This is a genomic window from Oricola thermophila (assembly GCF_013358405.1).
Classification (GTDB): domain Bacteria; phylum Pseudomonadota; class Alphaproteobacteria; order Rhizobiales; family Rhizobiaceae; genus Oricola; species Oricola thermophila.
The window spans coordinates 2,667,352-2,780,197 of the sequence record NZ_CP054836.1; the positions used below are offsets into that span (position 1 = coordinate 2,667,352).

At 65.3% G+C, this 112,846-nt stretch carries 106 protein-coding genes, 1 tRNA gene and 1 riboswitch (2 of these 108 running past the window's edge); of the genes, 52 read left to right on the forward strand and 55 right to left on the reverse strand.

Annotated features, from left to right (window positions below; genetic code table 11):
• A protein-coding gene (locus HTY61_RS12825; RefSeq protein WP_246272800.1) for a LysR family transcriptional regulator crosses the window boundary here: on the forward strand, window positions 1-332 show its end. It extends 550 nt beyond the left edge of the window; 332 of the gene's 882 nt are visible here — the last part of the coding sequence; its start codon lies beyond the left edge, outside the window; it ends in the stop codon at window positions 330-332.
• On the opposite strand, the gene HTY61_RS12830 is transcribed toward HTY61_RS12825, so the two are convergent.
• On the reverse strand, window positions 329-1,756 hold the full coding sequence (locus HTY61_RS12830) for a helix-turn-helix domain-containing protein (RefSeq protein WP_175277169.1): 1,428 nt from the start codon (window positions 1,754-1,756) through the stop codon (window positions 329-331). The two genes, HTY61_RS12825 and HTY61_RS12830, sit on opposite strands and share 4 nt — an antisense overlap.
• 296 nt (window positions 1,757-2,052) lie before the next feature.
• On the opposite strand from HTY61_RS12830, the gene HTY61_RS12835 reads away from it, so the two are divergent.
• The 4 genes from HTY61_RS12835 (at window position 2,053) to HTY61_RS12850 (ending at window position 4,824) form a co-directional block, all read left to right on the forward strand.
• Window positions 2,053-2,301 carry an SMc00767 family acetate metabolism repressor gene (locus HTY61_RS12835; RefSeq protein WP_175277170.1) on the forward strand — a complete coding sequence of 83 codons (249 nt, stop codon included), beginning with the start codon at window positions 2,053-2,055 and terminating at the stop codon, window positions 2,299-2,301.
• 277 nt (window positions 2,302-2,578) lie between these two features.
• Window positions 2,579-3,298, forward strand: coding sequence for a LuxR family transcriptional regulator (locus tag HTY61_RS12840; RefSeq protein WP_175277171.1), 720 nt, complete (start codon window positions 2,579-2,581; stop codon window positions 3,296-3,298).
• 117 nt (window positions 3,299-3,415) lie between these two features.
• Window positions 3,416-4,129, forward strand: coding sequence for an acyl-homoserine-lactone synthase (locus HTY61_RS12845; RefSeq protein WP_175277172.1), 714 nt, complete (start codon window positions 3,416-3,418; stop codon window positions 4,127-4,129).
• Complete coding sequence (locus HTY61_RS12850) at window positions 4,126-4,824, forward strand: helix-turn-helix transcriptional regulator (RefSeq protein WP_175277173.1); 699 nt, start codon at window positions 4,126-4,128, stop codon at window positions 4,822-4,824. Before HTY61_RS12845 ends, HTY61_RS12850 begins: the two co-directional genes overlap by 4 nt.
• A gap of 158 nt (window positions 4,825-4,982) precedes the next feature.
• Here HTY61_RS12850 and HTY61_RS12855 read toward each other — a convergent pair whose 3' ends face one another.
• Window positions 4,983-5,957: a hypothetical protein gene (locus HTY61_RS12855; protein WP_175277174.1), complete on the reverse strand. Its 975-nt coding sequence runs from the start codon at window positions 5,955-5,957 to the stop codon at window positions 4,983-4,985.
• A 317-nt stretch (window positions 5,958-6,274) separates the two neighbouring features.
• Between HTY61_RS12855 and HTY61_RS12860 the strand changes: the two genes are divergently transcribed.
• The 6 genes from HTY61_RS12860 (at window position 6,275) to HTY61_RS12885 (ending at window position 13,784) form a co-directional block, all read left to right on the forward strand.
• Window positions 6,275-7,672, forward strand: a complete 1,398-nt coding sequence (locus HTY61_RS12860) for a TackOD1 domain-containing metal-binding protein (protein WP_175277175.1) — start codon at window positions 6,275-6,277, stop codon at window positions 7,670-7,672.
• On the forward strand, window positions 7,665-8,951 hold the full coding sequence (locus tag HTY61_RS12865) for a glycosyltransferase family 2 protein (RefSeq protein WP_175277176.1): 1,287 nt from the start codon (window positions 7,665-7,667) through the stop codon (window positions 8,949-8,951). The genes HTY61_RS12860 and HTY61_RS12865 overlap by 8 nt, the downstream gene beginning before the upstream one ends.
• Before the next feature lie 10 nt (window positions 8,952-8,961).
• Window positions 8,962-9,969: an HlyD family secretion protein gene (locus HTY61_RS12870; RefSeq protein WP_175277177.1), complete on the forward strand. Its 1,008-nt coding sequence runs from the start codon at window positions 8,962-8,964 to the stop codon at window positions 9,967-9,969.
• 136 nt (window positions 9,970-10,105) lie between these two features.
• Complete coding sequence (locus HTY61_RS12875) at window positions 10,106-11,551, forward strand: glutamine synthetase family protein (RefSeq protein WP_175277178.1); 1,446 nt, start codon at window positions 10,106-10,108, stop codon at window positions 11,549-11,551.
• Window positions 11,552-11,576: 25 nt separating this feature from the next.
• On the forward strand, window positions 11,577-12,872 hold the full coding sequence (locus tag HTY61_RS12880; protein ID WP_175277179.1) for an NAD(P)/FAD-dependent oxidoreductase: 1,296 nt from the start codon (window positions 11,577-11,579) through the stop codon (window positions 12,870-12,872).
• A 192-nt stretch (window positions 12,873-13,064) separates the two neighbouring features.
• Window positions 13,065-13,784: a PAS domain-containing protein gene (locus tag HTY61_RS12885; protein WP_175277180.1), complete on the forward strand. Its 720-nt coding sequence runs from the start codon at window positions 13,065-13,067 to the stop codon at window positions 13,782-13,784.
• Between the two features lies 1 nt (window position 13,785).
• On the opposite strand, the gene HTY61_RS12890 is transcribed toward HTY61_RS12885, so the two are convergent.
• The 6 genes from HTY61_RS12890 to HTY61_RS12915 all read right to left on the reverse strand — a co-directional run bounded on the left by HTY61_RS12890 (window position 13,786) and on the right by HTY61_RS12915 (window position 20,104).
• Complete coding sequence (locus tag HTY61_RS12890) at window positions 13,786-14,913, reverse strand: beta-ketoacyl-ACP synthase III (protein WP_175277181.1); 1,128 nt, start codon at window positions 14,911-14,913, stop codon at window positions 13,786-13,788.
• 93 nt (window positions 14,914-15,006) lie between these two features.
• Window positions 15,007-15,438 (reverse strand): hypothetical protein, encoded by a 432-nt coding sequence (locus HTY61_RS12895; protein WP_175277182.1) that lies wholly within the window; start codon window positions 15,436-15,438, stop codon window positions 15,007-15,009.
• 86 nt (window positions 15,439-15,524) lie between these two features.
• A complete protein-coding gene (locus tag HTY61_RS12900; protein WP_175277183.1) occupies window positions 15,525-17,300 on the reverse strand; it encodes an SLC13 family permease in 1,776 nt (591 codons plus the stop codon).
• A 16-nt stretch (window positions 17,301-17,316) separates the two neighbouring features.
• Window positions 17,317-18,066: an SDR family oxidoreductase gene (locus HTY61_RS12905; protein ID WP_175277184.1), complete on the reverse strand. Its 750-nt coding sequence runs from the start codon at window positions 18,064-18,066 to the stop codon at window positions 17,317-17,319.
• Between the two features lie 25 nt (window positions 18,067-18,091).
• Window positions 18,092-18,580 (reverse strand): cupin domain-containing protein, encoded by a 489-nt coding sequence (locus tag HTY61_RS12910; protein ID WP_175277185.1) that lies wholly within the window; start codon window positions 18,578-18,580, stop codon window positions 18,092-18,094.
• A gap of 36 nt (window positions 18,581-18,616) precedes the next feature.
• The gene (locus HTY61_RS12915; RefSeq protein ID WP_175277186.1) at window positions 18,617-20,104 is read right to left on the reverse strand and encodes an aldehyde dehydrogenase family protein; all 1,488 of its coding nucleotides are present in this window, start codon (window positions 20,102-20,104) and stop codon (window positions 18,617-18,619) included.
• Between the two features lie 135 nt (window positions 20,105-20,239).
• Between HTY61_RS12915 and zwf the strand changes: the two genes are divergently transcribed.
• The 5 genes from zwf to HTY61_RS12940 are packed head-to-tail and all read left to right on the forward strand — an operon-like array spanning window position 20,240 to window position 24,921.
• Window positions 20,240-21,709 (forward strand): glucose-6-phosphate dehydrogenase, encoded by a 1,470-nt coding sequence (zwf, locus tag HTY61_RS12920; protein ID WP_175277187.1) that lies wholly within the window; start codon window positions 20,240-20,242, stop codon window positions 21,707-21,709.
• A 4-nt stretch (window positions 21,710-21,713) separates the two neighbouring features.
• Window positions 21,714-22,427 (forward strand): 6-phosphogluconolactonase, encoded by a 714-nt coding sequence (gene pgl, locus HTY61_RS12925; RefSeq protein WP_175277188.1) that lies wholly within the window; start codon window positions 21,714-21,716, stop codon window positions 22,425-22,427.
• 30 nt (window positions 22,428-22,457) lie between these two features.
• Window positions 22,458-24,275: a phosphogluconate dehydratase gene (gene edd, locus HTY61_RS12930; RefSeq protein WP_175277189.1), complete on the forward strand. Its 1,818-nt coding sequence runs from the start codon at window positions 22,458-22,460 to the stop codon at window positions 24,273-24,275.
• Entirely contained in the window at window positions 24,275-24,673 is a 399-nt protein-coding gene (locus HTY61_RS12935) for a hypothetical protein (RefSeq protein ID WP_197945317.1), read from the forward strand. Before edd ends, HTY61_RS12935 begins: the two co-directional genes overlap by 1 nt.
• A gap of 14 nt (window positions 24,674-24,687) precedes the next feature.
• Window positions 24,688-24,921, forward strand: coding sequence for a YdeI/OmpD-associated family protein (locus tag HTY61_RS12940; protein ID WP_175277190.1), 234 nt, complete (start codon window positions 24,688-24,690; stop codon window positions 24,919-24,921).
• A gap of 104 nt (window positions 24,922-25,025) precedes the next feature.
• On the opposite strand, the gene HTY61_RS12945 is transcribed toward HTY61_RS12940, so the two are convergent.
• Window positions 25,026-25,652, reverse strand: a complete 627-nt coding sequence (locus HTY61_RS12945) for a LysE family translocator (RefSeq protein WP_175277191.1) — start codon at window positions 25,650-25,652, stop codon at window positions 25,026-25,028.
• 22 nt (window positions 25,653-25,674) lie between these two features.
• Window positions 25,675-26,088 carry a MerR family transcriptional regulator gene (locus HTY61_RS12950; RefSeq protein ID WP_175277192.1) on the reverse strand — a complete coding sequence of 138 codons (414 nt, stop codon included), beginning with the start codon at window positions 26,086-26,088 and terminating at the stop codon, window positions 25,675-25,677.
• A 71-nt stretch (window positions 26,089-26,159) separates the two neighbouring features.
• Here HTY61_RS12950 and HTY61_RS12955 point away from each other — a divergent pair, with 71 nt between their 5' ends.
• Complete coding sequence (locus HTY61_RS12955; RefSeq protein ID WP_175277193.1) at window positions 26,160-26,795, forward strand: cation efflux transmembrane domain-containing protein; 636 nt, start codon at window positions 26,160-26,162, stop codon at window positions 26,793-26,795.
• 9 nt (window positions 26,796-26,804) lie between these two features.
• On the opposite strand, the gene HTY61_RS12960 is transcribed toward HTY61_RS12955, so the two are convergent.
• The 4 genes from HTY61_RS12960 to folD form a co-directional block, all read right to left on the reverse strand.
• Window positions 26,805-27,278: a copper chaperone PCu(A)C gene (locus HTY61_RS12960; protein ID WP_175277194.1), complete on the reverse strand. Its 474-nt coding sequence runs from the start codon at window positions 27,276-27,278 to the stop codon at window positions 26,805-26,807.
• 79 nt (window positions 27,279-27,357) lie between these two features.
• Complete coding sequence (locus HTY61_RS12965; protein ID WP_175277195.1) at window positions 27,358-27,750, reverse strand: hypothetical protein; 393 nt, start codon at window positions 27,748-27,750, stop codon at window positions 27,358-27,360.
• Between the two features lie 67 nt (window positions 27,751-27,817).
• Window positions 27,818-28,783, reverse strand: a complete 966-nt coding sequence (locus HTY61_RS12970) for a GlxA family transcriptional regulator (RefSeq protein ID WP_175277196.1) — start codon at window positions 28,781-28,783, stop codon at window positions 27,818-27,820.
• Between the two features lie 45 nt (window positions 28,784-28,828).
• Entirely contained in the window at window positions 28,829-29,728 is a 900-nt protein-coding gene (gene folD, locus HTY61_RS12975) for a bifunctional methylenetetrahydrofolate dehydrogenase/methenyltetrahydrofolate cyclohydrolase FolD (RefSeq protein ID WP_175277197.1), read from the reverse strand.
• A gap of 183 nt (window positions 29,729-29,911) precedes the next feature.
• Here folD and proC point away from each other — a divergent pair, with 183 nt between their 5' ends.
• From proC to HTY61_RS13005, 6 genes are all read left to right on the forward strand, one after another.
• Window positions 29,912-30,733, forward strand: coding sequence for a pyrroline-5-carboxylate reductase (gene proC, locus HTY61_RS12980; protein WP_175277198.1), 822 nt, complete (start codon window positions 29,912-29,914; stop codon window positions 30,731-30,733).
• A gap of 105 nt (window positions 30,734-30,838) precedes the next feature.
• Window positions 30,839-31,657, forward strand: coding sequence for an ABC transporter ATP-binding protein (locus HTY61_RS12985; RefSeq protein ID WP_175277199.1), 819 nt, complete (start codon window positions 30,839-30,841; stop codon window positions 31,655-31,657).
• The gene (locus HTY61_RS12990; protein WP_175277200.1) at window positions 31,657-32,358 is read left to right on the forward strand and encodes an ABC transporter ATP-binding protein; all 702 of its coding nucleotides are present in this window, start codon (window positions 31,657-31,659) and stop codon (window positions 32,356-32,358) included. Before HTY61_RS12985 ends, HTY61_RS12990 begins: the two co-directional genes overlap by 1 nt.
• A 2-nt stretch (window positions 32,359-32,360) precedes the next feature.
• Window positions 32,361-33,383: a branched-chain amino acid ABC transporter permease gene (locus tag HTY61_RS12995; RefSeq protein ID WP_246272801.1), complete on the forward strand. Its 1,023-nt coding sequence runs from the start codon at window positions 32,361-32,363 to the stop codon at window positions 33,381-33,383.
• Window positions 33,380-34,822 carry a branched-chain amino acid ABC transporter permease gene (locus HTY61_RS13000; RefSeq protein WP_175277201.1) on the forward strand — a complete coding sequence of 481 codons (1,443 nt, stop codon included), beginning with the start codon at window positions 33,380-33,382 and terminating at the stop codon, window positions 34,820-34,822. The genes HTY61_RS12995 and HTY61_RS13000 overlap by 4 nt, the downstream gene beginning before the upstream one ends.
• A gap of 88 nt (window positions 34,823-34,910) precedes the next feature.
• Entirely contained in the window at window positions 34,911-35,066 is a 156-nt protein-coding gene (locus HTY61_RS13005; protein WP_175277202.1) for a hypothetical protein, read from the forward strand.
• Between the two features lie 60 nt (window positions 35,067-35,126).
• On the opposite strand, the gene HTY61_RS13010 is transcribed toward HTY61_RS13005, so the two are convergent.
• The 9 genes from HTY61_RS13010 to znuC all read right to left on the reverse strand — a co-directional run bounded on the left by HTY61_RS13010 (window position 35,127) and on the right by znuC (window position 43,686).
• Entirely contained in the window at window positions 35,127-35,636 is a 510-nt protein-coding gene (locus HTY61_RS13010; RefSeq protein ID WP_175277203.1) for a thermonuclease family protein, read from the reverse strand.
• 507 nt (window positions 35,637-36,143) lie between these two features.
• Window positions 36,144-37,325 carry an ABC transporter substrate-binding protein gene (locus HTY61_RS13015; protein ID WP_175277204.1) on the reverse strand — a complete coding sequence of 394 codons (1,182 nt, stop codon included), beginning with the start codon at window positions 37,323-37,325 and terminating at the stop codon, window positions 36,144-36,146.
• Window positions 37,326-37,510: 185 nt separating this feature from the next.
• Window positions 37,511-38,251 (reverse strand): proteasome-type protease, encoded by a 741-nt coding sequence (locus HTY61_RS13020; RefSeq protein ID WP_175277205.1) that lies wholly within the window; start codon window positions 38,249-38,251, stop codon window positions 37,511-37,513.
• A gap of 32 nt (window positions 38,252-38,283) precedes the next feature.
• Complete coding sequence (locus HTY61_RS13025; protein ID WP_175277206.1) at window positions 38,284-39,084, reverse strand: transglutaminase family protein; 801 nt, start codon at window positions 39,082-39,084, stop codon at window positions 38,284-38,286.
• Window positions 39,085-39,097: 13 nt separating this feature from the next.
• Window positions 39,098-40,036 (reverse strand): alpha-E domain-containing protein, encoded by a 939-nt coding sequence (locus HTY61_RS13030; protein ID WP_175277207.1) that lies wholly within the window; start codon window positions 40,034-40,036, stop codon window positions 39,098-39,100.
• 5 nt (window positions 40,037-40,041) lie between these two features.
• Entirely contained in the window at window positions 40,042-41,469 is a 1,428-nt protein-coding gene (locus HTY61_RS13035; RefSeq protein ID WP_175277208.1) for a circularly permuted type 2 ATP-grasp protein, read from the reverse strand.
• A gap of 160 nt (window positions 41,470-41,629) precedes the next feature.
• Window positions 41,630-42,046, reverse strand: coding sequence for a Fur family transcriptional regulator (locus HTY61_RS13040; protein WP_175277209.1), 417 nt, complete (start codon window positions 42,044-42,046; stop codon window positions 41,630-41,632).
• A complete protein-coding gene (locus HTY61_RS13045) occupies window positions 42,030-42,851 on the reverse strand; it encodes a metal ABC transporter permease (RefSeq protein ID WP_175277210.1) in 822 nt (273 codons plus the stop codon). The genes HTY61_RS13040 and HTY61_RS13045 overlap by 17 nt, the downstream gene beginning before the upstream one ends.
• Entirely contained in the window at window positions 42,841-43,686 is an 846-nt protein-coding gene (gene znuC, locus HTY61_RS13050; RefSeq protein WP_175277211.1) for a zinc ABC transporter ATP-binding protein ZnuC, read from the reverse strand. The genes HTY61_RS13045 and znuC overlap by 11 nt, the downstream gene beginning before the upstream one ends.
• A 128-nt stretch (window positions 43,687-43,814) precedes the next feature.
• Here znuC and HTY61_RS13055 point away from each other — a divergent pair, with 128 nt between their 5' ends.
• Entirely contained in the window at window positions 43,815-44,882 is a 1,068-nt protein-coding gene (locus HTY61_RS13055) for a zinc ABC transporter substrate-binding protein (protein ID WP_175277212.1), read from the forward strand.
• A gap of 36 nt (window positions 44,883-44,918) precedes the next feature.
• Here the strand turns inward: HTY61_RS13055 and HTY61_RS13060 are convergent, their stop codons facing one another.
• From HTY61_RS13060 to HTY61_RS13085, 6 genes are all read right to left on the reverse strand, one after another.
• Window positions 44,919-45,821, reverse strand: a complete 903-nt coding sequence (locus HTY61_RS13060; protein ID WP_175277213.1) for a LysR family transcriptional regulator — start codon at window positions 45,819-45,821, stop codon at window positions 44,919-44,921.
• A 179-nt stretch (window positions 45,822-46,000) separates the two neighbouring features.
• Window positions 46,001-47,710 (reverse strand): OFA family MFS transporter, encoded by a 1,710-nt coding sequence (locus HTY61_RS13065; protein WP_175277214.1) that lies wholly within the window; start codon window positions 47,708-47,710, stop codon window positions 46,001-46,003.
• A gap of 242 nt (window positions 47,711-47,952) precedes the next feature.
• A complete protein-coding gene (locus tag HTY61_RS13070) occupies window positions 47,953-49,968 on the reverse strand; it encodes a sensor histidine kinase (RefSeq protein ID WP_175277215.1) in 2,016 nt (671 codons plus the stop codon).
• Window positions 49,969-49,974: 6 nt separating this feature from the next.
• Window positions 49,975-51,357, reverse strand: coding sequence for a sigma-54-dependent transcriptional regulator (locus HTY61_RS13075; RefSeq protein ID WP_175277216.1), 1,383 nt, complete (start codon window positions 51,355-51,357; stop codon window positions 49,975-49,977).
• A gap of 106 nt (window positions 51,358-51,463) precedes the next feature.
• Window positions 51,464-51,538 (reverse strand) — tRNA-Phe (locus HTY61_RS13080).
• A 131-nt stretch (window positions 51,539-51,669) separates the two neighbouring features.
• A complete protein-coding gene (locus tag HTY61_RS13085; protein ID WP_175277217.1) occupies window positions 51,670-52,098 on the reverse strand; it encodes a hypothetical protein in 429 nt (142 codons plus the stop codon).
• A 147-nt stretch (window positions 52,099-52,245) separates the two neighbouring features.
• Between HTY61_RS13085 and HTY61_RS13090 the strand changes: the two genes are divergently transcribed.
• Both HTY61_RS13090 and HTY61_RS13095 read left to right on the forward strand, forming a co-directional pair.
• The gene (locus tag HTY61_RS13090) at window positions 52,246-52,593 is read left to right on the forward strand and encodes a DUF952 domain-containing protein (RefSeq protein WP_175277218.1); all 348 of its coding nucleotides are present in this window, start codon (window positions 52,246-52,248) and stop codon (window positions 52,591-52,593) included.
• On the forward strand, window positions 52,590-53,684 hold the full coding sequence (locus HTY61_RS13095; protein ID WP_175277219.1) for a quinone-dependent dihydroorotate dehydrogenase: 1,095 nt from the start codon (window positions 52,590-52,592) through the stop codon (window positions 53,682-53,684). The genes HTY61_RS13090 and HTY61_RS13095 overlap by 4 nt, the downstream gene beginning before the upstream one ends.
• On the opposite strand, the gene HTY61_RS13100 is transcribed toward HTY61_RS13095, so the two are convergent.
• Window positions 53,685-55,022, reverse strand: a complete 1,338-nt coding sequence (locus tag HTY61_RS13100; protein ID WP_175277220.1) for an MATE family efflux transporter — start codon at window positions 55,020-55,022, stop codon at window positions 53,685-53,687.
• 85 nt (window positions 55,023-55,107) lie between these two features.
• Here HTY61_RS13100 and HTY61_RS13105 point away from each other — a divergent pair, with 85 nt between their 5' ends.
• On the forward strand, window positions 55,108-56,013 hold the full coding sequence (locus tag HTY61_RS13105; RefSeq protein ID WP_175278546.1) for a histone deacetylase family protein: 906 nt from the start codon (window positions 55,108-55,110) through the stop codon (window positions 56,011-56,013).
• Here HTY61_RS13105 and HTY61_RS13110 read toward each other — a convergent pair.
• Both HTY61_RS13110 and HTY61_RS13115 read right to left on the reverse strand, forming a co-directional pair.
• Window positions 56,010-56,471, reverse strand: coding sequence for a CAP domain-containing protein (locus tag HTY61_RS13110; protein ID WP_175277221.1), 462 nt, complete (start codon window positions 56,469-56,471; stop codon window positions 56,010-56,012). The two genes, HTY61_RS13105 and HTY61_RS13110, sit on opposite strands and share 4 nt — an antisense overlap.
• A complete protein-coding gene (locus tag HTY61_RS13115) occupies window positions 56,471-56,734 on the reverse strand; it encodes a DUF6460 domain-containing protein (protein ID WP_175277222.1) in 264 nt (87 codons plus the stop codon). The genes HTY61_RS13110 and HTY61_RS13115 overlap by 1 nt, the downstream gene beginning before the upstream one ends.
• 188 nt (window positions 56,735-56,922) lie before the next feature.
• On the opposite strand from HTY61_RS13115, the gene HTY61_RS13120 reads away from it, so the two are divergent.
• Together HTY61_RS13120 and pdeM are read left to right on the forward strand one after the other, a co-directional pair.
• On the forward strand, window positions 56,923-59,448 hold the full coding sequence (locus tag HTY61_RS13120; protein WP_175278547.1) for a ligase-associated DNA damage response DEXH box helicase: 2,526 nt from the start codon (window positions 56,923-56,925) through the stop codon (window positions 59,446-59,448).
• Window position 59,449: 1 nt separating this feature from the next.
• Window positions 59,450-60,172 carry a ligase-associated DNA damage response endonuclease PdeM gene (gene pdeM, locus HTY61_RS13125; protein WP_175277223.1) on the forward strand — a complete coding sequence of 241 codons (723 nt, stop codon included), beginning with the start codon at window positions 59,450-59,452 and terminating at the stop codon, window positions 60,170-60,172.
• Between the two features lie 33 nt (window positions 60,173-60,205).
• Here pdeM and HTY61_RS13130 read toward each other — a convergent pair whose 3' ends face one another.
• The 3 genes from HTY61_RS13130 to HTY61_RS13140 all read right to left on the reverse strand — a co-directional run bounded on the left by HTY61_RS13130 (window position 60,206) and on the right by HTY61_RS13140 (window position 65,739).
• Window positions 60,206-61,018, reverse strand: coding sequence for a TIGR02186 family protein (locus tag HTY61_RS13130; RefSeq protein ID WP_175277224.1), 813 nt, complete (start codon window positions 61,016-61,018; stop codon window positions 60,206-60,208).
• Complete coding sequence (locus HTY61_RS13135) at window positions 61,015-61,938, reverse strand: sulfite exporter TauE/SafE family protein (protein WP_175277225.1); 924 nt, start codon at window positions 61,936-61,938, stop codon at window positions 61,015-61,017. Before HTY61_RS13135 ends, HTY61_RS13130 begins: the two co-directional genes overlap by 4 nt.
• Before the next feature lie 153 nt (window positions 61,939-62,091).
• Entirely contained in the window at window positions 62,092-65,739 is a 3,648-nt protein-coding gene (locus HTY61_RS13140; protein WP_175277226.1) for a peptidoglycan-binding protein, read from the reverse strand.
• A 534-nt stretch (window positions 65,740-66,273) separates the two neighbouring features.
• Here HTY61_RS13140 and HTY61_RS13145 point away from each other — a divergent pair.
• From HTY61_RS13145 to HTY61_RS13180, 8 genes are all read left to right on the forward strand, one after another.
• A complete protein-coding gene (locus tag HTY61_RS13145; RefSeq protein ID WP_175277227.1) occupies window positions 66,274-66,687 on the forward strand; it encodes a MerR family transcriptional regulator in 414 nt (137 codons plus the stop codon).
• A 284-nt stretch (window positions 66,688-66,971) separates the two neighbouring features.
• Window positions 66,972-68,768: an acyl-CoA dehydrogenase C-terminal domain-containing protein gene (locus HTY61_RS13150; protein ID WP_175277228.1), complete on the forward strand. Its 1,797-nt coding sequence runs from the start codon at window positions 66,972-66,974 to the stop codon at window positions 68,766-68,768.
• Between the two features lie 80 nt (window positions 68,769-68,848).
• The gene (locus HTY61_RS13155) at window positions 68,849-70,021 is read left to right on the forward strand and encodes an acyl-CoA dehydrogenase family protein (RefSeq protein WP_175277229.1); all 1,173 of its coding nucleotides are present in this window, start codon (window positions 68,849-68,851) and stop codon (window positions 70,019-70,021) included.
• A gap of 111 nt (window positions 70,022-70,132) precedes the next feature.
• Window positions 70,133-71,341 carry an acetyl-CoA C-acetyltransferase gene (locus HTY61_RS13160; RefSeq protein ID WP_175277230.1) on the forward strand — a complete coding sequence of 403 codons (1,209 nt, stop codon included), beginning with the start codon at window positions 70,133-70,135 and terminating at the stop codon, window positions 71,339-71,341.
• A gap of 8 nt (window positions 71,342-71,349) precedes the next feature.
• Entirely contained in the window at window positions 71,350-71,934 is a 585-nt protein-coding gene (locus tag HTY61_RS13165) for a cysteine hydrolase family protein (RefSeq protein ID WP_175277231.1), read from the forward strand.
• Window positions 71,935-71,944: 10 nt separating this feature from the next.
• Window positions 71,945-74,161 (forward strand): 3-hydroxyacyl-CoA dehydrogenase NAD-binding domain-containing protein, encoded by a 2,217-nt coding sequence (locus HTY61_RS13170; protein WP_175277232.1) that lies wholly within the window; start codon window positions 71,945-71,947, stop codon window positions 74,159-74,161.
• Between the two features lie 339 nt (window positions 74,162-74,500).
• On the forward strand, window positions 74,501-75,166 hold the full coding sequence (locus HTY61_RS13175; RefSeq protein WP_175277233.1) for a hypothetical protein: 666 nt from the start codon (window positions 74,501-74,503) through the stop codon (window positions 75,164-75,166).
• Window positions 75,167-75,262: 96 nt separating this feature from the next.
• Window positions 75,263-75,781: a redoxin domain-containing protein gene (locus tag HTY61_RS13180; protein WP_175277234.1), complete on the forward strand. Its 519-nt coding sequence runs from the start codon at window positions 75,263-75,265 to the stop codon at window positions 75,779-75,781.
• 160 nt (window positions 75,782-75,941) lie between these two features.
• On the opposite strand, the gene HTY61_RS13185 is transcribed toward HTY61_RS13180, so the two are convergent.
• On the reverse strand, window positions 75,942-77,075 hold the full coding sequence (locus HTY61_RS13185; RefSeq protein ID WP_175277235.1) for an aminotransferase class V-fold PLP-dependent enzyme: 1,134 nt from the start codon (window positions 77,073-77,075) through the stop codon (window positions 75,942-75,944).
• Between the two features lie 218 nt (window positions 77,076-77,293).
• Between HTY61_RS13185 and HTY61_RS13190 the strand changes: the two genes are divergently transcribed.
• A complete protein-coding gene (locus HTY61_RS13190; RefSeq protein ID WP_175277236.1) occupies window positions 77,294-78,103 on the forward strand; it encodes a hypothetical protein in 810 nt (269 codons plus the stop codon).
• 71 nt (window positions 78,104-78,174) lie between these two features.
• Here HTY61_RS13190 and HTY61_RS13195 read toward each other — a convergent pair whose 3' ends face one another.
• From HTY61_RS13195 to HTY61_RS13205, 3 genes are all read right to left on the reverse strand, one after another.
• Window positions 78,175-79,551 (reverse strand): aspartate aminotransferase family protein, encoded by a 1,377-nt coding sequence (locus HTY61_RS13195; RefSeq protein ID WP_175277237.1) that lies wholly within the window; start codon window positions 79,549-79,551, stop codon window positions 78,175-78,177.
• Window positions 79,552-79,578: 27 nt separating this feature from the next.
• The gene (locus HTY61_RS13200) at window positions 79,579-81,060 is read right to left on the reverse strand and encodes an NAD-dependent succinate-semialdehyde dehydrogenase (protein WP_197945318.1); all 1,482 of its coding nucleotides are present in this window, start codon (window positions 81,058-81,060) and stop codon (window positions 79,579-79,581) included.
• 120 nt (window positions 81,061-81,180) lie between these two features.
• Window positions 81,181-81,663 (reverse strand): Lrp/AsnC family transcriptional regulator, encoded by a 483-nt coding sequence (locus HTY61_RS13205; protein WP_175277238.1) that lies wholly within the window; start codon window positions 81,661-81,663, stop codon window positions 81,181-81,183.
• A gap of 201 nt (window positions 81,664-81,864) precedes the next feature.
• Between HTY61_RS13205 and doeA the strand changes: the two genes are divergently transcribed.
• A complete protein-coding gene (gene doeA / locus HTY61_RS13210; protein WP_175277239.1) occupies window positions 81,865-83,046 on the forward strand; it encodes an ectoine hydrolase DoeA in 1,182 nt (393 codons plus the stop codon).
• A 4-nt stretch (window positions 83,047-83,050) separates the two neighbouring features.
• Entirely contained in the window at window positions 83,051-84,043 is a 993-nt protein-coding gene (doeB, locus tag HTY61_RS13215) for a N(2)-acetyl-L-2,4-diaminobutanoate deacetylase DoeB (RefSeq protein WP_175277240.1), read from the forward strand.
• Window positions 84,044-84,046: 3 nt separating this feature from the next.
• Here doeB and HTY61_RS13220 read toward each other — a convergent pair whose 3' ends face one another.
• Window positions 84,047-85,363, reverse strand: a complete 1,317-nt coding sequence (locus HTY61_RS13220; RefSeq protein WP_175277241.1) for a DEAD/DEAH box helicase — start codon at window positions 85,361-85,363, stop codon at window positions 84,047-84,049.
• A 405-nt stretch (window positions 85,364-85,768) separates the two neighbouring features.
• Here HTY61_RS13220 and HTY61_RS13225 point away from each other — a divergent pair, with 405 nt between their 5' ends.
• The 4 genes from HTY61_RS13225 (at window position 85,769) to HTY61_RS13240 (ending at window position 88,025) form a co-directional block, all read left to right on the forward strand.
• Window positions 85,769-86,116: an ArsR/SmtB family transcription factor gene (locus HTY61_RS13225; RefSeq protein WP_175277242.1), complete on the forward strand. Its 348-nt coding sequence runs from the start codon at window positions 85,769-85,771 to the stop codon at window positions 86,114-86,116.
• Window positions 86,109-86,534, forward strand: coding sequence for an SRPBCC family protein (locus tag HTY61_RS13230; RefSeq protein ID WP_175277243.1), 426 nt, complete (start codon window positions 86,109-86,111; stop codon window positions 86,532-86,534). Before HTY61_RS13225 ends, HTY61_RS13230 begins: the two co-directional genes overlap by 8 nt.
• 125 nt (window positions 86,535-86,659) lie before the next feature.
• Window positions 86,660-87,283 (forward strand): 2-hydroxychromene-2-carboxylate isomerase, encoded by a 624-nt coding sequence (locus HTY61_RS13235; protein ID WP_175277244.1) that lies wholly within the window; start codon window positions 86,660-86,662, stop codon window positions 87,281-87,283.
• A gap of 73 nt (window positions 87,284-87,356) precedes the next feature.
• Window positions 87,357-88,025 (forward strand): S24 family peptidase, encoded by a 669-nt coding sequence (locus HTY61_RS13240; RefSeq protein WP_175277245.1) that lies wholly within the window; start codon window positions 87,357-87,359, stop codon window positions 88,023-88,025.
• A 3-nt stretch (window positions 88,026-88,028) separates the two neighbouring features.
• On the opposite strand, the gene HTY61_RS13245 is transcribed toward HTY61_RS13240, so the two are convergent.
• Window positions 88,029-89,699, reverse strand: a complete 1,671-nt coding sequence (locus HTY61_RS13245; protein WP_175277246.1) for a lysine--tRNA ligase — start codon at window positions 89,697-89,699, stop codon at window positions 88,029-88,031.
• Between the two features lie 140 nt (window positions 89,700-89,839).
• Here HTY61_RS13245 and HTY61_RS13250 point away from each other — a divergent pair, with 140 nt between their 5' ends.
• Together HTY61_RS13250 and HTY61_RS13255 are read left to right on the forward strand one after the other, a co-directional pair.
• Window positions 89,840-90,250, forward strand: a complete 411-nt coding sequence (locus HTY61_RS13250; protein WP_175277247.1) for a tellurite resistance TerB family protein — start codon at window positions 89,840-89,842, stop codon at window positions 90,248-90,250.
• A gap of 73 nt (window positions 90,251-90,323) precedes the next feature.
• A complete protein-coding gene (locus HTY61_RS13255) occupies window positions 90,324-91,130 on the forward strand; it encodes a sterol desaturase family protein (protein WP_175277248.1) in 807 nt (268 codons plus the stop codon).
• Here the strand turns inward: HTY61_RS13255 and HTY61_RS13260 are convergent.
• Window positions 91,083-92,009, reverse strand: a complete 927-nt coding sequence (locus tag HTY61_RS13260; protein WP_175277249.1) for a transporter substrate-binding domain-containing protein — start codon at window positions 92,007-92,009, stop codon at window positions 91,083-91,085. The two genes, HTY61_RS13255 and HTY61_RS13260, sit on opposite strands and share 48 nt — an antisense overlap.
• A gap of 396 nt (window positions 92,010-92,405) precedes the next feature.
• Here HTY61_RS13260 and HTY61_RS13265 point away from each other — a divergent pair, with 396 nt between their 5' ends.
• A complete protein-coding gene (locus tag HTY61_RS13265) occupies window positions 92,406-94,127 on the forward strand; it encodes a glycosyltransferase family 2 protein (protein WP_175277250.1) in 1,722 nt (573 codons plus the stop codon).
• A gap of 71 nt (window positions 94,128-94,198) precedes the next feature.
• Window positions 94,199-94,990, forward strand: coding sequence for an ion transporter (locus HTY61_RS13270; RefSeq protein WP_175277251.1), 792 nt, complete (start codon window positions 94,199-94,201; stop codon window positions 94,988-94,990).
• Here the strand turns inward: HTY61_RS13270 and HTY61_RS13275 are convergent.
• On the reverse strand, window positions 94,982-96,073 hold the full coding sequence (locus HTY61_RS13275; protein WP_175277252.1) for a 2'-deoxycytidine 5'-triphosphate deaminase: 1,092 nt from the start codon (window positions 96,071-96,073) through the stop codon (window positions 94,982-94,984). The genes HTY61_RS13270 and HTY61_RS13275 overlap by 9 nt on opposite strands.
• Before the next feature lie 76 nt (window positions 96,074-96,149).
• Window positions 96,150-96,227: riboswitch (SAM riboswitch) on the forward strand.
• Window positions 96,228-96,287: 60 nt separating this feature from the next.
• On the opposite strand from HTY61_RS13275, the gene HTY61_RS13280 reads away from it, so the two are divergent.
• Window positions 96,288-97,478, forward strand: coding sequence for an O-succinylhomoserine sulfhydrylase (locus tag HTY61_RS13280; RefSeq protein ID WP_175277253.1), 1,191 nt, complete (start codon window positions 96,288-96,290; stop codon window positions 97,476-97,478).
• Here the strand turns inward: HTY61_RS13280 and HTY61_RS13285 are convergent, their stop codons facing one another.
• Window positions 97,479-98,627, reverse strand: coding sequence for an amidohydrolase (locus HTY61_RS13285; protein ID WP_175277254.1), 1,149 nt, complete (start codon window positions 98,625-98,627; stop codon window positions 97,479-97,481).
• A 4-nt stretch (window positions 98,628-98,631) separates the two neighbouring features.
• On the reverse strand, window positions 98,632-99,249 hold the full coding sequence (locus HTY61_RS13290) for a CDP-alcohol phosphatidyltransferase family protein (RefSeq protein ID WP_175277255.1): 618 nt from the start codon (window positions 99,247-99,249) through the stop codon (window positions 98,632-98,634).
• A 146-nt stretch (window positions 99,250-99,395) separates the two neighbouring features.
• On the opposite strand from HTY61_RS13290, the gene apaG reads away from it, so the two are divergent.
• Complete coding sequence (apaG, locus tag HTY61_RS13295; RefSeq protein ID WP_175277256.1) at window positions 99,396-99,788, forward strand: Co2+/Mg2+ efflux protein ApaG; 393 nt, start codon at window positions 99,396-99,398, stop codon at window positions 99,786-99,788.
• A complete protein-coding gene (locus HTY61_RS13300) occupies window positions 99,785-101,248 on the forward strand; it encodes a TrkH family potassium uptake protein (RefSeq protein WP_246272802.1) in 1,464 nt (487 codons plus the stop codon). The genes apaG and HTY61_RS13300 overlap by 4 nt, the downstream gene beginning before the upstream one ends.
• Before the next feature lie 4 nt (window positions 101,249-101,252).
• Here the strand turns inward: HTY61_RS13300 and HTY61_RS13305 are convergent, their stop codons facing one another.
• From HTY61_RS13305 to HTY61_RS13315, 3 genes are read right to left on the reverse strand one after another with little or no spacing between them, the layout of a single operon-like run.
• Complete coding sequence (locus tag HTY61_RS13305; protein ID WP_175277257.1) at window positions 101,253-102,251, reverse strand: Hsp33 family molecular chaperone; 999 nt, start codon at window positions 102,249-102,251, stop codon at window positions 101,253-101,255.
• Entirely contained in the window at window positions 102,248-103,174 is a 927-nt protein-coding gene (gene argF / locus HTY61_RS13310) for an ornithine carbamoyltransferase (RefSeq protein ID WP_175277258.1), read from the reverse strand. Before argF ends, HTY61_RS13305 begins: the two co-directional genes overlap by 4 nt.
• Window positions 103,175-103,198: 24 nt before the next feature.
• Window positions 103,199-104,413 carry an aspartate aminotransferase family protein gene (locus HTY61_RS13315; protein WP_175277259.1) on the reverse strand — a complete coding sequence of 405 codons (1,215 nt, stop codon included), beginning with the start codon at window positions 104,411-104,413 and terminating at the stop codon, window positions 103,199-103,201.
• Window positions 104,414-104,752: 339 nt separating this feature from the next.
• Between HTY61_RS13315 and HTY61_RS13320 the strand changes: the two genes are divergently transcribed.
• Window positions 104,753-105,289 carry a GcrA family cell cycle regulator gene (locus HTY61_RS13320; RefSeq protein ID WP_175277260.1) on the forward strand — a complete coding sequence of 179 codons (537 nt, stop codon included), beginning with the start codon at window positions 104,753-104,755 and terminating at the stop codon, window positions 105,287-105,289.
• 69 nt (window positions 105,290-105,358) lie between these two features.
• Here the strand turns inward: HTY61_RS13320 and phoB are convergent, their stop codons facing one another.
• The 7 genes from phoB to HTY61_RS13355 form a co-directional block, all read right to left on the reverse strand.
• Window positions 105,359-106,051, reverse strand: a complete 693-nt coding sequence (gene phoB / locus HTY61_RS13325; RefSeq protein ID WP_175277261.1) for a phosphate regulon transcriptional regulator PhoB — start codon at window positions 106,049-106,051, stop codon at window positions 105,359-105,361.
• Between the two features lie 17 nt (window positions 106,052-106,068).
• Window positions 106,069-106,791 carry a phosphate signaling complex protein PhoU gene (phoU, locus tag HTY61_RS13330; protein WP_175277262.1) on the reverse strand — a complete coding sequence of 241 codons (723 nt, stop codon included), beginning with the start codon at window positions 106,789-106,791 and terminating at the stop codon, window positions 106,069-106,071.
• A 56-nt stretch (window positions 106,792-106,847) separates the two neighbouring features.
• Window positions 106,848-107,594: a phosphate ABC transporter ATP-binding protein PstB gene (gene pstB / locus HTY61_RS13335; RefSeq protein ID WP_246273050.1), complete on the reverse strand. Its 747-nt coding sequence runs from the start codon at window positions 107,592-107,594 to the stop codon at window positions 106,848-106,850.
• Between the two features lie 94 nt (window positions 107,595-107,688).
• Complete coding sequence (pstA, locus tag HTY61_RS13340) at window positions 107,689-108,999, reverse strand: phosphate ABC transporter permease PstA (protein ID WP_197945319.1); 1,311 nt, start codon at window positions 108,997-108,999, stop codon at window positions 107,689-107,691.
• The gene (pstC, locus tag HTY61_RS13345) at window positions 108,999-110,369 is read right to left on the reverse strand and encodes a phosphate ABC transporter permease subunit PstC (RefSeq protein WP_175277264.1); all 1,371 of its coding nucleotides are present in this window, start codon (window positions 110,367-110,369) and stop codon (window positions 108,999-109,001) included. Before pstC ends, pstA begins: the two co-directional genes overlap by 1 nt.
• A gap of 61 nt (window positions 110,370-110,430) precedes the next feature.
• Entirely contained in the window at window positions 110,431-111,468 is a 1,038-nt protein-coding gene (locus tag HTY61_RS13350) for a PstS family phosphate ABC transporter substrate-binding protein (protein ID WP_175277265.1), read from the reverse strand.
• A gap of 126 nt (window positions 111,469-111,594) precedes the next feature.
• A protein-coding gene (locus HTY61_RS13355) for an ATP-binding protein (RefSeq protein ID WP_175277266.1) crosses the window boundary here: on the reverse strand, window positions 111,595-112,846 show its 3' portion. Its footprint extends 107 nt past the window's final position; 1,252 of the gene's 1,359 nt are visible here — the last part of the coding sequence; its start codon lies beyond the right edge, outside the window; it ends in the stop codon at window positions 111,595-111,597.

The window sequence follows — 112,846 nt, forward strand, 5'->3', positions numbered from 1 at the left end:
TGACGCGTTCCGCCCGATGGCTGCTTGCGCAGGAAGGCATATCGATATGCGCGTGGGCAAACACGCCCTACACGCTGCGCGACCTTGTACGCGCCGGTGTCGGCAAGGGCGTGATGCCGTGCTTCGCCGGCGACCGGGATCCGCGGCTGATGCGCGCCGGGCCGCCGATCGCCGACCTGGCAGAATGGCAATATCTCGTCATGCACAATGACGACCGACACAAGCCGGAGGTCCGCAAGGCGATCGACCGCATCCACGCGCTTTTCCGGGACCACGCAGAACTGTGCCGCGGCGATCGGCCGATCGGCGCGGCAAAGGAGGATCTTCTCTAGCCGAAGTCGAAGGCGCTCAGTCCCGTCACCATCTCGTCCAGGCCGAGCGGCCTCGTGACCGGCGGCTCGGCGCGGGCCAGGCAGCCGGCCCGCTCGCAGACACGACAGGCCGGGCCCACCGGGGTGGTCATGGGGTCGTCCTTCCGACCGGGCAGCGCGGTGGCGTAGATGACCTGCTCGCGGAACGCGAGATCGCAGCCCAGCAGAAGCGCGGTGCGGCGAGGCCGCTCGTGAAACGCCCCCTGCGGCCCCTCCAGCGTGCGCGCGAAAACCAGGAACTGCGCGCCATCCGGCATCTCGACCGCATCCACGACAATGTGACCGGGCTGCGAGAATACCGAATGGACCGGCAATTTCGGACAAGCGCCGCCGAAACGCGCCTGGGGATAGCCCGCCGCCCCGGCACGGCGGAACCGGTTGCCGGCATGGTCGACCTCCAGCATGAAAAAGGGCACGCCCGAGGCGCCCGGCCGCTGCAGCATGGTCAGGCGGTTCGCGGCCTGCTCGAACGACACGCCGAAACGCGCCCGAAGCACGTCGACATCGTATTTCGAGCGCTCGCAGACCTCGAGAAACGGCCGGTAAGGCATCATCAGCGCATGCGCCGCGTAGCGGGCAAGCTCGAAACGGGCAATGCGCCGTGCCTCGTCGCCGGACAGCTTCAGGGCCTCGATTTCGGCATCGATGGCGACCCGCATGCGCAGAAGCACCGCCTCGATGGCAACCTCGCGCAGCTGGTCGTGCAGGGACAGGCGCTCGGAAATGAACAGCCGGTGCGAGTGGCGATCATAGCGGCGGCGCCACTGCGGCATGGTGGCCACCGGCAGCACCTTCACGGCGATCCCGTGCTCGGCACGCAGCCAGGCCTTGAGAGCGCCGAACAGGTCGTCGCCGGGCGAGAGCAACTTGACGAAGGCCTCCGCCTCCTCCTCCAGTGCCGCGAAATGGTTCGGCCGCTTCTCGAAGGCCTCACGCACCTCGTCAACCGGCAGGCGGGCACCGGAAAGGCGCGTTTCATGCCCTTCCCGCGCAAGCAGGTCCGACAAATCCGACAGCCTGTCCTGCCCCTCGCGATAGGCGCGGTAGAGCTTGAGCATCGCCGCGGCGACATTGGGGGCCGCGTCAGAGACCTCGATCAGCTCCTGGTCGCCGGGCAGCTCGCCGACCAGCAGGGGATCGGCAAACATCTCCTTCAGTTGCGGCAGAAGGGAGTCGCCGCCCGACTGGAGCTCCTCCAGATCGATCTTGTAGACGGAGGCAAGCTTGAGCAGAAGCTGCACGGTGAGCGGACGCTGGTTGCGTTCGATCAGGTTCAGATAGGACGGCGATATGCCCAGCTCGGCAGCCATCGCCGTCTGCGTGAGACCGGCGGCATTGCGGATGCGGCGCACCCGAGGCCCGGCAAATATCTTCTGTTCACTCATCCGTCGTCACTTTTTTACAACTTTTCCGCCGCGATGGCCCTTCGCAGGATTTTACAGAATTTACAAGTTCACAAGCGCTTTCTGTCGACCGCGTGACAAGACCACGCGAATTTTCGGGCTGCCAGGCCGGATTTTGGTGTGATTTGCGCATGGTGATGTAAAACTCGTCACAGAAACATCGGAAGCCAGTCGACGGAATCCCGATGATCAAACCGGAACGAAATGCCCTGATTGTGAAAAAGTGACAGGGATTTACAAATCAACGGAGCAGTGCTCCAGCGTTTCAGGAGATGGCAATGAACGCGCATGAACGACCGAAGACCCACGTCAAGGAACGGGCGGAAGAACAGTCTTCCGCGATGAACTCCGAACAGCAGGCCGCGATCCGCATGCTGGCCAACGACCTGCACCGGCTGAACCAGTCGGTGATGCGCGCGGTCGAGGCCGGCGTTTCGGTCGAACTTATCCGCTCGGCACGCCATCACGGCGGAGACGGCACATGGGGCGACCTGCTGATCCCGGTGATCGTCACGCAGGGCGACTGACAACAAATATCCTCGTTTTTCCTATCAGGAGCCCTTCCCGCGCCGCGGGAAGGGCTTTTGCCGCGATCCCTAAAATACTCGGAAAATTTCACGGCGCGAGCAAACCGCAAGGGTACCATTTCCCGGCGAAGAAACTCCGCCCATTCCTTTGCACTTCCAAATGGCCGTTCAATCGTTACAATCCCCCCATATGAGGGGGTTGTGGTGCATCCACCCGGCGGCGGGTGGCGTTCGCTATCGGCATCCAAGCGCACAACAAGCATCCAAGTGACCATTGATGGCAGAAGACAACGACTTGCTTGAAGCCGCATACGGTATCGTGAACTCATCCGACGACGTGCAGGAAATCGTTAACCGGATTCGCGATCTCTACGGGCTGCACCACTGCGTTTTCCATCTCGGCCAGACGAAACTGGACGCGCTCGACCGGCCATATGTGAAGACGACCTACTCGGACGCGTGGATCTCCCGCTATCTCCTCAAGGGATACATCAATGTAGACCCGATCGCGCGCGAGGGATTCCTGCGGATGCTTCCGTTCGACTGGCGGGAACTCGAGATCGACGAATCCGCGGCCGAGATGATGATAGACGCAGCGAATCACGACATCGGCGCCAGCGGCTACTCCATCCCGGTCATCGACCGGTCCTCGCGCCGCTCGCTCTTTTCCGTCACCTCGAAGCTGACCGGTCCCGACTGGGACGAATTCATCAAGGCACGCTCGGGCGACCTGCAGGAGATCGCCTTCCGGATACACCGCAAGGCACTGGCCGAAGTGGAAAGCAGCACGGACCCGATGCCACCGCTCGGCCCGCGCGAGATCGAATGCCTGCAATGGACGGCGCGCGGCAAGGACTACCTGGCCATCGCCGAGATCCTCGGCCTGTCGGGCCACACGGTGCGCGGCTATCTCAAGAGCGCGCGGTTCAAGCTGGAATGCGCGACGCTGCCGCAGGCCGTCGCCAAGGCGATCTCGCTGAAGATCATCTCGGGCTGATTAACCATTCCCCTGCGGCATCCCCCCAGATGGGCCGGCCCATCTGGCGGAATTGTTAGATGTTGCCCCCCTTCCGATACTGGCCCCATCGTATCAACGACCAAGGGGCTGCGAACCATGTTCTTTCTTGTGCAGGCGACCGATTTCGGCAGGCATCACGGTCTTCTCGACCAGATGTTCAGGCTGCGCAAACGGGTTTTCTTCGACGAACTGGGATGGGACGTACCCGTCTCGGGCGACATCGAACGGGACTCCTATGACGACCTGAAGCCGGCCTACCTTCTCTGGACCGACGACGAGCAGACCACGCTCTACGGCTCTCTCAGGCTGCTGCCGACAACGGGTCCGACATTGCTGAACGACGTGTTCCGCAAGACCTACCCGAACAATATCGACCTGTGCCACCCGACGATCTGGGAAGGCACCCGCATGTGCATCGACACCGAGGAAATCGCGATGTCGCTGCCGGACGTGACACCGCAGGACGCGATGGCGATGATGCTGGTGGCGCTCGGCGAATGCGCGCTCGAACACGGCATCCAGACGCTGGTCTCCAACTACGAGCCGCAGATGAAACGCATCTACAAGCGCGCCGGCGCGCCGCTGACCGAGATCGGCAAGGCGGACGGCTACGGCCGGCGGCCGGTCTGCTGCGGCCTGTTCGAGGTCAGCGAGCGGACCATCGCGCAGATGCGCGAAAAGACGGGCAAGAGCAATCTCTACGTCAGGAACGGCGCCCGGCAACTGCCGAAGCCCGTCGTGGAAAGGGCATTGATCGCCGCGCTGATCGCCTCCGGCACCATGGCGGCAGCAGGGGTTTCGGTGGCATGACGGTCGCCGTTCCCACCATGTCCGCCCCGGTCACGATCCGGGAAATCGCGCCGCAATGGCAGGTCGCCGGCAAGGCCACAGACGACCTTTCCGAAACCATTGCCGAAATGTGCCGGACCTACCGGTGCGACGGCGCGATCCTGTTCCGGATCTGCAATGACGGCGGCGGGCGCAAGACCCAGACGCTCGCCGTGCACCAGATCGACCGGGTGCTGACGGACGCGGTCATCGACCGCGCGGTCGCGGCGGTGACGAGGAGGAAGGGCAACCCGGAAACGCTTCCGGTGATGATCCCGGCCTGGCGGATCGGCGGCAAGCCGGCCTTCATCCACGCCTTCCCCGGCTGCCCCAAGGCGCACGGACAGGTGGTCAGCGCCTTCCTCTCGGTGGGACAGAAGGAATTCGGCGAGATCGCCGAGATGTACCTGGCCAGCTGCTCGCTGATGGAAAGCATCGATTCGATGCGCGACAGCCCGATCGCCGCCGACCGGCCGCGCATCTCCACCCGCGAGGAGGCGTGCCTCGCCTGGACGGCGGAGGGCAAGACCTCCGAGGAGATCGGCATCATCCTCGAACTGTCGCCGCATACCGTGAACCACTATCTCGGCAGCGCGGCGCGCAAGCTGGGCGCCAGCAACCGCATGCACGCGGTCGCCAAGGCGCTGCGGCTGGGACTGATCGAACGGCCGGTCTGAGACCTGCCATCCTCCCGACCGGCGCCGGATCCCCGATCCGGCGCCGGATTTCTTTGTGCCCCCTGTCTCCGCAGGCGCGGCCGGGAAGACGGGCGCGCGCAACCGACCCCGCGCCTCCGGCCGGAAGGCGGGTTGCACGCCGCTTCCCCCGTTTTTCCTCACGGCGGCCCTTCCCTCTCCGCCCAGACCGCGACGCGGTGGCATTCCTTGAGAACCTCGTCGATGGCGTGGCGGCCTCGCTTCCGGTGCCCGGGCGGCGGGCCGGGGCGCATCGCCGTGTAGATAACCTTCCGGCTGTCCGGCGGACGGTGGCGGACGCGCGCCTCGTGACGGGCAAGGCGGCGCGCCTCGCGGTCGATGTTGTCCAGCGCCATGCGCGCCGACACCAGGCGGCGCAGGAGGGTAGCCGCTGGGACGGCATCGCCCGGCAGGCGAAGATCAGGCTCCGGCAATGGCGGGTGGCGCATGTAGACCGGAAACGGGTTGTCGCCCAGCAGGCGGATGCGCGGGCGCGTGCGTGCGTAACGGCGCCGGGGGCGGGTGAAACCGAAGCGCTTGCGCGGATCGACCAGCGGAAAGGCCGGGATGGGGCCGAGCGGCACCGGGCCGTCGGACTCTTCCTCCGGTTCCGGTTCGGGATCGGGGACGATGCGGAGATTGGCCAGTCCCAGGTTCACCGGCACGCTGACGCTGCCGGTGCGGGACTCCTTTGGCGGTTCCGGCAACGGCGGATCGGGGCGGATGGTGACGGTGACGGGGGTGGCGGGCTCGCTCCTCCCCTCTCCCCTCGCGGGAGAGGGTGGCGCGCGCAGCGCGTCGGGTGAGGGGGAAACGGAATCCGAGGCTTTCACCGGCCCTCCGCCATCGCGCCCCGTCTTCGGCTTCAAGGCAGGCGCATGGCGGACCTGCACCTCGATGTCGCGCGCGGCGATCACGATCAGGCGACGCACGGCGGCCTCGGCGGAGCGCAGGATGCGGCGGACGTGGAGAACGGCGAAACGCGGCAGGGTGGCCGGGAGGACGGGCGCGGGTGCCGTATCGAAGTCCAGCCCGGCCAGCGCGAAAAGGTCGCGCAGGATGCGCAGCAGGTCCCTGCGGTTTCTCTCTATCGCCAGTGCCCAGTCGAACTGCATCGCCTGCCTCCTCGCCGCACCATGCGGCGCGAACAAGGATAAGGGAGGCGGGAGCGCGGTGGACAAGTTTGGACCGTCGCGCACCAAGGACGGTTGTTCCGCGCCTCGGCGGCGGGAAGCCACTTCGCGTGGAACTCAAATCTTGCGAAACGGGATACAATATTCATCCGAAGTAACAGTACCGCTTTGGAGGTAATATTCGCATCCATTTTCCGTTCTTGTTGGGGATTTTCCCGGTCTATACTTTTTCGTTCCGCTATGCCTGCCCATAGCAATTCGTTCCGCTATGCCTGCCCATAGCAAAAGGAATCCGGCACATGCATGAGTATGGCGACTTGATCCGGATCCAGGACCGCCAACAAGCAGCCGAAGACCCGCACCCGGACAGCGGGCCGATATTCGAGGCCGTTCAACGCCTGTCGAGCGATTTCGGTCCGAACAAGCCCCGCGCAACCTTCTTTCCGGGATCGGTCCTTTCTCACTCGCGACTGGTGCGCCAGTTCTTCGAAATCACCAAGTCCGGCAATCCGGACGCCATATTGCTCACAGATCTCGACCGGTTCGAATCGTTCGACAATCACAGGGCCGAATATTCCCTCGTCCCGGTGATCAACATTTCCGGCAGCCCGACCCATCTCGCGGATGCCGACCTGGTACCGGATGACCCGCAATCCTGGCGGGATGCCGCGGCCATCATCCGCAGGTTTCGCACCCGGCGCGAAATGCTGCCTGCGACCTTTCGCACTGCCGCCACGCCCGCCATCCGCATGCTGGCCTATCTCTTCGTGTCCGGGAAAGACCTGACACCCGTCCGGGTTCCGCAATCGCGCTATTTCTTTGCCTACCAGGGTTTCCAGAACACGCGGGCCACGATTACCCTGGCCGAGGCCCTCGCGGATGCCGGAATGCTTCGCCGTAGTTTCGTGGATCGCCACTCGGCCTGTCCGAATTGCCAGTCGCACCGCCTCGTAGTGCGGGAGGAATGCCCCGCCTGCAGATCAGCCAACCTGTCGCAAGCCGCATTCCTGCATCATTTCAGCTGCGCGCATATCGGGCCAGAGTCCGACTTCAGGCAGGGCAGCGCGCTAATATGCCCGAAATGCCTCAAGCAGCTGCGTCACTATGGCAAGGACTATGACCGTCCTGGCGATGCATTGGTTTGCCGAAAATGCGCCGGCACGACCACCGAGCCGGCAGTCGGCTTCCAGTGCCAGGACTGCGATGCGCATATCGATGGCGACCTGATCAAGACGGTGGACATACATGCCTATTCGCTGACCGACCATTTCCTTTCCAGATTGAGCGGAAAATCCTCCGCAGGAGTTCGCCCCGCATCCGGCTCGATCAACCGGCTGCCTCCGAAACTTCGCGAACAAATCGGACGGTTCGTCGGCAAGACCGGTTCAAGCCGGCGCGGGTTCGTTGCCAAGCTGGATTACGCGTCTCGGCATGATATCGCCCGGACCAAGGGTGACGACGCGTTCCAGGCGCTCAGACAAATGTTCAAGGATCGCCTGCAGGGACTGCTGGCCGATACCGCGCATGTCCATTCATCGACCGACGGCGACTACGTATATTTCCATTCTCTGACGCCCGAGGAATTCAAGGATTCATCGGAGCAAATCCTGGCAGAATGCGATTCCGTTTTATCCGTTCCACTACGGCCAAAGTTCGAGATCACATGGGTCGGAAGCGGCGAGGAAACCGGTGGCTGACATCGAAATTGGGGCTGCATTCCTTATGGCCCAGGGCGTAGCCGGCCTGGTGTCCATGTTCTGGTTCGTGATCGTATTCGATCTGCCGCGCTACATCCTTCCCTTCGCCGTACTCGCACTCACCCAGAATGGGCCGGAACGGTTCAGCGGCTCGAGCCGGGCGAGACCGCAAACGCGCGTTCCCCCGTCGTCGGTCAGCATAGTCATTATCGGATACAACGAGGCGGGTTCCCTGGCTGCCTGCATACGCTCGCTCAGGGAACAATCGATAACGGGCTTCGAAATCATCATCGTCAGCGACGGCTCGTCGGACAGGATGCCTCAAGTCGCCGCCGAACTCGTCAAGCAAGGAGAGGCGCGGTGCATCGTGGCGACCGACAAACGTGGCGGGAAGTCGGCCGGCACCAACCTCGCGGTGGCATTGGCAAGCGGCGACATCATCGTCAATGTCGACTGCGACTGCTCATTCGACCGGTTCGCCATCGAGGAACTGATCGCTCCCCTCGCCGATCCCCGCGTGGGCGCCGTCTGCGGGGACATCTCGCCGCGCAACGCAGAGCGTAGCCTGATCACGCAGATACAGGCGATCGAATATCTCCAGTCGATTTCGGTCGGCAAGCGATTCAGCCAGCTGATCGGGCAGGTTACGTGCGCGTCCGGCGCCTTCAGCGCATTCCGGCGGTCCGCGCTCGCAGAGATCCGCGGTATCGATGTCGGAGGCGGTGAGGATCTCGATACGACGATGCGCCTTCGGCAGGCGGGCTGGCAGATCGCGTTTGCGCCGGCCGCTGTCTGCTACACGGATGTCCCGCATACGCCGTATACCTATATCCGGCAGCGCCTTCGCTGGGAGCGCGATGCGATCTGGATCCGCTATCGGAAACACCGCCACCTGTTGAACCCGTTCAATCCCCGGTTCAATTTCCTGGAGGCCTTGCACCAGTGGGATTTCCTGGTGTTCAACGTGCTGGCGGCCTTTGTTTTCCCCGCATATGTTGTCTGGCTCGCGGTCCGGTACGGCACTACCGCCATCCCGGTCATGATGTCGCTTCAGGCCGCACTCTTCGCGCTCGACCTAGCGATGCTGGCACTTGCGAGCCGGGTCAGTGGACGAGCGGTTTTCTGGCAAAACCTGCCATACCTGCCTGCCTATTCCCTGTTCATGACCTTTGTCATGCGTCCGGTTCGCCTCTTCGCTTATGTCCAGGAATGGCTCCTCTTCGGCTCGCGAGGCGACAATTACGTGCCCCCCAAGGTGCGGCGAGTGCGAGCATGGTGAGGCAAAGAACATGAAACGCCTGCGAAGACCGCTGCGCCTGGACAAGCCCGAGAGCGAAAAGACCCCATCAGGCCGGCTCGGGCGCTGGACCTATCTCGCCCTGCTGTTCTGCCTGATCGGGGCAATCGCCTACTACCTGGCCGGCGGGCTCTTCGTACTTTCGGCCGACGGCGTGGTTCTGAGCGACCGGCACATGGTGGCAGCGCGCTATCCGGGCACGATCATGGAGGTGCTTGTCCAGGAGGGCGACAAGGTGGAAGCGGGACAAGTCGTCGCCAAACTGGAATCCTTCGACACGGTCAAGACAATCGCGGAACTCTCGCTTCGCGGCAGCGAACTGGACAGCCGCCACGAGGAGCTGCGGGCCAAGGTCGCCAACATAAGCGAAATCCTTCCCCTGGCGAAAAGGACGGCGGCGGAGACAAGCGAAGCCGCCAGCCGGCTGTCCGAGGAAGCCGTCCGGGACAATGTCCCCATGAGGGTTCGCGCCGAAGCGCTCAACAACAGCTTCGAGGCCGTCCAACGCGCAACGGAACTGAGTGCACAGGCCGACGTCTTCCGGGCGGAACTGAAGCTGGTCAGCCAATCACAGGCAGTCGCCAAGGACGCCATCGAACGCTTGCGCGCAATTTACGACGGCGGCCTTGTACGCGCGCCCGCCACGGGCATCGTCGGCTCCAAGGTCGCGCCCGTGGGAACCGTGGTCGAGCGTGGAGACGAGCTCCTGGAAATTTTCGGAGGCAGCAAGTTCGTCCTGGCATACCTGCCGGACAGCTACCTCTTTGCGGTAAAGGAAGGCACGCGGATAAATGTCCGTGCCGGCAACCAATCGAGCATCGGCATCATCGAGAGTGTCATGCAGATCGCCGATTCACGTCCCGAAGACTTCCAAAACACGATGCGGCCGCGCGACCGTTCCCGGCTGGCGCGAATAAGATTTGCCGAAGCCCCCCCGTTTGCCCTGATGCAGAAGGTCAGGATTTCCGGCTGCGCCTTCGGCGTGTGTTGGGCCGACTAGCGCATTGCGCCCGACCGGGCGGAAACTGCAGCGGAGAGAAGCAACGGTGCAATGGCGCATGAACGGGGGAGGCCCCCCTTCCCAGCCCCGTCCCGCCCGGCGTATAACCGGGCCATCCGCAACCGACCGGTGACCGATGGCCAAGGACAAGACGAGCGCGGGCGGGGCGAAACGCTCCGCCTCTTCCAAACCGCGGGCGAAGACGCCCGCCTTCCTCGAAAACAAGTACGGCGTCGCCGACTGGAAACAGGCCGAGCAATGGCTCGCATGGCGCGGCATCGAGGACATCGAGTGCATCACGCCGGACCTCGCCGGCGTGCCGCGCGGCAAGATGATGCCGTCGAAGAAATTCATCTCCGAAACCTCGCTGGCCCTGCCCTCGGCCCTGTTCCGCCAGACCATATCCGGCGAATACCCGGAGGAGACCGGCGACTTCCGCTACGACCCGCATGACGGCGACCTGAAGCTGATGCCCGACCTCTCCACCCTGTCGGCGGTGCCCTGGGAGACCGACCCGACGGCACAGGTGATCTGCGACCTCGTCGGCGCCGACGGAAAGGACATCGCCTACACGCCGCGCAACGTGCTCAAGCGCGTCGTCGCCGCCTATGCCGAAAGGGGCTGGAAGCCCGTGGTGGCGCCCGAGATCGAGTTCTACCTCGTCGCGCCCAACACCGACCCGGACTATCCCCTGCAGCCGCCCACAGGGCGCTCCGGCCGGCCGATCGCCGGCGGGCAGGCCTATTCCATCGCCGGCGTCAACGAGTTCGACGAGCTGATCGACGACATCTACCACTTCTGCGAGGCGCAGGGGCTGGAGATCGACACGCTGATCCACGAGGAAGGCCCGTCGCAGCTGGAGATCAACCTGCGCCACGGCGACCCGGTCACGCTGGCCGACCAGGTGTTCCTGATGAAGCGCACCATCCGCGAGGCGGCGCTGAAACACGGCATCTACGCCACCTTCATGGCCAAGCCCATGCAGGACCGGCCGGGCAGCGCCATGCACATCCACCAGTCGGTGGTCGACATCGCCACGGGCAGGAACATCTTCTCCGCCGAGGACGGATCGGAGACCGAGCTGTTCCGCGCCTTCATCGGCGGGATGCAGCACTACATCCCCAAGGCGCTGGTGATGATGGCGCCCTACGTGAACTCCTACCGCCGGCTGACGCCGGAAATGGCCGCGCCCGTCAACACCGCCTGGGGCTACGACAACCGGACCACCGCGTTCCGCGTGCCGACCTCCGGCCCGGCGGCAAGGCGGGTGGAAAACCGGCTGCCCTCCTCGGACGCCAACCCGTACCTGGCGCTCGCCGCCTCGCTGGCCTGCGGCTATCTCGGCATGGTCAACGGCATCGTGCCGACCAGCCCGACCGCCGAGACCGCCAACGAGGGCGAGATCTCGCTGCCGCGCGGCCTGCTGGAGGCGGTGTCGCTGATGGAGGCCGAACGCGCATTCGACGACGTGCTCGGCCGCGAGTTCACCGCCACGCTCGCCGGCGTCAAGCGCGGCGAGTTCGAGACCTTCATGCGGGTGATCAGCCCGTGGGAACGGGAATACCTCCTGCTCAACGTGTAGGGCCGCGACGGCGGAAAGGAAAGACATGGCTTACCAGAGCCCGATCTCGCCGGGCCATTCCTGGTACGAGGCAACCACCGGCGAGCGGCCGGAATATCCCGCGCTCGACGGCGACCGGACTTGCGACGTCGCCATCATCGGCGGCGGCTTCACCGGCCTGTCGGCGGCGGCGCACCTGGCGAAGGCGGGGGTCGAGACGGTGCTGATCGACCAGGCGCGGTTCGGCGACGGCGCGTCGGGGCGCAACGGCGGCCAGATGGGCACCGGCCAGCGCTCCTGGCCGGAGGACCACGAGAAGGAACTCGGCTTCGAGCGGGCGAAGGCGCTGTTCGACATCGCCGAGGACGCCAAGCGCCACATGCTCGAATTCGCCGAGGAACACGGCATAGACATCGGCTACCGGCCGGGCCAGCTCTCGGTGATCCACCGGAAGCGCTACGCCGACGACTACCGGCGCCATGCCGAGATCATGGCCGAGCGCTACGGCTACCCGCACATCTCCTACATGGACCGCGAGGAAACCGCGGAACGCACCGGCTCGTCCTTCTTCCACGGCGGCATCCGCGACACCGGCACCGGCCACATCCACCCGCTGCGGCTGGTCATCGGCACCGCGCGGGCGGCGGCGGCGGCGGGAGCACGGCTGTTCGAGAACACGAAGGCGACGGGAATCGCGCGCGACGGCGGCAGGGTGAGGATCGCGACCGCGCGCGGCACGATCACCGCCGGGCGCGCGCTGGTCGCCGTCAACGCCTACGGCTCGGACACGCTCGAGCCGGTGTCGGCGGCGCACGTGATGCCGATCCGCTCCTTCATCGGCGCCACCGAGCCGCTGCCGCCGGAACTGAACGCGAGGATCATACCCGGCGGCGAATCGATCGACGACTCGCGCTTCGTGGTGCGCTACTTCCGCAAGTATGGCGACGACCGGCTGCTGTTCGGCGGGCGCGAGGCCTACACGGCGGACAATCCGCGCGACATCGCCGGCCACATCCGCCGGCAGATCGCCGAGATCTACCCGGAACTGGCCGATGTCGGGATCACCCACGCCTGGGGCGGGTCGGTCGGCATCACCATGCCGCGCGAGCCCTTCGTCGCCGAGGTGATGCCCGGCGTCACCGCCATCGGCGGCTTCTCCGGCCACGGGGTGATGCTGTCCAACTTCACCGGCAGGCTCTATGCCGAGGCCGTGAGCGGGAACCGCGACCGGCTGGAGGCGCTGCGCGAGCTGAAGGTGCCCGCCTTTCCCGGCGGGCGGAGGTTCCGCAAGCCACTGCTCACGCTTGCGCTGACCTGGTTCGCCATGCTCGACCGGCTCTGAGCGGATACCGGGCCGGCGCGGCCGCGGAGCGGCGATTCATCGGGAAAATCCAAGTATACATGGCGCCGCAGCCCGCCTGCCGGCGATCTTTTCTGTTCCATAATGGCACAGATTCGAGTCTATCCCTTCTCGACAGGGGCGGTTAATGTATAAGAGCCGCGAATAGAATCGGCATTAGGGGCAGGACAGGACATGCAGCTTTCGTCTCTGATCGACGAATACAAGGACTGCGAAAAGGCGCTGTACAAAGCCATTCGTTCCGAACAGGTGACCATGATCCGCGAGTGCGACATCCGCATGAACTGGATCAGGAACGTCATCCGGGACTTCTTCGCCACGAATCCGTGGGAACGGCTCCAGCAGATCGACTTCTTCATGAACGCGATTTCCCAGGCCGCGGACCTCGGAACCCACAGCTCGCTCTTCGCCGACGCGCGGGCGGTCATCGAGCGCTACATCGCCGGAACGACGGCGCGCGACGAGACCGCACCGGAGCCGGCCGCGGCCGCCGCGCCGGCGGACATTCCCGAAATCGGCGGGATGATCGAGCGCACCGACCTGCGCGTCTCCGCCTTCGACCGGGACTTTCGCTACACCTACACCTCGCCGGCGAACGGGCGCTTCTACGGCATGCCGCAGAGCGCATTCACGGGACGCCATGTCAGCGAGGTGATCGGCGACGAGCGCTACGAGAAACGCGCCAAGACCTATTTCGAGAAGTGCCTGGCGGGCGAAAACCAGTGCTACTACTACTATCTCGACAGCGAGAAGCGCGGCCGGCAGCTGCTCGAGTGCCAGATGCTCCGGCAATACGACGCCGACAACGACGCGCTGGGCGCGGTCATCATCATCCGCGACGTGACCCGCCGGGTCCCCGATCCCGCCCGCGCGGCGGAGGAAAACGCAGTCTGATTCAGGCCGCCTTGCGGACGATCACGCTGCCGGCCGAATACCCTGCACCGAAGGAACAGATCACCCCGAGATCGCCGGGCTGAAGGTCGTCGGAAAATTTCGAGAAGGCGATGATCGATCCGGCGGAGGACGTGTTGGCGTAGTCCTGCAGGATGTTGGGCTGCTCGCCCGGCTCCGGCTTGCGGCCGAGAACGCGCGCGCCGATCAGGTCGTTCATGCCCTTGTTGGCCTGGTGCAGCCACAGCCGCGAAAGATCGTCCGGCTTCAGGTCATTGTCGGCGAGGTGGCCGAGGATCAGGTCCGTGACGATGGGCACCACCTGCTTGAAGACCTTGCGGCCCTCCTGGCGGAACTGCATGTCGCGGCGATCCTCCATGTGACCGATGCGGGTGCGGCGCAGGAAGCCGTTGTTGTTGCGGATATTGTTGGAGAACCGCGTCAGGCAGCGCGTCGAGACGATGTCGAAACGGCCCGGCGCGTCGGCGAGATCGGCGCGCTCGAGCACCACCGCGGTGCAGACATCGCCGAAGATGAAGTGGCAATCGCGGTCGCGCCATTCCAGGTGCGCCGAGCAGATCTCCGGATTGACCATCAGGATGCGCCGCGCCGAGCCGCAGCGGATCATGTCGGCGGCGGCCTGGATGCCGAAGGTGGCCGAGGAACAGGCGACGTTCATGTCGAAGGCGAAGCCCTCGATCCCCAGTTCCTGCTGGATCTCGATGGCAATGGCCGGATAGGGACGCTCGTGATTGGAGGCGGCGCAGATGACCGCGTCGATGTCGCTGCCCGTGCGCCCGGCCCTCTCCAGCGCGACCCGTGCCGCCTTCACCGCCATCTCCGCCATGACGGACAGTTCGTCGTCGGAACGCTCGGGCAGGACCGGATGCATGATTTCCGGATCGAGCGTGCCGGTCTTGTCGAGCACGTAGCGGCGCTCGATGCCGGATGCCTTGACGATGAACCCCTCGTCGGAATGGGGCACCGGCTCGCGCTCGCCGCGCGCTATCGCATCGGCATGAATGGCGTTCTGGCGGTCGGCCCAGGCGTTGAAGGCCGCGACAAGCTCGGCATTGGAAATGCTCTGTTCGGGCGTGAAGACGCCGGTGCCGGAAATTGAAACGTTGTGCATGGGCGCTCGCATCGAAAAAGTCCGTGCCACGGGGCATAGGCCGTCCCGCGGGCCGTTTCAACCTGCCGCGCGGTCAAGGTGAAACGACGAGGTTCAGAACGGGTTAACGGCCTCGGCGACGCGCTTCACGCCGACGATGACGGCGCTGCCGACCTTCGCCGCGCCTTCCGCCGCGACGCCGACGGGTCTGGCCAACGTCTCCCGGCCGGGTACGTAACCGGCGATCGCGCCTGCTATGCGCTCGACCATGTCGGGCGCCAGCTCGTCGGCGGGGATCTCCGGGGCCACCTCCACGGGCAGTTCCGGCGGCACCGGCCGGCCCGCGGTCTCCACCGCCGGCGCACAGATGGCAACGACGGCGGGATACTCGGCGTCATCGCTGGCCGCGAGGAAGGCGTCCGAGGCCACCCGGCATTCCGCGACACTCGCGAAACGCTGCTCGGAAGCGCGCAGGTAGTCGCACTGCGTCCCGCTGTCGTCGCAGCCGAGCAGGCTCAGGACAATGATCGCTTCGGCGCCGGTCATGGCAGTCTCCTTTCGCGGCCGGACGCATTCCGGCCTTCACGCGCAGTCACGACAGCAATCGGGCGAAGTTGCGGCAGAGCCACCGATCAGAGCGGCCAGACCAGCAGGATGACGGGAATCGAGACGGCCAGAACGATCAGCTCGAGGAAAATGCCCATGCGCCAGTAATCCCCGAACGCATAGCCGCCCGGCCCCATGATGATGGTGTTGTTCTTGTGGCCGATGGGCGTGAGGAACGCGCAGGAGGCAGCCACGGCGACGCCGATCAGGAAGGGATCGGGATTGACGCCGAACGCCTCCGCGACCCCGAGGCCGATGGGCGCGGCGATCAGCGTGGTGGCGACGTTGTTGAGGAAGTCGGACAGCGTCATGGTGATGACCATCAGCACCAGAAGCACCACCCAGATCGGCGCGCCGTGCGTGTTGGCGACGACGGTCTCGGCAATCAGCCGCGTGCCGCCGGATTCCTCCAGCGCGAGGCCGAGCGGGATCAGCGAGCCGAGCAGGACAATGACGCGCCAGTCCACCGCCTCGTATATCTCCGTGCCGCCGAGCAGTCCCATCAGGACATAGGCCACGACGCAGAGACCCAGCGCGATGTCGAGCGAAACGAGGCCGAGCACCGACAGCATGATGGCGATGGCAAAGGCGGCGATGGCGGCGGTCGCCTTGCCGCGCTGGAGCAACTGCGTGCGGCCTTCCTCCAGCGGCAGCACGTTGAGCCAGGCGGCAACATCGGCGATACGGTCGCGGGGGCCGAGCAGCAGAAGCACGTCGCCCGGCCGGATCTTCAGGTTGCGCACGCGCTCGCGGAAGCGACGGCCGCTGCGCGACACGCCCAGCAGGGTGACGCCGTGACGGTATTGCAGCCGCAGGTCGCGGGCCGACCGCCCGGCAATGCGCGAATTGTCGGTGACGATGGCCTCGACCAGGGTCAGCGACGGGCCGGCAACGCCGCCGTCATGCTTCTCGGAACCGGAGAAATCAAGTTCCGCCGCTCCCATGAAGGTCTCGATCGACTTCGGATCGCCCTCCAGCACCAGGAAGTCGCCCCGGGCCAGCACCTCGTCGCGCGAGAAGCCGGGCAGGCGCTTGCCGCGCCGCACCAGCCCGACAATGGTGATGTCGTTGTCATTGGCCAGCGGATAGAGTTCCTGCACGGCCTTGCCGATGGACCTGGACTTCTCCTTCACCCGCGCCTCGGCGACGTAGAGACCGGCATCCTCCCCTCCGCGGACAGCCTTCGCCCGCTCGCGCTCCGGGATCAGCCGCCAGCCGAACAGGGCGACGAAGGCTATGCCCGCCACCGCAACGGCAAGGCCCACAGGGGTGAAGTCGAACATGGAAAAGGGTTCGCCCAGCGCGCGGGCGCGGTACTGGGCGATGACGATGTTGGGCGGCGTGCCGATCAGGGTGATCATGCCGCCGAGAATGGTGGCAAAGGACAGCGGCATCAGCGTCAGGGAGGCGGCGCGCTTCGCCTTGGCGGCGGCCTCGAGATCGAGCGGCATCAGCAGCGCCAGCGCGGCGACATTGTTGATGACCGCCGACAGCGCCGCGCCGACAAAGGACATCACCGCGATGTGGACGGGCATGGAGCGGTCCGGCGCGATGACGACGCGGGCGATCAGCTCGACCGCGCCGGAATTGACCAGTCCGCGCGAGACGACCAGCACCAGCGCGATGATGACGACGGCGGGATGCCCGAAGCCCTCGAAGGCCGACGCGGCATCGACATGGCCGGCCATGACCGCGACGAGCAGCGCCGTGAAGGCCACCAGATCATAGCGAAAGCGCCCCCATACGAAGAAGGCAAAGACGACGCCGAACAGGGCGAAAAGGAAAAGCTGATCTCCGGTCATGGGCGGGCGATGGGTCTCAAATGCAGCGCCCCCCGTCAACCTCGAGCGCGACGCCGGTGATGAATTCGGCCTCGTCGGAGGCCAGCCACAGCGCGGCATTGGCGATGTCGAGCGGCGTCGACAGGCGGCCGAGCGGAACCGAGGCACGGAACTGCGCCCGCTTCTCCGGCGTGTCCTCGCCCATGAACCGCGCCAGCATTCCCGTCTCGCCGGCAACCGGGCACAGGCAGTTGACGCGGATGTTTCTCGGCGCCAGCTCGACGGCCATCGACTTCGTCGCGGTGATCGCCCATCCCTTCGAGGCATTGTACCAGGTCAGGCCCGGGCGCGGACGCAGGCCGGCGGTCGACGCCGTGGTGATGATGGAACCGCCGCCCTGCCCGGCCATCGCCGGCACGACGGCGAGCGCGGCAAAGTAGATCGCCTTCATGTTGACGGCACAGATGCGGTCGAAGGTATCCTCGTCGACCTCCAGCATGTCGCCGTTGACATGGGTGTAGCCGGCATTGTTGACCATGATGTCGATGCGGCCGAAGCGCGAAAGCGCGGCTTGCGCCATTGCCTCGACATCGGCCTTGCGCGACACGTCGACGGCAAGCGGCACCGCGCCTTCACCGATTTCGGCGGCGACCTTCTCCGCGCCCTGCCCGTCCAGATCCGCGACGACGACATTGGCGCCCTCCTCCGCGAAGCGGCGCACCATGCCCTCGCCGAAGCCCGACGCGGCGCCGGTCACGATCGCCGTCTTTCCTGCCAGTCTCGCCAATTCATTCCTCCCTCGTTGCGAACGCCTATTTCTTCGCGCCGGCCACCGGCTCGGCAACGTTGGCGATATCGACAAGGTTCCACTTCATCCCGACATTCCTGAAGAGGCGCTTGCCCAGGCGCGGATATTCGCCGACATCATGGGCCAGACGCTGGCCGACCACGATGCAACGCAACAACTCCGTGCCCGTGTTGGTGATCGAGTGGGCGAGACCGCCCTTGCGATAGCCGATGAAATCGCCGGCCTTCACGGGAAAGCTCTCCTCGCCGATATGGGCGGTCGCCTCGCCGGACAGGACGTAGACGCATTCATCCTCGTGGTAATGGAGATGGTGCTCGGTGGTGTCGCGGCCCGGCTCGACCTCGATGATGTGGAAACCGAGGCCGGTCAGCCCGGTTTCGTCGCCCAGCGACTTGTTGACGCGCTCGGCGTTCGGATTGAGGAAGTGGGTTTTCCTCAGCCCGGGCATCGCCGCGATCTCCTCCGCCGTCAGCAGGTACTTGTCATCCGGCATGGATACCTCCTTCTCGTTTGCCAGCGGCCGAACCGGTCAGCCATGGTTGAACACGATCGTCCGGGTGGCGGACATGTCGATCAGCGCCTCGAAGCCCTTCTCGCGGCCGTGGCCGGATTTGCCGAAGCCGCCGAAGGGCAATTCCACGCCGCCGCCCGCACCATAGCCGTTGACATAGACCTGGCCGGCGCGAATGCGCCTGGCGACGCGGTGCTGACGGCCGCCGTCGCGCGTCCACACGCCGGCGACGAGGCCGTATTCGGTGCCGTTGGCGAGGCGGACAGCCTCCTCCTCGCCGTCGAACGGGAAAGCGGCAAGCACGGGGCCGAATACCTCCTCGCGCGCGATGACCGCCTGCGGATCGACCGGGCCGAACAGGACCGGCGCCTGGTAATGGCCGCCGGAGGGCGCGTCGGCGGCAACCGCGCCGCGCGCCAGGACGGGAATGCCGGCGGCCTCGGCCCCGGCAATCATGGAGGCAACGCGCCCCGCCTGCCGGGCATTGATCAGCGGACCGAGATCGCCGTCGGCGTAATGCGGCTCGGCCAGCAGCGCGGAGAATCGTTTCGCCAGCGCCGAAACGAAGTCGTCATAGACCGGCTTCTCGACCAGCACGCGGCTGCCCGCCGAGCATGTCTGGCCGCCGTTCTGGATGATGGCGTTGACGACCACGGGCAGCGCGGCGTCGAGATCGGCATCGGCGAAGACGACCTGCGGCGACTTGCCGCCAAGCTCCATGGTCACGCCGCGATTGTTCTTCGCGGCCGCCGCCTGGATCGCGGTGCCGGTGGCCGGCGAGCCCGTGAAGGTGACGTAGTCGATGCCCGGGTGGGCCGACAGCGCCGCGCCGGCCTCCGCGCCGTAGCCGGTCACGACGTTGAGGACGCCGGGCGGGATGCCCGCCTCCAGCGCCAGTTCGGCGACGCGCAGGGCGGTCAGCGATGCGTCCTCGGCCGGCTTGACGACAAGGGTGTTGCCCATGGCCAGCGCCGCGCCGGCGACGCGGGCGAGGATCTGCAGCGGATAGTTCCACGGGATGATGCCGGCGACGACGCCATGCGGCTCGCGCGTCGTGAAGACCGTGTAGCCATCGAGAAAGGGTATCTGGTCGCCATGCACCTTGTCGGCCGCGCCGCCGTAATACTCGAAATAGCGGATCGCAGCGGCAACATCGGCGACGCCCTGGCGGGCCGGCTTGCCGGTGTCGCGCGATTCCAGCGCGGCGAGTTCGTCGCGGTGCCGGTCAACCAGTTCTCCGAGACGGGTCAGCGAACGGCCGCGCTCCGTCGCCGTCATGCGCGCCCAGGGCCTGTTCTCGAAGGCGGTGCGCGCGGCGGCCACGGCGGCATCGACATCGACCGCCGCCGAGCGCGGGATCGAGGCGAAGACCGCACCGTCGGAGGGACAGACGACGTCTATGCGCTCGCCGGACGCCGCGTCGACCCGGTTGCCCGCGACAAGGTTGGCGCCGCGCGTTCCCTCGCCCGCCTCGCGCAACAGTTTCGTGTCCGGCGTCTTGAGCATGTCGTCATCCTCCCGCAAGCTGTCGCAGGCTAGCACAGCAGGTGCCCGCCGCCACAAAAATCCGGAAGGGTTCTGGATTTATTAAATCGATTAGAATATTGTCCGGCCAAACCCCAGCGACAGACAGGAATTCCCATGTCCGCACAGATCATTCCCGTTGATCCGTTCGACTACATCGTCTTCGGAGGTACCGGGGACCTCGCCGAGCGCAAGCTGCTGCCGGCGCTCTATCACCGCCAGGTCGACGGCCAGATCGTCGAGCCGACCTGCATCTACGGTGTTTCCCGCGCGGAGATGAGCGACGAGGAATATCGCAACTTCGCCCACGACGCGCTGAAGCGTTTCGTCAAGGAAGGGCTGGACGAGGATGCCGTTGCCTCCTTCCTGGCCAAGCTGCGCTACGTGGCCATCGACGCGAAGTCCGACAAGGGCTGGGACGAGCTGAAGGCCAAGCTGGGCGACGACCCGAACCGGAAGCGCGCATACTACCTCGCCGTCGGGCCGGCGCTGTTCGGCGACATCGCAAACAGGCTGCGCGCGCACGGACTGATCACGCCGGAAACGCGCATCGTCGTCGAGAAGCCGATCGGCCGGGACCTCGAATCCGCGCGGCAGCTCAACGACACGCTGGGCGAGGTGTTCCGCGAGGACCAGATCTTCCGCATCGACCACTATCTCGGCAAGGAGACCGTGCAGAACCTGATGGCGCTGCGGTTTGCCAACGCGCTCTACGAGCCGCTGTGGAACTCGGCCCATATCGACCACGTGCAGATCACGGTGGCGGAATCGGTCGGGCTGGAAGGCCGCGCCGGTTATTATGACAAGGCCGGCGCGCTGCGCGACATGGTGCAGAACCACCTGCTGCAGCTGCTCTGCCTCGTCGCCATGGAAGCGCCATCCAGCATGGACGCCGACGCGGTGCGCGACGAGAAGCTGAAGGTGCTGCGCGCGCTGGAGCCGATCGACGACAGCAATGTCGAGCGCATGACGGTGCGCGGCCAGTACGCCTCCGGCGCCTCGGGCGGCGGGCCGGTGAAGGGCTACCTGGAGGAACTCGAGGGCGGCCAGAGCAACACCGAGACCTTCGTCGCCATCAAGGCCAACATCGCCAACTGGCGATGGGCCGGCGTGCCCTTCTACCTGCGCACGGGCAAGCGGCTGGCCAAGCGCGTCTCCGAGATCGTCGTCTCCTTCAAGCCGGTGCCGCATTCCATCTTCGGCGCGCCCGCCGGGCGGCTGATCGCCAACCAGCTGGTGATGCGACTGCAGCCCGACGAGGGCGTCAGGCAGTGGATCATGATCAAGGACCCCGGCCCCGGCGGGATGCGGCTGCGGCACGTGCCGCTGGACATGAGCTTCGCCGAGGCATTCGGCGTGCGCAACCCGGACGCCTACGAGCGGCTGATCCTCGACGTGATCCGCGGCAACCAGACGCTGTTCATGCGCCGCGACGAGGTGGAGGCCGCGTGGACCTGGATCGACCCGATCCTGAAGGCCTGGGAAGCAACCGCCCAGCCGGTGCAGCACTACACAGCCGGCACATGGGGACCGTCCGCGTCCATCGCGCTGATCGAGCGCGACGGGCGGACATGGCACGAGGGATGACGGCATGACCGAAACCGGCAGCGGCGTCCGGCGCCACGACTATTCCGACCGCGAGGCGCTCGCCATCGCACTGGCCGCCGGCATCGCCGCGCAACTGGCCGGGGCGATCGCCGAACGCGGCGAGGCGGCGCTGGCCGTTTCCGGCGGCTCGACGCCGAAGACGCTGTTCAAGGTGCTGTCGGAGACCGAGATCGCCTGGGACCGGGTCACGGTGATCCTGGTCGACGAGCGCATATGTCCGCCGGACTCGGAGCGGGCCAACCAGCGGCTGGTGCGCGAAAGGCTGCTCACCGGGCACGCGGCGAAGGCGCATTTCACGGCCTTCGAGACCGGGCTCGCCACGCCCGACGAGAACGCGCGGCGCAGCGCCGAACTGTTCGCCACCGTGGCCTGGCCGCTGGACGTCGCGGTGCTGGGCATGGGCACGGACGGGCACACGGCCTCGTTCTTTCCCGGCGGCGACATGCTCGATCGGGCGCTCGACCCCGATAGCGGCGAGCGGGTGGTGCCGATGCGCGCCGATGGCGCGGGCGAGCCGCGGCTGACGCTGACGCTTCCCGTCCTGCTGGACGCCAGGTTCCTCGCGCTCCATATCGAGGGAGAGGAAAAGCGCGCCGTGTTCGAGACGGCGCTTGGCGGCAACGATGTCCGCGCCATGCCGGTCCGCGCCGTGCTGCAGCAGGAAAAGACGCCGATCCACGTATTCTGGGCGCCGTAGCGCCCGCCAGACTTGCCAGGAGCCAGAACGATGAGCGACGTGCAAAAAGCGATTGCCGATGTCACCGAGCGTATCCGCGAGCGGTCGCGGTCCTCGCGCGAAACCTACCTGGAACGGCTGCGCGCGCGCGCGGCGCAGGGGCCGAAACGCTCGCGCCTTTCCTGCGGCAACCTCGCACACGGCTTCGCCGCCTGCGGGCCGTCCGACAAGGCAGAGCTGATGGGCGACGAGGCGCCCAATCTCGGCATCATCACCGCCTATAACGACATGCTGTCGGCGCACCAGCCCTTCGAGCGCTTCCCGGCGCTGATCAAGGAGGCGGCTCGCGAGGCCGGCGGCGTGGCGCAGGTCGCCGGCGGCGTGCCGGCCATGTGCGACGGCGTCACCCAGGGCCAGGCGGGCATGGAACTGTCGCTGTTCTCGCGCGACGTGATCGCCATGGCCGCGGGCATCGGGCTTTCGCACGACATGTTCGACGCCGCGGTCTATCTCGGCGTGTGCGACAAGATCGTGCCGGGCCTCGTCATCGCGGCGCTGACCTTCGGGCACCTGCCGGCGGTGTTCATTCCCGCCGGGCCGATGACGACCGGCCTGCCGAACGACGAGAAGGCCCGCATCCGCCAGCTCTACGCGGAAGGCAAGATCGGCCGCGACGAACTGCTGAAAGCCGAAAGCGCATCCTATCACGGTCCGGGCACCTGCACCTTCTACGGCACCGCGAACTCCAACCAGATGCTGATGGAGTTCATGGGACTGCACATGCCGGGCGCCAGCTTCGTCAACCCGAACACGCCGCTGCGCGACGCGCTGACGAAGGAAGCCACGAAGCGGGCACTTGCCATCACCGCGCTCGGAAACGAGTTCACGCCGGTGGGCGAGATGATCGACGAGCGATCCATCGTCAACAGCGTGGTCGGCCTGCATGCCACGGGCGGATCGACCAACCACACCATCCACCTGATCGCCATGGCCGCTGCGGCCGGGATCAAGCTGACATGGCAGGACATTTCCGACCTGTCCGACGCGACGCCGCTGCTGGCGCGAGTCTATCCGAACGGGCTTGCCGACGTGAACCATTTCCACGCCGCAGGCGGGCTCGGCTTCATGATCCGCGAACTGGCCGATGCCGGGCTGCTGCACCGCGACGTACGCACCGTGTTCGGCCAGGGGCTGGAGCCCTACATGGTCGAGGCGAAGCTGGAAGGCGACACGGTCAAGCGGGTACCCGCGCCCGAGAAGTCGCACGACGAGAAGGTGCTGGCGCCGATCTCCAAGCCTTTCCAGCCCAATGGCGGGCTGAAGATGCTGACCGGCAATCTCGGCAAGGCCGTGATCAAGATCTCGGCGGTCAAGCCGGACCGCCAGGTGATCGAGGCCCCGGCGGTGGTGTTCCACGGCCAGGACGAGTTGCAGGAGGCCTTCCGCAAGGGCGAACTGGAGAAGGACTTCGTCGCGGTGATCCGCTTCCAGGGACCGAAGGCCAACGGCATGCCGGAACTGCACAAGCTCACCCCGGCGCTCGGCGTGCTGCAGGATCGCGGCTACAAGGTGGCGCTGGTCACCGACGGGCGCATGTCCGGCGCGTCCGGCAAGGTGCCGGCGGCGATCCACGTGACGCCGGAGGCACTCGACGGCGGACCGATCGGGAAGGTGCTCAACGGCGACATGGTGCGCGTCGACGCGATCGAGGGCACGCTGGAAGTGCTGGTGCCGGCAGCCGAGTTCGAGGCGCGCACGGCGGCGACGGCAGACCTCTCGGCCAATGCCCACGGCACGGGCCGCGAACTGTTCGAGACCTTCCGCCGCGTGGCAGGCCCCGCCGACGAGGGCGCCAGCGTATTCGCCTGATGGCCCCGAAGGCGCTGCGCAAGCAATATCACTTTCGCCCGTCGCCCGGCGGCGGGTTCTACGCCTGGGACGTCTCGCGCCTGATCGAGCTGGCGTCGGACCTGCCGGTGACGCCCGTGCCGTTGTCGGAGATCGCGGAACTGCACGAAAACTGGTGGTTCCAGACCGACGACGCAGTGCCGACGCCGGCGGCAATGCTCAGGCATTTCGCGCTGATGCACGATACCGATTTGCGCCATCCGATCCTGCTCTGCGCACAGGGCCGGGTCATGGACGGAATGCATCGGATCATGAAGGCCGCATGGGAGGGCCGCGCCATGCTCGGGGCAAAACGCTTCGAGGAGACACCGCCGCCGGACCATGCGAATGTCATGCCGGACGATCTCGATTACGATTGAGGGAGCAACCAGCGATGACACTCACCCGCCCCACCCAGCCCATGCCGGGCTTCGTGGCCGAGGCGCTGGACGAGTCCGGCCTGCGCGCCGCCTACGAGGCGCGCCCTGACTACCAGCGCAACGACTATCTCCGCTGGATCAACCAGGCGAAGCGGGAGGCAACCCGGCAGAAGCGGCTCGCACAGATGCTGGACGAGCTGCGCTCCGGCGACACCTACATGAACATGCCCTGGAGAAAGCGCGGCTGACGGCCCGAAAGGCGATGGCACGCGGCCGGCGAAATGGCCGCCCTGTCACCTTTCGGCGTAACACGGCAGAGGCATGTCGGCGCTGCCGATCCGGTTCGGCAGGCTTACGGCGTGACCGGGTTGCGGGCATCGAGGAGGATGCGCCCGCCGATGGCGACGAAGCAGGCCCCGGCGAATTTCTCGATGCGATGGCGGGCGTCGCGCATGCGGCGCATCACCGGGCCGGACGCCATGAACAGGCTGACCAGCGTGTACCAGGACAGCGAGGAGGCGACGACGATGGCGACCATCAGCGCCATCAGCCAGCCCGGCGTTTCGGCGGTGACGGCGGTGGCAAAGACGCTTGCGAAAAGCACGATCGCCTTGGGATTGGTCAGGGTGACGAGGAAGCCGAAAACCAGCGGGTTGCCCTTCCGGCGGGTGGCGTCGACCTCCAGATCCTCCGGCGTCGCCCGCCACAGGCGGATGCCCAGCCATACCAGGTAGCAGCCGCCAAGCACGCGCACCGTCCAGACAAGCCACTGGTATTCGGTGAGGATCGCCGACAGGCCGACGAGGCTGAGCGACGCGTAGATGCCGAGACAGGCCGACACGCCCGTCGCGGTCAGGATTCCGGCAACCGCGCCGCGCGTCATCGAGGAGCGGACGACGGCGACGAAATCGGGCCCCGGCAGGATCAGGGCCGGGATGAAGATCGCGAATACGGCGACAAGAACGGCTGCGTTTCCCATCTTGAGCTCCGGTCGGTCGAGGTCAGTGTTCGGTCTCGCACAGGGCGTGGTCGGAAAGGACATGCAGGATGTTGCATTCGCCGACGCACTCCGCGTCACAGGACGCCTCGATGCGGGTCAGTTCCCTTTCCAGCCGTTCCAGCCGGGCGATGCGCGCGCGGATGTCGGCAAGATGCGCGGTGGCGATCGCATGAGCATCGGCGCAGGGCATTTCCGGGTTCTCGTTCAGGCGCAGCAGCTCGCGGATCGCGTCGAGCGAAAGGCCGAGATCGCGGGCGTGACGGATGAAGGTGAGCCGGTCGAGTTCCCTGCGCGTGTAGCGGCGCTGGTTGCCTGCCGAACGCTCCGGCGCGGCGATCAGCCCCATCTGCTCGTAATAGCGGATTGTCGGAACCTTGACGCCGGACCGGCGCGACATTTCGCCGATGGACAGCATGGAAAATTTCCCTTGAACCTATAGTCGCTATAGAGATTACACTACTTTCCGATGAAGGGAAGGACAAAGCCATGAGCGCCTGTTGCGGACACAACGAGACATTCGACGGCATGTCGAAGGACTACAAGCGAAGACTTTGGGCGGTGATCGCAATCAATGCCGCCATGTTCGCCGTCGAGATGACCGCGGGCCAGCTGGCCGGGTCGCAGGCGCTGAAGGCGGACGCGCTCGACTTCTTCGGCGACGCGGCGACCTACGGCATGTCGCTGGCGGTGATCGGCGCGTCGGTGACGGTGCGGGCCAACGCGGCACTGCTCAAGGCATTCAGCCTGTTTGCGATGGGAATCTGGGTGCTCGGCTCGACGGTGTGGATGGTGTTCGTGCGCGGCGTGCCGGAGGCGCAGGTGATGGGCGCCGTCGGCCTGCTGGCACTGATCGCCAATGTCGCCAGCGTGCTGCTGCTGGTGAAATACAAGGATGGCGACGCCAATGTGCGCTCGGTCTGGCTGTGCTCGCGCAACGATGCCATCGGCAACGTGGCGGTGATGGTCGCGGCGCTCGGCGTGTGGGGAACGGCGACGGGCTGGCCGGACCTGATCGTCGCGGCGATCATGGCCGGGCTGTTCCTGTCCTCGTCCTGGCAGATCGTGACCCAGGCGATGGCGGAGAAACGCGCGACGGCCGAAACCGCCGCGCGGGCGCGCTGACCCTGACGGTCAGTGCATGTCCATCTTCAGCTTGTCCGGGGTGACGACGGAGAACTCGACCTCGACCTCGCCTGCCTTCTCGAAAACCAGCACCGCCTTGCGGCCGGTGTCCGGTTTCAGCTGCTCCTTCATCTGCATGAACATGACGTGATAGCCGCCGGGCTTGAGCACGACCTCGCCGCCGGCGGGAATCTCCAGGCCGTCTTCCAGCTGGCGCATCTTCATGACATCGCCCTCCATGGCCATCTCGTGGATTTCCACCTTGCCGGCGAAATCGGCCGAGCCGCCGACCAGGCGATCGGTTTCCGAACCGGTGTTGCGGATGGTCATGTAACCGCCGGAGACCGGCGCGCCGGGCGGGGTGGCACGCGCCACGGGGTGAACGATCTCGAGATTGCCGACCTTGTAGTCATGGGCATCGGCCGCGATCGCGGCGGTGAAAAGCGCGGCGGCGGCCGCGATGGCTGTGATTGCTTTCTTCATTTTCCTGTCTTCCATCCAGTCTTGCCGCGTCGCGAGCGCGCGCGGCGGATATGGTTTCCGTTCGAAGTGGTTCGATGCGTCAGGCGGAAACGGACGGAGGGCCACGCTTGGAGGCGGTGGCCATATCGACAGGTGCGACCGGCGGTGCCTTCATCGGCGGCAGCATGACGGCCAGCAGCAGGGGCAACGCCGCGAACAGGTCCGCGGCCGCGGGTCGGGCGGGCGCGCATGCACCCGCGATCAGGCAGAATTCGCACAGGGATCGGTTCGCATGCGCCGGCACGTCGCCGCTGCCGGGCGTGCAGAGAACGGGCAAGGTGCCGTCGGGAAAGGCGTATTGCGCAAGCTCGTAGGGATCCGGCGCCGACACGGCCGGCCTGTGGGCGAAGGCCGCAAGGACAATCGCCGCCAGCAGCAGGGCGCGGAACCAGACGGCCATGACCGGCCTATTTGCCTTTCGCAGGGTCGCCATGCCCTTCAAGTGGCACCGAATCGCGATGCGGTCAATCGCAAGCCGGCGACTGTGACGCGGCGCCGCATCAGTAGCTGCTCCTGCGCTCGTCGCTCGGCGAGCGGCCGAACTGGAGGCGGTAGCTCTGGGCGAAATAGGAGTGCGAGGTAAAGCCGGTCGAAAGTGCCACCTCGAGGATCGGGATGTTGGTCTGGCGCAGGAGCTGACGGGCACGTTCGAGGCGCAGCGTCATGTAGTAGCGGCCGGGCGTCGAGTTGAGATGGCGCAGGAACAGGCGCTCGACCTGGCGCACCGACAGGTTGACCGACCGCGCCAGTTCGCCGGCCGACAGCGGCGTTTCGAGATTCTCCGCCATCAGCTCGGTTACCTTGCGCAGCTTCTCCGACTTGCCGCTGAGATCCGGCTCCTGCCCGACACGCTGGCGGTCGTGATGGGAGCGGATGCGGTCGTGCTGGAACTGGTTGGCGACCTTGTTGGCAAGCTCGGAGCCGAAATCGGAACGCACGATCTCCAGCATCAGGTCCACCGAGGTCGTGCCGCCGGCCGAGGTGTAGCGCTTGCGGTCGATCTCGTAGACATTGCCCGTGCACTCGATATGGGGGAAGGCCTCGCGGAAGGAGGCGCGGTTCTCCCAGTGGATGGTGCAGCGATGTCCCTCGAGCTGGCCGGCCTCGGCGAGGGTGTGGGCGCCGATGGAGATGCCGCCCAGCGCGATGCCGCGGCGACCGAGCATCCTGAGCGCGTTGATCACCTTCGCCTTGCCGGGAAACTCGGTGGTCAGGCCGGCGACAACGAAGACGATGTCGCTCGGCGGAATGTCGGAAACGCCGTGGGCGGCCTGGATCGCCAGCCGGTTCGAGGCCATCACCGGTTCGCCGTCATGGGAGACCGTCGACCAGGCATAGTAATCCGTGTCGGACAGCCTGTTGGCCGAGCGCAGCACGTCGATCGCCGCCGCCAGGCAGAACATCGGAAAGAGGTCCGCCAGGATGAAGGAGAAGTGACGCGTGGGCTTCTGGTCTTCCGCAATCATGTCGGCGCGCTATAGCCCGAAAACCACCCCGACCGAAAGCCGGAATCAGAAAACGGGCGGTTCCTCCCCTGCGGCGCGGTAGGCGGAAACCACTGAATTGGCCATCAGCATGGCAATGGTCATCGGCCCGACGCCGCCGGGAACCGGCGTGATCGCGCCCGCCACCTTCTCTGCCCCGTCAAAATCGACATCGCCGACGAGCCTCGTCTTGCCCTCGCCCCTCTCGGGCGCCGGAATGCGGTTGATGCCGACGTCGATCACAACTGCGCCGGGCTTGATCCAGTCGCCCTTGATCATCTGCGGGCGGCCGACCGCGGCGACGAGAATGTCGGCGGTGCGGCACAGCGCCGGCAGGTCGGCGGTGCGCGAATGGGCGACCGTCACCGTGGCGTTGGCAGCCAGCAGCAGGTTGAACATCGGCTTGCCGACGATGTTGGAACGGCCGACGACGACGGCGGTCTTTCCCGACAGGTCCCGGCCCAGAACGCGCTCGATCAGGAGCATGGAGCCGGCGGGGGTGCAGGGCACGAAGGCGGTTGCGACCTCGCCGGTGCCCAGCTTGCCGACATTGATGAAATGGAAGCCGTCGACGTCCTTGTCCGGGTCGATCAGCTGGATGATGCGGCCCTCGTCGATATGCTTCGGCAACGGCAACTGCACGAGGATGCCGTGAATGGCGGGGTCGGCGTTGAGCCGCTCGATGAGCGCGACCAGATCGTCCTCGGACGTGTCCTCGGGAAGCGCGTGCTCGACGGAGTGGAAGCCGCACTCCTTCGCCTTGCGTCCCTTGGAGGCAACATAGACCTGGCTCGCCGGATCCTCTCCGACAATGACCACGGCAAGGCCCGTCTGCACACCCGTCTTCGCGCGCAACGCATCGGCCGCCGTCCTGACCTTTTCCACGACCTCGGCGGCCACCGCCTTGCCGTCAATCCGCTCTGCCATGCTCAATTCTCCACATATGAGATTCCCGCCAATCCTTAGGGGATTCCGGCGCAGATTTGCACCTCTTTTTTTCCAAATGAAACCGCATGCGCGGCGTTCAATGACGATTTTCGATCATTCCCGCATTGCGCGGGCGGGATGTCGCCGCTATTCCCGTTGCGGGAGGAAAGGGGAGCATCGTCCATGGCGGCAAGAAACGGGGTCGTCCTCGTCGGCTGCGGCAACATGGGATTCGCCATGCTGCAGGGCTGGCTGCAATCGGGAACGCTGGACGCCGGCGACGTTACCGTCGTCGAACCGAATGCCGCACTGCGCGAGCGGGCGGCCGGACTAGGCGTCGCGACCGCGAGCGACAGCAGCGGCCTGCAGGACCGGGCGGACATTGCGCTGGCGGTCCTCGCGGTAAAGCCCCAGGTGATGGACGCCGTGCTGCCGGCCTATCGCGAAATCGTCGCAGGCGGGGCGACCGTCGTCAGCGTGGCGGCGGGCATCCGCATCGAGCGTTTCGAACAGGCACTGGGCGCGAAGACGCCCGTTATCCGGGTCATGCCGAACACGCCGGCCGCCGTCGGCGCCGGGATGATGGTGATGTGCGCCAACGGCCATGTCGGCGCGCAGGCGATGGAGTTCGCCAGGCGCCTGATGGCGGCGAGCGGCGAAGTCGCCGTGATCGAGGACGAGGGGCTGATGGACGCGGTCACCGCGGTCTCCGGCTCCGGCCCGGCCTACCTGTTCCACATGATCGAGGCGCTGACCGCCGCGGCCGAGGCGGCCGGCCTGCCGGACGACATCGCCGCGCAACTGGCCGGACAGACGGTCTACGGCGCGGCGGTCTACGCGAGGCAGAGCGGCGAGACGCCGGCCAGGCTGCGCGAACAGGTGACCAGCCCGGGCGGCACGACCGCCGCGGCGCTCGACGTGCTGATGGGCGACGACCGGCTGACGAAGCTTATGACGGAGGCCGTCGAGGCGGCGCGAAAGCGTTCAGCGGAACTCGGAAAATAGAGAATTGGAACTCCGCCTTGCCTTGAAACCCGGGCAAAGCGGGCGTGTCGGCATTGCGTTTGAAGGGAGGAAGTGCTTGAGACGCGAAAACGGAAACCGGATGTCATGATCGAAGTAAAATCCGTCTACAAGCAATTCGGCGGCGTTCATGCAGTCGAAAACGCGACATTGAAAATCGAGAAGGGTTCGATCACCGGGCTGATCGGACCGAACGGCGCCGGCAAGACCACGCTGTTCAACATCATCGCCGGGAACATCGCGCCGACGAGCGGGCAGATCCTGCTCGACGGCGAGGACGTGACCGGCCTGCCACCGCACCTGCTGTTCAAGAAGGGGCTGCTGCGCACCTTCCAGCTGGCGCACGAGTTCTCCACGCTGACCGTGCTGGAGAACCTCATGATGGTGCCCGGCCAGCAGCTCGGCGAAAACCTGCTGTCGGCCTGGTTCTCCTTCGGCGAGGTGAAGCGCCAGGAAGCCGAGATCCGCGAACGCGCGATGGAAGTCATCGAGTTCCTCAATCTCGGTCACGTGGCGCAGGAGCTGGCCGGCAACCTGTCCGGCGGGCAGAAAAAGCTGATCGAGCTCGGCCGCACGATGATGGTCGACGCCAAGGTGGTGCTGCTCGACGAGGTCGGCGCCGGCGTCAACCGCACGCTGCTGGCCGAGATCGGCGACGCCATCATGCGGCTCAACAGCGAGCGCGGCTACACCTTCTGCATGATCGAGCACGACATGGATTTCATCGGCCGGCTCTGCGACCCGGTGATCGTCATGGCGGAAGGCACGGTACTGGCCGAAGGCACCGCGGAAGAGGTGCGCAACAACGAGGCGGTGATCGAGGCCTATCTGGGCCGCGGCCTGAAGAACAAGACGCCGCAAGAGATGAAGGCAAAGGCGGACGCCGGCACGGAGGCCCGGAACTGATGTACCTGATCGGGGAAAACATGACCGGCGGCTACGGGGGCGCCGACATCCTGAAAAACTGCACGATCGGCGTCGAGAAGGGCGAGATCGCCGTGATCGTCGGACCGAACGGGGCCGGCAAGTCGACCGCGATGAAGGCCATGCTCGGCATGCTGAAGCTCCGGCTCGGCCGCGTCGTCCTGGACGGCAGGGAGATCACCGGCCTGACGCCGCAGGCGCGCGTCGCCGAAGGCATCGCCTTCGTGCCGCAGACCAACAACGTCTTCGCGGGCATGAGCGTCGAGGAAAACCTCGAAATGGGCGCCTATCTGCGCGAAGACGACATCCGGGACACCATGGAGCAGGTCTTTCACCTGTTCCCGATCCTGAAGGAAAAGCGCAGGCAACTGGCGGGCGAACTGTCCGGCGGCCAGCGCCAGCAGGTGGCCGTCGGCCGCGCGCTGATGACACAGCCCACCGTGCTGATGCTCGACGAACCGACGGCAGGCGTCTCGCCAATCGTCATGGACGAGCTTTTCGACCGCATCCTGGAAGTGCGCAACACCGGCCTCGCCATCCTGATGGTGGAGCAGAACGCGCGCCAGGCCCTGAACATCGCCGACCGCGGCTACGTGCTGGTCGGAGGCGAGAACTGGCGCACCGGCACCGGCCACGAATTGCTGGCCAACCCGGAAGTGCGCAAATCGTTCCTCGGAGGCTGACCTTGCCCGACGCTACCGACATTCTCAACGCGCTGGTGCTGATGACGAATTTCGTCTTCGTGCCTGCGCTGGCCTACGGCTCGCAGCTGGCGCTCGGCGCGCTCGGCGTGACGCTGGTCTACGGCATCCTGCGTTTTGCCAACTTCGCCCATGGCGACATGATGGCCTTCGGCACGACGCTCACCATACTCTTCACATGGGCGCTGCAGGCTGCCGGCATATCGCTCGGCATATTCCCGACCGCGCTGCTAGCGCTGGTGCCGGCGATCATCATCATGGCGATCTTCGTCATCGGCATCGACAAGGTGGTGTTCGCCTACTACCGCAAGCAGCGCGCCGCGCCCGTCGTGCTGGTGATCGCCTCGGTCGGCGTGATGTTCATGCTCTCGGCGGTCGTGCGCTTCGTCATGGGCACCGAGGACCGCCGCTTCACCGACGGCGACCGCTTCCTGGTGCGCGCACTCGACTTCAAGAAATGGAGCGGCCTCGACGAAGGGCTGGCGATCCAGACCACACAGGCGATCACGGTGGTCGTTTCCCTGGTCGTGGTCGCGGCGCTGTTCTACTTCCTCGACCGCACACGCACCGGCAAGGCGATGCGCGCCTATTCCGACAACGAGGACCTGGCGCTGCTGTCCGGCATCAACCCCGACCGCATCGTCATGGTGACGTGGATCCTCGCGGCGGCCCTGGCGACGATCGCCGGCGCGCTGTACGGCCTCGACAAGAGCTTCAAGCCGTTCACCTACTTCCAGCTGCTGCTGCCGATCTTCGCCGCGGCGATCGTCGGGGGCATCGGCCAGCCGATCGGCGCGGTCGTCGGCGGCTATGTCGTCGCCTTTTCCGAGGTGATGCTGACCTATGCCTACAAGAAGTTCGCGACCTATCTCCTGCCCGAGACGATGGCGCCCAAGGGGCTGCTGCAGTTTCTCGGCACGGACTACAAGTTCGCGATTTCCTTCATCATCCTGGTGCTGGTGCTGCTGATCCGCCCGACCGGCATCTTCCGGGGGAAAGTGCTATGACCACGATCGAAACCGACACGACAGGCGCGGATGCCGCCACGACGCCGGCGCCGACGGCGATCGTACAGAAGAAACAGAGCCCGTGGCGCGCACCGGCGGCCTTCCTGGTCATGGGCCTGCTGCTCGCCATCGTCGGCGCGGCCCAGTCCTGGTCCGTCGCGCTGGGCATTCTCAACATGAGCCTGATCTCGGCGTTGATGGCCATGGGACTGAACCTGCAATGGGGCTATGCCGGCCTATTCAACGCCGGCGTGATGGCGTTCACCGCCCTGGGCGGCCTGGCCGCCGTCGTCGTGTCGCACCCGCCCGTCTGGGAGGCGCTCGCTGCAGGCGGCCGGTCCATGGCGCTGTCCGGCGTGATCCTCGTCGCCACAATCGCGACAATCGCCTTCGCCGTCTCGACGCTGAAGGGACGGATGCGCAAGTTCGCCGTCGTCGCGATCGTCGTCGTCGGCTACGTCCTGCTGCGGCCGGTATTCGCCGATGCCGTGTCTTCCATCGAGACCGTCGACCCGGCCCGCACGGGTTTCATCGGCGGTCTCGGCCTCCCGATCGTGGTCGCCTGGCCGGTGGGCGGACTGTTCGCCGCGGCGGTCGCCTGGCTGATCGGCAAGGTGGCGCTCGGCCTGCGCTCGGACTACCTCGCCATCGCGACCCTCGGCATTTCGGAGATCGTCATTGCCGTGCTCAAGAACGAGGACTGGCTGGCGCGCGGCGTCAAGAACGTCACCGGGCTGCCGCGGCCCGTTCCCTACGAGATCGAGTTGCAGCAGACGCCGTGGTTCATAGACCTCGTGACCCGCTTCAACGCGGGCGCGCTGGAGGCGGCGGCCGATGCCGCGGAGCGCGAGGCGATCCTGCGACAGCTGGTGATCGAGAATGCCGGCAATTTCGTGAAACTCGCCTATGCCGGCCTGTTCACGGTCGTGCTGCTGATCATCCTGGCGCTTTGCGTGCGCGCGCTGAACTCTCCGTGGGGCCGCATGATGCGGGCCATCCGCGACAATGACGAGGCGGCCGCGGCAATGGGCAAGGACATCAAGGCGCGCCACCTGCAGGTCTTCGTGCTCGGCTCGGCGATCATCGGCATCGCTGGCGCGATGATGACGACGCTGGACGGGCAGTTCACGCCCGGCACATACAACCCGCTGCGCTTCACCTTCCTGATCTGGGTGATGGTGATCGTCGGCGGCTCCGGCAACAATCTCGGCGCCGTGCTCGGCGGTTTCCTGATCTGGTTCATCTGGGTCGAGGCCGAACCGGCGGGCTCCTGGATCGTCCAGATGCTGAGCGCCAACATGGATCCGCAGAGCGAGCTCTACCGCCACCTGCAGGACATTGCCGCGCCGTTCCGCCTGTTCGTGATGGGACTGGTCCTGCTGATCGTGCTGCGCTTCTCGCCGCGCGGACTGCTGCCGGAGAAGGTGAGGCACAGCTGACCCTCCGCGGATTGACGACGGTCAACACGCCCGTTCGTCAATCCGCCTAAGATGGCTCCGTCAACAATCGTGGAGACGGAGTTCTTCGATGAAACACATTCTTTACGCGATGACCGCGGTCTTTCTTCTGGGCGCAGCCGGTTGCGCCACCGACCGCTACCCGGTCTCGGGAGAAAAATGCGGCGATTGCGACCCGGTCCGGGGCATGTGCGCGCCGGAGTGCCCGCCGGTCTCCAGCAGCTAGCCGAAGGACAGGCAGGCCAGGCGCCGATCACACCGGCGCCCCGCCCTGCCCCCGCTGCCGTTACAGGCGCACGCCCGCCCGCCATCGGGACGGATCGACGAACCCGTTCTGCCACAGGCCGAGACGTCCCGCCTCGGCCTCCAGTTCGTCCATGACATAGTCCAAGGTGCCGACCGACCTGTCCGGCAGCGCCCAGCCAAGGGCAATCAGACGCGAGGCTATGTCGCGACCGGCGAAATCGAAACAGCGCACGCTTTGCCACTCGCCGTCATCCCGACCGACGAGATCGCAGGTCAGGATGCCGTCTATCATCCGCGCCAGCGCATCGCGGGATTGCTCGCCGCACGCATACGGCTCGCCGCCAACGCCCTTGCATTCCTGGTCGACCCGTGGCGCGATGACGGCGTGCAGGCGATATTTCGCGCCGGACCCGTCAATGAAGCTGCGGCCGTCAATGGCCTCCGGATGGGACAGGAGCACGTAATCCCTGTCGCCGGCTACCGCCCCGCCTGCCAGAACGGTTGCGGCCAGGACGGCGCCAGTGATCGCCAATGCGGTTCGTCTCTTCACGTCGACTGCCTCCTCGCCCGTTGCCGCGGGGATGCCCGAAACGAACATCCCGTCGGCGCAACTTGCTGCCTGCCGGGTGCGGACATTCGGCACTTCAGGCTCGTGGCATCGTTCCTGCAGGATGCCGGAACAGGCCGGGCCTCGGCGCGAATATTCATGAGCCGGCTACATAAAGCCTAGCAGAGGATTTCCGGGCTTTCCACAGTCCGTCCGGCCATTGTCCACGCGCCGGCAAGGCGGCGCGCCATCGCCGATGCGGACCGGCGACCGGGAACTTTCCCGATTTATCCTTTGTGGACAGTCATTTGCGGGCACACATCCGCGCCCGGCCGCGCGGAAACGGATCGCATCGGATGCGATCGCTTTTCATCCCGGCAACCACGTGACCGAAAGATGACAACGGGATGACTGCCCGGAGTCGCCGAATCACCGGGCGAAAACGGGCAAGAAAAATCCCGGGACGCAAATGCGCCCCGGGATGCTGTTTCGGAAAAGCCGCGAAGGCGATCAGCGCACGTTGACCGTCTTCCAGGCTCCGTCCTCGATGGCCATTTCCTTGTAGGAACCGAGGGCCTCGCCGACATCATTGAACTCGACGCCGGTCGCGCCCTGGTAGTCGATGTCGGTGCCGGCAGCGACCAGTTCGAGCGCCTTGGCGAGTTCGCCCGGACCAATCGGCTCGCCCGGCGCGTTGGCGATTTCCATGATGTTGTCGGCGATCACGCCGCGATCGGCCTTGCCGGCCTTCTGCATGGCGAGGATCATCAGCGCGGCGGCGTCGTAGCTCTCGCCCTGGTAGGGGCCGGTGCCGGTGACGCCCGCGGCCGCGGCCATCTCGGCATATTTGGCGGCCGCATCCGACTCGGAGCCCGGCGCGGTGCCGATCACCGTGGCGGCGTCGAGGCCGGAGACGTCGAGCAGCGAGTCGCCGATCATGCCGTCGCCGAGCAGGAATGTATCGAACGCGCCGGTGTCGATGGCGTTCTGCATGATGCCGCGACCACCCTGGTCGACATAGCCGAGCACGGCCAGCGCGTCACCGCCGGCGGAAGCCAGCGCGCCGACCTCGGCGGAGTAGTCGCCCTTGCCGTCCTCGTGGGAGGCATTGATGGTGACCGTGCCGCCGCGCGCCTCGAAGGCGGCAGCGAAGGCGTCCGCAAGGCCCTTGCCGTAGTCGTTGTTGGTGTAGGTGACGGCGATCGACTGGATGCCCTGCTCCATCGCGACATCGGCGAGAACCTCGCCCTGGCGGGCATCGGACGGCGCGGTGCGGAAGAACAGGCCGTTGTCATCGATCGTCGACAAGGCGGGCGAGGTCGCGGACGGCGAGATCATGACGACGCCGTTCGGGATCGCGACATTGTTGGCGACGGCAGTGGTCACGCCGGAGCAGTCGGCGCCCATGATGGAAACGACGTTTTCCGAGGTGATCAGGCGCTCGGCGGCGGCCGATGCCGCGGCAGCATCAACGCAGGTGGAGTCGGCGCGAACGGGGACGACCGTCTCGCCGCCCAGGAACTTGCCGGACTCCGAAGCCTCCTTCATTGCCAGCTCGGCACCGGCAGCCATGTCCGGCGTCAGCGATTCAATCGGGCCGGTGAACCCGAGAATCACGCCCATCTTCACTTCGGCCTGTGCCGCGACAGAAAGCGCGAGAACGCTCGCGGCCGCAAGAAGTGCTTTTTTCATAATCCAGTTTCTCCCTTTTGTGTGGCAATTCCCGGCCCGCACACGGTAATCCGCGCCCGCCGCCAGAAAAAGCTGAAGGGATTTTAAAGCCTACTCCGAAGCCGCGCGCAAGCGGTTTGGAACGGCAGGGACCTGCGAAGGAATGCGCGAGCCTGCCCGAGTCGCCCCCCCGGCGGCGGCCGCAGTCACTCGGCGTCGAAACTGAAGTCGGGCAGCGATTTCAGCGCCTGACCGAGCGCCTCGCCCCAGCCGGTCGAGATGTTCCGGTAGTAGGGATCGTCGACCGGAATGCGGCGCGACGGTCCGAGACGATAGGAATCCGTCTCGTAGACCTGAACGTCGAGCGGCAGGCCGACCGAGAGATTGGCCTTGATGGTGGAATCGAAGGAAACGAGCATCAGCTTCACCGCGTCCTCGAAGCCCATGGCCGGATCGTAGGCCCGCACAAGTATGGGGCGTCCGTACTTGGTCTCGCCGATCTGGAAGAACGGCGTGTCGCCATTGGCCTCGATGAAGTTGCCTTCCGGGTAGATCATGAACAGGCGCGGCTCGCTGCCGCGGATCTGCCCGCCGAGAATCATGGTCGCGTTGAAGGAGGAATCGGCGGTCTGGCCGGTCATGGCATTGGAGCGGATCACCTCGCGCAGCGTCTCGCCGACCTCGCGTGCCGCCTGGAACATGGACGGCGTCTCCAGGATCGAGGGATTGCGCTCGTGCGGCGCCTTGGAACGCTCGTCGAGCAGGCTGACGACCGCCTGCGTGGTCGCGAGATTGCCCGCCGTCATCAGCATCAGCACGCGCTCGCCGGGGGTCTCCCAGGTGAACATCTTGCGAAACACGGACACGTTGTCGACACCGGCATTGGTGCGGGTGTCGGACATGAAAACGATGCCCCTGTCCAGGCGCAGTCCTATGCAATAGGTCATTCAGGTGTTTCCCGCCGTTGTCCCAACGGAATCTATTGCTGCACCTGCAAGGTTACAAGCATGCGCTCGGGACTTTCGCCAAGCCGCAGGCCGGAAATCGGCGCGGCCTCGGTGTAGTCGAGGCCCGTGGCGACGCGGACATAGCGTTCGTCGGGGGAGATGCCGTTGGAAACGTCGAAGCCGATCCAGCCGATGCCGTCGACATGGGCCTCCGCCCAAGCATGGCTGGCGTCCTGCTCCACCCGGTCGTCCATCATCAGGTAGCCGCTCACATAGCGCGCCGGAATGCCCAGGGCGCGGGCGGCCGCGACAAAGACATGGGCATGGTCCTGGCAAACGCCGCGGCCGTGGTCGATCGCCTCCTCTGCCGTGGTCGCGGAATGGGTGTAGCCGGTCTCCCACAAGACCGTTTCGCCGATCAGCCGCGACAGGGCGTGCAGCTTCTCGAGATCGCCCGAATGATCGCCCGCAGCCTGCCGGGCCAGCTTGCGGACATTGTTTCCCGCGCGCGTCAGCGGGGTGGAGCGGAGGAAAAGCCATAGCGGCGCATAGCCGCCATGGGCGCCGACGACGCCCGAATTGTCCGCCGTCTCGACGATGCCCTCGCAGCGTATGCTTATCTCCGTGCGGCCGTCGCCGAAGGAGACCAGCGCCACGCGGTTGTTGTGGTGGTCGTCATATTCCAGTTCCTCCCGCCCGCCATCGACATGGATGTCCCAGGAGACGACGGCCTGGCCGGCGCGCGATTTCGGCGTCAGCCGCAACTGCTGCAATGCATACTGGACCGGATGATCGTACCGGTATTGCGTCGTGTGCGCGATGGTCAGCCGCATAGCCCGTCCCCGCCTATTCGTAAAACCGGTAGTCGCGCTCGATCTGGAGACCCAGCGCATTGTTGTCGCGAATGAATTCCTTGAGGAACTCGTGCAATCCCTGGTCGAAGATGGCGTCCACGCTGTTCTCTCGCAGCCGCCGGAAAATGCCGTCCGCCGCCTCGTGGCAGGGATGGCGCTCGCCATAGTCCTCGGCAAGATAGCCCAGATTGTCGGTGATCTTGGTATAGCAAAAGACGAGCGACCGGGGCAGACGCCGATCGAGAATGAGAAACTCGGCAATGCCGCGCGGATTGACGTCGCCCTGGTTCAGCCAGCGATAGGCACGCTGGGCGGAAACCGAGCGCAGGATCGTCTCCCACTGCACGTTGTCGAGCGAGGAGCCGACATACATCACCGAGGGCAGCAGGACGTAATATTTCACGTCGAGGATGCGGGCGGTGTTGTCCGCACGCTCGAGGAAAGTGCCAATACGGGCGAAATCGTAGATCTCGTTGCGCAGCATGGTGCCGTGCAGGGCCGCGCGTACCAGCGCGCTCTGCTGGCGGATGAGCGCCAGCTTCTCCGGCAGGTCGCGCTCGCGCACCGGGCGCGCCAACGCGTCGCGGAGCGTCAGCCAACACTCGTTGGTCGCCTCCCAGACCTCCCGTGTCAGCGCTGTGCGGACGACGCGGGCATTGTTTCGCGCCGCCGCGACGACGGAAAGGACGCTGGAGGAATTGGTCCTGTCACGCAGCAGAAAATCGATCACGGACAGCGCGTCGGCCGTATCGTGGCTGGCGTAGAACGCATCATTTACGCCCGCGGTCTGGATCACCGAGCGCCATTCGTCACCGTCGGCGGAACGGGTCAGCGCCATGCGGAATCCCGCCTCGACCAGACGCGCGGTGTTTTCCGACCGCTCGAGGTAACGGAACATCCAGAACAGGCCACCTGCGGTTTTTCCCAGCATCCGGCCTACTCCTCCAGAACCCAGGTATCCTTGGTGCCGCCACCCTGACTGGAATTGACGACAAGGGATCCCTGTTTCAGCGCGACGCGGGTCAGCCCGCCGGGGGTGATGTCGATGCCGTTCGGCGAGACCAGAACGAAGGGACGCAGGTCGACATGGCGCGGCGCAAGCCCCTTCTTCGTCAGGATCGGCACGGTGGACAGCGAAAGCGTCGGCTGGGCGATGTAATTCGCGGGCCGGGACTTCAGCTTGGCGCGGAACCGCGCGATCTCCCGCTTCGACGCGGCGGGGCCGACCAGCATGCCGTAGCCGCCCGAGCCGTGGACCTCCTTGACGACCAGCTCGTCGAGGTGTTCGAGCACATAAGCAAGCGAATCCGGCTCCGAGCAACGCCAGGTGGGAACGTTCTGCAGGATCGCGGTCTCGCCGGTATAGAACTCGACTATGTCCGGCATGTAGGAATAGATCGCCTTGTCGTCGGCGATGCCGGTGCCCGGCGCATTGGCGATGGTGATGCCGCCGGCACGGTAGACGTCCATGATGCCGGGCACGCCGAGCGTCGACTGCGGGTTGAAGTTCAGCGGGTCGAGATAGTCGTCGTCGACACGGCGATAGATCACGTCGATCGGCGTGTAGCCGCGGGTGGTGCGCATCGCTATGCGGCCGTCGACGACCCGCAGGTCATGTCCCTCGACCAGCTCGGCGCCCATCTGGTCAGCCAGGAAGGCATGCTCGAAATAGGCGGAGTTGTGGATGCCCGGTGTCAGCACAACGACGACCGGCCGGCCGTCGCAGGCCCGTGGCGCACAGGCGCCTAGCGACCGACGCAAGTTCTTCGGATAGTCGCTGACCGGCCGGACGCGAACCTTCGCGAACAGCTCCGGGAACATCTGCAGCATGGTTTCCCGGTTCTCCAGCATGTAGGAGACGCCGGAAGGCGTGCGGGCATTGTCCTCCAGCACGTAGAACTGGTCCTGGCCCGTGCGCACGATGTCGGTGCCGACAATGTGGGTATAGACGTTGCCCGGCGGGGCAAGGCCGATCATCTGGGGCAGGAAGGCATCGTTGTTGGCGATCAGCTCGACCGGGATGCGGCCGGCACGCAGTATCTCCTGGCGATGGTAGATGTCATGGAGAAAGGCATTGATGGCCCGCACCCTCTGCTCGATGCCGCGCGACAGGCGCGCCCATTCTCGCCCCGATATGATGCGCGGCACGACGTCGAAGGGTATCAGCCGCTCGGCCGCCTCCTCCTTGCCGTAGACGTTGAAGGTAATGCCGGTGCGGCGGAAGAACGTCTCCGCCTCCCTGGACTTGCCGGCGAGCCGCGCCAGGTCCTCCGTCTCGAACCAGTCGCAATAGTCGCCATAGGGCAGACGCGGCCGGCCATCGTCGTCAAACATCTCGTCGAAGTGGCCAGTCGTCCGATCCATTCGGACAACACTATGCCATTCTCGGCTTTGCGCAAGTATCGCGCTGCGCCCGGGAAAATCAAAAGCGCAAAATTACTGCGCAAATAACGGGCAATTCGCGCGTTTTACAGGCAACCTGCGGGAAAATCGCCAGCGGAAAGAAGAGAACAGGCCGGTACGCTCAGCCGGCGCGGCAGGCACGGCAAAGACCGCGGATCTCCACCGTGGTCTTGTGCGGCAGGAACCCGGCCTCGACGGTCAGCGCCTTCAGCGAGTCGACCAGCGCCTTGTCGGTGATCTCGGAGACGCCGCCGCATTTCTCGCAGATGGTGAAGGCCACCGTGGCATGGTCATCGCATTCAGGATGGCGGCAGGCAATGAAAGCGTTGAGGCTCTCGAGCCGGTGCACCATGCCCAGGTCGAGCAACTTCTCCAGTGCACGGTAGACCTGAAGCGGCGCGCGCAACCCCTCGCCGCTCAGCCGGTCGAGGATGTTGTAGGCCGTCAGCGGCGCATCGGCATCCTCGAGCGTGTCGTAAACGAGAGCCTGGTTGCGCGTCAGGCCCGGCCGTTCGGCATGTTCACTGGCTGCTTCCATCTGTTCCTCCGGCGTTTCGGGATCGTCGCAATTGCAACAGGCTCAGGATGAAAAATGCAAGCGCCGCCACCACGATGCTCGGCCCGGAGGGGGTGTCCCATTTCAGCGAGGAAAACAGGCCCGCAAGGATCGCCAACACGCCGGCAAGCGCAGCGAGGACGGCCATCGCCTCCGGCCCGGTGGCAAAGCGGCGCGCGGTGGCGGCGGGAATGATCAGCAGCGCCGTGATCAGCAGAACGCCTACGATCTTCATGGCAATGGCGACGACGACGGCAAGCAGCAGCATGAACACGAAATTCACGCGGTCCGGCCCCATGCCCTCGGCGGCAGCCAGTTCGGGATTCACGGTGGCGGCGAAGAGAGGCTTCCAGATCAGCGCCAGCACCGCCAGCACGCCCGCGCCGCCGGCATAGATCACCGCGATGTCGGTTTTCGACACCGCGAGGATGTCGCCGAAAAGCAGGCCCATCAGGTCTATGCGCACCCAGGTCATGAAGGCGAGCGCGACGAGACCGAGCGCCAGCGCGGAATGCGACAGCAGGCCGAGCAGGGCGTCGGCGGAGAGGCCGGCACGGCGCTGCAGCCACAGGAGCGCAACGGCGATCACCACGGAAACCGAGAAAACCGCCAGCGTGATGTCGATCTCGAGCAGGAAGGCAAGGGCGACCCCCAACAGCGCGGCGTGCGACAGCGTGTCGCCGAAATAGGCCAGCCGGCGCCAGACGATGAAACAGCCGAGCGGCCCGGTGACGAGGGCGACACCGATTCCGGCAACGATCGCCCGGACGAAGAAATCATTGAGCATCGGCATCTCCCTGCGAGGCCACGTCCGCGCGTTCCTCTTCGTGATGATGGCCGTCCTCGGGATGGCAGTGTTCCGTCACAGTACCGTCGGCATGGCGCACGCGCCCATCCGGCAGGTGGGTGTGATCGTGGTGATGCCTGTAGACGGCCAGCTGCGCTGCGCCGCGCGTGCCGAACAGCTGCCTGTATTCCGGACTTTCGGCGACGGCCTGCGGAGTGCCGTGGCAGCAGACATGACCGTTCAGGCAGATAACCCGGTCGGTCGCCGCCATCACGACATGCAGGTCGTGCGAGATCAGCAGAACGCCGCAGTCGTGGCGGTCGCGGATCTGGGCGATCAGCTCGTAGAGTGCGAGCTCCCCGCTGAAGTCGACACCCTGGACCGGCTCGTCGAGGACGAGGAGGTCGGGACGGCGCGCGATGGCTCGGGCAAGCAGGACGCGCTGGAATTCGCCGCCCGACAGGTTGCGCACCTCGGCATGCGCGCGGTGCGCGATGCCGGTCTCGGCCAGCGCGGCATCCTTTTCATCGCGGGAAAGCCGATTGGTCAGCGTCATGAAACGGTCGACGGTGAGCGGCAGGGTCCAGTCGACGGCGACCTTCTGGGGCACGTAACCGACACGCAGGCCCGGCGCGCGGGTCGCCCTGCCCTCGCTCGGCGCGACGACACCAAGCGCCACGCGCGCGGTCGTCGACTTGCCGGAACCGTTCGGGCCGATCAGCGTGACGATCTCGCCGCGGCGGACCTCCAGATCGATATTGCGCACCAGCCATCGGCCGCCGCGCTCGACGCCGGCACCCTCGAGGCACACAAGCGGTTGCGATGATTGCAGCACGTTCGTTCCCTTTTTCGGTCAAGGCGTTTGGCCCGGCTTGACGATCACGTCAATCTCAGGCTATCCGACAAGGCCCTGTAATGATATAACATCACGCAACAGTCAACATTATCCGACAGGATCGAACGATGAAATTCCGTCAGCCCCTCTTGCTTGCCACCGTCGCCCTTCCCGCGCTGACCGCCGCCGCCCAGGCAGACGTGAAGGTGATCGCCTCGATAAAGCCCGTGCACTCCCTGGTCGCGGCCATCATGCAGGGCGCCGGCGAGCCGGCCCTGATCATCGAGGGCGCATCCTCGCCCCATACCTACAGCCTGAAGCCGTCGCAGGCGGCAGCGCTCCAGGACGCCGATATCGTGTTCTGGATCGGCGAACAAATGGAAGCATTCCTGGAAAAGCCGATCAACTCCATTGCCTCGGAAACGAAATCCGTAGCGCTGGCCCATGCGCACGGGCTGGAGACGCTGCCCTTCCGCGAGGGCGGCGCGTTCGAAAAGCACACGCATGACGATCATGACGATGACCACGATCATGAGGACGAGCATGCCGAAGCGGATCATGATCACGCGGAAGACCATGATCATGATGACGGACATGATCACGGGGATGAGCATGAACACGAGGAAGACCACGCCGAGGACGAGCATGCCCATGAGCATGACCACGACCATGGCGAAGTCGACATGCATGTCTGGCTCGACCCCGTGAACGCAAAGGCGATGGCGCACGAGATCGCCGAAACGCTGGCCGAGGCCGATCCCGACAATGCCGAACTGTACGAGAAGAACGCAGCGGCGCTCTCTGAGAGGGTCGACGCGCTGACGACCGAGCTGCAAGCCGAACTCGAGCCGCTGCACGATACCGGCTACATCGTCTTCCACGATGCCTACCAGTATTTCGAGAACCGCTTCGGCCTCAAGCCTGCCGGCTCCATCACGGTGACGCCGGATGTCATGCCGGGCGCGGACCGGCTGAGGGAAATCCAGGGAAAGGTTCGCGAACTGGACGCGACCTGCGTCTTCGCCGAGCCCCAGTTCGAGCCCAAGCTGGTATCGGTCGTGACCGAGGGAACCGAGGCGCGGTCCGGCGTTCTCGACCCGCTTGGCGCAGAACTGACGCCCGGACCGGACCTCTATTTCGACGTGATGCGCGGCATGGCGGACGCGTTCACGTCCTGCCTTTCCGGGGACAGCTGAGGCAACGCCGGGCCGAGCGACACAGCGGGGACGCCGTCACACGGCGTCCTGCTGCAGCCTGCGGGCGAGACCGGCGGCGCATTTGAGCAGCGCATCGATCATCGGCGTGCGCGGCTCGCGCTCCGCCGCGACCGCGCCGATCATCTGGCTCGCGTCGGGCTCGACCAGCGGAATGGAGCGGATCGCGCCGGCCGGCTCGAAGATCGACACGACCTTCTCCGGCAGGATGCCGCAGCAGGTTCCCATCAGCACATGCGAGACGATGGCGATCATGGAATCGGATTCCAGCATCGGCTTCGCTTCCGCACCGGCCTGGGCGAGATAGCCGTCGATGATGCGACGGTTCTGCATCGCCGGCGTCAGCAGGCACAGCGGCCGGTCCGCCACCTCGGCCCAGGTCACCGCCGCGCGGCCGGCGAAAAGTTCGGGATCGGCGGTGACGAAGACGTAGCGCTCCGAGTAGAGCGGCACCGCCGCGACCCGCCCCAGCGGCTCGTTGGCCATGTATGTTATGCCGACGTCTATCTCGAGATTGTCGATGAGATCGAGGATCTCCATCGAGGTGCGCGACAGGACGACGAAGGTGACGTTGGGGTGGCGCGCCTGGAATTCCGACGTCAGCTCGCGCACCATCGGCAACGCCGTCGGAATGGCCGCGATGCGGACCTGGCCGGAAAGACCCTCCCTGGCGGTGCGGACCTCCATGCGCATGGAGCGCACGTCGCCGACGATACGGCGCGCCCATTCGAGCACCATCTCGCCCTCGGCGGTCAGGCCCTGGAAGCGCGAGCCGCGCTGCACCAGCATGACACCGAGCTGATCCTCGAGCTGCTTGATCGAGGCCGACAGCGTCGGCTGGGATATGTTGCAGGCCTCCGCCGCCTTGCCGAAATGCTTCTCGCGGGCAAGGACAAGGAAGTGCTCCAGCTTGTCGATCATGGCCTCGCCGGCCCGCAGGCGGCCGGTCCCGTATCATTCATCGCGTTTCACCCGGACATGCGCCGATGACGGCTATTTAGAGCGTTTCGGGCGGCGAGGGAAATCGCGCGCTCCGCCATCCGCCGCCGCATTCGGAACAGGCGAACGGCCCCGGGGCCACGGCCCCGGGGCGCGACGGCTCACTCGGCGGCCGCCGTGGCTCTCGATTCCATGTGGTGCTTCTCGTGGACCGGACGCACCAGCATGTTGGCGACCAGCGCGATCGCCAGCAGCGCGGCCATCGCGTACATGGTCGTGTTGTAGAGGCTCGAGGTCGGATCGACCGTGCCGGCGGGCGCGATCTCCATCAGGCGCGCGATGGTGACCGTCTTGGCGGCAACAAGCTGGTCGAGCTGATCGAGACCCGCGCCGAACTTCTGCTCGAAGGCGGCCGGATCGACCTTCGACGCAAGATCACGGATCGAGCTGCCGATCGATGCCTCGCGCAGGCGCGTGATGGCCAGCGGACCCAGCACGCCGGCAGTCGACCATGCGGTCAGGAGCCGCCCGTGGATGCCACCGACATACTTGGTGCCGAAGATGTCCGCCAGATAGGCCGGGATGGTCGCGAAACCGCCGCCATACATGGTGAAGATGATCATGGTGGCGGCATAGAACATCACCAGCCAGGTGACGACCGGATTGACCGAGACCTGCTGCGCGGCAAACGGAATCGACAGGTACAGGACGATGCCGAGAACGAAGAAGATGTAGTAGGTGTTCTTGCGGCCGATGAAGTCAGACGCGGATGCCCAGAAGAACCGGCCGACCATGTTGAAGACCGAGATCATGAACACGTAGGTCGCGGCGAAGGCCGAGTTGACGATCGCCGGCAGCGTGGTGCCGAAGATCTCCGTCATCATCGTCTTGGCGACCCCGATCACGCCGATGCCGGCGGTCACGTTGAAGCACAGCACGATCCACAGAAGGTAGAACTGCGGCGTCTTCAGCGCCTGGTCGATGTGGACGTTGTTCCGCGTGATCATCTTGCGCGAAGCGGCGTCTTCCGTCGGCGGCGTCCAGCCCGCCGGAGTCCAGCCTTCGCGCGGCACGCGATAGGAGAAGGCAGCGATCATCATCACGATGAAATAGCCCACGCCGAGCGTGAAGAAGGTCATCGCGGCGCCGGTGTTGCCGGTGCCGGCAACATAGACGCCCTCCTGCAGCGGCACGGGCGCGGCGGCGACCTGCTGGGCCGTGGCGACAACCACCTCGACAAGCTGCCCGTTGACCTCGGCCATGCGCCTGCCGCCCTCGGTCACCAGTTTCACGGCGCCCTCGGCACCCAGATATTCCGGCGCCTTGTAGAAGATGCCGAGCAGGGTCTCCTTGATCGGCGTCGCGATCATCGCGCCGCCGCCGAAGCCCATGATGGCCATGCCCGTCGCCATGCCCCGCCGGTCGGGGAACCACCTGATGAGGGTGGAGACGGGCGAAACGTAGCCGAGGCCGAGACCGCAGCCCCCGATCACGCCGTAGCCGAGATAGACCAGCCACAGCTGGTGCAAGACGATGCCCAGGCCGCCGATGATGAAGCCGCCACCCCAGCAGAACGCGGCAACCACGCCGACCATGCGCGGGCCGACCTCCTCGAGCCACTTGCCCGCGAATGCCGCGGAAAGGCCGAGAAAGACGATGGCGACCGAGAAGATCCAGACCACGGACTGGAGGCTCCAGTCCCCGGACGAGGACGCCACGACGCCGAACTCGCGGGTCAGGGGCGGGTTGAAGATGCTCCATGCATAGACCGAGCCGATGCACAGATGAATGGCGATGGATGCCGGCGGAACCTTCCACCGGTTGAAATCGTCGGATGCGACGATGTGCTCCTTTTTCAGGCGATCGAACATTCGCTTCCCTCCCGAGCAACGCTGCGGCGTTGCGGTTGCAATCGGCGGGCGCCGAATGACGCACAGCCGGCCGGGTGCACCTCCACGCGCCCGGCACGAATGCGTTGCAACCGCCGTGCCAGAGAACGGCAAGACGGGAACAGCCCGGAATGTGCGGGAATTTGCGAAGCCCGGCCGCAATGCGACCGCAGCACAGGTGGGACATTCTGTCCGGGCAGGGACAGAATGTCCCACCGGCAGGATCAGTCGCGCGGCGCCTGCGGCAGCCAGATCGTGAAGGTCGTGCCCTCGTTCGCGGCGGTCTCGACGGCGATGGTGCCGTGGTTGCGCTGGACCAGCATCTGCGTGATCGAGAGGCCGAGACCCGTGCCCTCGGAGCGCTTGGTGGTGAAGAACGGATCGAAGATGCGCTCGACTATGTCCGGCGGAATGCCGGTGCCGGTGTCGCTGACCGAAACGGCGACGCCGGGTTTGCCTTCCGACTCGGCATCGCGCGCGGCGATCGTCAACCTGCCACCCCCGGGCATGGCGTGGATCGCGTTGACGATCAGGTTGATCAGTATCTGCTGCAGTTCGGTCCGGTTGGCGAGCACCACGCTTTCGGTGTCGTCCTCCCGCACCAGCTCGATCTCGTGCTTCTTCAGCATGTGGCGGACGAGCGGCAGGCAGTCGGAGATCACCGCCTGCGGCCGCTCGCGATCGATGAAGCCGGCATAATCCTCCGGCCGCGCGAACTGCAGCAGCTTGGTGACGATCTGGTTCATCCGGTCGGCCTGCTCGTCGATAAGGCGGAACTCCGTCTCCGCATCCTTCGCCCTGTCGCCCACGATGTTGCGCAGCACTTCAAGATTACCCTGGATGACGGCGATCGGATTGTTGATCTCGTGGGCGATGCCGGCGGTGATCTCGCCGATGGCTGCGAGCTTCTCCGACATGACGAGCTGCTTCGTCGCCGCCTCGAGCTGGCGGTTGGCCTCGCGCAGTTCCGCGGTACGCCGGTCGACGCGGGCGTTGAGTTCCTCGTTCCATTCACGCAACTGCCGGTCCCGTTCCTGGATACGGTCCAGCAGGTCGTCGAGATGGAAGGCGACACGGGAAATCTCGTCCTTGCCGTCGCGAATCTGCGTGCGCGCGCCGAGATCGCCGCCCTCTACGCGGGCTATGGTGGCGTTCATGCGCTCGAGCGGCATGAATATGCCACGCGCCCAACGCAGGAAGATCGGCACGCTGAGCGCCACCGCAAGGACGAATGTCGCAAGCACGGTGAACAGCGTGATCTGCTTGTCGCGCACGAATGGCGTCTCGAGGAAGCCGACATAGAGCATGCCGACGCGCTCGCCGGCGCTGTCAACGATCGGTTCGTAGGCGGAAATGTACCAGTCGTTGACGACGAAGGCGCGTGCGAGCCAGACATTGCCCTTTTCCAGAACCGTCTCGCGCACTGCCGCCGAGACGCGGGTGCCGAGCGCGCGCCGGCCCTCGAACAGGCGGACATTCGTCGAGATGCGCACATCGTCGAGAAACAGCGTCGCCGTGCCCTGGCTTCCGGCCGGCAGGCTCGCCTCGCGATAGACAAGATCGTTGATGGTGTCGATGAACTCGAGATTGCGGTTCAGCAGGATTCCGCCCGCCAGCACGCCGCGCCCGCCGTCCGGCAGTTCCACCGGCGTCGCGGAATGGACGACCATGCCGCGCGTCTCGCGATCGCGGTCGGTGGGCACCGCGTTCCGCGTCGGGATCAGGTCGATGGTGGCGCGCTCGGCAAGGGCCGGGGAAATGGTGGCAAGCTCGTCGGCGGAAAAGATGTCGACAGCCGTATGCGCCGCGCCGCCCAGGGCGGCGGCCACGACCGGACGGCCGGTATCGATCGGCCCCGAAACGGAGGCAGGCGTGGCCGCCAGCGGCGCGCCGCCCGCATCGGCGAGCACGAGGAAATCCAGCCCCATGCGCTCCCGGCTGCGCTCGAGCAGTTCTTCCAGTCCCGCCTGGCCACCCTCCCGGAGCGTGTCGCGGAACCGGGCCGAGGCCACCAGCGCGTCGACCTGCTCGCCCGTGTTCTCGAGAATCCGGGCGAAATACTGGTGCGCGATGGTCAGGTCGCCATTGACCTTCGAGGCCAGCACGGAATCGAACTTGGCATTCCAGCGCAACATGGTCACGCCAAGCAGCAGCGGCAGGATCACCAGCATCGGCAGCAGCGCAATGGCCAGCAGACGATAGCGCACGGATACGGCCCTGCCGGCCCCTGCCCCCGCCATGACCGGTCAGGCGCCCCAGGCCGCGAGCTTGCGGTCTATCGTCTTGCGGGAGATGCCGAGGCGGCGGGCGGCCTCGGAGCGATTGCCCCCGACCTCGTCGAGGACCGAGAGGATATGGCGCCGCTCGACATCCTGAAGCGTTTCGGTGCGGCCGGCGCCCGCCGACCCGCCGAGATCGGCGGGAAAGCGCCCGAGGATCAGCGAACGCTCGATCAGGTTGCGCAATTCGCGCACGTTGCCCGGCCAGTCGTAGGCACGGAAGGCGTCCGCGACGGCGGAGGTGATCTCGAGACGCGCCATGCCGAGTTGCGCCGACAGCTTCGCCATGAACAGTTCGGCCAGCTCGATGACGTCGTCGCCGCGCTCGCGCAGCGGCGGCATGGCGAGGTGCAGCACATTGATCCGGTAGAACAGGTCGGAACGGAAGCGCCCCTCCTCGACCGCCTCTTCCAGGTCCGCATTGGTGGCGCAGATGAAGCGAAGGTCGACCGGCACCTCGCGCTCCGACCCCACCGGCCGGACGCGGCGGTCCTCGATGGCGCGCAGCAGCTTGCTCTGGGTCTGCAGCGGCAATTCCGCGATCTCGTCCAGGAACAACGTGCCGCCGGTGGCGTGCATGAACAGGCCGTCGCGGGCCGAATCGGCGCCGGTGAAGGCGCCCCGGACATGGCCGAACAGCTCCGCCTCGATCATGTCGGTCGGGATGGCCGCGCAGTTGACCGGGACGAAGGGCTTGTTGGCACGGTCGGACAGGGCGTGGATGGAACGCGCGGTAACCTCCTTGCCGGTGCCCGACTCGCCGGTGATCAGCACCGAGGTCGGCAGCGGCGCGACACGGGCGATCATCTCTCGGATCTCGTCGATCTGCGGCGAATGGCCGATCAGCCTGTCGCGCAGCAACAGGTGGTCGGAAGCCGCGTGCAGTTCGTGGCGCAGGACGTAGTTCTCGCGCTGCAGGCGGCGCTGTTCGAGGCAGCGCGCCACGGCGTTGAGAATCTGGTTGGAACGGAAGGGCTTGAGGACGAAATCCGTCGCGCCGGCGCGCAGCGCCTGGATCGCGGTATCGAGATCCGCGAAGGCCGTCATCAGGATGGCATCGGAATAGAAGCCGACCTCGCGCTGCTCTGCCAACCAGTCGACGCCGTTCCGGCCCGGCATGATGTTGTCGAGGATGACGACGTCGTAGTAGCGGGCATCGAGCTTCTCCGACGCCTCGCGCACATCCTTCGCCTCGTCCACGCATGCGCAGCGCGGTCCCAGCGTGCGCAACAGGAAATTGCGCATGCCCGGTTCGTCGTCGACTACGAGGATCGAGGCCCTGGCAAGCCATGGCCCGAATTCCGGTTCGGCGAAATCCTCCTCCTCGCCGATCCGAGAAACATGCCCCATCTCGTTCCTCCCGCGGAGCCGTTGAGGACGTCCAATCTTTATCGCATGGCCGCGGCAATGCAAAAGGCGATCGACAAAAGACAGAGAGAATGAAGGGGAAAGCCGGTGGTGCCCGGGGGCGGATTTGAACCACCGACACGCGGATTTTCAATCCGCTGCTCTACCCCTGAGCTACCCGGGCAAACACTTCACACCGTTTCGTGAAGGTACCTTCCAAGGCGTCGCCGCCGGAAAGTGCGCGGGTTATAGCATGTGATTTGCCGCTGGCAAGCGTCAATTTCCCGTTTTTCCCAACAGGGAGAGCCCCTCGCGTCAGGTGCGGTCGGGCAGGGGTTCCCGCGGCTCGGGCGCTTCCGGCGCGCTCCTTTCGTCCTCGAACTCCTCGACAATGCCGAGAAAGCGGCGGAAGAACTTCTCCATGTTGTCGAGGCCCTGCTCGAATTCCTCGTCGCTCGGCACGGCCAGGGTGCGCCCGACGCGATCCTCCAGCCGGGAGACGCGCTCCTCCAGCCGGTCGAGCGCGTCCTGGAAGGCGGCGCGCTCGTCGGCGGCGAGCTTGCAGACGAGCTGGCCGCCCTTTTCCGTGCAGATCGACATTTCGCCGGTGGCGGTGTCCATGCGCACGTAACCCTCGTCCGTCTTCTCCATGACATAGCGGCCCGCGTCGGCGGCGGCCGCCGGGCCGGCACCAAGGGCGGCCGCCACGAGCGCGGCGGCGAATTTGCGGCTGACAAGTCTCATCGGGGCAACCCCTCTCGATTCGGAACCGTTTTCGTTGCCGCTTCCTATCAGGCAATTCGGCGGGAATTGCGACAGGCTATCCAGAAATCCTGTCCGTTTTGCGTCCGCGGCCTTTTCGCGGCCACGTCGGAGGACTATGCATCCGGCATGGACAGGATCATCTACAAGATCGCCACCAGGGCGCAATGGGCGCAGGCCGAACGGACAGGCGTGTTCGAAGGCGCGCCGGTCGACCTCGCCGACGGCTACATCCACTTCTCGACGGCGAGCCAGGTTCGGGAAACGGCAGCGAAGCACTTCGCCGGGCAGGACGACCTGCTACTGGCCGCCATCGACACGGCGAAGGTGGGCGGGGATCTGAAATGGGAGCCGTCGCGCGGCGGCGCCCTGTTCCCGCATCTCTACGCGCCGCTACCCCTCTCCGCGGCAATCTGGGTGAAGGACCTGCCGCTCGGGCCGGACGGAACCCACGCATTCCCGGAGCTGGAGGGATGAGCGCGGGCGGCCTCTGGACCTGCGCCGGACGGTGGCTGACCTTCCGCCTCGAACCGGAAACCGCGCACCGCATGTCCATCGCCGCGCTGAAAAGCGGCATGGTGCCGGTGCGCCCGCCGCGCCCCGACCCGCGGCTCTCGGTGATGACCGCCGGGCTGGCATTTCCCAATCCGCTCGGCATGGCGGCAGGGTTCGACAAGGACGCCGAGGTGCCGGACGAGCTGATTTCCATCGGTTTCGGCTTCGCCGAGGTCGGCACGACAACGCCGAGGCCGCAGCCGGGCAATCCGCGCCCGCGCGTCTTCCGGCTGACCGCCGACCATGCCGTCATCAACCGGCTGGGCTTCAACAACCAGGGCCACGAGGCGGCCTACGAGCGGCTCGTCGCGCGGCGCGGACACGGCGTCGTCGGCGTCAATATCGGCGCCAACAAGGACTCGGAAGACCGCATCGCCGACTACGTGGCCGGCCTGCACCGCTTCTACACGCTGGCCTCCTATTTCACGGTCAACATCTCCTCGCCCAACACGCCGGGCCTGCGCGACCTGCAGGGGCGCGAACAGCTCGCCGAACTGCTGGCGCGGATCGGCGAGGCACGCCGGAAGGAGGAAGATATCCACAAGCGCGCCGTGCCGGTGTTCCTGAAGATCGCGCCGGATATCACCGAGCACGGACTCGACGACATCGTCGCCGAGGTGCTCGACAAGGGCCTCGACGGGATGATCGTCTCCAACACGACATTGTCGCGCGCGGGGCTTCGGCACGACCCCGGCGAAACGGGCGGCCTGTCCGGCCGGCCGGTGTTCGAGCGGTCGACCATCGCGCTCGCCAAGACGCGGCAGCGGATCGGCCCGGAGAAGACGCTGATCGGCGTCGGCGGCGTCGATTCGGCGGAGACGGCGCTCGCCAAGATCGAGGCCGGCGCGGACCTCGTGCAGCTCTATACCGGAATGATCTACCAAGGGCCGGGCATCGCCGGCGAGATCAGTCGCGGGCTGTCGGCTGCGCTCGACAAGAGCGGCAAGGCGTCGATTTCCGAGCTGCGCGGCACGAAGACGAGGGAATGGGCGGCGAAGGCTATTCCCGCGTGATCACCCGAACACCTTTCCCGCCCTGCCCGGCAAGATCGCAAGCAGCGTGAGCCCCCTTGCGCCGAGGAAGGCGTTGAGGGCGAACCACAGGCCGTGATTGCCGAAGACCGGGACCAGCAGCCAGAGCAGCGCGAAGAACAGCGCCAGCGAGGCGAGCATCATGTTGCGCATGTCGCGCGACCAGGTGGCGCCGATATAGACGCCGTCCATCTCGAAGGCGAGCACGCCCATCAGCGCCGTCGCGGCGGCCCAGGGCAGGTAGGAGCGGGCGGCGGCGCGCACCGGCTCGGCAGTGGTCATGAAGTCGATCACCGGGCCGCCGGCGGCGAGAATGACGACCGTCGAGACACCGGCGAGCACGAATCCCCACAGGCAGGTGAGCTTCACCGCCCGCCAGAATGCCGGCGCGTGACGCGCGCCGACCGCCCGGCCGGCGATCTGCTCGGCCGCCGTGGCCAGCCCGTCGAGATAGTAGCTGGCGACCATGAAGAAGTTCATCAGGATGGCATTGGCGGCCAGCGTCACCGCGCCGAACTGCGCGCCGGTGCGGGTGAACAGCGAGAAGCCCGCCAGCAGCGCGAAGGAGCGGATCATGATGTCGCGGTTGACCGAGACGAGGCGCAGGAACGCGGCGCGCCCGAAGACGCGGCTCCATGACGGCGCGCGGGCGCGGTCGAAACCGCGCATGATCCACCAGAAACCGGCAGCGGCCGCCGTCGCCTCGCCGAGGATGGTGCCGAAGGCGACGCCCTCTATCGCCCAGCCGAGGACGAGGCCGAAATATATGGAGCCGGCGATATTGATGCCGTTCAGCAGCGTCTGGAGAAGCAGCGCGGCCATCGCCCTGCCCTGCCCGAGCAGGAGGCCGAGGATCGCGTAGTTGACCAGGGAGAAGGGCGCGGCGAACATGCGGACGGTGACATAGGTCCGCGTCGCCTCGGCGACCTCGGGGCCGGGATTCATCAGTGCTATGCCCAGCTCGCGGATCGGCCAGGCGAGCGCGAGCAGCGCCAGGCCCAGCCCGGCGGCGAGGATCACCGCGCGCCAGAACACCGCCTGCTGCTCGGTCTCGTCGCCGCGCCCGAAGGCCTGCGCCACGAAGCCGGTGGTGCCGGAGCGCAGGAAATTGAGCGTCGTGAAGACGATGTCGAAGACGATCGCGCCGACGGCAAGCCCGCCGATCAGCGCCGCATCGCCGAACTGGCCGATCACCGTGGTGTCGACGATGCCGAGGATCGGCGTCGTCAGGAAGGCCAGCGTCATCGGTGCCGCGATGGCAAAGACCATGCGGTTGGTCACCTCGAAGGGGGCACCGTCGGATCGGCTGGCTGCGGTCATGATTCCTGCTCGCGATTCCCGGCCGCGCGGCCGTATGCAGGACGCTTGATTGCTTTTTGGCGCAAAGGCAATAGGTCTGTTCGCCATGCGCCTGCCGATCGTCCACAATCCCGCCTATGACGCGAAGTTCTCGCCGGACCACCGCTTCCCGATGTCGAAATACCGGCTGCTGGCCGAGGCGATCATGGAAGAGGGGCTGGCAGGGCCGGGCGATTTCCACGTGCCGGCGCCGGCGCCCGCCTCATGGGTGAAGCTCGCCCACGACCCGGCCTATGTGGACCGGGTCTACGCGCTCGACGTGCCGGCCGAGATCGAGAAGGCCATCGGTTTCGAAATCACCGAACGCACGGTGCTGCGCGCGCGCTGCGCGACGGCGGGCACGGTATTGGCGGCGCGGCTGGCGCTGGAACACGGCGTTGCCTGCAACACCGCGGGCGGCAGCCATCATGCCGGCAGGCACCGGGGCGCCGGCTTCTGCACCTTCAACGACGTCGCCGTGGCGGCGCGGGTGATGCTCGCCGACGGGGAAATCGGAAGCGCCCTTGTGCTCGATCTCGACGTCCACCAGGGCGACGGCACGGCGGAGATCTTTTCCGGCGACGACCGCGTGTTCACGGCTTCGGTCCACGCGGAGCGCAACTACCCGACGGTCAAGCAGGTCTCCGACTACGATCTGGGCCTGCCCGACGGCATGGAAGACCTCGCCTATCTCAAGACGCTGGCGCTGGTGCTGGAGGAACTGCGCGAGCGCGTCGCGCCCGACATCGTGTTCTACAATGCCGGGGTCGACGTGCACCGGGACGACAGGCTCGGTCGCCTGTCGCTTACCGATCGCGGAATCGAGCAGCGCGAGCGCATGGTGTTCTCGCATTTCCGCCGGCGCGGCATTCCCGTCTGCGGCGTGATCGGGGGCGGATACTCGAAGGATGTCGAGGCGATCGCCCGGCGCCACGCCATCCTGCACCGCGTGGCGAGCGAGTTCGCCTTCTAGCCGGAAAGCTGCATCACCCAGTAGGCCCGGCCGTTGCGGTCGCGGGCGACGGCGACGCCCATGCGGCGGAAATCGCCCAGCATGTTGGCGCGGTGCTTCGGCGAAACCTCGAAGGAACGGAACATCGAGTCCACGTCGTTCCAGCCCTCGGCGACATTCTCGGCCGCAGGCAGGCTGACGCCGTGGCGGCGCATGCGACGGGCGAAATGGTCGTGCGACATGCGGCCCTTGCGGGCCATGTAGCGGGCGTGGTCGAGCGCGGACCGGCCAAGCGCACGGTCGGCGACCAGCACCGGCTTGCCGGCCTCGCGGCGCAGCGCATTGACCTTCGCCAGGGTCTTCCCGGTGACGATCGCGCCCTCGCCGGCCAGCGACAGCCCGGGCGCGCCGATGCGCGCGCAGCCGGAAAGCAGCCCGGCCGACAGCGCGCCGAGCAGCAAGGTCCGCCGACCGATCATCAGAAGCGCCGGTAGTTGAGCAGCCGCATCAGGATGAAGACCGGCACCACGACCATGGCACCGAGGATCAGCCAGTCGCCGAAACGGCCCAGGGCGGCCCAGCCCTTCTGCCACAGGTTCACGATGAAATCGCGGAAGGCGAAGACGATGTCGAGCGGATAGATGTTGAACACGTTCATCACCATCCCGACGATGATCGAGAGGACGACCAGCTTGACGATGGTCCGGGGTATCGTATCGCCCAAGAACCGGTTGACTGCCATTTCATGCGCTCCCGCGTAATTCCGGCCTGTCAGCTAGGGACAAAAGACGGCGGGCGCAAGACGTTGGACAATTTTGCCACCTTCGCGGAGTGCTTCCAGCCGTGGCCCGGAATGATGGCGCCACGGAAGAAAACAAGAACATCGCTCTTGGCGAGGACGCCACGCGCCACTAGTCTCTGCGCGTGAGCATCGCGACACCCCCGCCCAGGCCGTCATCCGCCGGCATCGAGCTGCCGAAGCCCTTCCTCGACTGGTTCGCGTCGAAGGGCTGGCAGCCGCGCGCGCACCAGCTCGACCTGCTGGCCCGGGCAGAGGCCGGGAAATCGACGCTGCTGATCGCGCCGACGGGCGCAGGCAAGACGCTGGCCGGCTTCCTGCCGACCCTGGTCGATCTCGCCCGGCGCGGCCGGCCGAAACCGGGCACCAGGAAGCCGGGCATCCACACGCTCTACATCTCGCCGCTCAAAGCGCTCGCCGTCGACATCCACCGCAACCTGTCGATGCCCGTGGATGAGATGGGCCTTCCCGTCGAAATCGAGACGCGCACCGGCGACACGCCGCAATCGCGCCGCCAGCGCCAGAAGCTCAACCCGCCGGACATATTGCTGACCACGCCCGAGCAGCTGGCGCTGCTTCTGTCGCACAAGGATGCAGAGAGCTTCTTCGCCGACCTTCGCCACGTCGTGCTCGACGAGCTGCATTCCCTGGTCACATCCAAGCGCGGCCACCTGCTGGCGCTCGGGCTGGCGCGGCTGCACCGGCTTCGCCCCGGGCTGAAGGCGATCGGCCTGTCGGCCACCGTGGCGGAGCCGGACCTGCTTCGGCAATGGCTGGTGCCGCAGCGGACGGGCGGCGAGATGGCCGAGCTTGTCACCGTGGCCGGCGGCGCGAAGCCGGAGATCACCATCCTGGAATCGCGCGAGCGGGTGCCGTGGAGCGGCCATTCGGCGCGCTACGCCATGGCAGAGGTCTACGAGGCCATCCGGCAGCACAGGACCACGCTGCTCTTCGTCAACACGCGCAGCCAGGCCGAACTGCTGTTCCAGGAGTTGTGGCGCATCAACGAGGACAGCCTTCCCATCGCGTTGCATCACGGCTCGCTCGACGTCAGCCAGCGGCGCAGGGTCGAACAGGCGATGCAGACCAATTCCCTGCGCGCCATCGTCGCCACCTCGACGCTCGATCTCGGCATCGACTGGGGCGATGTCGATCTCGTCGTCCATGTCGGTTCGCCGAAGGGCGCCTCGCGCCTGGCGCAGCGGATCGGACGCGCCAACCACCGCATGGACGAGGCGTCGAAGGCGATCCTCGTGCCGGCCAACCGCTTCGAGGTGATGGAGTGCCAGGCGGCGCTCGACGCCAACTATCTCGGGGCGCAGGACACGCCGCCGCTCGCCGAGGGCGCGCTGGACGTATTGTGCCAGCACATTCTCGGCATGGCCTGCTCGGCTCCCTTTCGCGCCGACGATCTCTATTCGGAGGTCACCATGGCCGCTCCCTACGCGAATCTGCCGCGCGAGACCTTCGACCGGGCTGTGCAGTTCGTCGCCCACGGCGGCTACGCGCTGCAAAGCTACGAGCGCTATGCCCGCATAAGGCGCGCGAAGGACGGAACATGGCGCGTCTCGCATCCGTCGGTCGCGCAGCAGTACCGGCTCAATTGCGGCACCATCATCGAGGCGCCGATGCTCAACATCCGCCTGACGCGGCAGCGCAAGGGCGGGCCGCTGCGGGGCGGGCCGGTGCTCGGCAAGATCGAGGAGGGCTTCATCGAGTCGCTGGTGCCGGGCGACACCTTCCTGTTCGCCGGCAAGGTGCTGCAATTCGAGGGCATCCGGGAGAATGACTGCTTCGTGTCCAAGGCCAGCGACCTCAACGCCAAGGTACCGGCCTATGCGGGCGGCAAGTTTCCGACGACCACCTATCTTTCCGAACAGGTGCGCAGGATGCTGTCGGACCCGGACCAGTGGCGGCGCCTGCCGCACCAGGTCTCCGACTGGCTGAGGATCCAGAAGGCCAAGTCCGCCGTGCCGGGCCCCGACGAACTGCTGGTCGAGACCTTTCCGCGCGCCAACCGCTTCTACATGGTCGCCTATCCCTTCGAGGGGCGGCTGGCGCACCAGACCCTGTGCATGCTGCTGACCCGGCGGCTGGAGCGGGCGAAGGCGCGACCGCTGGGTTTCGTCGCCTCGGACTACGCGGTCGCCATCTGGGGGCTGCGCGACATGGGCGCCATGCTGCGCCGGGGCGAGATCTCGCTTGCCGGCCTGTTCGACCAGGACATGCTGGGAGACGACCTGGAGGCATGGCTGGATGAATCCTACCTGCTGAAACGAACCTTCCGCTCCTGCGCGACCATCGCGGGGCTGATCGAGAAACGCCATCCGGGGAAGGAGAAGTCCGGACGGCAGATGACGGTGTCGGCCGACCTCATTTACGACGTATTGCGCAGCCACGAACCGGACCACATCCTTCTGCAGGCAACCCGCGCCGACGCGCGCGGCGGCCTGCTCGACATCGAAAGGCTGGGCGACATGCTTGCCCGTATCAGGGGACACATCGTACACCGGGACCTCGACATGATCTCGCCGCTGGCCGTGCCGGTCATGCTGGAAATCGGCAAGGAGCCGGTGCACGGCGACGGCGCAAGCGAGGCACTGATGGCAGAGGCCGCCGACGACCTGATCCGCGACGCGCTGGGCGGGGACCTGTGACATGGACGCCGTGACGAAACGGGCAAGGGGCGAAGGGGCGGGCGAGGCATTCGCGCTCGACTATGCAGGCGGAGAGCTGCTGCTCGATCCCGCCGGCGTCGCGTGGTTCCCGCGGGACCGCATTCTCGTCGTATCCGACCTGCATCTCGAAAAGGGATCGTCCTTCGCGCGCAACCGAATCTACCTGCCGCCATACGACACGCCCGCCACGCTTGCGCGGCTGGCCAGGGTCGTCGACCGCTACGCGCCGGCGACGATCGTCAGCCTGGGCGACAGCTTTCACGACGACGAAGCGTCGGCCCGGCTGACCGCCGAGGCCGTCGACACCATCGCGACGATTGCGCGCGGGCGCGACATGATCTGGGTGACCGGCAATCACGATCCCTCGCCGCCCGCGAACGTGCCGGGCCGCCCTGTGGACATGCTGGCATTCGGGCGGATCGTCTTCCGCCACGTTCCCAATCCGGCGGAAAGCGGCCACGAGATCTGCGGCCACCTGCACCCCTGCGCGCGGATCGCCGGGCGCGGGCGCACGGTGCGGCGGCCCTGCTTCGCCAGTGACGGCACGCGACTGGTCATGCCGGCCTTCGGCGCGTTCACCGGCGGGCTGAACGTGCGCGACGACGCCTTTGCCGGGCTGTTCGACCAGTCGCGCTTCCGCGCCTACATGCTGGGCAACGAGCGCATCTACCCGGTCGGGCCGGGACGGTTGCGCGGGGGCTGAGTCCCCGGTCCGCCGCGCGGCCGACCGGAACGCTCAGTCCTTGCGGAACATCACGCGCCCGAGCCATCCGACCAGCAGGGCAAGCGCAACAGAGCCGATGCCGTAGACCAGGCTGCGGTTCTGCGCCAGCTGGTAGAGCTGATATTCGAGGCCCGCCTTGCGGATGTCCAGGCTGGCCTGGGTCTGGGCGACCAGCAGCCCCTGGCGGAACAGGTAGGCACGCGCGGTGTGACGCCCGAGCGGCACGTTTGCCGGAAGGCGCAGCTGGGCGCGGAACAGCGACTGCGAGATGAAGCGCACGCCGGAGGGGAACTCCTCGTAGAGACCGCCCTCCTCCTTGAGCCGGCGCAGCGCGGCGGTGAATTCGCGCAGATCGGCCGAGCTATGGCCCTCGTTCCGCCCGGATTGCAGTCGCACCTGTCCGACACCGAGCGAAAGCCGCGCCAGCGTCTCGAGATCGGTGATGTCCTGCGGCTGGCGGGTCGATGACACCAGGAAGGATTCCGGGACGGCGGTGAAGGCCTGCGAATCGACATTCATCCACATGCCGAGCACCCGCCCCTTGCGGCGGGTGACGAGATCGGCCGCCGGCCCCTCGAGAATGACGAACACGTCATAGCGGCCCTGCCGCTGGACCAGCGGGTCGGCATTGTCGATCGCCCCGAAGATCGTCAGGTCGACGCCGGCGAAATCCGAGGTGATGGCGATCGTCTCCGTCGAAAGCCCTATCTCGATGCGCTCCGGCAGCGTCGGCGCGGCCGCGGCCGGCTCGCCGGCAGGCTCTTCCTGTGCGGCGGCGGGGAGCGCCGTCAGCAGGACGGCGAGAAACGCTGCGGCCAGCCTCATTGCAGGAATTCCCGGGAAATGGAGTACAGCTCGTCGGGCACCACGAAGAGGGTGTAGCCGAGACGGATCGCGACGAGCAGGACGAGCCCCGCCAGCAGGGCACGCAGCTGTTCGCCGCGCAGGCGCTGGCCGGCCTTGGCGCCGTATTGCGCGCCGATGACGGAACCGAGCATCAGCAGCAGCGCCAGCACGGCATCCACCGTCTGGTTGGTCGCGGCATGGACGATCGTGGTGTAGGCGGCGACGAAGATGATCTGGAAAAGCGAGGTGCCGATGACGACGTTGGTCGGCACTTTCAGCAGGTAGATCATCGCCGGCACCATGATGAAGCCGCCGCCGACGCCCATGATCGAGGCGAGCATGCCGATCATCGCGCCGAGGCCCAGGACCGGGATCACGCTGACGTAAAGCTTGGAGGCCTTGAAGCGCATCTTGAAGGGCAACTTGTGCACCCACATGTGCGCGCCCGGCCGTCGCAGGCTGACCGTGGCGCCCGAGCGGGCCCGGAACATGGCGCGAAGGCTCTCCATCATCATCAGGCCGCCGATGATGCCGAGAAAGCCGACATAGAGGATCGACACGATCAGGTCGAGCTGTCCGAGGCCGCGCAGGATGGAGAACAGCCAGACGCCCACCGAGGAACCGGCGATGCCGCCGATCAGCAGCACGACGCCGAGCTTAATGTCGACGGTGCCGCGCTGGAAATGCGACAGCACGCCCGAGACCGACGACGCGACCACCTGGTTCGCGCCGGTGGCGACCGCCACGGCCGGCGGAATGTTGTAGAAGATGAGAAGCGGGGTGATCAGGAAGCCGCCGCCGACCCCGAACATGCCCGAAAGAAAACCGACAGCAGCCCCCATGCCGAGCAAGACGAAAATGTTCACAGACATCTCCGCGATCGGCAGATAGAGAGCCACCTTTATCTCCTGTTCCTCGAGCCCCTCGATTCCCGTTCATGCGCCCGCGCCTTCGCAGAGTCAAACGTGGCTGCGCACAATTCCGGCCGAAAAACGAAACGGGCGGCGCCTGCGCGCCGCCCGCCCGGATGCGGTTCCCGAATGAACCGGGTGTCAGGCTGGATGGCCGTTGATTTCCAGCAGCTTGTCGACGAAGGCGCGATCGATCTCGCCGGTCGGCATCAGGTTGTTCGCCTTCTGGAACTCGATGATCGCCTGGCGCGTCCGCGCGCCCATGATGCCGTCGGGCGTGCCGGCGTCGAAACCGGCATTGTTGAGGATCGCCTGGATGTTGCGGATCGCCTTCGTCATGTCGACGGCCGGCAACGGCGCCGGCGTGGTCGAGGCCGTGGTCTCCCCGCTCACCGTCCAGGCCTCCGGCACGTCGACCTCGTTGGCCTGCGGGTCCGGCTGGCGCGGCTTCCACAGCTCCACGGCGCCCTTTGCCATCTCGAGCTGCTCGGGATCCAGGAAACGGGCGATCTCGTCGCGCTTGGCCTCGGCGTCCTTGTCACCGGTCCGGGCGGCGAGCGCCAGCCACTTGTAGGATTCGACGAGATCCTGCGGCACGCCCTCGCCCCGGGCGGAGAGGATGCCGAGATTGACCTGGCTGTCCTTGACGCCGCGCTCGGCGGCCTCGATGAACCAGCGCGCCGCGGCCTTCATGTCGCGCTCGCCGTCGATCTCGGTCGCGAACAGCACGGCGAGATTGTGCATGGCGTTCACATTGCCCTGCTCGGCAGCCTGCTCGTACCAGACACGCGCCGCTTCCAGGTCGCGCTCGACACCGCGGCCCTTCTCGTAGGCATTGCCGAGGCGGTACTGCGCCGGGGCAAAGCCCTGCTCGGCGGCCATCTCGTACCAGCGCACCGCTTCCGTCATGTCGCTGTCCGGCGAGCCCGAACCATTGCCCATCAGCCGGTCGCCGATGACGAAGAGCGCCTTCGCGTCGCCAGCGACGGCAGCCTCGCGCAGCGCCATCGGGCCGACGGAGGCCGGTATGTCCTCTAGGGTCAGGACCGGATAGGCGGACGTGTTGATCGTATCGTCAATGCCGGCCTCGACGGCGGCGGTATCCGCCTCCTCGGCGGTCGGTTCCGCCATGGCGACTTCGGCGCCGTCCGCCGGCGTCATGTCCACGGCCCGCCCGACATCCATGGCGGCCTCGTCCGGAATCCCGGCCGCGTCCTGCGTCTCCGGTTCGGCCGCAGCGGTTTCGGCCGCGTCCTCCCCGATGGGCTGCACCTCGTTCTCCACCACGCGCACGTCGTCCGCCATGTCGGCGGGTATCGCCTCGACTGCCGCGGAGTCGGCGACACCATTCGCTTCCTCCGGCAGTTCCGCGCCCGACAGGTAGCCCCGCACCAGCGGGAAGGCCAGCAGCGCAAGGACGATCGCGCTGGCGCCGAGCAGGAGCGGCCTGCGGCTCGCACCGAGAAGGCCGCCGCGCCGCTTCGATTTCGCCTTGCCGTCCTCGCGCCTGCCGGAGGCATTCTGGATCGACGCCTCGGCGGCGGCAGCTCGGGCGGCGCGGCGCGCAGCCGCGATGAAGTCGGACTTGGCGATGTCCTCGTCGGAGGCTTTCGGGTCGGCTTTCGGCGCGACGCCACCTTCCCGTTCCTCGCGTACACGTCTCATGATGGCGGCGAGATCCGGTCCGCCGGATCCCGGCTCGAGCGGCTCATCGTCGACCATGACGGGATCGGCCTTCGGCTTCTGCGCCTTGCCGAACACCGCCGGTTCCTCGTCTTCCTCCGCGCCGGCCGGCGCATTCCCCGGAACGGGCTCCGGTGCATCCGCGATGTCGGCGGCCATGTCCGGCGCCGCTTCAGGCTCGACATGCGGAACGGGAGCCGCTTCAGGACCGGCCTGCGGCCCTTCGCTGTTGCCGCTTGCCGCACGGCGCGCGGCCACGAACCCTGCGAGCTCGTCCATGCCCGATGCCAGTTCGGGATCGTGCTCGGCCGCGGCGCGCGCCGCCAGGATGGCAGCCTCCTTCGGCGCCACCGGCTCGCGTGCCGCATCGGCCTCCGCGGCCCGGCTGTCCTCGCCCGAGGCGAAATCGACCGAGGGCGCGTTCTCGATGTGAGGCACGGCATGCGCGGCCGCCTGCGGGACCGCCGGCGCGGAGCGACCCGCCTGCACGTCTTCGCGCAGGGCCTGCTCGAGACCGGCAATGCGGTCGGCCACCTTTATCAGCGTATCGTGGATCGCCTCGAAACCGCGCGCGTTGCGGCTGTCGGAATTGCGCGCCATCTCCTCGAGTTCGTGCAGGTCGCCGGTCAGGCTCGCCAGCAGGCCGCGCTCGTCCTCGGAGACGCCAGGTGTAACGCGCGAGAGCATTTCCTCGGCGGCCTCGCGGGCGGCGGCGATCATTTCCTCGCGCCCGCCGGCAAGCTGGTCGGCAACGGCGGCAAGGCGCGGAATCAGATCGCCCAGCGCCGCGGTGTCGACCGCGGGCTGCGCCACGGAGAGCTTCTCGGACAGGGCCGCTATCTGCGCCTCGATACCTTCCAGCGCGCTTGCGTCGGGCGAGAACATGTCGCCGGACGACAGCATCTGGGCGATTTCCTCGATGCGCCTTTCCATGTGGTCGAAGGTCGGGAACGGCGCCGGATCGCTCTCGCTTTCCTCGAAGCGGCGCGCCAGTTCCTCCATCCGCGCCTCGATGGACTTCAGCAGGCGCGTGCCGTGCTCCTCGGCCGAGGCGGACTGGGTGTCCAGGCGGCCGACGATCTCCTCGAAACGGCCGTTCAGGTTTTCGATCAGTTCCGCGGGAACGGCATCGGCGGGCTTGAGCCCCTCGTCGAGCCGTCGGGCGATCTCGTCCATGCGCCGCGCGAGATCGCCGATCGCCGCGTCCGTTTCCGGCGAGGATGCGACGGTTTCATGCAGGGCGCCGAGCCGCTCGGCGATTTCCGCGAGCCGGTTCTCCACTGCATCACCGCGGATCGAGGCCGTGCTTTCCTCGACGCGGTTCACGAGCGCGGCAAGACGCGCCTCGATGCGCTCGAAGGGCGTGGTATCGATGTCGACGGTCGTGCCCGCGGCGGAAACGGTCGCGATTGCGCGGCTGATCTCGTCGAGCCGCCGATCGAGCGCCTGGAGATAGTCCGGCGACGGCTCGACGTTCTGCGCGGCCAGCGCCTCCACGGCCCCGGCAAGCGTGCGTATCTGCTCCTCTACGCCATCGATGGCCCCGGCATTCGGCACGGTGCGAAGCACGTCCTGTATCTCCGATACCCGGCCGGCAATGGCCAGGAGATCCTCGCGCGTGCCCAGCGACTGCGGCAGCGAGCCGATCTCGCGCTCGACCACGGACCAACGCTCGACCATGTCGCGCAGTGTCTCCTCCTGCGCCAGCGATCCGACCAGTCCCTTGATTTCCTCCAGCTCGGCGCGCAACGCGCCGGAATCGGAATTCTCGACCCGGGATGCCACCAGCCCGAGTTCCCGCGTCAGGCGGTTGAGGCCGTCGGCAAGATCGGCCGTGGCCATGGTGTCGCCATTGGCCGCCAGTTCCCGCAGGTCCTCGCGGATCGCGGCGAACTGCTGCGCGATCGTCGCGCTCACCTCGCGATTGAGCTGCTCGCGCAAGCGCTCGATCTCCGCCTTCATGTCGCCCGCAGGTGCCCGGCGCGCGAGAGCCTCCTGCCTGGCGCGTATTGCGGAAATGTCGTCGTCCCGATGTTCGCGCGAACCCGCTTCGCCGGGCGTGATGCCCATTCGCCGCTCGAGGCGGGAAAGGGCGTCGTCCAGCATCTCCAGGGTTGCGTTCGCGGACTGTCTGGATGCCGCATCGTTATCGGATTGCGATGGCCTGTCTTGCATAACTCGCCCATTCCTTGCGGCCCTTGCGCCGTCGCCGGATCGAGATGCTCCGCGCGGCTGCAGGCTGGCTCCTGACTTGTTTCGGGATCCGAGCGCGCACCCGGGACACAATCACGCTGCGGCCTTCCAGGGTTAACCTTTTTCAAATCACGGTAAACAAGCCGTTAACCGGCGAACGGCGTGCGCGAAAAAGCGAGAAGGCCGGAGCACCCGACCCGGTCCGGCCCGAAACTGTTGTCCGCAACACGCATCGACAGTATGTATACATCGCCGACCCAACATTTTGTAACACCGGGTAACGTTAGGAAACCTTCATAAGACGGCTGCCTGGGCGTTCAATGTGCGGGCATGGAGCGGATTCGTCGCCGGGATTCGCCGGAGGGCATCGCGGCGAAGCTGGCATGGACGTTTCCGGTCCCAAGAACCAAAACAACCGCCTCGCGCGGGAAACGATTGGAAAAGGACATGAATACGGCCACCCAGGCAGACACTCTCGAATCTCCCGAGGAAACCTACCGCATCGGTGATCTGTCGAACGAGTTCGACGTCACCCTGCGCACCCTGCGCTTCTACGAGGACAAGGGACTCCTCTCGCCGCGGCGCATCGGCAACACCCGGCTCTATTCCCGGGCCGACCGCGGCCGGCTCAAGCTGATCCTGCTCGGCAAGCGCGTCGGGCTCTCGCTGCTCGACATCAAGGAGATTCTCGATCTCTACGAGCCGAACGGCGACAACCGGCGCCAGATCACCGTCGCCATCGAGAAGGGCACGGAGCAGATGGAAATCTTGCGCAAGCAGCGCGAGGAAGTCGAACAGGCCATCGGGGAGCTCGACGAGACCCTGGTGAAGCTGAAGGAGCAGCTTTCCGCCCTGGCCTAGCGGCAACCCGCCGCGCCGGCCCGCCCCCCAGGGCCGCAGACCGCTTGAACGGAGCCCCGGCATATTTCGCGATGCCGGGGCTTCTTTTCGTTTCGCCCGACGCCGATTCCGGCCGAAATCGGCCATTTTTCCGTCGTTTCCTGTCATTGCCGGCTCGCATGTCGCCGGCGTCGCGCAAAAATCGGAAATTTTGACGTTTACGCAAACGTCAAAATTTGCTAGCGAGCAGCTAACGTCGGTGCGCAGTGTCCGCTGCGCGAGAAAACCAACTCTCGGAGGAGTTCATGCCCGCCTATCGCGCCCCCGTCGAAGACACGCTCTTCGTGCTCAACGACGTCTTCAAATACGAACGCTACAACAACCTGCCGGGCTTCTCGGATGCCTCGCCCGACATCGTCGAGGCGGTCCTGCGCGAGGCCGCCCGCATGGCGGAGGAAGTCTTCTTCCCGCTCAACCAGTCCGGCGACCGGGAAGGCTGTACCCGCAACGATGACGGCTCGGTGACGACGCCGAAAGGCTTCAGGGAAGCTTTCGAGCAGTACAAGGAAGCCGGCTGGATGGGACTCGCATTCGATCCCGAATATGGCGGCCAGGGCCTGCCCTATGTGCTGCACTCCGCCATCGGCGAGTATTTCTCGTCCGCCAACATGGCGTTTGCCATGTATCCCGGCCTGACCCAGGGCGCGATGGCCGCGATCCGCGAGCACGGCAATGACAAGCAGAAGCAGACCTTCCTGCCGAAGATGGTGGAGGGCCGCTGGACCGGCACGATGAACCTGACCGAACCGCATTGCGGCACCGATCTCGGCCTGCTGCGCACGAAGGCGGTACCGCAGGGCGACGGCAGCTACAGGATTTCCGGCCAGAAGATCTTCATCTCCGCCGGCGAACACGACATGAGCGAGAACATCATCCATCTCGTGCTCGCCCGCATCGAGGGCGCGCCGGAAGGCACCAAGGGCATCTCGCTGTTCATCGTGCCGAAGTTCCTCGTCAACGAGGACGGCTCGGTCGGCGAGCGCAACGGCGTGACCTGCGGCTCCATCGAGGAGAAGATGGGCATCCACGCCAACTCGACCTGCGTGATGAACTACGACGACGCGACGGGCTACCTCATCGGCGAGGAGAACAAGGGTCTGCGCGCCATGTTCGTGATGATGAACGAGGCACGCCTCGGCGTCGGCCTGCAGGGCCTGTCGATCTCGGAGGTCGCGTACCAGAACGCCGTCGCCTATGCGAAGGAGCGCATCCAGGGCCGCGCGCTGACCGGCCCAGCCGCGCCGGACAGGAAGGCCGACCCGATCATCGTGCACCCGGACGTGCGCCGCAACCTGATGACCATCCGCGCCTTCAACGAGGCCGGCCGCGCCTTCCTGATCTGGGCGGCGCTGAAGTCCGACGTGGCGCACCGCTCCGACAATGCGGAGGAGCGCGAGCTGTCACAGGAGATGATGGGCCTGCTCACCCCGGTCATCAAGGGCGTGCTGACCGACAAGGGCTTCGAGCACGCCGTGATGGCGCAGCAGGTCTTCGGCGGCCACGGCTACATCGAGGAACACGGCATGAGCCAGTATGTGCGCGACGCGCGCATCACCATGATCTACGAGGGCGCCAACGGCATCCAGGCACTCGACCTGGTGGGCCGCAAGCTGCCGATGAACGGCGGCCGCGCCGTGCAGGCCTTCTTCAAGGAGGTCGGCGAGTTCTGCGAGGAGAACCGCAACGACGAGTCGATGAGCTTCTTCACCAAGCACCTGAAGAAGGGCCTCAACGACCTGCAGCAGGCGACCATGTGGTTCGTGCAGAACGCCATGGCCAAGCCCGACAATGCGGGTGCGGGCAGCCACGACTACATGCACCTCTTCGGGCTGGTGACGCTCGGCTACATGTGGGGATTGCAGGCGAAGACCGCGCAGGAAAGGCTGGCCGCCGGCGACGAGGCGCGCAAGGCGTTCCTGGAGGCGAAGCTGGCGACGGCCCGCTTCTTCATGGAGCGCATCATGCCCGAGACATCGGCGCATCTCGCCCGCATCTCGGCGGGCGCCGATTCCATGATGGCGCTGCCCGAGGATTCGTTCTGATCGGCGGGGGCCGGTTCATCCATAAGTGATGCGACCGGCCCCCGGCATTCTGCGAGACTGCGGCAAGACGGGAGGATCACATGGCGAGCAATCCGGCTGAAATCCTGGGCGTTCCGAAGCCGTCCTGGGCCACCGAGGACGTGGTGATGCTGCAGGACATGGCCACGCGGTTCATGACCGAGGAGATCCTGCCGCGCTACGAGGAGTTCGAGAAGAACGAGAGCTTCGACCGCGAAAGCTGGGAAAAGGCCGGTGCCGCCGGCCTGCTCTGCGCCTCCATGCCGGAGGAATATGGCGGCTCGGGCGGCACCTACGCCCACGAGACCGCCATACTGGAGGCGATCAGCCATGTCGGCGTCGACGGTTTCGGCATCCCGCTGCACAATTCCATCGTCGCCCCCTACATCCTCCACTACGGCTCCGAGGAGCAGAAGAGACGCTGGCTGCCGAAGCTGGCGACCGGAGAGCTGATCGGCGCCATCGCCATGACCGAGCCGGGCGCCGGCTCCGACCTGCAGGGAGTCAAGACGAGCGCCCGCAGGGACGGCAACCACTATGTCATCAACGGCTCCAAGACATTCATCACCAACGGCCAGCTCGCCAATCTCATCATCGTCGTCACCAAGACCGACCCGTCCGCGGGCGCGAAGGGCACCTCGCTGATCGTCGTCGAGACCGACGACGCGGACGGCTTCGAGCGCGGCCGCAACCTCGACAAGATCGGGCTGAAGTCCAACGACACCTCCGAGCTGTTCTTCAACGACGTGCGGGTGCCGACGGCCAACCTGCTCGGCCACGAGGAAGGCATGGGCTTCGTCCAGCTGATGCAGCAATTGCCGCAGGAGCGGCTGCAGATCGGCGGCTCCGCCATCGCCATGATCGAGCGGGCACTGGCGCTGACCATCGACTACGTCAAGGAGCGCCGGGCCTTCGGCAAGGCGATCATCGAGTTCCAGAACACCCAGTTCACCCTTGCCGAACTGAAGACCGAGGCGACCGTCGGACGCACATTCTACAATCACTGCGTTGCCGAGCACCTGGAAGGCCGGCTGACGCCGGAACTCGCCTCCATGGCGAAGTACTGGCTGTCCGACCTGCAGGGCAAGGTCGTCGACGCCTGCCTGCAACTGCATGGCGGCTACGGCTACATGAACGAGTACCCGATCGCGCGCATGTATCGCGACGCCCGCGTGCAGCGCATCTATGGCGGCACCAACGAGATCATGAAACTGCTGATCGCGAGGAGCCTCTAGGCATGGCGGACCGCGCGCGCGGCCGGAACGGCACATCGGCGCGGCGCAGTCCCCGAAAAGGACACCGCGAAGGCGCAAGCCCCGCGGGAGAGAAAACCAAGGAGACGGAACATGGCTGACGCATTCATATACGACGCGGTGCGCACGCCGCGCGGACGCGGCAAGAAGGACGGGAGCCTGCACGAGGTGCCGACGCCGCGCCTCGCCGCGCGGGTCCTCGAGGCACTGCGCGACCGCAACGGTCTGGACACCTCGAAGGTGGACGACGTGATCATGGGCTGCGTGGACCCGGTCTACGAGGCCGGCGGCGACATCGCGCGTGCCGCCGTGTTCGAGGCCGGCTACGCGACCGAGGCGCCGGGCATGCAGATCAACCGCTTCTGCGCTTCCGGTCTCGACGCGGTCAATCTCGGCGCGGCCAAGATCGCCCAGGGGGCGGACGACATCGTCATCGCCGGCGGCGTGGAATCGATGTCGCGCGTCGGCATGGGCGCATCGGGCGGCGCCTGGTACATGGACCCGTCGGTCAACATCCCGGCCTATTTCATGCCGCAGGGCGTGTCGGCCGACCTGATCGCCACCAAGTACGGCTTCAGCCGCGACGACGTCGACGCCTATGCGGTCGAAAGCCAGAAGCGCGCGGCGGAAAGCTGGGAGAAGGGCCACTTCAGGAAGTCCGTCATCCCGGTGAAGGACCAGAACGGCCTGACCATCCTGGACAAGGACGAGCACATGCGCCCCGGCACCGACATGCAGGCGCTGGCGCAGCTCCAGCCCTCCTTCGTGATGCCCGGCCAGATGGGCGGCTTCGAGGCCGTCGGCATCGCCAAGCATCCCGAGATCGAGGCGATCAACTACGTCCACCATGCGGGCAACTCGTCGGGCATCGTCGACGGCGCGGCCGGCGTGCTGCTCGGCTCGAAGAAGGCCGGCAGGACCATGGGAATCGAGCCGCGCGCCCGCATCCGGGCCTTCGCCAATATCGGCTCCGAGCCGGCGCTGATGCTGACCGGCCCGGTCGACGTCACCGAGAAGCTGCTGAAAAAGGCGAAGATGAAGATCTCGGACATCGACCTGTTCGAGCTGAACGAGGCCTTCGCGGCCGTGGTGCTGCGCTACATGCAGGCCTTCGAGATCGACCATTCGCGGATGAACGTCGCCGGCGGCGCCATCGCCATGGGCCACCCGCTGGGCGCCACCGGGGCGATGATCCTCGGCACCGTGCTCGACGAGCTGGAGCGCCGCGACCTCAACACCGCCCTGGTGACGCTGTGCATCGGCGCCGGCATGGGCACCGCGACCATCATCGAGCGGGTGTAGTTCGTCCGATGACGCTGGAACGGACCAGAACGGCGCTGATCCTGGTGGATGTGCAGCAGGTCTTCCTGGAGTGGGAGGCCGGCGGCATGCGCCGAAACAATCCCGGCGCCGTCGGCAACATCGCCGCGCTCCTCGCCGCCTTCCGGCGCGAGGGCATGGCGGTGTTCCACGTCCGCCATGCGTCGCGGAAGGCCGGATCGGCGTTCAACCCCGAAAACCCGGGTTACGCGCCGATGGACGAGGCACGCGAGGCCGGCGGCGAGCCGGTCATCGTCAAGCATGTCAATTCCGCCTTCATCGGAACCGACCTCGAGGCACAGCTGCGCGCCCGCGATATCGGCACGCTCGTGATCGCCGGCATAACCACGAACCACTGCGTCGAGACGACGACCCGCATGGCGGGCAATCTCGGCTTCGACGCGCGGCTCGTATCCGACGCCTGCTACACGTTCGACCGGACCGGCTTCGACGGCCGGACGGAGAGCGCCGAGACAATTCACGCAATGACGCTGTCGAACCTGAACGGCGAATTCGCAACGATCGAAACCACCGAAAACCTGCTTGCCGCGCTGAACGCCAGCGCCGCGGCATAAGGAGGACCCAATGGCCTACAAGAACTTCACCGTCGAAACCGACGCCGACGGCATCGCGCTCGTCACCTGGGACATGCCCGACAAGTCGATGAACGTCTTCACCGAGGAGGTGATGGACGAGATCGACGCGATCATCGACCAGGTCGTCGCCGACGACGCCATCAAGGGCGCGGTCTTCACCTCCGGCAAGAAGGATTCCTTCTCCGGCGGCGCGGACATCACCATGCTCAAGAAGATGTTCGACATCATCCAGACCGAGAAGGCGAAGGATCCCGAGAAGGCGATGCAGATGCTGTTCGACGGCGCGGGCCGGATGAGCTGGCTGTGGCGCAAGCTCGAGACCTGCGGCAAGCCCTGGGTCTCGGCCATCAACGGCACCTGCATGGGCGGCGCCTTCGAGCTGAGCCTGGCCTGCCACGGCCGCGTGGTTGCGGACTCCAAAGCCGTCAAGATGGCCCTGCCCGAGGTCAAGATCGGCATCTTCCCCGGCGCCGGCGGCACCCAGCGCGTGCCGCGCCTGACCAACCAGCAGGACGCGCTGCAGATGATGACGCAGGGCTCCAGCCTGACGCCGCAGCGCGCCAAGGCGCTCGGCCTCGTCCACGAGGTCGTGCCGCCGAAGAAGCTGATCGCCGCGGCCAGGAAGATGATCAAGGACGGCCTCAAGCCGGTCCAGCCGTGGGACGAGAAGGGCTTCAGGCTGCCCGGCGGCAAGATCTACTCGCCGGCCGGCGCCAATCTCTGGCCCGCCGCCTCGGCGATCCTGCGCCGCGAGACGCACATGAACTATCCCGGCGCCGCCGCGATCCTGAAATGCGTCTACGAGGGGCTGCTGGTGCCGTTCGACACGGCGCTGAAGATCGAGCAGCGCTACTTCGCCAACGTGCTGCAGACCACCGAGGCCGGGTCGATGATCCGCTCGCTCTTCGTCTCGCTGCAGGAGCTCAACAAGGGCGCGCGCCGTCCCGAGGGCATCAGGCCGACGAAGTTCAGGAAGGTGGGCGTCATCGGCGCCGGCTTCATGGGCGCGGGCATCGCCTACGTGACGGCGAAGGCCGGCATCCCGGTCGTGCTGATCGACCGCACGCAGGAAGCCGCCGAGAAGGGCAAGGCCCATTCCGACAACCTGATGACCAAGGCGATGCAGAAGGGCCGCGCCACGGCCGAGGAAAAGGAGAAACTCCTCTCCCTGATCACGCCCTCGACCGACTATGCCGACCTGGAGGGCGCCGACCTCGTCATCGAGGCGGTGTTCGAGGACTCGGAGGTCAAGAAGGCGGCGACGGAGCAGGCCGAGGCCCATCTCAAGCCGTCGGCGGTCTTCGCCTCCAACACCTCCACGATCCCGATCACCTCGCTGGCGAAGAACTCGAAGCGGCCGAAGAACTTCATCGGCATCCACTTCTTCTCGCCGGTCGACAAGATGATGCTGGTCGAGGTCATCATGGGCAAGCGCACCGGCGACAAGGCGCTGGCGGTGGCGCTGGACTATGTCCGCGCGATCAAAAAGACCGGCATCGTCGTCAACGACACGCGCGGCTTCTACGTCAACCGCTGCGTGCTGCGCTACATGCAGGAGGCCTACTCGATGCTGATCGAGGGCGTGCCGCCGGCAATGATCGAGAACGCGGCGAAGATGGCCGGCATGCCGGTCGGCCCGCTGGCGCTGACAGACGAGACGGCCATCGACCTCGCACAGAAGATCATGAAGCAGACGATCCGCGACCTCGGCGAGAAGGCCGTCGACCCGCGCCACATGGAGCTGATCGACACCATGGTCGACAAGCACGGCCGGCACGGGCGCAAGAACGGCAAGGGCTTCTACGACTACCCGGCCAAGCCGGCGAAGAAGCACCTGTGGCCCGAGCTGAAGACGCTCTACCCGCAGCAGGACGCCGACTCCATCGACTTCGGGGAGCTGAAGCAGCGCCTGCTCGTCACCATCGCGCTGGAGGCGGCGCGCGTGATGGAGGAAGGCATCGTCACCGACCCGCGCGAGGCGGATGTCGGCTCGATCCTGGCCTTCGGCTTCGCCCCCTACACGGGCGGCACGCTGTCCTATATCGACGGCATGGGCGTGGCGAATTTCGTCGACCTCGCCAACCGGCTGCGCCGCAAGTACGGCGCGCAGTTCAGGGTGCCGAAGCTGCTGAAGGAAATGGCCGAGAACGGCGAGACCTTCTACTCCCGCTTCGACCCCTACGCGAAGGTGGACAAGGCCGCGTAAGCTGGCGCTTGCATATAAAATACGGAACCCCGGAGAGCGATCTCCGGGGTTTTTCGCATGCCCCGCCCGCCGCACGCCGCGTGCGGCGCGCGGCCCGGCCGCACCATCGGTCAAAATGCACGCAGCCGGGCAACACATCGTTAGCCAACACCGAAGGTAACCCTGCGTAAGCATTGAACATTTATCTATGGGTGCAATGATGCCCCTCGCGTGGGGCTGCACTTCTTGTGCAATATTCGATTTCATTACTGCCTTTTCGCAAGTTGCCCCGGATTTTTCCGGCGGCTGGACTTCGCATGCAAGTAATGCCTTGCATTTTTATTACATATGGAGCGCACAATGAAGCATTCATTCAATTCCAGGGCACTGGGAACGGTCGCGATCGTCGCCGCCTCATTCGCCGTCATGCCCTCCGCGCACGCGCTTGACGTGGGCGTGTCGGTCGGCGGTGTCAGTGTCGGCGCCTCCGTCGGCAGCAAGAGTGGCGGCCTCGGGGCCGGCGCAGGCGCGAGCGTCGGCGGCAGCAGCGGCGTGAGCGCGGGCGCGGGCGCAAGCGTCGGCGGCAGCAAGGGCGTGAGTGCAGGTGCGAGCGCAAGCGTCGGCGGCAGCAGCGGCGTGAACGCAGGCGCCGGCGCAAGCGTCGGCGGCGACGGCGTGCGTGCCGGCGCGCGGGCAAGCGTCGGCGGCGGCAGCGGCCTGAACGCGGGCGTCGGCGCACGCCTCGGCGGCAGCGGCGGCGGCGTGAATGCCGGCATCTCGCTCGGCGGCGGCGGAGCCGGCGGCGGCGGCAATGGCGGCGGCATCAACAATGGCGGCAGCGGCAGCGGGGGCAACGGCAACAGCGGTGGCAGCAACAGCGCGAACTTCGTTCTCAGCGCCTACAACAACATGTCGAACTCGCAGAAGATCGTCATCGCCAAGACCTGCAAGCAGGCGCTTGCCGACGTCGGCGGCTTCGACCGCGACCTGGTCCAGTTCTGCCGGCTGCTCGGCACGCTGCGCTGACAACCGGCACGGAGCCCGGCCCCGTGCCGGGTTCCGCTGCTTGCGATCAGGGAGGCGCGGTGCTAGGCCGGGGCCTGCCTCGAGGAGCCCCGCATCATGCCAACGCCCAAACCCGTCCCCGGCGCCATTCTCCCGCCGGTCTCCGTCCCCAGACTGGGAGGCGGCGAAATCGTGATCGGCGGCACCCGCGAAAACTGGGTTCTCGTCGTCGTCTACCGCGGCAGGCACTGCCCGCGATGCAAGAGATACCTCAGCAAGCTCAACGACATGCGCCAGCGGTGGCGCGATGCCGGCTTCGACATCGCTGTCGTCTCGGCGGACCCCGAGGAAAAGGCACGGGCGGACCGCGACACCTTCGGCTGGAGCTTCGACATCGGCCATGACCTTTCCGAGGCGCAGATGGCGACGCTCGGCCTGTATGTCTCCGATCCGCTGGCCGAGACGGAAACCGACCGCCGTTTCGCCGAGCCCGGCGTCTTCGTCATCCGCCCCGACGGCAGCCTGCTGCTGGTCGCGATCTCCAACGGCCCCTCCGCGCGCCCGGACCTGGAGGAACTGCTGGACGGCATGATCTACACCAGGGAAAACGACCGCCCGCCCCGCGGCACCGCCTAGACGCCGCGCGAAGGCAATCGAGGGGAACGGCGGGGCTTCCATTCCCGCTTCGACCCCTATGCGAAGATTGATGAGGCAACGTAAGCGGTTGCTTACGTATCAGGCATGGAACCCCGGAGACCACTCTCCGGGGTTTTACATTTCTCGTCTCGTCCGGACTTCACCCCTCCGCTATTCTGTCCAGCACCGCTTCCAGCTTCGCCACCGTCCCGTCCACGTCCGCCAGCTTGTCCAACCCGAACAGGCCGATGCGGAAGGTGCGGAAATCGGCGGGCTCGTCGCACATCAGCGGAACGCCGGCAGCGATCTGCATGCCCTCGGCGGCGAATTTCCTGCCGTTCTGGAATTCCGGGTCCCTGGTGTAGCTGACTACGACGCCGGGCGCCTCGAAGCCGGGGGCGGCGACCGATTTGAAGCCGTTCTTCGCCAGCAGGGCGCGGACCTTGCGCCCGAGTTCCCACTGCCTTTCGCGGGCGAGATCGAAGCCGAAATCGCGGGTCTCGACCATCCGGTCGCGCAGAACCACCAGCGCGTCGGTCGGCATGGTCGAGTGGTAGGCATGGCCGCCCGCGACATAGGCCTGCATGATGTCGTGCCACTTCTTGAGATCCAACGTGAAGCTGGAACTCGTGGTCTCGCCGAGGCGGGCAAGCGCGCGGTCGCCGAGCATGACGAGCCCGGCTGCCGGCGAGGCGCTCCAGCCCTTCTGCGGCGCGGAAACCAGAACATCGACGCCGGTCGCCTTCATGTCGACCCAGACCGCGCCCGAGGCGATGCAGTCGAGCACGAACAGCGCGCCGACATCGTGCGCCGCCACGGCGATGGCCGAGAGATAGTCGTCGGGAAGGATGATGCCCGACGCCGTCTCCACATGCGGCGCGAAGACGATGTTCGGGCGCTCCTCGCGGATCCTCGCCGTGATCGCGTCGATGGATTGCGGCGCGAAGGCCGAGGTTGTTTCGTTGCCGGTCTGGGTGGCCTTGATCACCGCCGTCTCGGAAGCGATGTCGCCCATCTCGAGGATCTGCGTCCAGCGGTAGGAGAACCAGCCGTTGCGGATGACAAGCACCCTGGCGTCCGTCGCGAACTGGCGGGCGACTGCCTCCATGCCCGCGGTGCCGCCGCCGGGCACGATGACGGCGGCCTCGGCGCCATAGACCTCGCGCAGCATGGCGTGGAGGTCGTTCATGACGCCCTGGAACGCCTTCGACATGTGATTGAGGGAACGGTCGGTGAAGACCACCGAGAATTCCATCAGACCATCGGGATCCACCGGTGACGCCGTCCCATTCATGCCCTCAGCTCCTTGTAAAGATGTACACATTGCAGTTTCACCGCACCCTATAGACCCGTTTTCCGAAACATAGAAGGCGCGGCGGGAAGACGGCGAAGCCGGTCGCGGAGGCAGCCCCCCGGCGGAACCGGCCTCGCAGATTCTTTTTTCCAAGCAAGTTTATCCAACGCCCCGCCACCTGGCCGATAATCCCCCGTGACGTCTTGACGGAGAAAGGCATGGAGTTCGACTGGACAAGGGCGGTGGAGCGGAACCTGGACGATCTGTTGCGGATCGTCGCGCGGCTGTTCTTCATGGCCGGGATCAGGACCGGGCGTTCGCTGGTCTTCCTGCCGCGCGCCCTGCGCAGCCGCATCCTGTCTGTCCTCCGCCCCGCCGAGTTCGCCGCCCGCCGCCTGATCGTCATGGCCGCCTGCAAGCTGGAACGGGACGTGACGCTCGGCCCGGAACGCAACGCGGGTCAGTCCGACGCGAACGCGCAGCCGGAAACAGCGCCCGAAGACGGGACGGACAGGGAGCCGGACGCAGAACCCACCGACGCGGAACTGCTCGACCTCTACCGCGACCGTCCGTCCTTCCAACTCTTCGACCCGTGGAAGCGCTACGCACCATTCCTCTTCGATGTCACCGGGCTGGACGGGCCTTTCGGCCATGTCTTCCTCGAATATGACGACGCGGAAGAAGGCTGGCCCGGTCCTGACGCCGATCCCGACGAGCTGGTGGATGCCCGTGGCATCTCGCGCCGCATCCGGGCGCTGGCACTGGCACTGGACGATCTCGACGGACAGGCCGCCCGCCTTGCCCGCTGGAAGGCGCGCCTCGAGCGGGCCATCGAGCGCATCCGCGCCGCCGACGCGGGCGAGATCGCCGGCCTGTCGCCCGACGCCGTGCGCAGGCCCGCACCATGGCGCTTCCGCCCCTTCCGGCCCGGCCTGCCGCCGGGCTGGCGAAGGCGGCCGCGAACGGAAATCGAAGAGGTGCTGAAGGAATGCCACGTGCTGGCGCTCGACGCATGGAACACGTCGTGAGCGGCGGGCGACAATTCGGCCCGGATGGCCGGCTCCCGAGCGGGGCGCGGCGAGGACGCCGCGCGCCGTCCTCACACCGCCTTGCAGACTTCCTCGACGGCTTCCTTCGTGGCGCGCACGATGGTGTCGGCCTCGTCCTCCGTCAGGCAGAGCGGCGGGGCGAAGCCGATGATGTCGCCTTCCGGCATGGCGCGGGCGATCACGCCGCGCTTCAGCATCGCGCCGACCGCCTTGGCGGCAACCGTCTTGCCCGGATCGAAGAAGCTGCGCGACGCCCTGTCCTCGACCAGTTCGACGGCGCACAGCATCCCCTCGCCGCGCACCTCGCCAACATTCGGGTGGCCGGACAGCGCTTCCGCCATCCTGTCGTTCAGGTACCTGCCGACTTTGCCGGCGTTTTCGACAAGGCCGAGATCGTCGATCACCTTGAGATTGGCGACGGCGGCGGCGGCGCCGATCGGGTGGGCGGAGTAGGTCCAGCCATGGCCTATGGCGCCGAACTCGTCGCCGCCGCGCTCCAGCACCTTCCAGACCCTGTCGGAGATGATGGAGCCGGACAGCGGCGCATAGGCCGAGGTCAGGCCCTTGGCGATGGTGATGATGTCGGGCTCCATGCCGTAATGGACCGAGCCGAACATGGTGCCGAGGCGGCCGAAGCCGGTGACGACCTCGTCGGCGATCAGCAGGATGTCGTGCTTCCTCAGCACGGCCTGGATCTTCTCCCAGTAACCGGCCGGCGGCGGCACGATGCCGCCGGTGCCGAGCACCGGCTCGCCGATGAAGGCGGCGATGGTGTCCGCGCCCTCGCGCTCGATCAGCGCCTCCAGCTCCGCGGCGCAGTGATCGGAGAACTCCTCCTCGCCCATGGCCGGGTCGGGACGGCGGAAATAGTAGGGCGCATCGGTGTGCAGGATGCGGTCGAGCGGCAGGTCGAACAGCTTGTGGAACAGGCCCAGCCCGGTCAGGGAGCCGGTCATCAGGCCGGAGCCGTGATAGCCGCGGCGGCGCGAGATGATCTTCTTCTTCTCCGGACGGCCGAGCACGTTGTTGTAGTACCAGACCAGCTTGATGTTGGTCTCGTTGGCATCGGAGCCGCCGAGGCCGAAATAGACCCGGCACATGTTCTCCGGCGCGCGCTCGACGACCATCCGCGCCAGCGTGACCGAGGCCTCCGTGCCGTGGCCGACATAGGCGTGGTAGTAGGACAGCTCCCTCGCCTGCCTCGCGATCGCCTCGGCCACCTCCTGGCGGCCATAGCCGATATTGACGCAGTAGAGGCCGGCGAAGCCGTCGAGCAGGCGGTTGCCCTCGCGGTCCTCGATGTAGACGCCCTTGCCGCCGGTCACGATCCGGTTGGGCATGTCGCCGCGGGCGAACTGCGCGAGATGGGTCGAGGGATGGATGAAGTGGTCGCGGTCCCACTGCTCCAGCGGATCGTTTCTCAACATGGGTAGGCTCCTTTCACTGTCGGGAATTCATGCCCAGTCACGGCAGACATATTTGACGTCGGTAAAGGCTTCCAGGCCGAGGCGCGACCCCTCGCGCTCCAGCCCGGACTGCTTCATTCCGCCGAAGGGAACCGGCGCGCCGGTGACCTTGGTGCGGTTGACGGCCACCATGCCGAACTGGAGCGCGCGCGAGACGCGATAGATCCGGCGCGGGTCCAGCGTGTGCAGGTAGGCGACGAGGCCGTATTCGGTGTCGTTGGCGCGGGCCAGCGCTTCCTCCTCGGTGTCGAAGGGGGCGATCGCCGCGACCGGACCGAAGGTCTCCTCGCGCATGACCAGCGCGTCGCGCGGCACGTCGGCCAGCACCGTCGGCTGGAAGAACAGCGGACCGGCGTCGTGGCGCGCGCCTCCGGCGAGCAGCGTCGCCCCCTTCGCCAGAGCGTCGGCGACATGCAGCTCCTGCTTGGCGACGGCGTTCTCGTTCATCAGTGGACCGATGTCGGGATCGTCCATGCCGTTGCCGACGGACAGCGCCGAGGTCCGCTCGGCAAAGGCCTTGCAGAAGGCGTCATAGGCCGGGCGTTCCACGAGGAAGCGGTTGGCGCCGAGGCAGTCCTGGCCCGACGTGGCGAATTTCGCCTTCACCGCCTCGTCGACCGCCTGGTCGAGATCGGCATCGGCAAAGACGATGAAGGGCGCGTGCCCGCCCAGTTCGAGGACAAGCCGCTTCACCGTGTCGGCGCCCTGGCGGTAGAGCATCCTGCCGACCTCGGTGGAGCCGGTGAAGGAAAGCGCGCGCACGCGGGCATCCTTCATCCATGCGCCGACGATCTCCGGCGCATCGCCGGTGACGACGTTGAACACGCCGGCGGGAAGGCCGGCCCGTTCCCCAAGCTCGGCAAGCGCCAGCGCGGAAAACGGTGTCTCGACCGACGGGTGGACGACAGCCGTGCATCCGGCCGCCAGCGCGGCGGCGGCCTTGCGGGTGATCATGGCCGAGGGGAAGTTCCACGGCGTGACGAGAGCCGCGACGCCGACCGGCTCGCGCCAGACCTCGACCTCGGCATCGCGCAGATGCGAGGTCACGCTCTCGATGTTCGGGCGCTTCGCTTCCTCGGCATAGAACTCGACGAAGGAGGCGGCGTAGTCGATCTCGCCGCGCGCTTCGGAAACCGGCTTGCCCTGCTCCGCCGTCATGATGGCGGCAAGGTCCTCGCGGTTCTCGACGATCAGGGCGTACCAGCGGCGCAGGATCGCCGACCGCTCCTGCGGCAGCAGCGCGGCCCAGGCGGGAAAGGCATCCTGCGCGGCATCGACCGCGGCGGCGGCGCCGTCCGCCCCGATGCGGGCGACCTCGCCGATGCGGCGGCCCGTCGCCGGGTCGGTGACCGGCACGAAGGCCGCGTCCGCAGCGGCGATCCAGCGCCCGCCGACATAGGCGAGCGAACGCATCAGGCGGAGATCGGAAAGGCGAATCGGAGAATCGGGTCGTTCGGCAGGCATTGCCATGGCGCGTCTCCCTCTGCAGTACGATACCCGAGACCTAGCAGAGAGCCCGGCGAGAGAGCCTCCGAAGCCCGCGCGGACGGGAGAGGATTTTTCTTTTTATCGGCCGGAAAACAGCGGATCCTACTCCGGCGTCCCCAGCAGCCGGTCGAGCGGCAGCCCGCCGGCCTTCACGTCCTTGGTGACGATGTAGGTGAAGTAGCGGGCCACCGCCGCCTTGCGTTCGAGCATGTCGTCCATCAGGCGCTGGTAGGAATCGATATCCCGCGCCACGACCTGCATCAGGTAGTCGAAGCCGCCGCCAAGCGCCCAGCACGCGACGATCTCGTCATGGGCATCGACAGCCTTCTCGAAAGCCTGGAAGGTTTCGGCGCGGTGGTTGTCGAGCTCCACCACGACAAACACAACCACATGGGACGCAATGGATTTCAGGGAAATCTCGGCCCTGTAGCCCTGGATAACGCCGGCCTGCTCCAGCCGCTTGAGGCGGTCCCAGCACGGTGTCGGCGAGAGGTTGATCCGGCGCGCGAGATCGGTCTTCGATATGCGCCCCTCGCGCGACAGGATCGAGAGAATCTTGATGTCCCTGTCGTCGAGCCTGAGCATGAAAAAATCCCTGTGCGCCTGCCGCCGGACTTCGTTCCGGCGTCGGAATTCATACGCGGTGATGACGCCGGGCGACAAGCGCGGACGCGAAATTCATCAACAATGGCGGCAGGTTGCAGCGCGGAAATTTTTCTTGACGCCGCAAGCGCGCTGTCGCCTCTTTGCCTCCTCTAGGGTTTCCGTCGTCCGAGGAGTTGGGGCATGGCCGAGCCGAGACGCGATTTCACACCGGAGGAATACGGCCAGCGCATTCGCCGCACGCGCAGCGCCATGGCCGAGAAGGGCCTCGACGTGATCGTCGTTTCCGACCCGTCCAACATGGCCTGGCTGACCGGCTATGACGGCTGGTCCTTCTACACGCACCAGGCGGTTCTGCTCGCGCATGAGGGCGAGCCGGTCTGGTGGGGCCGCGGCATGGACGCGCTCGGCGCGCGCCGCACGGTCATGATGGCCGACGAAAACATCGTCGGCTACGAGGACATCTATGTCCAGAACCCCGAAATGCACCCGATGGAGACGCTGGCGGAGCTGATCCGGGAACGCGGCTGGGGATCGGCGCGCATCGGCGTGGAACTCGACAACTACTACTACTCGGCGGCGGCCCACAAGGCGCTGACCGGGAACCTTCCCGCGGCCTCCTTCGCGGACGCCACCGGACTGGTCAACTGGCAGCGGGCGGTGAAAAGCCCGACCGAGATCGAATATATGCGCCGCGCCGCGCGCATCGTCGAACAGATGCATCTGGCCGTCGTCGAAATGGCCGAGCCCGGCTTGGCGAAGAACGTGCTGGTCGCCGAAATCTACCGCAGGGCGATCCTCGGCGCCGATGGCCACTGGGGCGACTATCCGGCCATCGTGCCGATGGCGCCGTCCGGCATGGACGCGACCGCGCCGCACCTGACCTGGGACGACTACCCGCTGCAGCAGAACGAGAGCACCTTCTTCGAGATCGCCGGGGTGCACCGACGCTATCACTGCCCGCAGTCCCGCACGCTGTTCATCGGCAAGCCACCGCAGAAATATCTCGACGCGGAGAAGGCGGTGCTGGAAGCAATCGAGGCGGGGCTGGAGCAGGCGAAACCGGGAAACCGCTGCGAGGACATCGCCAACGCCTTCAACGCGACGCTGAACCGGCTCGGCTTCGTCAAGGACAGCCGCTGCGGCTACTCGATCGGCCTGTCCTACCCGCCCGACTGGGGCGAACGCACCATGAGCTTCCGGCGCGGCGACACGACCGAACTGCGCTCCGGCATGACCTTCCACTTCATGCCCGCCCTGTGGCTGGACGATGGCGGGCTGGAAATCACCGAGCCGATCCTGATTACCGAGACCGGCGTCGAATGTTTCTGCAGCACGCCGCGCAAACTGTTCGTGAAGGACTGACACCGTGACGACCAACCCGATTTCCCCGACCATCCCGCTAGACGAAGACGGCGTGCATCACGGTTTCCTGCGCCTGCCCTGGAGCCGCGACGACTCCGCCTGGGGCTCGGTGATGATCCCGATCACGGTGGTCAGGAACGGCGACGGGCCCACCGCGCTGCTGACAGGCGCCAATCACGGCGACGAATACGAGGGACCGGTCGCGCTGCAGGAACTCGCGGCAACGCTGAAGGCCGAAGAGACAAGCGGGCGCGTCATCATCGTGCCGTATTTCAACTACCCGGCGTTCCGGGCAGGCACGCGCACCTCGCCGATCGACAAGGGCAATCTCAACCGCAGCTTTCCCGGCAGGCCCGACGGCACGGTGACGCAGAAGATCGCGGACTATTTCAACACGGTGCTGGTACCGAGGGCCGATATCGTTCTCGACTTCCATTCCGGCGGCAAAACGCTCGACTTCCTGCCCTTCGCGGCGGCGCACATTCTCGACGACACCATGCAGCAGCAGGCCTGCGTCGCGGCGATGGAGGCGTTCAACGCACCCTATTCGATGATGATGCGGGAGATCGACAATGTGGGCATGTACGACACGGCAGTCGAGGACCAGGGCAAAGTGTTCGTAACGACCGAGCTGGGCGGCGGCGGCACGGCAACGGCGAAGTCGATCGCGATCGCCCGCAAGGGCCTGCGCAACGTTCTGAAGCATGCGGGAATACTGGAGGGGGAACCGGAAACCGGGCCGACTATCCGGCTTGCCATGCCGGACGACGACTGCTTCGTCTTCGCGACGGAAGAAGGTCTTGTCGAGCCTTGCGCCGATCTCGGCGACACGGTGGCGAAGGGGGATTGCCTGGCGCGGATATGGCCGGTCGACAGGACCGGGGCGACGCCGGTGGAGTATCGCGCGAAGCGCGGCGGCCTGCTTGCCGCACGGCATTTCCCCGGCCTCGTAAAGGCCGGGGACTGCCTCGCCGTGATCGCCGAGGTCGTCGACTAGCGGTCAGGCCGCGGCGCGGCGCTTGCGGTTGCGTCGGAATTTCGGCCGACCCGACGGACGCGCCGAGTCACCCTCGCCTTCAGACCGCTTTCCCTGATGGGTGCGCTGGCGATTCTGGTTGTCGGGGGAACGGCCCCCGCCCTGCGGCCGACCGCTGCCGCGACCGGACTTGCGGCCGCTAGCGCCGAAGCCCGGATGCTCGCCGCCGGCAACCGTGATCGGCACGCCGGTCAGCTTCTCGATGTCGCGCAGCATCCTCGCCTCGTCCTCGGCGCAGAAGGAGATCGCTCGTCCCTCGGCGCCGGCACGCGCCGTGCGGCCGATGCGGTGGACATAGCTCTCGGGAACCTGCGGCAGGTCGAAGTTGTAGACATGGCTGACGCCGGGGATGTCGATGCCGCGTGCGGCAACGTCGGTGGCGACCAGGATACGCACGGTGCGTGACCGGAAATCGCGGATCGCGCGGTCGCGCTGGCCCTGGCTCTTGTTGCCATGGATCGACGCCGCCGAAAATCCGTTCGCAACCAGATGCTTCATGAGCTTCTCGGCACCGTGCTTGGTGCGGGCAAAGACCAGCGACAGGTCGTCATCACGCTCGGCCAGATGCTGCTTGAGCAGTTCGACCTTGCCGCGCTGGGATACGAAGTGAACCGACTGGTAGACCTTGTCGGCGGCCTTGCCGGCAGGCGACACCTCGACCCGGACCGGATCGTTGAGATAGGTCTTCGACAGGCTCTCGATCTCCTTCGGCATGGTCGCCGAGAAGAGCAGCGTCTGGCGTTCGGAAGGCAGGGCCTTCGCGATCGTGCGCAGCGAATGGATGAAGCCGAGATCGAGCATCTGGTCCGCCTCGTCCAGGACGAGGAAACGGGTCTGCGCCAGGATGATTGCCTTGCGCTCCATCAAATCGATCAACCGGCCCGGCGTCGCGACTAGAATGTCCTTGCCGGCATGCAGGTCGCGGATCTGGGCGTTGATCGACTGGCCGCCAACGACCGTCGCGATCTGGAGCCGGGAGCGTTTGACGAAACCGCGGAGGCTGGTGGTGATCTGGTTGGCAAGTTCGCGAGTCGGCGCAAGGATCAGCGCGCGGCAGCTCTTGGGGAAGGGACGTCGGGAATCGGCAAGCAGCTTGTCGATCAGCGGCAGGCCGAAAGCGGCAGTCTTGCCGGTGCCCGTCTGGGCGAGGCCCATGATGTCATGTCCCTCCAGCACCGCGGGAATCGCGGCAGCCTGGATCGGGGTCGGTTTCTCGTATCCGTTGGCCTCGACGGAGTGGAGAACGCGTTCGGAAAGCCCGAGGGCCTTGAAATCTGTCAATGTATGTACCTTTCGGAACGCGGAGAATTCTCCGCGCCCATGCAAACTGGGCGTCCTGGCCGGCTCCATGCCGGCAGGCACGCAATGCGGTTGCGACCCGACCGCTCTCCGGGACGGAATTGTCCTGCGGATCGACGGATCGTCAGCACCCCGCGTGAATTGGGAACTTTGGGAAAACCGGATCGGGAATCGAAGCCGGGAAGGAAGCGCCGTGCACCGGGACGATGTCTTTTCGCCCTTGCGGGTGCGGGCTGCTCACGCGGCAGCCAAACCGCTCTCACCGGCCTCATATCGGCTTTGTGCAGTGCAATGTCAAGCGAAAGACGTTTGCGCTTGCCGGTTCGTGGCGAATCCAATATTCAACCATCCAGTTGACAAATAACACGGAAGGCGATATTCAACCAAATGGGTGAACAACTGCAAGACCATCGGCTGTCCGAGATCCTGAAGGCGGTCAGCGACTCGACCCGGCGTTCCCTCCTCACCACGCTGGTTCAGGAGGGGCCGCTCCGGGTGACCGAACTGGCCGGGCGATACGACATGTCGCTGAATGCCGTCTCGAAGCACATCAAGGTGCTGGAAGCGGCGGGGCTCGTGACCCGCAGGACGATGGGCCGCGTCCACCTGATCGAGGCGAAACTCGATCCGGTGCGAGAGGTCGACGACTGGTTTCGCCGGCTGCGCTCGATCTGGGAATTGCGGTTGGATCGCCTTGGCGAACTGTTTGAAGAAGGAAACACGCAAGATGAGTGAACTGTCCCTGACCGTGAAGAAGACGATCCCGGCGACGCCCGAAACCGTGTTCAACGCGTGGCTCGACCCGTCAATGCTGAAGCAATTCATGGTCACCTGCGAGGGCGACAACGTCCCAAAGGCCGAAAGCGATAGCCGTGAAGGCGGTCACTTCCTGATCGTCATGGAAAGTGGCGGAAAGGAAATTCCCCACAGCGGAACATATCTTGTAGTGAAGCCGCATAGCAGGCTCGTCTTTACCTGGGAATCGCCCCACTCGGTCGACGGGAGCACCGTGACCGTCGACCTTGCCCCGTCCGGCGACGGCGCAACCGACCTCACACTCACACAGGTCAAGTTCGCCAGCGAGGGCGCGCGGGACGGCCATATCAAGGGTTGGACCGCAATTCTCGACGCGCTGGCCGGCACGTTCGGCTGAGCTGACGAAACGGCCCGGGCGCGTCGGCGCCCGGCTTCACGGTTATGCGTGCCCCTTCATCCGGCCTTGACGAATCCGCGCCCACCAAGTCTGCTTGCACCAGGCAATCAGGGCAGGAAGAAACCATGGCCAGGGCTATCGACTATTACTTCACGTCCATCTCTCCCTTCAGCTATCTCGGCCACCGCGCGATCGTCGAGGTCGCGGACAGGCACGGCGCGGCGCTGAACATAAGGCCGATCAACCTGTTCGGTCTCTGGAAGGAGTCGGGTGCCGTTCCACTGGCCGAACGCGCACCGATGCGCCAGCGCTACCGGCTCATCGAGCTGCAACGCGCCGCCGACTGGCGCGGCCTGCCGATCACGCCCCGGCCGGCACATTTCCCCGTGGACCCGACGCTGGCCGACCACACCATCATCGCAATCGGCGAGACCGGCAAGGATGCGCGCGACTATGTCGGCGCGGTGTTCAGGGCAATCTGGGTCGAGGACCGGAATATCAGCGAGGAAGGCGTCCTCGCCGACCTGCTCGCGAAAGCCGGGCACGACGCCTCGGCGATCCTCGAAGCGGCGAAATCGGATTCCGTCGCGGCGATCCGCGTCAAGAACACCGAGGACGCGATCGCCGCCGACGCGGTCGGCGTGCCGGCCTATGTACTCGACGGGGAGCCCTTCTGGGGACAGGACCGGATCGAGTATGTGGACCGCGCCCTGGCGAGCGGCCGCACGCCCTTTGCCGTGCCGGGCTGAATCGGCCGACCGAACAAGCCTTGCGTGCCGGGAAGGCAAGAGGTATTTATTCCTGAAAACAACAGGAAGCGCCATGCTCTCCCACAAACGCATCTGGGCCGCAATCGACGCCCTGGCCGAACGCAACGATCTCTCGCCGTCGGGTTTGGCCAAGCGCGCCGGGCTTGATTCAACCACCTTCAACAAGTCCAAGCGCTTCGCCTCCGACGGGCGGCCCCGCTGGCCTTCGACCGAGTCGCTGGCCAAGATCATGGAGGCAACCGGGTCCTCGCTGGAGGAATTCATGGCGCTGGTTCGCGACGATGCCGCGCGCGCCGCCCCTCCGGCCGTCCACCGCCGGAGCATTGTCCCGGTGCGCGAAGTTCCGGTGATCGGCCTGGCGCAGGCCGGCGCCGGCGGCTATTTCGACGATGCGGGTTTTCCTGCCGGCCAGGGATGGGACACCGTCGCCTTTCCCGGCCCGAATCTCGACGAGGGGTGCTACGCGCTGGAGATCACCGGCGATTCCATGCTGCCTCTCTACCGCGAGGGAGACATCATCATCGTCTCTCCGACCGCGCAGGTCAGGCGCGGAGACCGGGTCGTGGTCAAGACGCGCGACGGAGAGGTGATGGCCAAGACACTGCTGCGACGGACCTCCCTGGTCATCGAGCTGGAATCGGTGAATCCGGCGCACCCGCCCCGCACATTCCCGGTTTCGGACATCGAATGGATGGCCCGGATCGTCTGGGCCAGCCAGTAAGGCTCATGCGTTCTCGACAGCCAGTTCGCCGGCGAGCGCCTTGTTGATCAGCGCCACCGTTTCCGAAACGCCGTAGAGCGCGACGAAGGAACCGAAGCGCGGCCCCCTCTCCTGGCCGAGCAGGACCTGGTAGAGCATCTGGAACCATGCCCCCGTCACCGCCGGCCCGCCGTCCGGGCCGGTCTTAGACGGGTCCTGGTAGCGCTCGTAACCGCGCGCCACGTCGAGGGCAGCGTCCTGGATCGCCGCACCGTCGGCATCCGCCGGCAATGCCTCGAAGGCGGCGGCCAGTTTCGCCAGCGCCTCGCGCTCGGTATCGTCCGGGGCGCGGAACTTCTTCGTCGGCTTGACGAAATCCTCGAAGTAGCGGATCGCGTAGCCGGCCAGCTCGTCAAGCTTGGAATGGGTTTCGGCGGTCACGCCCGGCGCGTAGCGCGAGATGAAGCCCCACAACACGTTCTTCTCATGCGCATTCGAGGCACTGACCAGGTTCAGCAGCATGGAGAACGGTACCGGCATGTCGTCCGCCGGCGGCTGGCCGGAATGGATGTGCCAGACCGGATTGTTGAGCCGGCCGGCCTCGTCCTGCCTGCGAAAGGCGGCGAGGAACGAGAAATACTCATCCACCGCCTTCGGGATCACGTCAAAATAGAGACGCTTGGCCGTGCGCGGCTTCTGGAACATGTAGAGGGCGAGGCTCTCGGTCGGCGCATAGGTCAGCCACTCGTCGATGGTCAGGCCGTTGCCCTTCGACTTGGATATCTTCTCGCCGTTCTGGTCGAGGAAGAGCTCGTAGACATAATGCTCCGGCGGCCGGCCTCCGAGTGCGGAGCAGATGCGGTCATAAACGGGCATGTTCGGACCATGGTCCTTGCCGAACATCTCGAAATCGACGCCGAGTGCCGCCCATCGCGCGCCGAAGTCCGGCTTCCATTGCAGCTTGACGTTGCCACCGGTAACCGGCTGCGTCATCTCCTCTCCGTCCTCGTCCACATAGGTGACGGTGCCGGACCTGGCGTCGACAGATTTCATGGGCACGTAAAGGACACGCCCGGTCTTTGGCGAGATCGGCAGGAAGGGTGAATAGGTGGCGCGACGCTCCTCGCCCAGCGTCGGCAGCATGATATCCATGATCGCGTCGTAGCGCTCGGCGACGCGCAGCAGGATCTCGTCGAAGCGGCCGGACTTGTAATAGTCGGTGGCGCTGGCAAACTCGTAGTCGAAGCCGAAGGTGTCGAGGAACCGGCGCAGCATCGCGTTGTTGTGGTGGCCGAAGCTCTCGTAGTCGCCGCCGAACGGGTTCGGCACGGCGGTCAGCGGCTTGTGCAGATGCGGCTCGAGGACGGACTTGTCCGGCACGCTGTCCGGGATCTTTCGCATGCCGTCCATGTCGTCGGAGAAGCACAGGAGCTTGGTCGGAACCTTGTCCTCCGTCAGGACGCGAAAGGCGGTGCGCACCATGGTCGTGCGCGCGACCTCGCCGAAGGTGCCGATATGCGGAAGGCCGGACGGACCGTAGCCGGTCTCGAACAGGACGACCTCGGGAAAGCCAGTCTTCTCGTAGCGCTTGACGATCTTGCGCGCCTCCTCGAACGGCCAGGCCTTGGTTTTCCCGGCAGCCTCGAGAAGCTCCGGTGTCAGTTCGAGTTGGGGCAGGGCCGGATTGGCGCTCATGGTCTTCACGTCCTGGTATTCGGGGCATTTCCGGCACGCGGCTGGGATGCGCGGCCATTTGTCCGCCAGCCTTTACAGCCTCGTGCTTGCGAAGCCAAGCATGCAGCACTACCTTCGCGCCAACACGCAAGAGGGCATTCATGAGCACGCTTACCCCGCAAGAGGCACTGGTCTTCGTCATGGTCACGATGGCGGCTGCCGATTCCAACCTGTCGGAGCGCGAATTGTCGCGCATCGGCAACACGGTCGACACGCTTCCCGTCTTCGAGGGATATTCGCGCGATCAGCTCGTCGAGACCGCGAACCGCTGCACGGCCATACTGAACGAGCCCGCGGGCATCGACCGGATCCTTGCCATGGTCAAGGCCAGCCTGCCCGAACGGCTGTACGAAACCGCCTATGCGGTGGCGATCGAGATCGCATCGGCCGACCTGCACGCCGAACAGGAGGAACTCCGGTTCCTCCAGATCATGCGCGACGAGTTCGAGCTGGACAATCTCGTCACCGCCGCGATCGAGCGATCCGCGCGAGTGCGTTTCCGCCTGCCCTGACGCGAATGTGAATTGCCGTTGATGCAACCGCCCGGCATGGATCGGGCGGCATTTCGACGTCCCAGCGCGAGCCATGATGGAATATTCCGAAGCGACAATACGGTTCCTGGCCTTCATCGCCATTTTCGCTTCGATGGCGATCTACGAACTGTGGTCGCCGCGCCTCGAACGCGAGGAGATGAAGGGCGCCTGGAAATCGAAACGCTGGTTCACGAACCTGTCGATCGTCGTGTTGTCGTCAGTCGCCTTGCGCATCGTGTTTCCCGCCGCCGCGGTCGGCACGGCATTCCATGCCCAGTCACAGGGCTGGGGCCTGTTTCCGGCCATGGGCATCCCGCCGGTGTTCGCGGGGATTGCCTCCTTCGTCATCCTGGACTTCGCGGTCTGGCTGGAGCATGTCGTCAGCCACAAGGTTCCGTTGTTCTGGCGATTCCACCGCATGCACCATGCCGACAACGGTTTTGACGTGACAACCGCATTGCGGTTCCATCCCGTCGAGATCTTGCTTTCCATGTTCTGGAAGGCAGCGATCGTGATCGCACTCGGGGCGCCCCCGGAAGCGGTTCTGGTGTTCGAGATCGTCCTCAACGGTACGGCCATGTTCAACCACTCGAACATCGACCTGCCGGAACGGATCGACCGCGTGTTGCGCCTCGTCCTCGTGACCCCGGACATGCATCGCGTGCATCACTCGTCGACGCCGCGCGAAACCGACTCGAACTACGGATTCAATTTTCCCTTCTGGGACCGGATATTCCGCACCTACAACGCTCAGCCGGAACTCGGCCACGAGGGTATGGAAATCGGGCTGAAGGAATTTCGCGGCCCGCAGTCAGCCGGACTGCTCTGGGCTCTCTGCCTGCCCTTCCGGCGCGGCTGACACGGGAGCGCCGATTCCGTCGGCAAAGGGGCTGAGCGGAAAGAAGCGCGTGAATATCTCCTCGTAGATACCCTTCTCCTCCAGCGCGAGAAGTGCGCTGTCGATGACGGGAATCATCCTGGCACTATCCTTGCGCATGACGATCGATATGCCCGGACCAAGGAAATGATCGGAGATGAAGGGCCCAGACACGAAGCGGCAGCAGCCGTCAGCCTTTGGGGAGGCAAGCCAGAAGGACATCGCCACGCCGTCGCCGAACACGTACTCCGTCTCGCTGGAGGCCAACGCATCATAGGTCTCGGCCGGCGTGTCGAACTCGACCGCGACGGCATCGGGAAACCATGCCCTCAGCATGGCTGCATGCGCGCTGCCGCGAACGACGGCGACCTGTTTGCCAAGAACGAGCCGCGTCATGTCGGTTGAATCGGGGACGAAACCGTTACGTGCGGCAAACCGGGCCGGAAACCGGAAATAGGGGGCTGAAACGGCGCGTGCCTCCCTCAATCCGGCCGTGATGCGATGGCCAGCAATGATCGCTTCCCCGCGCAAACCGTCCAGCGCCGGGTCCAGCTCCTCCCACGGCATCGCCTCGATCTCGCACTTCGCCTCGATGTCAAGTTCGGCGCAGATCGCGCGGGCGATATCGATGTTGAAACCTACCGGCCGGCCCTGCGGGTCGGCAAAATTGAATGGCGGGAAATCCAGCGTGGTCAGAAAGCGCAGGCGCACCAGCCCGGACAGGTCGAAACGCGCACCACGGTCGTTCGGATCGAACAGACGGGGGGCATCTTCCGCTCTCGCGGGAATTGCTGCCGCGGCCAGAGCCGCGCCGAACAACAGGATACGTATCCCGGAAACCGGATTTGAAATACCGACCATGCCCTCGCTTAGCCGATGCCAGGGAAAGGTTCCAGAAGCAAATGGCGATACGCCCTGGATTGCACGGCATGCTTGCATCAGAGTTTTTTTACTATACTCTAGATGGTCGGGGTATCGTCTGGATTTGGATAACGGGGTGGGGGCGTCATTCCGGTTCCGGGATCGAATTCAGTACGGCCGCGGCCGAATGCGCGGCTACGTCACGAGCCGGTCACCGTCAGGCTTGACCGGGCACGAAAGCTCACACGCCCGAAGCCGGAACCGAATGGCGGCGCGGCAAACGAAAACCGCCTGTGCCCCTCCGTCGCATTTCTCGCCGATCAGACCTATCCCCGGCCCCATCTTTCGCAAGCGAGCCGGCAAGCGATCCGCAACGGCACAAGCGGCGCGAGCGAATTGCTCGCATACGGACTGATCAGCGAGGAGGCCTACTACCGCGCGCTGGCCGAACATCACTGCGTTCGCTTCGTCGAGAACGACGAAATCGCGCAAGCCCTTGCCGCCGATGGCGAAGAGCCCGGTCACACCCTTTCGCGCCATGCGATCTGGTGCCGGCTGACCGACGGCTCCGTGCGCCCGGTATTTGCGCCCCCTCCGGATCGCGGAGTCATCGGCACAGCCGATTTCCGCGACAGGCTGGCGCGAATACCGGGCATAGCCCTTGCCACACCGACCGGCCTGAAATCCGCATTGGCCAAGCAAACGAAGCATGGCCTCGGGGCGGCGGCTAGCGACAGACTGGCAATCGAAGAACCGCAGTTCTCGGCCAAGCACGGCGCCGGCGCATGGCACGGTTTCCTTTGCGCGACGATGACAAGTTGTCTTGCCGTCTGGATCTGGACCGCCCCCGCGACGGCCATGCTGGCGCTGCAAATTGCGGCAGGGCTGTTTTTCCTCGGCTTTGCCGCACTGCGGATCGTTGCAGCGATGAGCTTTCGGCGGCAATCGCCGACCCCGCTGGCACGGTTCGCCAACTCCGAGCGGCCTATCTACTCGGTCATCGTTGCGTTGTACCGCGAAGCACCGGTTATCGCGGACCTGATCCCCGCGCTGAAGGCCTTGCGCTGGCCGCGCACCAAGCTGGAGATCAAGCTTGTCTGCGAGGAGGACGACAGCGAGACGGTTGCGGCGCTGGCACGCGAAAGGCTCGACCGCCGTTTCGAAATCATCACCGTCCCGCCGATCGGACCGCAAACAAAGCCGAAGGCGCTCAATTTCGCCCTGCCCTATTGCACGGGGTCGCTCGTCACGCTGTTTGACGCCGAAGACCGGCCGCACCCGGATCAGCTGGAAGAGGCATGGCAGACCTTCCGCCGGTCCGACCCGGCACTCGGAGCATTGCAGGCGCCGCTGATCGTGGCCAACCCGCATCACAACTGGCTGACCGGGCTGTTCCACTTGGAGTATGCGGCACTGTTCCGGGGGATACTGCAATGGCTGGCACGACACAGGCTGCCGATCCCTCTGGGCGGAACGTCCACGCACTTTCGCCGATCGGTGCTCGAGGAATGCATGCGCTGGGATCCCTACAACGTGACCGAGGATGCGGATCTCGGTTTCCGGATGTGGCGCAAGGGATATCGCGTCGGGCTGATCAGTCGGCCGACGCTGGAGGACGCGCCCGACACCGTTCTCGTTTGGCTTCGCCAGCGTACCCGCTGGATCAAGGGCTGGATCCAGACCTGGGTCGTCCATTCGCGCCCGTTCCCGTCCAGTCCTTCGGTACGGCCGTTCGCCGGCATGGCAATCATGCATCTGCTGCTAGCCGGCACCGTCGCCTGTTTCCTGTTCTACCCGCTGAGCGTGATGACCGTTGCCGCACTCGGAGTCTGGAGCTATGCGAGCGGCGGCATGCCGGTAACCTGGAATGCGCTCGGTGTGCTCGCCGGGGCCAATATCGTGCTTGCATTCGGCGCACATGCGGCACTTTCCCTTCGAACGGTGGATCGCCCCCTTCGCCCTCTGGCACTGAAAGTCATGGCCTTGGTGCCTGTCTACTGGCTTCTCGGCGCGGTCGCCGGCTGGCGAGCCGTGAAACAGTACTTCACCGAACCCTATCTCTGGGAAAAGACGCCACACCGCCCGCACGACCGCGAAGGTGCCCGACACGGCGAATGACGGCTTAACAAACGCCGCGAAATCCCCATATACCGCGCATCGACCAACCCGCCCCACTCGCCGGAGAACCCATGCAACGCCTCAAGGCTCTCGTTGAATCGAAACCCTTCGAACAGATCATCGTTGCCCTGATCATCATCAACGCCATCAGTCTCGGGCTCGAAACCGTTCCTGCCGCAATGAACGTGGCAGGTCCCGTGATAAGGGGTCTGGACCGGGCCATTCTCGCGATTTTCGTTCTCGAGCTGCTGGCGAGATTCGCCGTCTATCGTGCCGATTTCTTCAGAAATCCGTGGCGCATCTTCGACCTGATCGTCGTCGGAATCGCGCTGGTCCCGTCCGGCGGAACATTCAGCGTCCTTCGTGCATTGCGCATCCTCCGCGTCATGCGGCTCATCACCGTCGTTCCCTCCCTGCGACGGGTGATCGGCGGCCTGCTCAGCGCACTGCCGGGAATGGGGTCCATCGTGCTTCTGCTCGGATTGTTCTTCTACGTCTTTTCCGTAATGGCGACGAAACTGTTCGGGAGCGCCTTTCCCCAATGGTTCGGATCGATCGCGGCATCGGCTTATTCGTTGTTCCAGATCATGACACTCGAAAGCTGGTCGATGGGTATCGTCCGGCCGGTCATGGAGGCATATCCCTGGGCATGGGCCTTCTTCATTCCGTTCATTCTCTGCACGACATTCACCGTGCTCAACCTCGTTATCGGCGTCATCGTCTCCGCGATGCAAAGGGAACACGAAGTGGAGGCGGCATCGGACCGGGCCGCGCTGCACGACGACCAGGCCGCCATATTGGAGGAACTCGGCAAATTGCGGGAGGAAATCCGAGCGCTTCGCGCGGAACGCTCCCTAGAATGACCGGAAGTGCTTGGAAAGCTTGAGGCCCTGGGCCTGGTAGTTCGACTTGAGATCGGCGCCATAGAGACGGTCCGGCCGCCTTTCCATGCGTTCGTAGACAAGGCGACCTACGGTCTGCCCATCCTCCAGAACGAAGGGCACTTCGTGGCTGCGCACCTCCAGCACGGCGCGGCTCCCCGAACCACCGGCGGCGCTGTGGCCGAAACCGGGATCGAAAAAGCCGGCATAGTGAACCCGGAACTCTCCGACCAGCGGATCGAACGGCGTCATCTCCGCGGCATAGTCCGGAGGCACGTGAACGGCTTCCCGGCTCACGAGAATGTAGAACTCGTCAGGATCGAGGATCAGTTCCTTGCGATCGCGAACATAGAGAGGTTCCCAGAAGTCCAGCACGTCGAGAGCGGCGCGCTTGTCGACGTCAATGACGGCCGTGTGATGCTTGCCACGGTAGCCGACAAGTCCGTTCGTGCCGCCAGAGAGATCGACCGAGACGGCAATGCCGGCCTGACCTATGATCGGATCGTCGCCTGCGACAAGGGTCTCGGCGGCATGCAGCGTCGCAAGCTCGTCGGCATCGATAACCGTGTCCGCGGACCGGAAGCGTATCTGGGACAGACGCGAGCCGGTGCGCACGACGACAGGGAAGGTACGCGGGCTGACCTCAAGATAAAGCGGCCCGTCATATCCCGCCGGGATCTTGTCGAACTCGATGCCGTGATCGGTCATCACACGGGTGAAAATGTCGAGGCGGCCGGTCGAACTCTTGGGGTTGGCCGACGCAGCAATGCCGTCCGGCAACGCAAGCGTTTCCAGGAGCGGAACAATGTACACGCAGCCGGTCTCCAGCACCGCACCGGCAGCAAGATCAATCTCGTGAAGCTTGAACTGTTCCAGCTTGTCCGAAACCTTGAACCCCCTCCCGGGCATGAAGGAGGCACGGACGCGGAATGCCGTCGCACCGAGCCGCAAATCAAGACTTGCCGGCTGGATCTGGTCAGGATCAAGCGCGCGTTCTGTGCGGAGCGCTCCGGTTTCGAGCAAACCCGCGATGGCGCTGTCGGGCAGGATGCCCCCTTCTGTCACGTGCCCTTCTCCCGTTGATCGTGCGCACAATCCCCGAGCAAGCTTGTTGACGCAAGCGTTTCGACGCCTTATGGACAGCTTTCCTCGTGGTGATTTGGCCGGTCGGCTTGCAGCCACGTAAAACAAGTCGCTAAAAGGCCGTGCGGCACGTCTGGAGGCGTGGATCAACCGGTTTTGCGGCGACGCAAACCGGTTTTTTTGTTGGAGACGCGCAATGGCTTCTGACTGGTCAAAACTATCCGCCGCCACCAAGATGGTCCACGGCGGCACGCTGCGTTCGCAGTTCGGAGAGACGTCCGAAGCCATGTATCTGACGCAGGGCTTCGTCTATGACACCGCAGAGGCAGCGGAGGCGCGCTTCAACGGCGAGGACGAAGGTTTCATCTATTCGCGCTACGCGAATCCCACCAACGAGATGTTCGAACAGCGGATGTGCCTGCTGGAAGGAGCCGAAGCGGCCCGTTCGACCGCTTCCGGCATGGCCGCCGTCGCAGCCGCCATCCTCTGCCAGGTCCGCGCGGGCGACCATGTGCTGGCGGCACGTGCACTGTTCGGATCCTGCCGCTGGATCATCGAGACGCTGCTGCCGCGTAACGGCGTGGAAACGACGCTCATCGACGGCACCGATCCGACCGCATGGGAACGGGAAATCAGGAAGAACACCAAGGTGCTGTTCTTCGAGACGCCCACAAATCCGACGCTGGAGGTTGTCGATATCCGGCATGTCGTCGAGGTCGCCCGGTCGGTCGGCGCCAAGGTGGTGGTGGACAACGTCTTCGCGACTCCGCTTCTGCAGAAGCCCCTGGAACTCGGCGCCGACATCGTCGTCTATTCGACGACGAAACATATCGACGGACAGGGACGTTGCCTTGGCGGGATCATCCTGGGCAGCGAAGAATGGATCGGCGAGACGCTGCACGACTACCATCGCCACACCGGCCCCTCGATGAGCCCGTTCAACGCCTGGGTCATGCTGAAGGGCCTGGAAACACTGCCGCTTCGGGTAAGGGCGCAGACCGAGGCAGCCGGGCGGATCGCCGATTTCCTGGCCTCTCGTCCGGAGGTGAAAAAGGTGATCTATCCCGGACGCGCGGACCATCCGCAGGCCGGCATAATCTCGAAACAGATGAAGGGCGGCTCGACGCTGATCTGTTTCGAACTGAAAGGCGGCAAGAAGGAAGCCTTCGCCTTCGAGAACGGTCTCGACGTGGTGAAGATTTCCAACAACCTGGGCGACGCCAAGAGCCTGGTCACCCATCCGGCCACGACGACACACAAGAACCTTGCGGCGGAAGCGCGCGCCGAGCTGGGCATCTCGGACGGGATGCTGCGCCTGTCCGTCGGTCTCGAGGATTGCGACGACCTGCTCAACGATATCGGGAACGCACTGGCAAAGGCAGGCTGATCAACCGCACCGGCCCCGGGCAACCCGCTCGAAAACCGCCAGCGCCACGGGAATGATTTCGTCCGGAAAGTCGTAGTCCGGATTGTGCAATTGCGGGTGATCCTCGCCCGCGCCCAGAACGAAGAAGGCAGACGGGCAGACGCTGCCAAACAGGCCGAAATCCTCCGACCAGCGGAACGGACCGTCGAGTTCGACACAAGGCGTGCCCGTCTCGGTCACGGCCTCGCGAAGAATATCCGTCGCATCGTCGTCATTGAAGCATGCTGCAAAGCGTTCCGCGGTGGAAATGTCGATCCCGAGCCCGGCAGCTGCTGCAGCGCGAGCGGCCATGTCGCGCGCCGCAGCCATGAGCCGTTCCTGCACCTCGTCGGTCCGCGCCCGGATCGTCGCCATGATCCAGGACTCGCCCGGCGCGATACCGAATGCGGATTCACCGAGCCGCATGTGCGAAAGCGTGACAAGGCCGTCTTCCGGCGTAAGTCCCAGTTCGGAGGGCAGTTTCGGCAGGCGCGCGGCGAGGTCGATTGTCGCCGCAGCCGGGCTGATCCCGTCTTCCGGATGCGCGGCATGCGATGTCCTGCCGGCCAGGTGGATCTCCATGCCCTCGGAAGCGAAGCAGAACGATCCGGCACGAAGGCCCACATGCCCGGCAGACATGCCCGGCAGGTTGTGCAAGCCAAAGGCGAAATCCGGACGGATGGACGCGAAGCGCGGATCGGCAATCACGCCGCGTGCGCCCTCGCCGGTCTCCTCAGCCGGCTGATACAGTAGGATGATGCGTCCCCTCGCGGGACGCTTCTGCTGCAGCCGCCGGGCGAGTCCGCACATGATCGCCATGTGGCCGTCATGGCCGCACATATGACCCTTTCCGGGAATTGCCGACCGCCATTCCGGCGTCCCGGTCTCGTGAATCGGCAAGGCGTCGAGCTCGCAGCGGAACAGGACCGTCGGCCCCGGTTCGCCGCTATCGAATATGCCAGCCACGCCATGACCGCCCATCCCGACGATCACTTCGTCGGCCGCGCAATCGCGAAGCCAATTGGCCATGCGCGTCGCCGTCTCCACCTCCTCGCCCGACAGTTCCGGCATTCGGTGAAGATCGCGGCGAAGAGACGTCAATTCCGCGTTCAGATCGTAGTTCCGGCGCATGCCCCTAGCCCGCTCGCCCATCCAGTACGCGCCTAGTCATAACGATGCGCGAAAGAGTCGTGTAGAGGCAAATCGCAGCGAAGCCCCAAGCCAGCCAGGGGAACCACGCAGGAAACAGGCAGGCGAGAAAGAAGACGGCAATCGTTTCCGTCGCCTCTGCGAGACCGGTTGTGAAGAAAATGGATTTCTCGCCCCGCTGGTCGGTCGTGAGGCCATGTTTCTCGGCCATGATGGCAAAGGCGAGGAAGCTCGCACCATTGATGTAGAAGGAAAGCACCAGAATTGCGGCGGGCACCGCGTTCGCTGCGGGATCGGCAAACGCGAAGCCGACCGGAATGGCGCCATAGACGCCGAAATCCAGAACTATGTCGAGAAAGCCGCCGAAATCCGTCTTTCCGTTGACACGGGCGACCGCGCCGTCGAGGCCGTCGCACAGCCGGCTCGCCAGCAAAACGATCATGCCCGCGACATAGGCCTCGAACGCGATCAGCCCGGCCGATGCGAGACCGAGAAGGAATGCGGTGACGGTCACCGTGTTTGCGGACAGGCCGGTGCGGGCGATGCCGCGCCCCATCGCGTCAATCGCCGGCTGAATTCTTTCACGTACCGCACCGTCCAGCATGCCAGTTACCTTACCGCAAACGGGGGAAGCATTAGGCCTTCAGGGACAATCTGTCATGTCGCAATCGTTCATATCAGTTCACGGAGGCGTGTATGCAGCAACGGCGTGCCTTCCAACCATGCCGCCTTTCGGCTAAATCTCGCGACATGTATCGCGAAACGACCGACGGAATCGAGATCATCGTCGAGCCGCAGTATCTCGACGACCAGTCGGACCCCGAGGCACATCGCTTCCTGTGGGCCTACACGGTGGTCATCGCCAACGGCTCCGACCACACCGTCCAGTTGGAGACGCGCTACTGGCGCGTCACGAACGGGCTGGGACAGGTCGAGGAAGTCGAGGGACCGGGCGTGGTCGGAGAGCAACCAATCCTGGCGCCGGGCGACAGCTACCAGTACACTTCCGGCTGTCCGCTCAACACGCCGTCCGGCACGATGGTCGGACACTACGTCATGCGCCGCGAAGATGGCAGCCGGTTCCGGGTACGCATTCCCGCCTTCTCGCTCGACCGGCCCGATACGCAACGGACCCTGAATTGAACGCGGTACTCGACCTCCGACCGGTGATACTCGTCACCGGCATCCTGCTGACCACGCTCGGGGCCGCAATGCTCATCCCGGCGCTTGTCGATGCCGTGGCCGGCAACCCCGACTGGCAGGTGTTCGCCGGTTCGTCGGCGGCCACCACCTTGGTCGGCGTGACCTTCTACACGGCAACGCGCGGGATGTCCCGAAGCCTTTCGACGCGGCAGGCGATGCTCATGACGGTGGTCGTCTGGCTTGCGCTGGTCACCGCGGGCGCGCTGCCCTTTCGATGGTCGGGAATCACGCCGAGCTTCACCGACGCGTTCTTCGAGGCCATGTCGGGCCTGACAACCACCGGCGCCACAGTCATCACCGGCCTCGACCACGCACCACCGGGCATCCTGCTGTGGCGCGGCATGCTGCAATGGCTCGGCGGCCTCGGCATCATCGTCATGGCAGTCGCGGTCCTGCCGATGCTGCAGATCGGCGGCATGCAGGTATTCAAGATCGAGGCGTTCGAGACACCGGAGAAAATCCTGCCGCGCGCCACCCAGATTTCCAGCTCTATCACGCTGGTTTTCGTCGCGTTCACCCTGCTGTGCGCCGTTGCCTACCTGATCGCGGGAATGCGTCCGGACGATGCGCTGATCCACGCCATGACGACAGTGGCAACGGGCGGGTTCTCTACCCGCGATGCCTCGCTCGGCTTCTACCAGGACCCGGCGATAGAATGGATCGCCATCACGTTCATGATCGCAGGATCCATCCCTTTCCTGCTTTACGTGCAGGTTCTGCAGGGACGGCCGCTTGCCCTGTGGCGCGACCAGCAGGTGCGCGCGTTCCTTGCCGTGCTCGCGATCCTTGTCGTGCTCGGATGGATCGTCGCGGATCATTCCCGGACCGAGTTCGTCCGGGAGTCCGACTCGTTCCGCGCCGCGGTCTTCAACACTGTATCGGTGATGACCGGAACCGGCTATGCGTCGGCCGATTACGGTCTCTGGGGAGCCCAATCCATCGCGTTTTTCTTCGTCGTCATGTTCATCGGCGGCTGCGCGGGCTCGACCTCCTGCGGCATCAAGATCTTCCGTTTCCAGGTGCTGTACCAGGAGGTGCGGGAACGGCTGACCCGCGTGCTATATCCGCACGGCGTCTTTGTGAAGCGTTTCAACGGACGCCCGCTCGACGACCGCGTACCGTTGGCCGTGACGACCTTCGTCTTTCTCTATCTCGCCGCGTTCGCCGTGCTCTCGATCGCGTTGCAGCTGACCGGCCTCGATCTGCTGACGGCGATTTCCGGCGCCGGGTCGGCAATCTCCAATGTAGGGCCGGGACTGGGTCCAACCATCGGGCCGGCCAGTACCTATCAGGATCTGCCCGACGCCGCGAAGTGGCTCCTGTCCTTCGGAATGCTGCTCGGTCGTCTGGAACTGTTCACCGTACTCGTGCTCTTCCTGCCGCGCTTCTGGCGCAGCTAGGCCACTATTCTGTTCCGTCGAATTCCGAAGGGTCGAACGTATAGACCGAGGAACAGTATTCGCACTTGACCGTGATTTTCCCGCCCTCGACCGAGTCCGCGCGTTCTTCCGCCGACATCGCCCCGAGCATGTCTGTAACGCGCTCGCGAGAACAGGTGCAGCGGTTGACCACCGGCGCCGGGTCGCTGGCCGTCACGCCGCGTTCATGGAAGAGGCGGTAGAGCAACGTATGGACGCCAACCCCCTCGTCGACGAGTTCGTCGTCGGCCACGGTATCGAGCAGAGCCTTGACCTCGCGCCAGGCATCGTCATCCTCCACCGCGTGAAGTTCGGTACCCTCCGGCGCCTCCCCGGGATGCAGGTCGGCCATCCTTGCGCGCTCCGGTGAATCCGGCAGGAACTGGACGAGGATGCCGCCAGCGCGCCAATGCGTTCGGCTACGGCCGTCCTCGCCGCGCAGGGTCAGACGGCCGACGGCGAGCCGAAGCTCCGTCGGGATCTGTTCCGACTGGCGAAAATAGCTGCGCGCGACTTCCTCGAGCGAAGATCCGTCGAGCGCCACGATACCCTGGTAGCGGTTCATGTAGGTGCCCTGATCGACGGTCAGCGCCAGCACGCCCTTGCCGAGCAACGCTTCAGGATCAGCCTTGCCGCTTTCAACGGCAGCATTCACGGCATCGTCATCCCAGCGCGCATAGGCCCGCACCCCGTCAGGCGTAGCAAATTCGACGACCAGCAGCGAAACCGGCCCCTCGGTCTGGCTCTGAACGATGAACTTGCCCTGGAACTTGAGCGAGGTGCCCAACAACACGGTCAGCACGATCATCTCGCCAAGCAGCCGCGCCACCGGCTCGGGATAGTCGTGGCGATCAAGGATGGCATCGAGCATCGGGCCGACAAGTACCGCGCGGCCGCGCGCATCCAGCGCATCGACCCGGAAGGGCACGACCGCGTCGAGCGGATCGGGTATCGGCGAAGCGACGGGGGCGGATCCTTCGGTCACGGTCGATCGTTCCCCACGCCGAGGCACCAGGCGATGATCGCCTTCTGCGCGTGCAGGCGGTTCTCAGCCTCGTCGAACACGATCGACTGCGGGCCGTCGATGACGCCATCGGTAACCTCCTCGCCGCGATGCGCGGGCAGGCAGTGCATGAATACCGCGTCCTCCCTGGCCCGGCTCATCAACCGCTCGTTGACCTGATAGGGCATGTAGATGTTGTGGCCGCGCGCCTTCTCCTCCTGCCCCATAGACACCCAGGTATCGGTAACGACCGCATCGGCGCCAGTAACGGCGGCATCAGGATCGTGCGTAATCGTCACGCTTCCACCGTGCTCACGTGCCCAGTCGACATAGCGCTGTTGCGGCTCGCTTCCTTCCGGCACGGCCACGGACAAGTCATAGCCGAACTTCGGCGCCGCCTCGATGAAGGAATGCAGCACGTTGTTGCCGTCACCCGACCAGGCAATGCGCTTGCCAGCGATCGGCCCGCGATGCTCCTCGAAGGTCATCACGTCGGCCATGATCTGGCAGGGATGCGTGTCGTCAGTGAGCGCATTGATGACCGGCACCGTCGCAGCTTCCGCCAGCTCCAGCATGCGCTCGTGCTCCCTGGTCCGGATCATGATGATGTCGACATAGCGCGACAGAACGCGAGCCGTATCGGCGATGGTCTCGTCGCGACCGAGCTGCATTTCGGTGCCGGTCAGCATGATCGTCTCGCCACCGAGCTGACGCATGCCGACATCGAACGAAACGCGCGTTCGCGTCGATGGCTTTTCGAAGATCATCGCCAGCACCTTGCCTTCCAGCGGCTTGTCCGCGGTACCGGCTTTCTGGGCCGCCTTACGCAGCTTGGCTGCTTCGAGAATGGCCCGCAGGTCGCCTGCCGGCACGTCGGCTATGTCGAGAAAGTGGCGAACACTCATTGCATCAGATCCAGGTCGGTGATTTCAAAGTTCTTCATTGTCGGAAGGCTCCTTGCCGCGCCTCGCGGAAACAGCCGTGGCAGCTGCATCGATGCGTTCGAGGGCAATACTGATATCCTCGTCACTCGCCGTTAGCGGCGGCAGGATGCGCACGACATTTTCCCCTGCCGGCACCGTCAGCATGTGGTTTGCGTATAGCTCGTTGACAACCTCGCCGTTCGGCACGACGCATTTCAGGCCCAGCATCAGGCCTTCACCGCGCACCTCTGCAAAAACGTCGGGATGGCGGTCGACGATCGAGGCCAGACCCTGCTTCAATCGCAACGCCTTGTCCCGCACCGTTTCGAGAAAGCCCTCCTCCAGAACCACATCAAGCACGGCATTGCCAACGGCCATGGCCAGGGGATTTCCGCCATAGGTGGTGCCGTGAACGCCCGGCACCATGCCCCGCGCGGCCTCCTCGGTGGCAAGGCAGGCCCCCATCGGGAAACCGCCGCCTATCGCCTTGGCCACCGCCATGATGTCCGGCGTCACGCCCGCCCATTCGTGGGCAAAGAGCTTGCCGGTCCGGCCCATGCCACACTGCACCTCGTCGAAAATAAGCAGCAGGCCCTTGTCATCGCAAAGGGCGCGCAGATCGCGCAGGAACTGCAGGGGCACCGGGCGGATACCGCCCTCGCCCTGGACCGGTTCGATCAGGATGGCGGCCGTTTCCTCCGTTATCGCCGCCTCAAGCGCATCCATGTCGTTGAAGGGAACCTGGTCGAACCCTTCCACCTTCGGGCCGAAGCCCTCCAGATATTTCGGCTGACCTCCCGCCGCGATTGTGGCCAGCGTCCGGCCGTGAAAGGCACCCTCGAAGGTAACGATGCGGAACCGCTCGGGATGGCCGCCAGCATAATGGTACCTGCGCGCCGTCTTGATCGCGCATTCCAAAGCTTCGGCACCAGAGTTGGTGAAGAATACCTTGTCGGCAAAGGTCGCATCGACAAGCCTTTGCGCAAGGCGACGCTGTTCGGGCACCTCATAGAGATTGGAAGTATGCCACAACTTTCCGGCCTGCTCGCGCAGCGTCTCCACAAGATGCGGGTGGGCGTGGCCAAGTGCCGAAACGGCTATACCGCCGCCAAAGTCGAGATATCGCTCACCACGCGTATCGACCAGCCACGACCCCTCTCCGCGGTCGAATGCGATGTCAGCCCGAGCATAGGTCTCGAAAAGCGGTGATGGTTCGTTCATCGCGGCGTCCTGCCAAGGGATTCAAATGAAAAAAGCCGCCCGTTCGGCGGCTTCCCGTTTTTAGGAGTTGGCCGCTCATCCGTCAATCAAAAGCGCTTCAACGGGTGGTTCGAGACGCCTCCAAGAGGCCGAGGCGCAAGTTGTTGAAAACCGCAAAAACTGATTCGTGTACCGAAGTGGGACTCTTGTCAGCGAGTCAACCGCCATAGTACGTTGCGGACGTGGCGGGACAACCGCGCAGAGTAAACTCCCAAGTATCGCGTTCAGGTGCCGGTTTTTTTCTTTCGAAAACCGAGCCACGGAGAGGGATTCTGCGCCAAAACCTGGATGGAGAGCTGAGTGAGCTGGACAGACGAACGCGTGGAACTGTTGAAAAAGCTTTGGACGGAAGGGCTGAGCGCGAGCCAGATCGCGGCACAGCTCGGCGGCGTCAGCCGGAATGCCGTCATCGGCAAGGTCCACCGGCTGAAGCTTTCGGGACGGGCAAAATCCGTCTCCACCGGTGCCCCCAAGGCCAAGCGCAGCGCCGCAACACGCCCTTCATCGTCGCGCGGCAGCTATAGCCGCGGTGGTGGCGGTGGCGGCGGAAGCACGGTGACAACCGTGACCCGCACGGTCGGCGCCACGGTCATGAAAACGGAGGCCGTTGCCCTCGCAGAGACCGACCAGCGCCCGATCGAGGATGTCGTCGTTCCGATTTCTAAGCAACTCAAGCTGGTCGAACTGAACGAAAACACCTGCAAGTGGCCGCAGGGAGATCCGCTTTCGGAGGACTTTCATTTCTGCGGACACCAGTCCGAGGAGGACTCCCCGTACTGCAAGTATCACGCGCGGCTTGCCTTCCAGCCATCGTCGGAGCGCAAGCGTACTCGCTAGACGAAAGGCAACCGACAATAGACCCGGGCGGCATCAGCCGCCCGTTACGTTTTCATCCAGGCATTTTCTTCAGACCGCCTCGAGCGAGTAGCCCGCACCGCGAACGGTGCGGATCGGGTCGCGCATCTTTCCGAAGTTGATCGATTTGCGCAGCCGCCCGATGTGGACGTCGACAGTGCGATCGTCGACATAGATATCCTCGCCCCACACGCCATCGAGAAGCTGCGCGCGCGAGAAGACACGGCCCGGCGCCTGCAGGAAGAATTCGAGGAGCCGAAACTCTGTCGGTCCGAGCTTGATTTCGCGGCCGCTGCGATAGACGCGGTGGGTTTCGCGATCGAGTTCGAGTTCGCCGACCTTGAGCACGCTGGCAACGATCTCGGGCCGGGCACGCCGGAGCATCGCCTTTACGCGGGCCATCAGTTCAGGCGTGGAGAACGGCTTGACCACATAGTCGTCCGCGCCGGTGGAAAGGCCGCGGATGCGTTCGCTCTCCTCGCCCCGCGCAGTCAGCATGATGATCGGCAGACGCTGCGTCTCGGGCCGGGCCCGCAGGCGACGGCACAGCTCGATGCCGGAAAGGCCGGGCAGCATCCAGTCGAGGATCAGCAGATCCGGAACCGATTCACGCAGCGCGATCTCGGCCTCGTCGCCGCGCAACTCGGCATCAACCCGGTATCCCTCGGACTCAAGATTGTATTTCAAGAGGACACTGAGCGCTTCCTCATCCTCGACAATCATCACCCTTGGCTGATTGCCCATGAGCATGCTCCCTTACATCAAGCATTCGGTTCATCGACCACGATGCGATGGGTCTTGTCTTCCTTCGGGCGAAAGGTCGAAAGCCGCTCGCCCGTGACTATGTAGTAGACGGACTCGGCGATGTTCGTGGCATGATCGCCAATGCGTTCGACATTCTTCGCGCAGAACAGAAGGTGGGTACAGGTCGTGATGTTGCGCGGATCCTCCATCATGTAGGTGAGGAGTTCGCGAAACAGCGAGGTATACATGGCGTCGATCTCGTCATCACGGTCGCGCACCATGTTGATGCGCGTGACCGAGCGCGATCCGAAGGCGTCGAGCACTTCCTTCAGCTGTGCGAGCGCCAGATCCCCCAGGTGTTCGATCCCGCGAACGAGATTGACCGAATTGCTGCGTTCGGAAATCGCGACAACCCGCTTTGCGATGTTCTTGGCGAGATCTCCGATGCGCTCGAGATCCGTCGCGATGCGGATCGTGGAAAACACCTCGCGCAGGTCGGCAGCCATGGGCTGACGCTGCGCGATAATCAGCACCACCTTTTCGTCGAGCAGCGCCTCTGCCTCGTCGAGGATCAGATCGTCGGCAATCACCTTCTGCGCCAACTGGATATCCGACTTCACCAGGGCACTTATGGAATTCTCCACCATCCGTTCGGCAAGACCGCCCATCTCGGCAATCTTGTGGGCGAGAAACTTCATGTCGTCGTCGAACGATTTCACCGTGTGGTTGGTTGGAACCATCGGATTTTCCTTCCTCAAAAGGCTGCTCTTCTCTGCGGGTACGCGCCCAGACGGGCCTAGCCGAAGCGGCCGGTTATGTAGTCCTGGGTACGCTTCTCCGACGGGTTGGTGAAAATCGTCTTGGTGTCGTCCACCTCGACAAGCAAGCCCAGATGGAACATGGCGGTACGCTGCGAAACGCGCGCGGCCTGCTGCATCGAGTGTGTGACGATGACTATCGTGTAGTTCTCGCGCAACTCGTCGATAAGCTCCTCGACCTTCGCGGTGGCGATCGGATCGAGCGCCGAGCACGGTTCGTCCATCAGGATCACTTCCGGCGACACAGCAATTGCGCGTGCTATGCAAAGGCGCTGCTGCTGACCACCGGACAGGCCGGTGCCCGGCTCGGCGAGACGGTCCTTCACCTCTTCCCAAAGCCCGGCGCCGCGCAGGCTGTATTCGACGACATTGTCGAGATCCGCCTTGGTCTTCGCCAAGCCGTGGATGCGCGGACCATAGGCCACGTTCTCATAGATCGACTTCGGGAACGGGTTCGGCTTCTGAAAAACCATGCCGACGCGAGCACGCAGTTCCACAACATCGATCGACGGATCGTATATGTTCTCGGAGTCGAGGGTGATGTTGCCGCTGACACGGCAACCGTCGATTGTGTCGTTCATGCGGTTGAGGCACCGCAGGAAAGTCGACTTGCCGCAACCCGACGGCCCGATGAGCGCAGTCACCTGGTGCTCGTAGATATCGAGACTGATATCGAACAACGCCTGTTTCTGGCCGTAAGACACGCAGACGTCTTCGCCCTTCATCTTCGTTCTGGGCTGGCCAGCGACCGCCCCGCCCTGGCCGTTCGTCGCGAACAGCTGATCGGCATCCACCTTCATGGCACTCTTCTCCATAATTCTACCACCGCCGTTCGAACTTCTGACGCAGATATACCGCCATTCCGTTCATCACCACCAGGAAACCAAGCAGGACAAGGATTGCCGCCGAAGTCCGCGACATGAAACCGCGCTCGGGACTGTCCGCCCATATGTAGATCTGCGTCGGCAATGCGGTTGCCGGTTCGAACAATCCGCCGGGCGGACTTGTTATGAACGCGTTCATCCCGATCAGCAGAAGCGGTGCCGTTTCGCCCAATGCCTGTGCAAGCCCGATGATGGTGCCGGTCAGAATGGTCGGCATCGCAAGAGGAAGCTGATGATGCAGGATTGCCTCGTGCTTGGACGCGCCGACCCCGAGTGCAGCTTCCGCGATCGACCCGGGAACCTGCTTGAGCGCGGCCCGTGTAACTATGATGATCGTCGGAAGCGTCATGAGCGAAAGCACCAGCCCGCCCACGAATGGCGCCGAACGCGGCAGGCCGAACCAGCCGAGAAACACCGCGAGTCCGAGCAGGCCAAAAACAATCGACGGCACGGCCGCGAGATTGTTGATGTTGATCTCGATCGTGTCGGTCCAGCGGTTCTTCGGCGCGAATTCCTCCAGATAGATCGCTGCAGCGATCCCAAGAGGAAAGCTGATGAGAAAGCAGACGAGAAGCGCGTAAAAGGTTCCGACAATGGCGCCCGCCAGACCGGCCAGCTCCGGGAACCGGCTGTCCGCATTGAAGAACAGGCCCCAGTTGAACGGCCGCGAGACGATTCCCTGCGCCACCAGCTGATCATAATATTCGATTTGCTCGTCACTTACACGCCGCTGGTTGGGAGGAAGGTTCCTGTCGATCTCTCCCTTGGCCAGCTGGTCGATCGGATCCGAGAAGGGAATCCGGAATGTCGAGGGGCCGGAAAGGAGCGAGGGATCCTTCCTGACCGCATCGCGGATAAGGTACTGGCCGTTCGAGGTGAACATCGAGAAATAGGCACGTTCCTCGCTGCGAGGCAGGTCCGGAACAAGCTTCCTGTAGGCATCGCGGGCAATACCGCGCCAGTTGGCTCCCATGAGGTCATAGGGATCGATCCCGGCCTCGCCGAGATCGATTTCGACCGAGACCATCGTCTGCCTGAATGCCTGGTGCCCCGAATAGGTCAGGGTGCCGACAAGCGTTGCCAGGAAACCGAGCGCAAAGAAAATCGCGATCAGGCCATAGGCCTGAAGCCGACGATCGGCGGCGTAGCGTGCCTTTCTCCGATTGGCCATTTCCCGGGACTTCCAGTCGACTCGAACGGCGCGCGGAACGGCAACCTTCGTCTGCATTGGCGTCGCGTCAGACATCAGTACTTCTCCCGGTAGCGGCGGACCACATTCAGGGCGATCAGATTGAGCCCCAAGGTGATGACGAAGAGCAGCAGTCCCAATGCGAATGCGGCAAGCGTCTTCGGATTGTCGAACTCGGTATCGCCGATCAGTAGCGTCACGATCTGCACGGTGACAGTGGTCACGGATTCGAAGGGGTTGATCGTCATCTTGGCTATCAGGCCGGCCGCCATGACCACGATCATGGTCTCGCCAATGGCGCGGCTCAACGCGAGCAGGATGCCGCCGACAATGCCCGGCAGAGCCGCGGGGAGAAGCACCTTGCGGATCGTCTCGCCCTTCGTCGCCCCGAGCGCATAGGAGCCGTCGCGCATTGCGCGCGGCACGGCTGCCAATGCGTCATCGGAAATGGACGAAATGAAAGGGATGAGCATGATGCCCATCACGCCGCCCGCCGCCAGCGCGCTGTTCGGCGCCGAGGGAATTCCCAAATTCAGCCCGAGGGCACGGATCAGCGGCGCAACCGTAAGCACGGCGAAGAAGCCGTATACGACCGTAGGAATGCCGGCAAGGATTTCCAGAAGCGGCTTCACGATCGAGCGAAATCTGGATCCCGCATATTCGGTCAGATAGATCGCCGACATGATGCCGACAGGCACCGCCACGACCATCGCGAGAAATGAAATGGCCATCGTGCCGAACAGTACCGGCACCATGCCGAAAGCCCCCTGTCCGGCAACCTGATCGGCGCGAAGGGGGATCTGCGGTTCCCATCGCGTTCCAAAGAAGAACTCCGTGAACGGCACCTTGGAAAAGAAAGCCACCGCCTCGTAGACCAGCGATGCGATAATGCCCACGGTCGTCAGGATGGCGACGGCCGACGCAAAGAGCATGAACCACGTCGCCGCGTTCTCGACCTTGTGACGGGCCCTGGTGCGCCGCGCGATCATCCTCATGGCGATAAACGCCCCGAAAACCGACAGGGCCGCCACGACAACAGCAAGCAGCGCGCCGGAAATGTAACGGAGGGAATGCAGCCTTTCGGCGGCGGCAATCACGTCGGGGGTCGGATCCGTAAAGGTGCGTCCCGAGGCCACCTGGCCGATTTCGCTGCGCAGAAGACTGCGCGCGGACGCATCGAGGGATTCGACGCCCGGCACCTGGGACACGACGATCCAGGAAACGATATTGTCGTTAAACAGCAACCAGAGGAGCAGAAAGATGAAAGACGGGATGCCAGTCCATATCGCCGCATTCAGCGCGTGATAAATCGGCCGCGAATGCGGCTTCTCGCCGTCGCCCGCAAACCGCGTCCGCGCCCGGCCATATGACAGGTAGGCCACAAAAGCCGCGGCAAGCACAATGAAAAGCAGGGCGTAAACAGGCATGGCTTTCCCCGTAGAAGAAAGCCGTCCGCCGGAAGGCGGACGGCCAATTGTCGAGCAGAAATTACATCTCGAGCTTCTTCGCCTCGAGAACGGCCTTGGCCGTTTCCTCGCGCAGATCGTCGGCCAGCGGCGTCAGGCCACGTTCCGCGAGATAGCCATCCGGGCCAAGCGCGGCCTCGGAGACGTACTCCTCGATGAATTCCTTCATGCCCGGGATCACGTCGCGGTGAGCGTTCTTCACGTAGAAGAAGAGCGGACGCGCAACCGGATAGGAACCGTCGGCGATCGTGTCGAAGGTCGGCTCAATGCCGTTGACGTTGACCGCCTTCAGCTTGTCGGAGTTCTCGTAGAGGAAGGAGTAGCCGAAGATGCCGACAGCATTCGGATCGGCCTCAAGGCGCTGAACGATGAGGTTATCGTTCTCGCCCGCCTCGACGAACGGGCCATCCTGGCGCATGCGCGAGCAGACCTCTTCCCACTTGTCCTCGTCGGCTTCCTCGAGTTCGGCCATGCCCGGCAGCCCGGAACAGCCGTCATGCATGACGAGCTCGACGAAAGCGTCGCGCGTACCGGAGGTCGGGGGCGGGCCGAAGGCGACGATGTCAACGCCCGGGAGCGACGGATCGATATCGGACCATTTCTGGTGGGGGTTGGCGATGAAGCCGCCCTTTCCATCCGGGATCTCGGCAGCGAGAGCCAGGTAGATCTGCTCCTCGGTGAGGTTCCAGTCGGTCTCGTTGGCGCGGGACACGGCGATGGACAGGCCGTCATAACCGATCAGGGCTTCGGTGATGTCCGTCACGCCGTTGGAAGCGCACAACTCGACTTCCGAACTCTTGATGGCGCGCGAAGCGCCGGTGATGTCAGCGTAATCTTCGCCAACGCCACCGCAGAAGACCTTGAAGCCGCCACCGGTACCCGTGGACTCCAGAACCGGCGCCGGGCGCCCGGTACGGTTCGCGAACTCTTCGGCGACAGCCTGCGAGTACGGAAAGACGGTCGAGGAACCGACGATCTGGATCTGATCGCGGGCTTCGGCGGCAGTCGCCAGCGCCGTCGCACCGAGAGCTGCAGCAAATGCAATCTTGAGGGTTTTCATGAGTTTCTCCCGTTTGGGCGTGTGTGATCTTCGACCGGTCAATGCCGGGCACCGGCGTTCTATCCCTCGCGCATTGCAGCTTTTATGACAGAGACAATACAGTTTTGTGACAGCCCAAGTGACTGATTATTCGGATATTTCCGAAACCAGCCCGCCTGACTTCCCGTCCCAGACCGGAATTGTGACGGTGAAAGAAGCGCCCTCGCCGATGCGCGACGTAACCGAAAGGCGACCGGAATGGCGCGTGACGATATGCTTGACGATGGCAAGCCCGAGGCCGGTGCCCTTCTTGGCGCGACTGGATTCCACATCGACGCGGTAGAACCTTTCGGTCAGGCGGGGGATATGCTCCTCGGGGATGCCGGGACCATAATCCCTCACGGCCACGCACACGGAATCGACTCCCGATACCGGTGCGCACTCGCCAACCACATCTATGCGCCCGCCGACCGCGCCGTAGCGGATGGCGTTTTCCATCAGGTTCGTGAACACCTGGATCAGCTCGTCGCGGCTACCCCAGACCCGGCAGCCCGGCTTGTCGATGGCAGCGAAATCCTGGCTGATCGAGACCTCGGCATCCGCCGCCGCCGGGCCGAGCGCCCCGCAGACATGGTGAAGGACCTCCGCAACATCCACAGGGCCGAAGTCGGTTCGACCGAATGCGGTCTCCAGCCTGCTCAGCGACAGAAGGTCGTCGATCAGCCGCGACATGCGGTCGGTCTGCTCCTGCATGATGGCCAGGAACCGATCGCGGGCAGCCGGATCGTCGCGCGCAGGGCCGGCCAGTGTCTCGATGAAGCCCGACAGCGATGCCAGCGGCGTGCGCAGTTCGTGGCTTGCGTTGGCAATGAAATCCGTCCGCATGCGGTCGATCCGGCGTGCCTCGGACAAGTCGCGGAAATGGAGCAGGAAAGGGGCGTCGCCGGCCGCCTCCTCCGGCAGCCGGACGACAACCGCTTCATACCAGCGCTCAATGGGATATCGCTCGACCACTTCGACCGGACCCGGCTCTCCACCGGACAGCGCCTCGTTCACGACGGCCAGCAATTCGGGAGTCCGGAACCGAAGCAACACCGAAGATCCCGGTCCCACCGTGTCATTGAAGAAGCGGCGGCACGCCGTGTTGACCGCATGCACCGTACCCTGCGCGTCGAACGAGACGAGCGGATCCGGAAGGCTGTTCATCACGGCGGCCGACCGCGCCTGGTCGCGCGTCTCCGCCGTACGCCCTTGCTGCTCAGCTCGCCGTTCCCTGGCGCTGCGCACCGGGGCAAAGGCACAGACCGCGAGCATGACCGCGATGCATCCGAGCATCGCGGAAAAACCGATGGCACCAGCTGCGGCAAGAGCGGCAAACAGAACCGTGGCGGCGGTCAGG

Excerpts from the sequence above, each read along its gene's own strand:
- HTY61_RS12830 (WP_175277169.1), bottom strand. The coding sequence starts at position 1,756 with ATGAGTGAACAGAAGATATTTGCCGGGCCTCGGGTGCGCCGCATCCGC.
- HTY61_RS12835 (WP_175277170.1), top strand. The coding sequence starts at position 2,053 with ATGAACGCGCATGAACGACCGAAGACCCACGTCAAGGAACGGGCGGAA.
- HTY61_RS12840 (WP_175277171.1), top strand. The coding sequence starts at position 2,579 with ATGGCAGAAGACAACGACTTGCTTGAAGCCGCATACGGTATCGTGAAC.
- HTY61_RS12845 (WP_175277172.1), top strand. The coding sequence starts at position 3,416 with ATGTTCTTTCTTGTGCAGGCGACCGATTTCGGCAGGCATCACGGTCTT.
- HTY61_RS12850 (WP_175277173.1), top strand. The coding sequence starts at position 4,126 with ATGACGGTCGCCGTTCCCACCATGTCCGCCCCGGTCACGATCCGGGAA.
- HTY61_RS12855 (WP_175277174.1), bottom strand. The coding sequence starts at position 5,957 with ATGCAGTTCGACTGGGCACTGGCGATAGAGAGAAACCGCAGGGACCTG.
- HTY61_RS12860 (WP_175277175.1), top strand. The coding sequence starts at position 6,275 with ATGCATGAGTATGGCGACTTGATCCGGATCCAGGACCGCCAACAAGCA.
- HTY61_RS12870 (WP_175277177.1), top strand. The coding sequence starts at position 8,962 with ATGAAACGCCTGCGAAGACCGCTGCGCCTGGACAAGCCCGAGAGCGAA.
- HTY61_RS12875 (WP_175277178.1), top strand. The coding sequence starts at position 10,106 with ATGGCCAAGGACAAGACGAGCGCGGGCGGGGCGAAACGCTCCGCCTCT.
- HTY61_RS12880 (WP_175277179.1), top strand. The coding sequence starts at position 11,577 with ATGGCTTACCAGAGCCCGATCTCGCCGGGCCATTCCTGGTACGAGGCA.
- HTY61_RS12885 (WP_175277180.1), top strand. The coding sequence starts at position 13,065 with ATGCAGCTTTCGTCTCTGATCGACGAATACAAGGACTGCGAAAAGGCG.
- HTY61_RS12890 (WP_175277181.1), bottom strand. The coding sequence starts at position 14,913 with ATGCACAACGTTTCAATTTCCGGCACCGGCGTCTTCACGCCCGAACAG.
- HTY61_RS12895 (WP_175277182.1), bottom strand. The coding sequence starts at position 15,438 with ATGACCGGCGCCGAAGCGATCATTGTCCTGAGCCTGCTCGGCTGCGAC.
- HTY61_RS12900 (WP_175277183.1), bottom strand. The coding sequence starts at position 17,300 with ATGACCGGAGATCAGCTTTTCCTTTTCGCCCTGTTCGGCGTCGTCTTT.
- HTY61_RS12910 (WP_175277185.1), bottom strand. The coding sequence starts at position 18,580 with ATGCCGGATGACAAGTACCTGCTGACGGCGGAGGAGATCGCGGCGATG.
- HTY61_RS12915 (WP_175277186.1), bottom strand. The coding sequence starts at position 20,104 with ATGCTCAAGACGCCGGACACGAAACTGTTGCGCGAGGCGGGCGAGGGA.
- zwf (WP_175277187.1), top strand. The coding sequence starts at position 20,240 with ATGTCCGCACAGATCATTCCCGTTGATCCGTTCGACTACATCGTCTTC.
- pgl (WP_175277188.1), top strand. The coding sequence starts at position 21,714 with ATGACCGAAACCGGCAGCGGCGTCCGGCGCCACGACTATTCCGACCGC.
- edd (WP_175277189.1), top strand. The coding sequence starts at position 22,458 with ATGAGCGACGTGCAAAAAGCGATTGCCGATGTCACCGAGCGTATCCGC.
- HTY61_RS12935 (WP_197945317.1), top strand. The coding sequence starts at position 24,275 with ATGGCCCCGAAGGCGCTGCGCAAGCAATATCACTTTCGCCCGTCGCCC.
- HTY61_RS12940 (WP_175277190.1), top strand. The coding sequence starts at position 24,688 with ATGACACTCACCCGCCCCACCCAGCCCATGCCGGGCTTCGTGGCCGAG.
- HTY61_RS12945 (WP_175277191.1), bottom strand. The coding sequence starts at position 25,652 with ATGGGAAACGCAGCCGTTCTTGTCGCCGTATTCGCGATCTTCATCCCG.
- HTY61_RS12950 (WP_175277192.1), bottom strand. The coding sequence starts at position 26,088 with ATGCTGTCCATCGGCGAAATGTCGCGCCGGTCCGGCGTCAAGGTTCCG.
- HTY61_RS12955 (WP_175277193.1), top strand. The coding sequence starts at position 26,160 with ATGAGCGCCTGTTGCGGACACAACGAGACATTCGACGGCATGTCGAAG.
- HTY61_RS12960 (WP_175277194.1), bottom strand. The coding sequence starts at position 27,278 with ATGAAGAAAGCAATCACAGCCATCGCGGCCGCCGCCGCGCTTTTCACC.
- HTY61_RS12965 (WP_175277195.1), bottom strand. The coding sequence starts at position 27,750 with ATGGCGACCCTGCGAAAGGCAAATAGGCCGGTCATGGCCGTCTGGTTC.
- HTY61_RS12970 (WP_175277196.1), bottom strand. The coding sequence starts at position 28,783 with ATGATTGCGGAAGACCAGAAGCCCACGCGTCACTTCTCCTTCATCCTG.
- folD (WP_175277197.1), bottom strand. The coding sequence starts at position 29,728 with ATGGCAGAGCGGATTGACGGCAAGGCGGTGGCCGCCGAGGTCGTGGAA.
- proC (WP_175277198.1), top strand. The coding sequence starts at position 29,912 with ATGGCGGCAAGAAACGGGGTCGTCCTCGTCGGCTGCGGCAACATGGGA.
- HTY61_RS12985 (WP_175277199.1), top strand. The coding sequence starts at position 30,839 with ATGATCGAAGTAAAATCCGTCTACAAGCAATTCGGCGGCGTTCATGCA.
- HTY61_RS12990 (WP_175277200.1), top strand. The coding sequence starts at position 31,657 with ATGTACCTGATCGGGGAAAACATGACCGGCGGCTACGGGGGCGCCGAC.
- HTY61_RS13000 (WP_175277201.1), top strand. The coding sequence starts at position 33,380 with ATGACCACGATCGAAACCGACACGACAGGCGCGGATGCCGCCACGACG.
- HTY61_RS13005 (WP_175277202.1), top strand. The coding sequence starts at position 34,911 with ATGAAACACATTCTTTACGCGATGACCGCGGTCTTTCTTCTGGGCGCA.
- HTY61_RS13015 (WP_175277204.1), bottom strand. The coding sequence starts at position 37,325 with ATGAAAAAAGCACTTCTTGCGGCCGCGAGCGTTCTCGCGCTTTCTGTC.
- HTY61_RS13020 (WP_175277205.1), bottom strand. The coding sequence starts at position 38,251 with ATGACCTATTGCATAGGACTGCGCCTGGACAGGGGCATCGTTTTCATG.
- HTY61_RS13025 (WP_175277206.1), bottom strand. The coding sequence starts at position 39,084 with ATGCGGCTGACCATCGCGCACACGACGCAATACCGGTACGATCATCCG.
- HTY61_RS13030 (WP_175277207.1), bottom strand. The coding sequence starts at position 40,036 with ATGCTGGGAAAAACCGCAGGTGGCCTGTTCTGGATGTTCCGTTACCTC.
- HTY61_RS13035 (WP_175277208.1), bottom strand. The coding sequence starts at position 41,469 with ATGGATCGGACGACTGGCCACTTCGACGAGATGTTTGACGACGATGGC.
- HTY61_RS13040 (WP_175277209.1), bottom strand. The coding sequence starts at position 42,046 with ATGGAAGCAGCCAGTGAACATGCCGAACGGCCGGGCCTGACGCGCAAC.
- HTY61_RS13045 (WP_175277210.1), bottom strand. The coding sequence starts at position 42,851 with ATGCTCAATGATTTCTTCGTCCGGGCGATCGTTGCCGGAATCGGTGTC.
- HTY61_RS13055 (WP_175277212.1), top strand. The coding sequence starts at position 43,815 with ATGAAATTCCGTCAGCCCCTCTTGCTTGCCACCGTCGCCCTTCCCGCG.
- HTY61_RS13060 (WP_175277213.1), bottom strand. The coding sequence starts at position 45,821 with ATGATCGACAAGCTGGAGCACTTCCTTGTCCTTGCCCGCGAGAAGCAT.
- HTY61_RS13065 (WP_175277214.1), bottom strand. The coding sequence starts at position 47,710 with ATGTTCGATCGCCTGAAAAAGGAGCACATCGTCGCATCCGACGATTTC.
- HTY61_RS13070 (WP_175277215.1), bottom strand. The coding sequence starts at position 49,968 with ATGGCGGGGGCAGGGGCCGGCAGGGCCGTATCCGTGCGCTATCGTCTG.
- HTY61_RS13075 (WP_175277216.1), bottom strand. The coding sequence starts at position 51,357 with ATGGGGCATGTTTCTCGGATCGGCGAGGAGGAGGATTTCGCCGAACCG.
- HTY61_RS13085 (WP_175277217.1), bottom strand. The coding sequence starts at position 52,098 with ATGAGACTTGTCAGCCGCAAATTCGCCGCCGCGCTCGTGGCGGCCGCC.
- HTY61_RS13090 (WP_175277218.1), top strand. The coding sequence starts at position 52,246 with ATGGACAGGATCATCTACAAGATCGCCACCAGGGCGCAATGGGCGCAG.
- HTY61_RS13095 (WP_175277219.1), top strand. The coding sequence starts at position 52,590 with ATGAGCGCGGGCGGCCTCTGGACCTGCGCCGGACGGTGGCTGACCTTC.
- HTY61_RS13100 (WP_175277220.1), bottom strand. The coding sequence starts at position 55,022 with ATGACCGCAGCCAGCCGATCCGACGGTGCCCCCTTCGAGGTGACCAAC.
- HTY61_RS13105 (WP_175278546.1), top strand. The coding sequence starts at position 55,108 with ATGCGCCTGCCGATCGTCCACAATCCCGCCTATGACGCGAAGTTCTCG.
- HTY61_RS13110 (WP_175277221.1), bottom strand. The coding sequence starts at position 56,471 with ATGATCGGTCGGCGGACCTTGCTGCTCGGCGCGCTGTCGGCCGGGCTG.
- HTY61_RS13115 (WP_175277222.1), bottom strand. The coding sequence starts at position 56,734 with ATGGCAGTCAACCGGTTCTTGGGCGATACGATACCCCGGACCATCGTC.
- pdeM (WP_175277223.1), top strand. The coding sequence starts at position 59,450 with ATGGACGCCGTGACGAAACGGGCAAGGGGCGAAGGGGCGGGCGAGGCA.
- HTY61_RS13130 (WP_175277224.1), bottom strand. The coding sequence starts at position 61,018 with ATGAGGCTGGCCGCAGCGTTTCTCGCCGTCCTGCTGACGGCGCTCCCC.
- HTY61_RS13140 (WP_175277226.1), bottom strand. The coding sequence starts at position 65,739 with ATGCTGGACGACGCCCTTTCCCGCCTCGAGCGGCGAATGGGCATCACG.
- HTY61_RS13145 (WP_175277227.1), top strand. The coding sequence starts at position 66,274 with ATGAATACGGCCACCCAGGCAGACACTCTCGAATCTCCCGAGGAAACC.
- HTY61_RS13150 (WP_175277228.1), top strand. The coding sequence starts at position 66,972 with ATGCCCGCCTATCGCGCCCCCGTCGAAGACACGCTCTTCGTGCTCAAC.
- HTY61_RS13155 (WP_175277229.1), top strand. The coding sequence starts at position 68,849 with ATGGCGAGCAATCCGGCTGAAATCCTGGGCGTTCCGAAGCCGTCCTGG.
- HTY61_RS13160 (WP_175277230.1), top strand. The coding sequence starts at position 70,133 with ATGGCTGACGCATTCATATACGACGCGGTGCGCACGCCGCGCGGACGC.
- HTY61_RS13165 (WP_175277231.1), top strand. The coding sequence starts at position 71,350 with ATGACGCTGGAACGGACCAGAACGGCGCTGATCCTGGTGGATGTGCAG.
- HTY61_RS13170 (WP_175277232.1), top strand. The coding sequence starts at position 71,945 with ATGGCCTACAAGAACTTCACCGTCGAAACCGACGCCGACGGCATCGCG.
- HTY61_RS13175 (WP_175277233.1), top strand. The coding sequence starts at position 74,501 with ATGAAGCATTCATTCAATTCCAGGGCACTGGGAACGGTCGCGATCGTC.
- HTY61_RS13180 (WP_175277234.1), top strand. The coding sequence starts at position 75,263 with ATGCCAACGCCCAAACCCGTCCCCGGCGCCATTCTCCCGCCGGTCTCC.
- HTY61_RS13185 (WP_175277235.1), bottom strand. The coding sequence starts at position 77,075 with ATGAATGGGACGGCGTCACCGGTGGATCCCGATGGTCTGATGGAATTC.
- HTY61_RS13190 (WP_175277236.1), top strand. The coding sequence starts at position 77,294 with ATGGAGTTCGACTGGACAAGGGCGGTGGAGCGGAACCTGGACGATCTG.
- HTY61_RS13195 (WP_175277237.1), bottom strand. The coding sequence starts at position 79,551 with ATGTTGAGAAACGATCCGCTGGAGCAGTGGGACCGCGACCACTTCATC.
- HTY61_RS13200 (WP_197945318.1), bottom strand. The coding sequence starts at position 81,060 with ATGGCAATGCCTGCCGAACGACCCGATTCTCCGATTCGCCTTTCCGAT.
- HTY61_RS13205 (WP_175277238.1), bottom strand. The coding sequence starts at position 81,663 with ATGCTCAGGCTCGACGACAGGGACATCAAGATTCTCTCGATCCTGTCG.
- doeA (WP_175277239.1), top strand. The coding sequence starts at position 81,865 with ATGGCCGAGCCGAGACGCGATTTCACACCGGAGGAATACGGCCAGCGC.
- HTY61_RS13225 (WP_175277242.1), top strand. The coding sequence starts at position 85,769 with ATGGGTGAACAACTGCAAGACCATCGGCTGTCCGAGATCCTGAAGGCG.
- HTY61_RS13230 (WP_175277243.1), top strand. The coding sequence starts at position 86,109 with ATGAGTGAACTGTCCCTGACCGTGAAGAAGACGATCCCGGCGACGCCC.
- HTY61_RS13235 (WP_175277244.1), top strand. The coding sequence starts at position 86,660 with ATGGCCAGGGCTATCGACTATTACTTCACGTCCATCTCTCCCTTCAGC.
- HTY61_RS13240 (WP_175277245.1), top strand. The coding sequence starts at position 87,357 with ATGCTCTCCCACAAACGCATCTGGGCCGCAATCGACGCCCTGGCCGAA.
- HTY61_RS13245 (WP_175277246.1), bottom strand. The coding sequence starts at position 89,699 with ATGAGCGCCAATCCGGCCCTGCCCCAACTCGAACTGACACCGGAGCTT.
- HTY61_RS13250 (WP_175277247.1), top strand. The coding sequence starts at position 89,840 with ATGAGCACGCTTACCCCGCAAGAGGCACTGGTCTTCGTCATGGTCACG.
- HTY61_RS13255 (WP_175277248.1), top strand. The coding sequence starts at position 90,324 with ATGATGGAATATTCCGAAGCGACAATACGGTTCCTGGCCTTCATCGCC.
- HTY61_RS13260 (WP_175277249.1), bottom strand. The coding sequence starts at position 92,009 with ATGGTCGGTATTTCAAATCCGGTTTCCGGGATACGTATCCTGTTGTTC.
- HTY61_RS13270 (WP_175277251.1), top strand. The coding sequence starts at position 94,199 with ATGCAACGCCTCAAGGCTCTCGTTGAATCGAAACCCTTCGAACAGATC.
- HTY61_RS13280 (WP_175277253.1), top strand. The coding sequence starts at position 96,288 with ATGGCTTCTGACTGGTCAAAACTATCCGCCGCCACCAAGATGGTCCAC.
- HTY61_RS13285 (WP_175277254.1), bottom strand. The coding sequence starts at position 98,627 with ATGCGCCGGAACTACGATCTGAACGCGGAATTGACGTCTCTTCGCCGC.
- HTY61_RS13290 (WP_175277255.1), bottom strand. The coding sequence starts at position 99,249 with ATGCTGGACGGTGCGGTACGTGAAAGAATTCAGCCGGCGATTGACGCG.
- apaG (WP_175277256.1), top strand. The coding sequence starts at position 99,396 with ATGTATCGCGAAACGACCGACGGAATCGAGATCATCGTCGAGCCGCAG.
- argF (WP_175277258.1), bottom strand. The coding sequence starts at position 103,174 with ATGAGTGTTCGCCACTTTCTCGACATAGCCGACGTGCCGGCAGGCGAC.
- HTY61_RS13315 (WP_175277259.1), bottom strand. The coding sequence starts at position 104,413 with ATGAACGAACCATCACCGCTTTTCGAGACCTATGCTCGGGCTGACATC.
- phoB (WP_175277261.1), bottom strand. The coding sequence starts at position 106,051 with ATGGGCAATCAGCCAAGGGTGATGATTGTCGAGGATGAGGAAGCGCTC.
- phoU (WP_175277262.1), bottom strand. The coding sequence starts at position 106,791 with ATGGTTCCAACCAACCACACGGTGAAATCGTTCGACGACGACATGAAG.
- pstB (WP_246273050.1), bottom strand. The coding sequence starts at position 107,594 with ATGAAGGGCGAAGACGTCTGCGTGTCTTACGGCCAGAAACAGGCGTTG.
- pstA (WP_197945319.1), bottom strand. The coding sequence starts at position 108,999 with ATGTCTGACGCGACGCCAATGCAGACGAAGGTTGCCGTTCCGCGCGCC.
- pstC (WP_175277264.1), bottom strand. The coding sequence starts at position 110,369 with ATGCCTGTTTACGCCCTGCTTTTCATTGTGCTTGCCGCGGCTTTTGTG.
- HTY61_RS13350 (WP_175277265.1), bottom strand. The coding sequence starts at position 111,468 with ATGAAAACCCTCAAGATTGCATTTGCTGCAGCTCTCGGTGCGACGGCG.